This is a genomic window from Microbacterium sp. F1-18, assembly GCF_052921305.1.
Window position 1 is genome coordinate 790,040 of record NZ_JBREVD010000001.1, and the last position, 113,915, is coordinate 903,954.

A 113,915-nucleotide genomic window follows, 5' to 3' on the forward strand; every position below is an offset into this window, starting at 1 on the left:
TCGCGCAACTCGGCGGCGACGATCGTCTCGAATGCTGCGGCGACGACGTCGTCCATGCTCGGCGCATGGTGGGCGACCAGCGCCGACCCGACTCCCACCGACGCCGCGACCGCGCGCAGGGTCACCGCGCTGAGCCCCTGCTCGCGCGCGATGCTCTCGGCGGCGGCGGCGATCTGCGCGCGGCGCTGCTCTCCGCTCAGTCGCGCTCGCCCCGCGGAATCCTTTGACGCCATGCCCGCCAGTCTGTACGCTTCCGAGAAATTGATCAACTGATCAACTAGACCTCGGAGGACCGCGATGCCCTGGAGGATGCCGGCCGAGTCCGCGCCGCACGAGCGCACCTGGATGGCGTTCCCGCGCGTCGGGCTCACCCTGGGAGAGACTGACGCCGACCGCGCGGAGGGGTACGCCGCCTGGACCGCCGTCGCCCGCGCCGTCGCCGAGTTCGAGCCGGTCTCGATGCTCGTCGATCCGACCGAGACCGCACGGGCGCGCGATCTGCTCGGCAGCGGGATCGAGCAGCACGAGACGCCGGTCGACGAGTTCTGGATGCGCGACCACGGCCCCACCTTCGTGCTCGATGACGAGCGGCCGGGCGTCCTCGGCGCGGTCGACTGGATCTTCAACGGCTGGGGCGCCCCCGACTGGGCGGATTGGCGACTCTCCGCCGAGCACGCCCGCATCATCGCGGCTCAGGTCGGAGCGGAGCTCGTCAGCTCGATGCTCGTCAACGAGGGCGGCGGCATCCACGTCGACGGCGCCGGCACGGTGCTGCTGACCGATACCGTCCAGCTCGACCCGCGCCGCAACCCCTTCGCCGATCGCTCCCGCGTGGAGGCAGAGATGCTCCGCACGATCGGCGCCGACACGGCCATCTGGCTGCCACGTGGGCTGACGCGCGACTACGACGAGTTCGGCACCAACGGCCACGTCGACATCGTCGCGACTTTCGCGGCCCCCGGCCGGGTGCTGCTGCACGCGCAGCCCGACCCTGCGCACCCCGACCACGCCGTCATGCCCGAGATCCGCGCCGCCCTCGAGGCCGCGACGGATGCTGCGGGCCGGGGCCTCGAGATCGTCGACCTACCCGGGCCCGCCCAGCTGCGCGACAACGAGGGCTTCGTCGACTTCAGCTACGTCAACCACCTCGTCGTCAACGGCGGGGTCGTCGCGTGCGGGTTCGGCGACCCGGCGGCGGACGACCGGGCCCGCGGCATCCTCGCCGATGCCTACCCCGGCCGCCGCGTGGTGACGGTCGACGCCCGCCCGCTCTTCGCTCGCGGCGGCGGCATCCACTGCATCACGCAGCAGCAGCCCGCTCTCCCCGCACCCTCCCCCGTCGAGTCGCATACAGGGACCGACCGGTGATCGAGGTCAGCGAGGCCACGATCGCCGAGCTCGGGGCGGCGCTCGCGAGCGGCGAGACCACCGCGGTCGAGCTCGTCGAGGCCTACCTCGCCCGCATCGACGCCTACGACGGCCCCGACACCGCCACGGCGCTCAACGCAGTCGTCGTCAGCAACCCCGACGCCCTCACCGAAGCCCGCGCATCCGATGACCGTCGTGCCCGCGGTCAGAGCCGCGGCCCGCTCGACGGCATCCCCTACACCGCGAAGGACAGCTACCTGGTCCGCGGCCTGACTGCCGCCGCCGGAAGCCCCGCCTTCGCCGACCTCTTCGCGCAGCGCGACGCGTTCACGATCGAGCGGCTGCGGGATGCCGGGGCCATCTGCCTCGGCCTGACCAACATGCCCCCGATGGCCAACGGCGGCATGCAGCGCGGTCTTTACGGGCGGGCCGAGAGCCCGTACAACGCCGACTATCTGACCGCCCCGTTCGCATCGGGATCGTCGAACGGCTCCGGCACGGCCACCGCCGCGAGCTTCGCCGCCTTCGGACTCGGCGAGGAGACGTGGTCGAGCGGCCGAGGACCGGCCTCGTACAACGCCCTCTGTGCGTACACGCCTTCGCGCGGCGTGATCTCGGTGCGCGGCAACTGGCCCCTCGTCCCGACGATGGATGTCGTCGTGCCGCACACCCGCACGATGGCCGACCTGCTCGCCGTGCTCGACGTCATCGTCGCCGACGATCCCGACCCTCACGGCGACTTCTGGCGGATGCAGCCCTGGGTCGAGATCCCAGCCGCCTCGGCCGTCCGCCCGCAGAGCTACCGCGACCTCGCGGTCACGGGCCCCGCCGATGCCCGCGCGGTGCTGGCCGGCCGACGCATCGGCGTCCCGCGCATGTACATCGGCGCCGATCCGGATGCCGGCACCGCCGACTCCCCCGGCATCGGCGGGCCGACCGGGCAGCGCATCGAGACGCGGCCGAGCGTGATCGCGCTGTGGCGGTCGCTTCGTGCCGAGCTCGAGGCAGCCGGAGCAGAGGTCGTCGAGACCGACTTCCCCGTCGTGTCGCGCTACGAGAACGACCGGCCCGGCGCGGGGTCCATCGCGACGAACGGTCGCGTGAGCCCCGAGTACCTGCGCCGCGAGATCGTCGACCTGTCGGCCTGGGCCTGGGACGACTTCCTCCGGGCCAACGGCGACCCCGCCTTTCCCGGCCTCGCCGGTGTCGACGGAGCACGGGTCTTCCCGCATCCCGACGGCGCCCTGCCCGACCGCTACGACGGATTCGACGACGACATCGCCGAGTACCCCGACTGGGTTCGCGCGCACCCGGGCGTCGCTCTCACCGACATCCCGCATCTCGAGGCCGGGCTCCGCGGTCTCGAAGAGACTCGCGCGGTCGACGTCGAGAAGTGGATGGATGCCGCTGGCCTCGACGCCGTCGTCTTCCCCGCCGTCGCCGATGTCGCACCCGCCGACATGGACGTGAACCCCGAGTCGGCCGACCTCGGCTGGCGCAACGGCACCTGGATCGCCAACGGCAACCTCGCCATCCGCCACCTCGGCATCCCGACGGTGACGGTTCCGATGGGACTCCTCCCCGACATCGGGATGCCGGTCGGCCTGACGATCGCCGGGCGCGCGTACGACGACAGCGCGCTGCTCCGCCTCGGCGCGGCCGTCGAAGCGCTCGCTCCCCGCCGGGTCGCGCCGCCGCGCACGCCGCCGCTTCGCTGACCCCGTCGGGGCACCAGCCTGTCCCGAACCGCCCCGACAGAACTACCCTCGACGCAAGGAGGACCCATGACCGAGCGCTTCCCCGCCCGTATGCACGACGTCACCGACGAGACCCGCGCGATCGTCGATCTCGTGCTGGAGTACTCGCGCGGCCGGCTCCTCGCCGAGGACACGCCGCTCGACAAGCCCCTGCCGCCGTCCGAGCTGCGCCGGCTGGCCGGCCGCACGATCGACGCCGAGGGCATCGGCGCCCGCAAGGCCATCGGGGTCTTCGAGCACATCCTCGCCCCGTCGTGCATCTCGACCGACGACCCGCGCTACCTCTCGTTCATCCCCAGCGCGCCCTCGAAGGCCGCCGCCGCGTTCGACCTCGTCGTCTCGGCGAGCGCACTCTACGGCGGATCCTGGCTCGAGGGCGCCGGCGCGGTTCACGCCGAGAACGAGGTGCTGCGCTGGCTCGCCGACGAATTCGGGCTGCCCGCGAGCGCGGGGGGCGTCTTCGTGCAGGGCGGCACGCTCGGCAACCTCTCGGCGCTCGTCGCGGCACGCGAGACCGCCCGCGCCCGCGGCATCCGTCCCGACCGCTGGCGCGTGGTGTGCAGCGCAGAGGCGCATTCGTCGATCGCGTCGGCCGCGCGGGTCATGGATGTCGAGGTCGTGGCGGTCGCCGTCGCCGAAGACGGAGTGCTGCGGGGCGAGGCGGTGCGTGCCGCGCTCGCGGAGCACGGCGAGAGCGTCTTCGCCGTCGTCGCGACCGCCGGGTCGACCAATTTCGGCATCGTCGACGACATCGCATCGGTCTCGGCGGTCACGCGCGAACACGGCGTCTGGCTGCACGTCGACGGCGCGTACGGTCTCGCGGCGATGCTCTCACCGGTCGCGCGCCATCGATTCGCCGGTGTCGAGAACGCCGACTCCGTGATCGTCGACCCCCATAAGTGGCTCTTCGCCCCGTTCGACGCGTGCGCGCTCATCTACCGCGACCCCGAACTCGGGCGGCGCGCCCACACGCAGCACGCCGAGTATCTCGACACGCTCACCGAGACCTCCGACTGGAGCCCGTCCGACTACGCCGTGCACCTCACGCGCCGGCCGCGCGGTCTTCCCCTGTGGTTCTCGCTCGCGACCTACGGCACCGATGTGTACCGCGACGCGATCACCCGGTCGATCGAGCTCGCGGAGCGCATCGCCGCTGAGATCGAACGCCGCCCCGAACTGACGCTCGTCCGCCGGCCGCAGCTCGGCGTCGTCGTCTTCGAGCGGGTCGGGTGGGAGCGGTCCGATTACGCCCGCTGGTCGTCGGACCTGCTCGAGCGCCAGCACGCCTTCGTCACCCCGAGCAGCCACGCGGGACGGACGAACGCACGCTTCGCGATCCTCAACCCGCGTACGACGTACGACGACCTCACCGGCATCCTCGACACGATGGCCTGATCACGCCGCGCAGGACGACGTGAGACCGACCGCGACGGAGAGGAAGCCGATCGTCGCGGTGTTCGTGGCGGCACGCTCCCAGCCGCCGGGGCCGACCGCGTAGAGGGTGAACACCGAGGAACCGACCTCGACGAGGCTGGGCGAGAGCGACACCGAGGTCGCCGTGGCCGGCAGGGTTCCCGAGCGGTTCGCCGCTCCCACGAGCGTCCACCGGTATCCGGCGATGTTCCCTCCCGTCGGTGCGGCGTTCCACCCGACGACCGCGGGCACGAGCAGCCCGGACTGCACGCACCGGACCGCCCCGGGCGAGGTCACCGTGATCGCCGAGAGCGTCGCCGAGGAGGCCACCTCGGCGTCGACCCAAGCCGCATCGGTCGTGATCGGGGCGAGCAACCCCGCGGCCGCACACCCCGCGAGCATGAGTCCGGCGGCGACGAACCGGCCACGGCTACGGGTGCGGCGCGGTCTCACGTTCGACCCCTCCGCGCGGATGCGGGCCGCCGCCGCGGTCTTCCGCGGCCCCGCCTGGGCCAGAAGACCGCCACGACGAGCACCGTCGCCGCCACGGTCACCCCGACCATGACGGGCGGCGTCGCACCGGCGGCGATCAGAGGTGCGGCCCCCGGGATGGAGAACATCACGATGCGAACGCGTTCCACGTCGTAGGGGAACGGGTCCTCGACCGCGTTCGCATCACCGCGCATCGTGATCCGGCGCGCCTCGGGATCACCCTCCGGCACCCCGGCGACGCTCGTGACGCGGTGCGTGATCGGCAGCTTGCCCGCGCGTTCGACGGTCACGACATCACCTACGCGAACCTCCGAAGCCGGGATGCCGCGGGCGACGGCGGCCGCGCCGGCGGGGATCGTCGGCGACATCGAGCCGGTGCTGAACAGCGTCACACGCACGTCGAAGACGGCCGCCGCGATGGCCAGCACGATGCAGAGTGCTCCCGCCGCCGCCGCCACGACGAGGGCGACGTCACCGACCCGCGAGAGGCGGCCACGCCGCGGGGCGGCGACTCGTGCCGTCCGCGCCTCGGCACGGGTCGCCGCCCGCGTGGACGGTGGGAGGGTCGAGGAACTCATCTCACGCCCGCTCTCAGCTCGCCGACGTGCCCGTGAAGGTCCACGTCACCGTGCCGGATGTGCCCTGGAAGGTGTTGGCGGCGCCGGGCTGGATGCGCACCTCGACGCAGAAGCCGAGCTGAGCTCCCGCTGCGTCGATCGGGTTCGCGACGACGCTGCTCGGAACGGTGGTGACCGGGATGTAGGTCGACGCCCCGCCGGCGATGAAGACCGGCGTTCCCGAGGTGAAGGCGGCCGCGTTGCACGTGGCCGTCGGAACGGCGGCGCTCAGGCGCACTGCGCGGTACTCGAGCGCCGACGCCAGCCCGCCGGTCGCGGTCGCGGCCGTCAACGAGACCGTGCCTCCGACGGTCGAGGTGGGAGACGTGCGCACGTTGATCCAGGCCTGCGCCAGTGCGCCCGGCGAGAGCGCGCCGCCCGAGAAGGTCAGGGTCGCCGCGTTCGCGGTGGTCGCGTGGCTGGCGTAGGTCGGCGATCCGGCCGTCTGCGACTGCGTGTCGAACACGCTCGCGACGAACGCCCCGGTGGCCACCTCGCTGTCGGTCCAGGCCGCGATCGTCGAGGCCGCGCCGACCCCGAGCACGGTCCCCGCCGCGAGGACCGCCAGCACGCGCCGGCGCCGCCACCGACGCCGTGCGTCGCGTCTCGTCTGCATCCGCGGAATCAGGGCAGCGGGTCGCCCGACGTGCCCGCGAACTCCCACGTGATCGTTCCGGCCTCGCCCTGCCCGATCGCACCGGCCGTCACGACGAAGCAGAGGTTCACCGGGGTCCCTGCGGCAGTGAGGTCGAAGACGTCGACGGTTCCGGTCGCGTCGGCGGCGCGGTCGGCGACGACCTCCGCACCGGTGGGCGGGGCGGCTGCCGAACACGTCGCGCCGAAGTCGTCCTCGACGAACAGCGAGTAGGTGAGGTCGTCGCCGATGGCTCCGCCGATGACGTTCTCGACGGTGACGGCCGCCTCGTTCGTCGACGTGTCTGAGAGCTGCACGGCGAACGGCGCGTAGACGACATCGTCGGGGGCGAGAGTGTCGGCGTCGATCGTGAAGGTCAGGGTCTTCCCGGGCGCTGCGGCATCGCTCGTGAACGTCGTCCCGTCGGTGCTGCCCTGCAGGTCGAACGAGCCTGCGCCGAAGGTGCCCGTGGCGAACTCCGAGTCGTTCCAGACGGCGAGGGTGACGATCGCACCGACGCCGAGCACCAGGCCGCCCGCCGCGAGCGCCAGGGCCATCCGCCGACGGCGGTGCGGCTCGGCGGGTCCGTCCATCCGGGATCGTTCTGCTGATGGGGGTGCGGATGTCATGGGGGGCTCCTCGGGCGCGACGCGGACGGTTCAGGTCCTGAGGACTGTAGCCGCGGGATGCACGCGTGCGAGAGGCTCGTGAGCAGAACCCGTATGCGGGGATTCGCGCTCAGCGTTCCCTCAGTAGTCGGGTCCGCCGACTACTGGGGAGACGCCCGAGGAGCGCCGGAATCAGCCGATGACGGCGACGCGCTGCTCGTCGCCCGCGGGCGAGACGAGCACGATCTCGCCGGGGCGCGCATCGTCTGATACACCCTCGACCGTGAGCACGCTCAGCCGGGGCGCGTAGTCCATCGTGCACACCTGGTCGGCGGCTGCAGCCGCCTCGGTGGCGCGCACCGCGTCGCCGTCGAGGGCCACGGACTCGAACACGGGCGGGCAGCTCGACGAACCCCAGGTCAGTAGCACGAGACCCGCGTCGTCGAACCAGCCGGCGCTCGGCATCATCTCGTCGTTCACGTCACCCGTCGGTGCTTCGAGGCCCGCGACCCCGTCGAGGTCGGCGTCGCCGGTGTACCCACCGGTCACGACGATCTCGAGGTCCTGCGCGGGGTCGATGCCCGCCGGCAGCCCGACGTACGACGCCCGCGGCACGTAGTCACGCGTGCACGCCGCACCCTCGGGGTCGCTCAGCTCGACCGTGACCGTCTGCCCGGAGGCCGAGACCTCGCCGACGACCGGCTGGCACGACGAGCTGCCGTAGGTCACGAGGCCGACGGCACGCCCGCCGTCGAGCCACGCAGCCTCGACGTCGGCCTCCTGCGAGGGCGCGGGCGAGCCGGCATCCGACCCGCTGGATGGCGCGCCGCCGGGGGCGGCCCCACCGGGAGTCGTGGCGCAGCCTGCGAGAGCGAGTGCTGCGAGGAGCAGCAGAGCGGATGCCGCGGTCGTGCGTGTCGTCGTCATGATCTCATCCTTCCGTCATCCCGAGAGTGTCGCGTCACCGCGCATCGTCTCAGAACGGATCACTGCAGGGCGGAGGTCAGACGCGCGAGGTTGTCGAGCACCGTCGATCGGAGCGGCTGCTTCATCCATTCCTCGAGGGTGAGCTCGCGCGAGAGCGATCGGTACTGGTCCTCGACCTGACGCAGCTGAGCGATGAACTCCTCGCCGCGCACGAGCATGGAAATCTCGAGGTTCAGACCGAACGACCTCATATCCATGTTGCTCGAGCCGATGATGGCGACGTCGTCGTCGATCGTCAGGCTCTTCGTGTGCAGGATGTACGGCCTGCGGTACATCCAGATCTTCACGCCGGCTCGCAGCAGCGCCTCGTAGTAGCTGCGCTGCGCGTGGTAGACCATCGCCTGATCGCCCTCTTCCGAGACGAACAGCTCGACCTGCAGGCCGCGCTGGCACGCCGTCTGCACCGCGAGCAGCAGTCCTTCGTCGGGCACGAAGTACGGGCTGACGATGATCACGCGCTTCTGCGCGGCGAACAGGAGCGCGGTGAAGAGCTTGAGGTTGTTCTGGAACTCGAATCCCGGCCCGGACGGGACGATCTGGCAGTCCAGGTCTCCCGGCCCGCTCTCGAGCTCGAACAGGCCGACGTCCTCCGAGGGGGCCGAGCCGGTCTCGCTGTACCAGTCCGAGAGGAACACCGCGTCGATGCTGGCCACCACGGGACCCTGCACCCTCACCATCAGGTCGACCCAGTGCAGGCCTCGCTTGATGTTCTTCTTCAGGTTGTACGTCGAGTCGGTCATGTTCTGCGACCCGGTGAACGCCACCTGCCCGTCGATGACGATCAGCTTGCGGTGGTTGCGCAGGTCGGGTCGCTGATACTTGCCCCGCAGCGGCTGCACCGGGAGCATGTGATGCCAGTCGGCTCCCATGGCCGTGAGCCGCTTGACGGTGGCGCGATAGTTCGGCTTGCCTCGGTTGGCCCAGTAGTCCAAGAGCACTCGAACGGTCACCCCGCGGGCGGCGACCTCCTCGAGCGCCGCGAAGAAGACGTCGGTCGTCTTGTCGGACTGGAGGATGTAGAACTCCACGTGCACGTACCGCTCGGCCTTGCGCACCTCTTCCGCCATCCGGCGGATGCTCTCCTCGTAGTCGGAGATGATCTCCGCGCCGTTGTCGCCCGCGAGTGGCATCGCGCCGAGGTTGCGGTTGAGCGTGACGACGGAGGTGAACCAGGCCGGAGCATCGGGGCGCAGGGTCCCGAAGTCGAGCCCCTCGCTGGTCTCGCGGATGTACTGGTTGATCTCGCGCTGCATCCGGCGCCGTTTGCGCGGGAGGCGCGGATTGCCGATCAGCAGGAAGAGGAAGACGCCGACGAACGGGATGAAGTAGATCGCCAGAAGCCACGCCATGGCGGCGGTGGGCCGCCGGTTTCGCGGGACGACGATGATCGCGGTGATGCGGATGATCAGGTCGGCGATGAAGACCAGGACGAGCCACCAACCGGGGAACTCGAACGCGGTGAACTCGATCGTCACGCCGCCCCTCCGATCTGCTCGGAATCAGCGTATCGGGCGCGACCGCTCATCCCACGGGGTCAGGGGGTCGAGCTATCGGGCGTCGGCGCGGCGAGCCCGCGGGCCGCACGCTCCTGCGCCTCGATCTTCGCGTACGCCCGGCGCTCGGTGCGATCCATGCGCAGGATGCCGCGGAGGACGAAGACGAAGAGCACCGAGACCACCAGGGTCGGCAGCAGCGACCAGATGACCGCGCTCACGTATTCGTCCATGCCCCCTATCGTACGTGTCCCCGCTGATGAAAGGCCCAGTCGGGGAGGTGACCGATCTGCGCGAACGACAGCAGGATCTCTGCGAGCCCGTGATCGGGGTCGATCTCCAGGGCGCGCTCGGCGTACGACGCGGCGTGCGTGGAGCGCCCGAGCGCCCAGGCGAGCCACGCGCACAGCGCGAGCGGCCCGGGCCGCAATCGGCGCGGAGCCAGCGCGGCGACCTCGCGCATCACCGCGAGCGCGGCCAGCAGCCGGTCGGGATCGGGCCGGTCGCCGTCACCCCACATGATCCGGCCGAGCCGCTCGGGATACTCCTCGCCTTCCTCCCACCGGCGCTGCGCATCGAGGGCGTCGTCGCCGCGGCCGGCATCCGTCGCCCACTGCACGAGGGCCACGTCACGCAGTGAGGGACGCGAGAGGCACCACACCAGCAGCGCCACGACGAGGGGGTCGAGGTCGGCAGGATCGCCCTCGAGCACCCGCTCGAACAGTCGCGGCGGATCGTCGAGCTCGCACGCGGCCTCGAGCGCCGCCTGGTCGACGCTGCCCGCGCCGTCCGTCTCACCGCGCGGCCGCCGACGACCACCGCCCACCCGCGGTATGCCGCACAGCACCGCGAGCGCCGCTTCGAGCGAGCGCAGTGCGCCGCCCACCACGCGGCGTTCCGCGGCGCTGCGTCGCGGCAGGTCCGCGCCGGCAGCGTGGTCGCGATCGATCGCCGTGCCGGGGCCCGGATCACCGTGGCGTGCAGCGGCCCGTTCGATCTCGCTCAGCGGCCTCCCACCCGCCGGGCACGACGCGTCGAGGTGCGACCCCCAGCCGTCCGTCGCGACGGTCAGCAGATCGACGACCCGCACGCCGCAGACGTCGGCCGCCCGGCTGACCGCCGCCAATACGGGGACCCCCGGCAGCCCGTCACCCGCGGACTCGGGAGCGTACGCGATCGCCGTCAGGGCATCGGCATCCGGGATGCGGCACACCATTCCGACGATCGTCGCGGCTGCGCTGTCGAGGTCGCCGAGCGCGCCGGTCGGCAAGTCGACCCGCATCGCACCGAGGCTCCGGGAACCGGCGAACGGCACCACCACGAGGCTGCGGCTCGGGGCGAAGCCGAGCAGATGAGGAACGAGGGAGAGGAAGTGCGCGGCATCCGCGGCGCGAACAGTCGTGGTCATGCAGACCAGGCTGGCGCCGGGCGCGAGGGTGCGGAGACCGTCCGGAGCAGGATGTGGAAACCCCGCCCGGTGCTTTCCCCTCGCAGGAACCGCGGCTACTTGACCAGCGGGAAGAGGATCGTCTCGCGGATGCCGAGGCCCGTGATCGCCATCAGCAGGCGGTCGATGCCCATGCCCATGCCGCCGGTGGGCGGCATCCCGTGCTCGAGCGCGCGCAGGAACTCCTCGTCGACGTGCATCGCCTCGTCGTCGCCGCGGGCGCCGAGCTTGGCCTGCTCGACGAAACGCTCCCGCTGGATGACCGGATCGACGAGCTCGGAGTACCCGGTCGCCAGCTCGAACCCGCGCACGTACAGGTCCCACTTCTCCACGACTCCCGCGATCGTGCGGTGCTCGCGGACGAGCGGTGACGTGTCGACGGGGAAGTCCATGACGAAGGTGGGCCGCTCGAGCCCGCCCTTGACGAAGTGCTCCCAGAGCTCTTCGACGAGCTTGCCGTGCGTCGCCACCTTCTCGGGCACGACGACGCCCACCTCCGCCGCGAGCGCCTGCAGCTCGTCGAGCGAGGTGGCAGGGGTGATGTCGCGCCCCGCGGCGGCCGAGAGCGAGTCGTACATCGAGATGCGGTCCCAGTCGCCGCCGAGATCGAACTCGGTGCCGTCGGCCCACGTGACGGTCGTCGACCCCGCGACGGCCACGGCCGCGTTCTGGATGAGCTCCTGCGTCAGATCGGCGATGCCGTTGTAGTCGCTGTACGCCTGGTAGGCCTCGAGCATCGCGAACTCGGGGCTGTGGGTCGAGTCGGCACCCTCGTTGCGGAAGTTGCGGTTGATCTCGAACACGCGGTCGATGCCGCCCACGACGGCGCGCTTGAGGAACAACTCGGGCGCGATGCGCAGGAACAGCTCGGTGTCGAAGGCGTTCGAGTGGGTGATGAACGGGCGCGCGGCCGCGCCACCGTGCTGCACCTGCAGCATCGGGGTCTCGACCTCGAGGAAGCCATGCGCCTCGAAGGTGCGGCGCAGTGAAGCGTTGACCTTCGCCCGGGCCACGACGGTCTCGCGCGCGGTGTCGCGCACGATGAGGTCGAGGAAGCGCGAACGCACGCGGCTCTCCTCGCTGAGCTCGGAGTGGAGGTTCGGCAGCGGCAAGAGGGCCTTCGACGCGATCTGCCAGCTGCTCACCATGATCGACAGCTCGCCGCGGCGGCTGGAGATGACCTGGCCGGTGACCGAGACGTGGTCGCCCAGGTCGACGAGCTCCTTCCACGCCTGCAGCGACTCCTCGCCGACCTCGGCGAGCGAGACCATGGCCTGGATGCGGCTGCCGTCGCCGGCCTGCAGCGACGCGAAGCACAGCTTGCCGGTGTTGCGACTGAACACGACGCGCCCCGCGACCGATGCGACCACGCCGGTCTCGGCGCCCGCCTCGAGGTCGGCGTAGCGCTCGCGCAGCGAGGGGATCGTGTCGGTGACGGCCACGGCGACGGGATAGGCGCCGCCCGCGGCATCCGCTCGCTCGCTCAGCAGCCGCTCGCGCTTGGCGAGGCGCACGGCCTTCTGCTCGATGACGTCGTCGGCGTCGTCGACGGGGGGCACGGGCGCGTCGCTCATGGCAGAAAAACTCCTCGGGATTCGACGTGCCAGTCTACCGAGCGCGTCACGCGTGCTTGGCGATACACCCGTCGGACCGGCCCCCTACGCGATCGCCCCGCGGGCAACTCGCAGTCCGATGTCGTCGTGAGCGCTGTCGGGACGAGCCCCGCGGCGCGTGCCGGCCCGGACGGTCGTCGCGGCGTCGGCGAACCCGCCCCCGCGGAACACGCGGTCGCGCGACCCCGTGTCGGGGGCGAAAAGGTCCCAGCACCACTCCGAGACGTTGCCGAGCATGTCGAACAGGCCGAAGAGGTTCGGATGCCGCCCGCCCACGTTCTGCGGCGACGAGAGGTTGTCGGCAGCGGTCCAGGCGATCTCGGCGAGCGGTCCGTACTGCGCGGCCCGCGAGCCCGCGCGGCAGGCGTACTCCCATTCGCGCTCGGTCGGCAGCCGGTACCCGTCGGAGTCGTCGTACCAGCGCACCTCGTCGCCGTCGACCGCGTAGGCGGGATCCAGTCCCTCCCACTCCGACAGCGCGTTGCAGAACCGCACCGCGCGCAGCCACGACAGCTGCACCGCCGGACGCCGTGGGTACCCGGCCGTCACCCCGAGCACCTCGCCGAGCTGTTCCTCGGTCACGGGGTACACGCCGATCTCGAAGGACTCGACCCACGGCGCGCGGCCGGCGCCGGCGACCGGCAGCTGACCGGCGGGGATGCGGGTGAGCTCGAGGTCGCTCACAGGAGCTCGTCGTCGGGGCTCGCGCCCCGCCCCGCGGCGGTCAGCGCACGTTCGACGGTCGAGTGCACGAGGGTCGAGAGGAAGCGGCCCGGGTTGGGCACGCCGGCATCCTCGAGCAGGGAGGCCGACTGCTGCACGATCGAGGCGGCGAACTGGGTCGCAGTCGCGATCGCCTCGCCGTAGGCGGGCCGGTCGGCATCGGCGACGACGACGGGCTCGCAGCCCAGCTCGACGGCGAGAGCCTGTCCGATCGGCAGGACGGCGGCCGGCGCTGTCACCGCGGCGTACGCACCCGCGAGCTGGCGCAGGTCGAGGGTCGATCCGGTGAAGGCGATGGCGGGATGCACGGCGAGTGGGATGGCTCCTCGCGCGGCGGCCGGCGCGAGCACGTCGAGACCGTGCCCGGGGTCGGTGTGCAGCACGAGCTGCCCCACCTGCCAGGCTCCGAGCTCGGCGAGACCGCTCACGAGCGGGCCCAGCTCGTCGTGGGGCACCGCGATGACGACGAGCTCGCTGCGGCGCACGACCTCGTCGGCGTCGAGAACCGGGACCCCGGGGATCACCGCGTCCACGCGCTCGCGGTCGGATCCCGCGGTGACACCGGTCAGCGCGTGGCCGGCGCCCGCGAGCGCGGCACCGATCACGGGTCCGACCCGGCCGGCTCCGATGATGCCGACGCCCAGGCGCGAGCTCGCGCTCATCGGCCCTCCCCTGCGGTGTCGTCCGCGCGCGGCGGCACGTACGGCGGCGGGGGCACGGCGCCCGGCGGAAGCTCGGTCGCGCCGACCGGCGGGGGCAACGGCACCGACGTCCCGGGCACGGCGAATCTCGCCTGCTCCGGGCTCGGCGAGGAGAGCACCGGCTCAGCGGCATCCGTCGTCTCGGCCCAGCGGTGCGAGCGGTCCGATGCGGCGGCCGAGACCGCCAGCTCGGCGACCCGCTCGAATGCCGCGATCACGTCGTCGCGGTCGATGCCCGCGACCGCGGTGAGCACCGGGCCCGACACCGTGTGAGCGCGCAGAGACGCGACCCGCAGCGCGCGTGAGACCGGCCCCTGGTGCAGCGCGACCGACTGCAGCCGCGCGAGCGGCAGCACCGCGAGCATGCGCCAGATCAGCCCGCGCCGCAGCATCAGCAGGTCGCCCGTGATCGCGAGGCCGTTGCGCCGCCACGACAGCGGACGCACGATGCGTGCTCGTCGCGGCGTCGTCACGTATCCCCCGGCGGACGAGCCGCCGAGCACACCGTCGCGGACGATCGCCGCGCGCTCCTCCTCGGCGACCGACGGCAGGATGAGGCCGAGCACCCGCTCGACGTCGGCGAGCGTGCCGACGGGGAGGACGGTGGTGAACTGATCGGTCGTCGTGTCGGACGCGCTGCGGCCGGTCATGCGGTTGATCCGCACCGTCCACCATCCGAACCCGCGCCAGAGGATGGACTGCGTGATCTCGACCGCGTGGATGCGCCCGGGAGGCAGGATCTCCGACACGGTCGTGAGCAGACCGAACGTCACGCGGACACCGTCGCGCGTCGGCGCGATGGAGTACCGCAGCGACCGCACGATCGTCCGCACCCAGTAGGCGCCGAATCCGAGCAGCGCCGGGAAGTAGGCGAACAGCACCCAGAACACACCCTGCGACAGCGCGATCGCGAGCGCGGTCGCGCCCGCGAGGATCACGACGGTGCCCCAGCTGGCGAATTGCGACCCGATCAGGCGGCCAGCCGGGATGCGCACGACGGACTCGGGCTCGGCGGCATCCGCGTCGTCACCCTCGATCAGACCGGTGAGGCCGCGAGCGACGGTGTCGGCGACCGCGATGCGCGCTCCACCGGCGGCTGCCGCGGCTGCTCGCTGTTCGGCGAGGCGCTGCCCCGAGGCCAGCCGCAGGATGTCGGCGCGAATCGTCTCGGCGTTGCCGGTCGAGAGGTATTCGAGCTTGACGTTCGCGTCGGCACCCGCGCCGACGATCTCGAGCTTCGCGGCTCCGAGAAGTCGCGCGACCGCGGGCCGGGTGAGGTTGACGCCCTGCACGCGGTCGAGCGGCGCGCGGCGCTGGGTGCGCGAGAGGATGCCGCTGCGCACCTCGACGTCGTCCTCGGTGATGCGGAACGTGTGGAACCGCCACGACAGGTAGAACGCCCCGATGATGACGGCGAGCACGCCGACGGTGACGAGCAGGGCGATGAGGACGAGGTTGTTGGCCAGCACCCACCCGATCGGATCGCCGGCCGCCTCGTACTCCTCCCACTCGTCGATCGGAACGTCGGGGGCGAAGGCCGGCACGAAGATGCTGATGAGCCGGTCGCGCATGTTCGCGACGACGATGCCGAGCACGACGAGCAGCGCGAGGCCGCCGCGCAGCAGCGGTGTGAGCGGATGCAGCCGGTGCCACTCGCCGTCGCTGAGAGGCGACCGGACGAGCGCGGCGGGCGGGGCGGATACCCCGGCGTCGGCCGTAGGCGGGTTCGGGACGGGGTCGGTCACAGCCCGGTCCGCCGCGATTCCGCCACCGACATCAGGTGGTCGCGCAGCGCCTCGGCGGCCTGCTGCGTGAGGCCCGGGATCACGACCCCCGTCGCTGCGGCGGCCGTCACGAACTTCAGCTGCGCGATCCCGAAGCCGCGGTCGAGCGGCCCGTGCGTGATGTCGACGAGCTGCATGCGGCCGTACGGCACGGCGACCATGCGCTGCCACAGGATGCCGCGGCGGAAGACGAGGTCGTCCTCGCGCAGCTGATAGCCGATCGAGCGCACCTGGCGTGGCAGGATCGCCATGCCCGCGAGGGTCAGCACGATCAGGATGATGCCGGGGATGAGCGCCCACCGCTGGTCGGCGACCAGGAGCAGCACGAGCATCACGGCGACGATGATCGCCAGGACGAAACCGTTGCTGATCAGCTGAACGGCGAGGTACTTGCGTGAGATCTGGTGCCACACGCCCTGCTCGAGAGCGAGACGTCCGGCCCCGCGGGGCTCGCGGATGCGGTCATAGGTGCCGGCATCGAGGGTCGCGTCGATCGTGCCGGACTCCGCAGCGTCAGTGGTGGGAGGGAGTGGCGTCGGGCTCGGGTGGTCCGGGCTGGTCGTCATCGTCGTCCTTCCGAATGGTGCAGAGCTGTTCTGCGATCACGCCGGCCGCCACGAGCACCACGGCTGCGACGATCGCGGCGACGACCGCTCCCGTTGAGCCTACTGACGGCGGGACGGGCCGTGTGAGAAGGAAGAGCAGGAGACCGACGCCGATGCCGCCGACGAGCGCTCCGACGATGCTCGACGCCTTCGCCAGCATCGCGACGCGAACCGCCCGGAACGGGTCGACCCGCGGAGCCTGGCCCCGGGTCGCCCGGCGGATCGGGAGGGCGAGGGCGATGACCGAGACGCCCAGCAGCACGAAGAGCACGGGGAGCATGACCGACGGAGTGAACGTCGCGCGGCCCGCGCCGGTGAGCAGCTGGTCGATGACGAACCCCGCGGCGATGCCCAGCACTGCCGCGACGACGAGGGTCGCGGGAGATGTGCGTCTCACGATGCACTCCCGGTCAGACCCGCCAGCAGCGCGTCGACCCGGCCGCGGCCGGGAAGCACGGCCTCGGGGTCGACGGCCAGCCACGGCCGGAGCACGAAATCGCGCTCGTGCGCGCGCGGGTGCGGCAGCACGAGCGTCGGGGTGTCGCAGACGACGTCGCCGTGTGCGATGAGGTCGAGGTCGAGCGTGCGATCCTGCCACCGGGCCTGATCGGCCGTCCGCGGGGCGCGACCATGGCGCTCCTCGATCGCATGCAGATAGCCCAGCAGCACGCTGGGGGCCAGTCTCGTGTCGATGAGGGCGACCGTGTTGAGATATGCAGGGGCCGCGGCATCCGGACCGTCGAGGGTCAGCGCGACCGTCTCGATCGGATCGGCGGCTCGCGCGACCCGGGTCAGGGGCAGCCGGTCGAGGTCGGCGATCGCGTGCTCGACCGTGGCCGCCCGGTCGCCGAGGTTCGCGCCGATCGCGACGACGGCTCGCCGCGTCAGCGCGCTCTCGGTGGGGCGGGGCTCGGGCGATTCCTGGGCGAGACGGCGGCTCATCGGTTCTCCCGTCGGCGGGTGAGGGTCACACTGACATCACCGAAAGGCACCGCGATGGGCGCCTGCGGCTTGTGCACGGTAACGGCGACGGCATCCACGCGGTCGAACGCGAAGGCCGCGCGCGCAATGCGGTCGGCGACGGTCTCGATGAGGTCGGCCGGCTCGCCCGACAGGATCGCGGCGACTCTCTCGGCCAGCTCTCCGTAGTGCACCGTATCGGCCACGTCGTCGCTCGCCGCGGCGTCGGCCAGCGACAGTTCGAGCTCGACGTCGGCGACGAACTCCTGCCCCTCGCGCCGTTCGTGCTCGTAGACCCCGTGATACCCGACGGCCCGGATGCCGCGCAGCGTGATGCGGTCGCTCATGGGGCCTCCCGCCACCGAGAGCGCACCGCCAGCGCGTCGCGTGTCGACTCGACGTCGTGCACGCGCACTCCCCACGCTCCCACGTCGGCCGCGAGCACGCTCGTGACGGCGGTCGCGAGGTCGCGCCGCGCCATGTCGGACGCATCCGCTGCGTCGGCCCCGGCATCCCCGCTGTCCAGGACGTCTCCGATGGCCTCGCGCAGGAATCCCTTGCGGCTCGTGCCGACGAGCACGCGCTTGCCGAGCCCGACGACACGGTCGAGGTGGTGCAGCACCGCCCAGTTCTGGTCGCCCCGCTTGCCGAAACCGATGCCGGGGTCGAGCACGATGCGTGAGGGGGCGATACCTGCCGCGATCGCAGCGCCCACGCGCTCCTGGAGCTCGGCGATCACTTCTCCGACGACGTCCTCGTACCGGGCGGCGGCGTACATGTCGGTCGAGTGTCCGCGCCAGTGCCCGATGACGACATCCGCGTCGGATGTCGCGACCGCGGCGAACATCTCGGGGTCGGCGAGCCCACCCGAGACGTCGTTGATGATCCGGGCCCCCGCCGCGACCGCGGCCGACGCGGTGCCGGCGTTCATCGTGTCCACGCTCACCACGATGCCCCGCGCCGCGAGCGCCTCGATCACCGGGACGACGCGCCCGCGCTCGACGTCGGGCTCGACGCGCTCGGCGCCCGGCCGGGTCGACTCGCCGCCGACGTCGACGATGTGCGCGCCGGCGCGTCGCAGAGCCTCGGCGTGACCGATCGCGACGTCGAGGTCGAGGTACCGACCGCCGTCGCTGAACGAGTCGGGCGTGATGTTGAGGATGCCCATGATCAGCGTCATGCTGCGCCGCCCGAGATCAGCGCGATCAGCTCGGCCCGCTCGGCCGGCTCGGTGTAGACGCCGCGGGCGGCGACCGTCACGGTCGAGGCATCCGTCTGTCGTCCGCCGCGCATCGTGACGCATTCGTGGGCGGCATCCAGCACGACCAGCACGCCGCGCGCATCGAGCGCACCCGCGATCGTGTCGGCGATCTGCTCGCCCAGGCGCTCCTGAACCTGCGGTCGCGCCGCGAGCGTGTCGACCACCCGCGGCAGCGCGCCGAGCCCGACCACCTGCTCACCCGGCAGGTACGCGATGTGGGCGTGTCCGGCGAAGGGCAGCAGGTGGTGCTCGCAGAACGAACGGAACCGGATGCCGCGCACCATGACAGCGCCCGACGGCAGCGTGTCGGGAGCGGGGCCCCGCGCGACCGAGATCGTGTGCGCGAGCGGTTCGGCAGCGTCGGCGCCCACTCCCGAGAAGAACTCGGCATACGCGTCGGCGACCCGCTGCGGGGTCTGCTTCAGCCCGGGACGGTCGGGGTCCTCCCCGATCGCCTCGAGCAGGTCGCGCACGAGGGCGGCGACGCGTTCGCGATCGACGGCCACGCCCCGAGCCTACGCGGTCGCGGGTCGCGCCTGCCCCGAGGGGCGACGGTGCGGGGCACGCTCGGCGGCGGTCTCGGTCTCCGTCTCGGCGACGGCGGATGCCGCCAGCCCGGCCTCTTCGCGACGCTTGGGAACGTCGATCGGGGGCAGGGTCGACACCGGACGATCCTGGCTCGAGAGCCACTGCGGGCGCGGCGGGAGCTTCTTGATGTCCTTGAAGATCTCGGCGAGCTGCAGGTGGTCGAGGGTCTCCTCTTCGAGGAGGGCGAGAGCGAGCTTGTCGAGGACGTCGCGATTGGCGTTGATGACCTCGTACGCCTCGTTGTGCGCCTGCTCGATCAACAGCCGCACCTCGGCGTCGACCCGCTCGGCGATGCGCTCGGAGAAGTCGCGGCCATGACCCATGTCGCGGCCCATGAACACCTCACCCGACGACGACCCGAGCTTGACGGGGCCGACCTCGGTCGTCATCCCGTACTCGGTGACCATCTTGCGGGCGATGCCCGTCGCCTTCTCGATGTCGTTCGAGGCCCCCGTCGTGGGGTCGTGGAACACGACCTCCTCGGCGACGCGCCCGCCCATCGCGTAGGTGAGCTGATCCTGGAGCTCGTTGCGGGTCACGGAGTACTTGTCTTCGAGCGGCAGCACCATCGTGTAGCCGAGCGCCTTGCCGCGCGGGAGGATCGTGACCTTCGTGACCGGGTCGGAGTGGTTCATCGCCGCCGCAGCGAGGGCGTGACCGCCCTCGTGATAGGCCGTGATGAGCTTCTCCTTGTCCTTCATGACGCGCGTGCGACGCTGCGGACCGGCGATGACGCGGTCGATCGCCTCGTCGAGGGCGCGCATGTCGATCAGCTGCGCGTTCGAGCGCGCGGTCAGGAGCGCCGCCTCGTTCAGCACGTTCGCGAGGTCGGCACCGGTGAAGCCCGGGGTCTTGCGAGCGATGACGGCCAGGTCGACCGAGGGAGACAGCGGCTTGCCGCGGCCGTGCACCTCGAGGATCTTCTGACGGCCCTTGAGGTCGGGGGCGTCGACGCCGATCTGACGGTCGAAGCGACCCGGACGCAGCAGCGCGGGGTCGAGGATGTCGGGACGGTTGGTCGCCGCGATGACGAGCACCGAGACCTTCGGGTCGAAGCCGTCCATCTCGACGAGCATCTGGTTGAGCGTCTGCTCGCGCTCGTCGTGACCGCCGCCCATGCCGGCGCCGCGGTGGCGACCGACGGCGTCGATCTCGTCGATGAAGATGATGGCGGGTGAGTTCTCCTTCGCCTCCTTGAAGAGGTCGCGAACGCGGCTCGCGCCGACACCGACGAACATCTCCACGAAGTCCGAACCCGAGATCGAGTAGAACGGCACACCGGCCTCGCCCGCGACGGCGCGTGCGAGGAGCGTCTTACCGGTTCCGGGAGGGCCGTACAGCAGCACACCCTTCGGGATGCGGGCGCCGACGGCCTGGAACTTCGTCGGGTCCTTCAGGAAGTCCTTGATCTCCTGCATCTCCTCGATGGCCTCGTCGGAGCCGGCCACATCGCCGAAGGTGACCGTCGGGGTCTCCTTCGTGACGAGCTTCGCCTTCGACTTGCCGAACTGCATGACGCGGCTGCCGCCGCCTTGCGCGCTCGACATCAGGAACCAGAAGAGCAGGCCCAGCAGCACCAGCGGCAGCATGAGCGAGAGGAATCCGTCGAACCACGTGGCCCGCGGCACGACGTCGTTGTACCCGTCGGCGGGGTTCGCCGCGTCGACGGCCGAGACGACCTCGTCGGCGCGCGCGGAGGTGTAGTAGAACTGCACCTGCTTCGAGCCCTCGAAGTCGTCGGAGAGCGTCAGATCGACGCGCTGATCGCCGTCCGTGGTCTGCACCTTCGTGACGGTGTCGCCCTTGAGCAGCTCGAAGCCCTGCTGGGTCGTGATCTGCTTCGCGCCGGTGAGGCTGGAGATCAGCATGAAGCCGATCAGCAGCAGCGCGCCGATGAGCAACACGTACATCAGCGGGTTGCGCGTGACTTTCTTGACGTCCATGGTGCGATCAGGCTACCCCGCGCCGACTATGCGGGCTCTGTGCGTTCGTTTTGGGCGTACCGGGAGCCGCCACGCGAAGCCCGCTCAGCTGTATACGTGCGGCGCGAGGACCGCGACATCCCGCAGGTTTCGGTACTTCTCGGCGTAGTCGAGGCCGTAGCCCACGACGAAGTCGTTCGGGATGTCGAAGCCGACATAGCGGCAGTCGATCTCGACCTTCGCGGCTTCGGGCTTGCGCAGGAGCGCCAGCACCTCGAGCGACTCGGCGCCGCGCGACTGGAAGTTCTCGAGCAGCCAGCTGAGGGTGAGGCCCGAGTCGATGATGTCCTCGACGATCAGCACGTGCTTGCCGTGCAGGTCGGCGTCGAGGTCCTTGCGGATCTGCACGACACCGCTCGACTTCGTGCTCGCGCCGTACGACGACACCGCCATCCAGTCCATCGTGATGTCGCGCTTGAGCGCGCGGGCGAAGTCGGCCATGACCATCACGGCGCCCTTGAGGACCCCGACGAGGATGAGCTCCTTACCCTCGTAGTCGGCCTCGACCCGGGCGGCGAGCTCGGCGAGCTTGGCCTGGATCTCCTCCTCCGTGACGAGGACGTCGGTGAGCTGGTCGGCGATCTCGGCAGCACGCATGCGACGAGTTTAGGCGCCGCTCCCGCCCGCCGAGAACTCGATGAGCCGGCCGACGCGGCGGGCGCGGCATCCGGGAACGTCGATCGGTCCCTGACCGGAGTAGTCGGTGACGAGCCGGGCGACCTCGAGGGTCTGGCTGCGCGTGAGGCTCTCGTGGAACTCGCTCTGCACGACGAGCCGGATGATGCGGTGGCGCAGCGCCGGAGGATTGGCGGCGAGCGCGGCGACCGAGATCGCGATGCCCGCCTCGGCCGGCTCGACGATGTCTTCGATCGTCTCGGCGATCATGTCGTCGAACGCCTGCGCGTCCTCACGCAGCTGCTCGGCCGTGCGGGCCAGCGCCTCGGCCACGCCCGGGCCGAGCTCTGCTTCGAGAAGCGGCAGCACCCGCTCGCGGACCCGCACCCGCCGGAAGCGGTCGTCGTAGTTGTGAGGGTCGAGCCACGGGTCGAGCCCGGCCGCCGCGCATGCGGCGAGCGTGGTCTCGCGGCGCACCCCCAGCAGCGGCCGAAGCCAGCGCACGCCGGAATCGTCGTCGGCGCGGTCGGGCGCCATGCCCGCGAGACTCGTCGCCCCGGCGCCGCGCGCCAGCCCGAGCAGCACCGTCTCGGCCTGATCATCGAGGGTGTGACCGAGCAGCACGGCGGCGGCGTTCGCGTCGCGCGCGGCATCCCGCAGCACGCCGTAGCGCGCCTCGCGGGCCGCGGCCTCCGGGCCTCCCGCGGTGCCGACCTCGACGCGCACGACCAGCGGATCGAGTCCGAGGCCCGCGGCGGCGCGCGCGGCCGTGAGAGCCACCTCGTCGGAGCCGGGCTGCAACCCGTGGTCGACCGTGAGCGAGGCGGCGCGCAAACTGAGCTTCGGGGCCTCGAAGGCTGTTGCTGCGGCGAGGGCCAGCGAGTCGGGCCCGCCCGACAGCGCGACGATGACGGTGCTCCCGGAAGGCAATGCCGACAGTGACGCCCGCACGGCACGACGGACCTCGGCGATGGCGGGGCTCAGCGACGGCACGCCCCTACGGTAGCCGGGCTCGTGCCGATGGCGGGCTCGGGCGGGGGTCGGGTCGTGCCGGGGTCGTGCCGGGGTCGTGGTCGTGCCGGGGTCGTGGTCGTGCCGGGGTCGGGGTCGTGCCGGGGTCGGCGTCGTGCCGGGGTCGTGGTCGTGCCGTCAACAGGCTGAGCACGTTGCGCGGCCCTCCCGGCAGCCTCAACCCGACGCTGAGCCTGCGGACGGCGCAGCCGGCGGCACGGGCCCGGCCTCGGGGCGGTGGCGGGCTCGTGCGAGGGCCGGGGTCGTGCGAGGCCGGGGTCGGCGTCGTGCCGTCAACAGGCTGAGCACGTTGCGCGGCCCTCCCGGCAGCCTCAACCCGTCGCTAAGCCTGCGGACGGCGCAGCGAGCGTGGGGTGCGGGCACCGGCCGGAGACTGACCGTCATCCGCCGGGCTCGTGCCGTCGACAGGCTGGGGTTCCCTGGCAGCTCGGCGGCAGACGCAAAATCCGGGCTGAGCCTGTATACGGCACGGCGGGCGCCGCGAAGTAGGCTGGACGGCGGCATCCCACCGTCATATCGAAGGAGCACACGTATGGGCGCGTACGACGCCGTCATCGAAATCCCCCGCGGCAGCCGCGTGAAGTACGAAGTCGACCACGGCACCGGCCGGGTCTTCCTCGACCGCGTGCTGTTCACGCCGATGGGATACCCCAGCAACTACGGCTTCTTCGAGAACACCCTCGGCGAAGACGGCGACCCGCTCGACGTGCTCGTGCTGCTCGACCGCGACATCTACCCCGGCGTGCTGGCGAAGGTCCGCCCCGTCGCCGTGCTGAAGATGAGCGACGAGGCCGGCGGCGACGACAAGGTCGTGGCCGTGCTGGCGAAAGACCCGCGGTGGGCCCACATCCAGGATGTCGGCGACATCGACGACTGGACCAAGAACGAGATCGGCCACTTCTTCGAGCACTACAAGGACCTCGAGCCCAACAAGTGGGTCAAGGTCGACGAGTGGGCCGGCGCCGCCGAGGCCGAGCGTCTCGTCTCCGAGGCGTTCGAGCGCTTCGAGGAGCACGAGGGCCAGACCAAGACGCAGGGTGAGGGCGAAGCGCCCAACTCGCTCTGAGTCTCAGACGAACGGAAGGAGGGGCGGATGCTGCAGCATCCGCCCCTCCTTCGTTGTTCCGGGCTCGTGAGCGCTGAAGCTCAGACCGAGATGCCGCGATCGCGAAGGAACGGCGCGGGATCGATGCGCTCACCGTTGCGGTAGATCTCGAAGTGCAGGTGGCAGCCCTGCGAGATGCCGGTGTTGCCGGCGTAGGCGATGACCTGTCCGGCCGAGACGCGCTGTCCGTATCCGACGTTGAAGCCGCCGTTCTGGATGTGCGCGTAACCGGAGATGATGCCGCCGCCGTGGTCGACCTTGATGTAGTTGCCCCAGCTGTTCGTGTAGGCCGCGAAGACGACGGTTCCGGATGCCGCGGCATAGATCGGGGCGCTGCATCCGCCGGCGAAGTCGATGCCGCGGTGCCCGCTGGTGCACACACCGCCGGAGCAGATGGTGCCGCGGTTGCCGTACCAGGAGCTGATGTAGCCGGGACCGGGGCGTACCCAGCCGGAGGGCTGAACCTGCCCGGCGCCGCCCCCACCGCCGCCGCCGCCCCCACCGCCGCCACCGCCGCCACCGCCACTGTTGCCAGCGGCGGCTGCCGCGGCTGCGGCTTCCTGACGACGACGCTCTTCCTCGGCGGCACGACGGGCCGCCTCTTCGCGCTCACGGCGACGACGCTCCTCGTCGCGACGGCGCTGCTCTTCGACTCCGGCCTGGTAACCCGCGACAGTCGTGGCCGTCTCGTCCTTGAGGGCGGCGAGCTGTGCCTCGAGGGTCGCCATGTTCGCGGTCTGCTCTTCGAGGGCCGCCTGAGCGGCCGTCGCGGCTTCCTGCGCCGCGATCATCTTCTGCTCGGCTTCGACCTTCAGACGGTCGCGCTCGTCGCGGGCCACACCAGCCTGATCGCTCAGGCTCTGGGCGGTCTCGCGGGCGGTGACGGCATCCGTGTAGACGCCGCGGTTAGCCTGCAGCAGCTTGTCCATCGTGCCGAGACGAGCCAGCAGGTCGTCGGCGCTCGCAGCGGAATCGGAGAAGAAGAGCTTCAGGCTCGTGTCATCGCCGCCGTTGCGGTACAGCTGAGCGGCGAGCTTGCCGGCGCGGCGTGCGGCCTCGAGAGCCGCGGCGGACTGCGCGTCGGCCTGATCCTGCAGCGAGGTGGCGCGGGCGCTAGCGTCTTCGAACGCTGCCTGGGCCTGCGCGTACTCTTCGCCCAGACGAGCCGCCTCGGCCTGCTTGTACGCGACATCCGCGGCCAGGTCGGCGATCAGCTTCTCGATGCGCGAGATCTCCGCGGCCTTCGCGGCCTCGTTGCCCTTCGCGCGCTGCACGTCGTCCCACGACGGGTAGCCCTCGATTCCGAAGGCGGAGGGGATGCCGGGAGCGAGGAACGCCGTCGCTGCGACGAAGCCGACGGCGCCGAGGCCGAGGGCGCCGCGGCGCGAGATCAGCTGCGAGAGCTTCTTGCTCTCTGCGGGTGTCGGGGCGCAGCCGCAGTCTTCGGGGGAGTCGAGGCTCTCGTATCGCACGCGGGTGAACCTCCATATCGCGTGAGCAACTTCGTTCACAGTAGCAACACACGTCACATCACCGGAAGCGTCGTCGACGACGTCCGGACTGTGCGAACCTCGCCATTGTGCCCCGGAGACACGCCCGGGCGGCGGACGCCACGCCCCCGATTCGCACATCGGCGGCGGATCGCATATGCTTGTCCCTCGGTAAGCGTGAACGTTTGACTCCCGGGTCTGGGTTCGCTCGGCCCCATCGTTTAGCGGCCTAGGACGCCGCCCTTTCACGGCGGTAGCACGGGTTCGAATCCCGTTGGGGTCACTCCCACAACTTAATAAGCATGGCCCTGTAGCGCAGTTGGTTAGCGTGCCGCCCTGTCACGGCGGAGGTCGCGGGTTCAAGTCCCGTCAGGGTCGCTCTAAAGCGACGGGCCCTTTGGTTTCCAGAGGGCCTTTCGTCTAGGACATGGCATCTCTGACGCCATGCGGCTCTGTAGCTCAGTTGGTAGAGCGCACGACTGAAAATCGTGAGGTCACGGGATCGACGCCCGTCGGAGCCACACGGACCGTCGTTACAACGGTCCCAGAAACCCTCGCCTAGCTTCTACATGGCGGGGGTTTTGCTTTGCCCCGACACCGACGCGCTCCGCTGATCGGCCGTGCGGGGCCCTATGGTCTAGGCATGAACGCGTCTCCGCGACCGCAGAGCCCCCGCACGAAGCGGCTGCGCCGGTGGGCGGTGGCATTGGCGGCATTCAGCGCAGCAGCGTTCATCGCGTCGATCGTCTTCGCGGGTCTGCTACCGGATGCCCCGGCACTGGTCTACCCGGCATTGCACTTCGTCGGGCTCGCGACCGCACTCGCCGGATACCTCCTGTGGCAGCGGTCGGACCCCGCGTACGACTTCAGTCACGAGCCGACACCCGACGAGTGACGCCGCCGGACCCGCGCCGACGAGGTCCCGCTCCCCTCAACTCGCCCCAACGGGGCGAACGACAGCCGTCGAGTCGGCGTTGACGGCACGCCCATCCGAGTCCACCGGCCTCATTTCTGCGAGCACATGCCCGTCCGCATCGACGAGGACTGAGCGCGGCTCGCCATCCTCGAACACGTGACGCTCGCCCCACTGCCGGAGCGCGACGATCACCGTGAAGAAGTCGCGCCCCGCTTCGGTGAGGACGTAGTGCTGGCGGCGACCGGATGCCGCAGCCTCACGCCTCAACAGCCCGCGATCGACGAGGCGCCGCAGCCTCTCCGTGAGGATGTTGCGCGCAACGCCGGTGCGCTGCTGGAAGTCGGTGAACGACCGGGCGCCGTCCATCGCGTCGCGGATGATCAGCAGGCTCCACCGGTCGCCGACGAGGTCGATCGTCCGAGCGACCGGGCACGTCGAGTCGGTCCAGGTCACGTCCTCGATATCTCCGATCATTCGCTCGACCCCTCCCATTGAGTTGCGAACTGCAACCATTCTGCCATACTGCGATGAGTTGCAAATGACTACCATTGGAGAGGGCTCGTGAGCGGGATTCGTACGGCGAGGATGCTGCTCGCGACGGTGTGCGCGGTCGCTGTGTCGACGACCTACGCCGCCCAGCCGATGCTCGCGCACATCGGCCGAGACGTCGGCATCGCGACATCCGAGTGGGGATGGGTGATCGCTGCCGGGCAGGTCGGCTACCTCATCGGGCTGATCGGCCTCGTGCCCCTCGGTGACGTGATCGATCGGCGGCGGCTCATCGCGCTCCACCTCGTTCTCTGCGCCGCCGGCACCCTGGTCACGGCATCGGCCACGGGGGCCGCGGTCCTGGTCGCCGGGCTCGCGGCGACGGGACTCTTCGCTGTCGTCGTCCAGACAGCCGTCGCCTTCGCCGCGGATCTCTCCGCTCCCGCCGAACGCGGCCGTTCGCTCGGTGTCGTCACCTCCGGCGTGGTGGTGGGAATTCTCGGTGCCCGCGTCGTCGCCGGGATTCTGACCGATCTCTGGGGCTGGCGAGCCGTCTACCTCGCACTCGCAGCGATGCTCGTCGCGCTCGCGGTCGCCGTCCTCACCCGGTTACCGGCGGAAGCGCGAATGAGTCGCAGAACCTACGGTGCCGTGATCGGCTCGCTCGTCCGCATGTTCGCTGTACCGTTCTTCGTCTCACGTGGTGTGATCGCGTTCTTCCTCTTCGCGTCGTTCGGCACGCTCTGGAGCGGACTCGCCCTGCCCCTGGAGGCCGGACCCTGGCATCTGGACGCCACGCAGGTCGGACTGTTCGGCATCGCCGGGCTGGCCGGCGCGCTCGGGGCAGCCCGGGCCGGCCGGTGGGCGGACAACGGCCGAGCGAGCCGCGTTACCGGGGCGGCGCTTGTCGTCCTGGCACTGTCGTGGATCGCGGCCGGTCAGGCCACATGGTCGATCTGGCTCGTGATCATCGGCGTCATCTTTCTGGACTTCGCTGTCCAGGCGGTTCACGTCAGCAACCAGTCGCTGCTCACCGAGGCCTACTCCGAACGGACCAGCAGCGCGATCGGTGGCTACATGGCTTTCTACTCGCTCGGATCCGTCCTGGGCGCGACCGCTACGACCGCCGTCTATGCGGCGGCGGGGTGGGCGGGATGTGCGGTACTCGGCGCAAGCTTCGCGCTCTGCGGGCTGCTCACCTGGGCGCTCAGCCGGCCCATGGCGGAGCGGCCGGCGAAGCTCGATGCGCTACCCGCAACCTGACGACGAGCGCTCGATGCCCTCACGAAGGACCGGCTAGGCCACCGGGTCGAGCAGCGTCGGGTCGGCGGGATCGACCGTGCGGGAGTTGCTGACCTTGCGGTCGACGACGTGCTCGCGGATCGTCGAGGCGATCTGAGCGGACGTGTGCTCGAGCATCGCCAGCGTCTCCGCCTTGCGGTCACCGGTGAGCTTCTCGGGCGTCAGCCAGGCATCCCAGGTGTCGGGCGTCAGGAAAGCCGGCATCCGGTCGTGCACCTGTCCGCTCGAATCCCGCGCCTCGCGGGTGATGACGACGAAGCACCGCGTTCTCTCGCCGGTCGGCAGTTCCATCGACCACGTGAGCCCGGCCGCCGAGAGCAAGCCCTCACCGTGGAGGAAGTGCGGGGTCTTCGGCGTCTTGTCGCCGGTCCACTCGAAGTAGCCCCGCATCGGAACGATGCAGCGAGCCGCGCTGAACGCCGGCGTCCAGAATCCTTGAGCCAGCTTCTCCATCCGCGCGTTGATGATCGGACCGCCCCGCGGGCGATTCGCCGGCTTCTGCCAGTCCCAGCGGACGAGTTCCAGCACCCGCCCCTCGCCCCGGTCGCGGACGATCGGCGCGTCCTCGGTCGGCGCGATCGAGTAGGCACCGGCCCAGGACTTCACCCAGTCCTCGGGGTCGCCGCCCTCGGCGACGTACTCCCGGATCAGTTCGTCCGTCTTGGCGTCGTTCGCGAATCGACCGCACATGTGAGTGACCCTACGGCGCGGGGTGACCGGCGTCGAGCAGATGCCTCCTCACCCGGGACACTGAGGCGCCCGGGCTCAGGCCGGCTCGGTGACCCGAACGAGTCCGCAGTTCAGGCACGACCACGCCACGAGGAACGCTTCGTCGTCGAGGATCTCGAAGCGCAGCGGATCGCCGCAGGTCGGGCAGACCCACGGTGCCGGCTGCGCGCTCACGCAGCATCCCGATCGGTCACCCGCCGAGCCTAAACGCCGCATCGCACCCGCGGGCGAAAGGGTCAGGTTCGGCCGAGCGTCTTCTCGAGCTTGCGCCTACGCCGGTGAAGCCGACCGAAGGCGAGCCCATGCTTCAGCTGCATCCTCCCCAGGTCTTGCAGCGACGGGAGGCCGCGGCTTGCGAGGGCGTCGTCGATGACCGACGGATCTTGACCGTCAAGCTGCTCGATCAGGGAATTCGCCTGCCGCACTTCCTCTGAGGACAGCGGGTGGTCGGCAATACCGCGAAGGACCTGGTCGAGCTCTCGCTCACGCTCGGCACGGGTCTTGCGGAACATCCGGTCACTCTAATTCACCGAAATGAGCGCGGTGATCTCGTACGTCAGCCACGCATGAACGCCGCATCGACCCGCTGCGCGAGCACGACGGCGTCGTGCGGCGCCCTCCCCCGCGCGTCGTTGTCGAAGTACACCCACACATCGCGCGGACGGCCATCGGATGCCGCTGACCCGTCGGCCCATCCCCGGATGCGGTCCGCCCACTCGTCGAGCTCCGCGTCGGAGTACCCGCTCGCGTAGAGGTCGGTCGCGCCGTGCAGCCGGACGTACACGTGCCCGGCAGTCGTGACCTCCTCGAACCGGGGGAAGCGTCCAGCGGTGTCGGCCACGACGAGGGCGGTGTCGTGCGTACGCAGCAGCACGAGCGCGGCATCCGATCCGAACCCCGCCGATCTCGGCTCGAGGGCGTGACGGATCGGACGGTCCTCCTCGATCTCGAGCCACGCCCGCCCGTCAAGGCGTTCGTCGTGCCGCTCGGCAAGCGCGAGGGCCTCGCCCGTCGTCCGCGGCAAGAGGGCGAGGAACTCCTCAAGCACATCGGCGTCGAACTCCTCGCGTTCGGGGAGCTGCCAGAGCACAGGTCCGAGCTGCCGTCCGAGCGCGAGCACCCCTGAGGCGAAGAAGTTCGCCAGCGCCGTCTCGACTCCGCGCACCCGCAGCATGTGCGTGACGTAGCGCGAGCCTTTGACGGCGAAGACGAACGACTCGGGCACCTCGCTCCGCCACCGCCGATAGCTCGACGGCCGCTGCAGCGAATAGAACGACCCGTTCAGCTCGGCCGTCGACATCCGCTCGCCCACGTATGCGAGCTCGCGCCGCTGGGCGAGTCCCGTGGGGTAGAAGTCGCCGCGCCATCCGGCGTACCGCCACCCGGAGATGCCGACGCGAACGCGGCCCGGATCCGCAGGGGCTGCAAACGCGTTCATGGTTCGGCAGTCTCCGCGCGTCAACGCAAGCGTGAAAGGGGGTTGCCCTCGCCGCGGCATCCGGAACATCGGCGCGTATCCGCATAGCCGAGCGCCCTAGGATTCGACGGACGCACCGGGCACCACAGGGGGAGTAACGATGGGCGCAACGCGACGTTCGAACGCGGGACGACGGCGCAAGCGCCGGGCAATCGGCATCGGGGCAGCCCTCAGCGGAGTTCTGCTCGTCGCAGCGGTCGGCGGCTGGTTCGCCGTCGATGTGATGCAGCGTGCGAGCACGACGCCCGACCCGGCGGCATCCGAGCCCGCCCCCGCACCCGAGGCAGAGACCCCGACGCCCGAACCGCTGTCGCCGGCGGAGCAGCTCATCGCCGATGCGGACGACCCGAACGCGTGCGCCGTGTCGTTCACGGGCGACGCGATCGATATCGCCCCGGAGCTCGAGACGCAGGGGAAGCCCTACGCCTCGCTGCCGATCCCCGCGCGCGAGGGCATGGTGTTCGCCGGCTGGTACGACACAGCCGAGGATGCCGCGGCGCTGGCGATCCCGGGTCGGCTCAACGGCGCGGATGCCGTCACCTGCGACGGCCAGCAGCGCACGGTGCACGCCGCGTGGATGGGCGCGGCCGACAACGCCGCCGCGAAGACGCGCATCCCGATCCTGATGTACCACCAGTTCACGACGAAGCCGGAGGGCGAGTCGGGCTGGCTCCGCGGCAACTACGCCTATGTCGGCGACTGGGAATCACACCTGAAGTACATCTCCGAGCAGCAGTTCTACCTGCCCACCTGGCCGGAGCTGAGCGCGTTCATCGACGGCGAGCTCTTCCTCCCCGATCACTCGGTCATCATCACCGACGACGACGCCGACCCGTCGTGGCTCGAGCTCGCCGTGCCACTGGTGGAGAAGTACCGCGTGATGACGACATCCTTCGTCATCACGATCAACGGCGCCGGACCCGACCTGCCGCCGTACGTGCTCAAGCGCTCGCACGCGCACGACATGCACTCCGCGGGAGCCGACGGGCGCGGACGCATCGTGAACTGGACGCACGACGAGATCGTCACCGATCTGGAGACCTCCGCGAGCGTGCTCGGCGGCACGAAAGAGGTGATCGCGTACCCGTTCGGCCACTACAACGACGCCGCGAAGCAGGCGGTCGCCGACGCGGGCTTCGAGATGGCACGCACGATCGAGCCCGGCTACGTCTCGATCGGAAGCGACAAGCTGGCCCTGCCCGTCGTCCGCGTCAACTACGGCATGACCGTGGATGACATCAAGAAGTCCATCGGGTGAATCTCAGGAGATATCCAAAGGGTCAACCACTTGTACGCATATGAATCCTCAGTACTGTGTGAATTCCCCCGTCCGTTTTCACTTGCGAGCGTTCCATGGATCTGACGATCGTCGTCCCGACCTTCAACGAAGGCCCGAACGTGGTGGAGCTGCTCCGACGGATCGGTGACGCGGTCGACGACCGGATGATCGAGGTCGTCTTCGTCGACGACTCGACGGACGACACCCCCGCGATCATCGAGCGGGCCGCGAGAGCGGCCGACTTCCCGGTGCGACTGATCCACCGCGACGAGCCGGTCGCGGGACTCGGCGGGGCGGTGGTCGAAGGCATACGCGCCGCGAACTCGTCGTGGTGTCTCGTGATGGACGGCGATCTGCAGCATCCACCCGAGGACATCCCCCGGCTGCTCGCACGCGCCGACCGCGGAGACGTGGATGTCGTCGTCGCCTCGCGCTACATCGCCGGCGGCGACTCGAAGGGGCTGGCCGATGCGACGCGCACGACCGTCTCACGCGCGTCGACGCTGCTCACCAAGGCGATGTTCCCCCGCAAGCTCGGCGAATGCAGCGACCCGATGACCGGATTCTTCCTGGTCAACCGCGACACGATCGACGTCGACGCTCTGCGGCCGCGCGGTTTCAAGATCCTGCTCGAGATCCTGGCGCGCCGTCACATGCGGGTCGCCGAGGTGCCGTTCGCCTTCGCACCGCGTTACGCCGGTTCGTCGAAGGCGACCTTTACACAGGGCATCCGGTTCCTCACCCAGCTGCTGATGCTCCGCTTCGGACGGATGTCGGCGTTCGCCCTGGTCGGCGGCGTCGGCGCCATCGCGAACCTGGTGATCATGTGGGGTCTGATCCGGCTCGGAATGGACTACCTGCCGGCATCCATCATCGCGAGCGAGATCACGATCATCGGCAACTTCCTGTTGCTCGAATACCTCGTCTTCTCCGACATGCGGTCGGAATCCGGAAGCATGACGCAACGGTTCGTGAAATCGTTCGCGTTCAACAACGCCGAGGCCATCATCCGGATCCCGGTGCTCTGGATGCTCGTCGAGAACGCACACATCCCGAGCGTCATCGCTGCCGGCCTGACGCTCATCGCGGCGTTCGTGGTGCGCTTCGTCTTCCACGCGCTCGTCGTCTACGCACCCAAGAAGCCGCGGGTTCCCGCCGCGCTCGAGGCCGCCCCCGAGCGCGCCCGGGCCGCCGAGTACTGAGGCGCGGGCTTCCGCGCCGAGAGCGCACCGCCTCGTCGAGAGTGCTCGGGAGGCGGTGCGTTTTCGCGTGATCGGTACGCACTGGGCGGGATCGGGGTCGGGCCCGGTCCTCCGTCGCGGACGTACGCTGGAGGTATGACCGCTTCCACCGACACGATCACGATGTTCGGCGCCGACTGGTGCCGCGACTGCCGCCGCACGAAGGCTCAGCTCGACGAGCTCGGCGTCGACTACACCTACATCGACCTCGAGGCGGAGCCCGCTGCGGCCGACGTCGCGCGTGAGATCTCGGGCCGCACCCAGATCCCCGTCGTGGTCTACCCCGACGCAACCCACCACGTCGAGCCGAGCAACGACGACGTGGCAACGAAGCTGCGCGAGCTCTCGCTCATCTGACCTGGGCGCGTGCCGCGCGCGTGCTGCGTGCGCGGATGCAAGGGATCCGGGCCGACACCCCGTCACTGATGCCGTACCGGCGGGGTGTCGCAGCCGAACCCTTGCATCGCGGCTCCGGGCCAACGGCATCCGAGGGCTCGGAGACGTCGGGGAGGTTCCGAGCCTTCGACGCCGGGCAGCCTCGGGGCCGTGCGCGGATGCAAGGGATCCGGGCCGACACCCCGTCACTGATGCCGTACCGGCGGGGTGTCGAGGCTGAACCCTTGCATCGCGGCTCCAGCGGGCACGCGGTCGCCGCGAGGGGGCCGAACCGACCGCCGGGCCTGCACTGGTAGACTGGTCGAACTTGTGGCGCGCTCGCGCCGCACGCGTCGTAGAACGCCTTCCGCCCACCGGGTCACGACCGGCATCCCGCGGACTCTTTCGTACGGCGACCCCGCATGCGCACCCGCATCCGGGCCACCGATCAGGGCGCCGACGTGCGCCCGGAGACACACTCCCTCATGACTGACACCACTTTCCGCACGCTCGGCGTGCCCGCTCCCCTCGTCGAAGCCCTCGCGAAGGACGGCAAGACCACCGCCTTCCCGATCCAGGTCGACACCCTGCCCGACACCCTCGCCGGGCGCGACGTGCTCGGCCGCGGCAAGACCGGCTCGGGCAAGACCCTCGCCTTCTCGATCCCGATGGCCGCGCGCCTCGGCGGCGAGCTGGCCGGCGGCAGCCGCCGCGCCGCCCGCATCCTGGGCCTCGTCCTCGCCCCGACCCGCGAACTGGCGACGCAGATCAACGCGACCCTCGAGCCCCTCGCGGCTGCCTACGGCATGAAGACGACCACCATCTTCGGAGGCGTCAACCAGAACCGTCAGGTTCAGGCCCTCAACGCTGGCGTCGACATCGTCGTCGCCTGCCCCGGTCGCCTCGAAGACCTGCTGCAGCAGCGCCACCTGACCCTCGACTCCGTCGAGATCACCGTCATCGACGAGGCCGACCATATGGCCGACCTCGGCTTCCTCCCCGCTGTCACGCGCATCCTCGACAAGACGCCGCGCGACGGGCAGCGGATGCTGTTCAGCGCGACCCTCGACAACGGCGTGGACAAGCTCGTCAAGCGCTTCCTGCAGAACGAGGTGCTGCACTCGGTCGACGAGGCGCACTCCCCGGTCGCGGCGATGACGCACCACGTGTTCCACCTCGCCGGCGCCGAGGAGAAGAAGGATGTCGTCAAGGCGCTCGCCTCGGGCATGGGCCGCCGCATCCTCTTCACCCGCACCAAGCACGCGGCGAAGAAGCTCGCCAAGCAGCTGACCTCGCAGGGCATCCCCTCGGTGGACCTGCACGGCAACCTCTCGCAGCCGCAGCGCGACCGCAACCTGGCCGCGTTCTCGTCGGGCACCGCGAAGGTTCTCGTCGCGACGGATGTCGCCGCCCGCGGCGTACACGTCGACGACGTCGAGCTCGTCGTGCACGTCGACCCGCCCATGGAGCACAAGGCGTACCTGCACCGCTCAGGCCGCACCGCGCGCGCGGGCGCCGAGGGCGCCGTCGTCACTCTCGTGATGCCGGGCCAGGAGCGCGACGTCAAGGATCTGCTCCGCAAGGCCGCCATCGCCGTCACCCCGACCTCGGTCACCGCAGAGTCGCCCGAGGTCACCGCTCTCGTCGGCAAGGTCGCGCCCTACGTGACCCCCGCGCCGGTCGAGGTCGCGCCCCGTGGCACGAGCCAGGGCGCCAACGCCCAGCGCAAGCGCGCTGCACGTGACGCTCGCGACGGCGGTGCGTCGAACGGTGGCGGCCGCTCCAGCGGCGGACGCGGTCGCGGCGGACGGGGCCAGGGCCAGGGTGCTGCCGGTGGCCGCGACGGGCAGGCTGCACGCTCGGGCGGTCAGCGCGACCAGCAGCCGAGCCGCGGCGGACAGCAGTCCCCGCGCGGCGGCCAGAGCGCCGACCGCGCACCCCGCGAGACGCGCGATGCCGCCCCCGCGGGCAACCCGCGCCGCACCGGCCGCCGTGCATCCTCGAACGGTGCTGCCGCAGGCGGCAAGCTCATGGTCGGCTCGGTCGTCCGCCAGAACAGCGCCGGACGCCGCAGCGGTCGCTGACCCGCAGCATCCGGCACCCGGCACTGCTCGCTGGGGCCTACCACCGAGCGCGCACGCTCGACGCGGGAACGCACCCTCGACCGTACGTTCTCGCGGCGGGGGTGCGTGCTCGGCGCGGGCGGCGCCCCAGCGGGCGTCAGACCGAGAGCGCGAACTCGGCGTCGAGAGCGTCGATCTCGCGGGTGACCTCGGCGACGCGACGGGCCCGATCCTCGGCGGGCAGCCACGACGCCTCGAACGACGAGATCGCCATCCGGCGGACCTGCTCGCGCGACGCACCGATCTGCTCCGTGACGATGCCGTACTCGGCGGCGAGGGTCGTGGGGAACATCCCGGGGTCGTCGGAGCACGGGATGACGTTGAGCCCGGCCTCGAGCATCGCGCCGATCGATGCGCGACGCCAGGGCCGCCACGAGCGGCGTGACGTGGTCGAGGCGACGGTGAACGCGACCTGCTCCTCGCGCATCCGTTCGACGACCGCGTCGTCCTCGAGCACGTAGTACCCGTGGTCGATGCGGTCGCAGCCGAGCAGATCGAGGCAGGTGATCGTGTTGACGGCGGTCGGGGCGTGCTCCGACGAATGCGCGGTGCGTCCGAGACCCGCCTCACCGGCCAGGCGGTACGCGTCGACGAAGCGCTCGGGCGGACCGGCCGTCTCGAGGTTGTCGAGGCCGATGCCCGCGACGTACGGGTGCGGGTTGTCGACGACCCGGCGGACGACCGCGAGGGCCTCCTCGCCACTGCGGCTGCGATCGATCCCCTGGATCATCAGCCCCGTCATGCCGAAATCCCTCTCAGCCATCCGGATGCCGTCGGCGTACGCCTCGACGGCGCCGAGATACCCGAGCGACTCGAGGTGCGGCGGCAGCGCATCGAAGAAGAGCTCGAGGTGGCGCGTACCGCTGCGGCGGTGGGCGTCCTCGAAGGCCTCGTAGACGATGCGGGTGAGGTCGTCGGCATCCCGGAGCACCTCGACCACCCAGTTCGACACCTGGAAGAGCGAGTACGACACCTCCGGCTCATCTGCACCGCGCTGCTGCGGAACGGGGATGCGCGTGTTCCGGTAGAGGGCCGGGTCGGGCGGCAGCGAGTTGATGTCGGCGAAGATGCGCTCGGGGTCGGCGGGCAGTTCGAGCGACTCGCGGTGCGCCAGCTCGGCGAACGTCGACGCGCGGACCGTGCCGATGAGGTGGCAGTGCAGGTCGGCCTTCGGCAGACGCTGCAGGTAGTCGACGGGGAGGGATGCTGCGGAAGTCATGGTGCCGTTCGTACTCGTGGAGCGGTGCGGTCGTGAAACCGCGAGAAGAGGCCCGGCCGCCGAGGATGGGGGGATGCTCGGCGGCCGGGCGGTCTGGATCAGCGCGAGGCGACCTCGCGCGCGAACCGCTCGACCCACTGCGCGCGGTTCGGGACGATCTCGGCGGGGTCGAGCGTCGCGTAGCCCGCGGCGATCGGGTCGGCGGCGATGTCACCGACCACCGCGGTGATCTCGGCGGGGATCGTCGCGTCGAGGGCGACGGGGAGGTCGCCGACGATCTCGGCCGATGCCGTCTGCGCCTCGACGGAGAGCAGGTAGTCGATGAACGCGTACGCGCCCTCGAGGTTCTTCGCTCCGCTGGGGATCATGGCACGGTTGGTCGCCATGTAGCGGCCCTCGGCGGGCGCGGTCCACGCGACGGGCTCACCGGAGGCGATGAGCGTGGTCGCGAAGCCGCTCAGCGCATCGGCGGCGACGATCTCGCCCTGCGTGAGCAGGTTGGTGACCTCGGTCGACGACGAGTAGAACTGCAGGATGTTCGGGGCCCATCCGCCGATCGTCATGTAGGCGGTGTCGATGTCGTAGGGGCCGTCACCGAACGTCGACGCGACCCCCGAGACGGCGAGCTGCCCGGCCGTCACCGCGATGTCGGGGAAGGCGAGGCGTCCGCTGTAGGCGGAGTCGGCGTAGAGCGACCAGTCGGCGGCCTGCGCGGCATCCAGTTCGTCGGTGTTGTAGAGCGTGCCGTTGAGCTGGTAGCTGTAGGCGGGTCCGTCATAACCGTCCTCGACCGCGAAGTCGGCGATCTTCGCCAGGTTCGGGACGTCGGACTCGTCGAAGTCCTGGAACAGCCCCTGCTCCTGGCCGGATGCCGCGAAGGTGTCGGAGATCAGCATCACGTCGATCCCGGCGTCGCCACCGGCGAGCTGGAGCTGCGAGAGCCGGTCGGCGTTGGACCCGGTCTCGATCTCGACCGTGATGCCGGTCTTCTCGGTGAAGGGGTCGACGATCGCCTCCTGGAACTGCTCGACGCCGAACGGGAAGGCGCTGACGACGATCGAGTCGCTCGATCCCCCGTCGCCGGACTCTGCCGAACCGCCGGAGCAGCCGGTGACGACGAGAGCCGTGGCGGCGACGGCGGCGGATGCCGCGAGGACGCGGCTGGTGCGGGTGCGGATCATGCGGGTTCCTCTCGGAGGTCTGCGGGCGGGGCGCAGAGGTGCGGGGCTGGTGCTGGGGTGGGTGCGGGTGCTGGTGCGGGGTGGAGGCGTCGGGCCGCTCAGGAGGCGAGGCGGATGAGGCGGGCGGTCGGGGCCGTGACGGTGACCCGATCGCCGGGGCGGGCGGTGACGGCCTCGTCGCGGACATCGGCGATGAGGCGCACGGCCGCGCCCGTGGCGTCGGCGGTCTCGACGGTCACGAGACGGTCGACTCCGCGGTAGGCGACGTCGAGCACGACTCCGTCGAGCGCGAGCCCGGTCCCGTCCGCGGGGCGCCCGAGAGCGAGGTGCTCGGGACGCACGGTCGTCAGCGTCCCGTCCGCCGCGGCGAGGAAGTTCTCGTAGCCGAGGAACTCCGCGACGAAACGGTTGGCCGGAGCGGTGAAGACGTCGGACGGGGCGCCTTCCTGCATGATGCGGCCGTCGCGCATGAGCACCATGCGGTCGGACATCTCCAGCGCCTCGTCCTGATCGTGCGTGACGAGCACGACCGTCAGACCGGTCTCGGACTGGATGCGGCGGATCTCGGCGCGCATCTGCACGCGCAGGCGCGCGTCGAGGTTCGACAGCGGCTCGTCGAGGAGGAGCAGCGTCGGCCGGATCGCAATGGCGCGGGCGAGGGCCACGCGCTGCTGCTGTCCGCCCGAGAGCTTCTTCGGCCGGCTCGCCGCGAGGTGTCCGAGGCCGACGAGGTCGAGCGACTCCTCGACGCGACGCCGACGCTCGGCCGCCGCGACCTTGCGCAGCTTCAGGCCGTAACCGACGTTCTCGGCCACGGTCATGTGCGGGAACAGGGCGTACGACTGGAACACCATCCCGAGTCCACGTCGCTCGGGTGGCGTGCGGGTGGCGTCCGTGCCCGCGATCATGATGCGGCCCGACGTCGGCTGGGTGTAGCCCGCGAGCATGCGCAGCGAGGTGGTCTTGCCGCATCCGCTCGGTCCGAGCAACGTCGTGAGCTGCCCCGACGGGATGGCGAGGTCGATGTCGTCGACGGCGGTGAAGTCGCCGAAGCGCTGGGTCACCCCGACGAACTCTGCTGCGGTGGTCATCGGTTGATCCCTCCGAAGATGCGGGCGAAGCCGACGGTGCGCTCGGCGATGACGGCGATGACGACGGTGCCCGCGAGGATGATGGTGCTCGTGGCCGCGACCATCGGGTCGTAGCTCTGCTGGACGTAGTCGAGCATGGTGACGGGGAGCGTGCGGAAGTCGCGGCTCTGCAGCAGCAGCGACAGCGGCACGTTGTTGAACGAGGTGACGAAGCTCAGCAGCCCCGCCGAGAAGATGCCGGGGCGCAGCAGGGGCAGCGTGACGGAGAAGAACGCGCGTAGCGGCGACGCGCCGAGCCCGCGGGCGGCCTCTTCGATGCCGGGATCGGCGAGCGCCAGCGACGCGCCCGTGACCCGCACCGCGTAGGGCAGCATCAGCACGGTGTGGCCGACGAGCAGCACCGGGAAGTTGTCGAGGCGCAGGCCGATCATCAGCTGCTGGTAGAGCGCGAGGCCGACGACGAGCTCGGGGACGATGAGGGGCGAGAGGAAGAGCCCCTCGACGAGTCCCTTGCCCGGCAGCTTGCCGCGGTGGATCGCCAGCGTCACGGGAACACCGATCAGAAGTGCGAGCACCGTGGCGATGAGGGCGAGCTGGAGGCTCGACAGCAGGGCGCTGATGAACGGGTCGTAGTTCAGCGCCGCCTCGAACCACTGCAGCGAGAAGCCCTCCGGCGGGAAGCGCAGGGTGCGTCCGCCCGTGAACGCCGTGGCGACCACGAAGAGGATCGGCACGATCATGATGATGTAGCCGGCGACGGCGAGGGATGCCGCGACGGGACGACTGGTCTTCACGCGGTGGCCCCCCGTCGTCCGACGACGGCGGACAGGCCCGACACGGCGAAGACGAGGACCGTCATGATGATGGCCGTCGCGCTCGCCGCCGCCCAGTCGATCGTGACGCTCGAGTACGAGTAGAGCTGGGTCGACAGCATCCGCTGGCTCGATCCGCCCAGCAGGTACGGAGTCGTGTAGGCGGTGACGCTGCCGGCGAAGACGAGCGTCGAGGCGACGACCATGCCCGGTGCCGAGAGCGGCACGACGATGCCCCAGAACGTCCGGGTGCGGCTCGCGCCGAGACCGCGGGCGGCGTCGTCGAGCCCAGGATCGACCTGGGCGACGGCGGAGTAGCACGAGATGATGGCGAGCGGCAGGAAGAGCTGGGTCAGGCCCAGCACGATCGCCAGCTCGGTGTAGAGCAGCTGCGGAGCCCGGTCGACGAGGCCGAGCCCGGTGAGCAGCTGCCCGATCGCGCCGTTCGAGCCCAGCAGCACGAGCCAGCCGAACGTGCGCACGACGTTGCTCAGCAGAAGCGGGAAGATCGCGAGGGCGAGCAGCACGCCCGACCAGCGCGAGGTCGAGCGGGCGAGCAGATAGGCGATCGGGAACCCCAGCACGATGCAGATCACGGTGACGATGAGGCCGAGCCCGACCGTGCGCCCGATGATCGCGAGATCGAACGGGTCGGTCAGCATCCGACCGAGACGCTCGAGGATGTCGACCAGGCTGACGCCGGGAGGGGCGAACAGCATCGCGATCGACGGGATGAGGAACCCCGCCAGCAGGAGCGCGAGCCCGGGGAGGGCCAGCAGTCCGGTGCGGCGTGAAACCACGAGCGAACTCCGTTCGTGCGAGGGGAGGATGCGGGTGCAACCGGTTGCGCAACCGGTTGCTCCTACCGTAGAGCCCGCGCGAGGGGCGATGCGACCATTCGTGTTAACACCGTGTAAAACTGCCGTCAGACGCCGGCGCAACCGGTTGCTTCGGCTCAGTAGGATGAGCGGACCGTCGCGGCATGCGGCGGCGGGATGAAGGGGGCACGGTGACGACACTCGCCGATGTCGCCGCGCATGCGGGTGTATCGAAGTCGACGGCATCCCGTGCTCTCAGCCGCCCCGATCTCGTCGCCCCCGAGACGGTCGTGCGCGTGCGCGCCGCTGCCGCGGCGCTCGGCTTCATCCCCAACCGCGCCGCGAGCCACCTCGCCCGGGGACGTAGCGGCATCGTCGCGCTCGTCGTGCCCACCCTCGACAACGCGTTCTTCACCCCGATCATCGCGGGCGCCCAGGAGCGCGCCCGCGAGTCCGACCTGCAGCTCACCGTCGCGGTGCACCGGCTCGACGACGCCGACGGCCTCGACGAGCTCGAGCGCCTCGCCCGGCAGGTCGACGGCTGCATCCTCGTCGCCCCGCGCGGTCCCGACGACATCGTCCGCGCCGCCGGCGCCTTCGGGCCCACGGTCCTCGTCGACCGGGAGATCGAGGGCATGACCTCGATCGTGGCCGACACCGCGAGCGCCTTCGCGGAGCTCGCGACGCGCCTGGCCGAGGCCGGTCATCGGGGGATCGTGTACCTCGGCGGCCCGGAGGGGTCATGGCAGGACCGGCAGCGCTCCGCCGCGATCGACGCCGCCGTCGGCGAGCGCGTCGAGCTGACCGCGCTCGGCCCGTTCCCGGCGACCTTCGCGGCGGGCGTCGCGACCGCCGACGCGGTCATCGACTCGGGCGCGACGGCGGTCGTGCCCTATGCGACATCCATCGGCCTCGGTCTCGTCTTCGCCCTCCGCGCTCGCGGCGTCGCCTCGCCCGGCGAGATCGTCGTCAGCGCGGAACGCCTGGTGGCCGAGGCGATCGGGGCCGACGACGTGCCCGCGATCGACGTCGACGGTGACGAGCTGGGCCGCGAGGCCATGGCCGCGCTCCTCCCGATGCTCGTCGCCCCGCCATCCGCTCCCACCCGCCGCCGCCTCGACGTGTCGGTGCACTGGCCCGCGGCGCAAGCCGCCGAGAACGCACCCTCTTCGCGATAACGCACCATCCGCGGTGCGTTATCGCGGCGACGGTGCGTTCTCGGCGCCGCCGCGCCGGCGCGGGCGCGGGTCAGCGGGCGAAACGGTCGGTCGCGGCGACGAGAGCGGCGGCGATGCCGGGCTCGCCGGCCGAGTGGCCGGCGTCGTCGACCATGACGAACTCGGCCTCGGGCCAGGCCCGGTGCAGGTCCCACGCGGTCATGGGCGGCGTGCAGGCGTCGTAGCGGCCCTGAACGATGACACCCGGGATGCCGCGGAGCCGGCCCGACGCGGCGTCCTCGATCAGCTGCCCCTCACGCAGCCATCCGCCGTTGAGGAAGTAGTGGTTCTCGATGCGCGCGAACGCCGTCGCCGACTCGGCCGCGGTCATGGCCGTCACCAGTTCGGGATCGGGCCGCAACGTCACGGTCGACGCCTCCCAGCGGGTCCAGGCCTGCGCCGCGGGAACGTGCACCGCCGGATCGGGGTCGGTGAGCAGACGGTGGTACGCCTCGATCAGCCGGCTCCGCTCGATGACCGGCACCGGCGCGAGGTAGTCCTCCCACAGGTCGGGGAACAGCGCGGCCGCGCCGCCCTCGTAGAACCACTCGAGCTCGTGGCGCCGCAACGTGAAGATTCCGCGCAGCACCAGCTCCGAGACGGCATCCGGGTGCGACTGGGCGTAGGCGAGTGCGAGCGTCGACCCCCACGAGCCGCCGAACACCTGCCACCGATCGATGCCGAAGTTGCGTCGCAGCAGTTCGATGTCGGCGACGAGGTGCCACGTGGTGTTGTAGCGGAGATCGGCCGCCGGATCGCTCGCATGGGGCGTCGACTTCCCACAGCCGCGCTGGTCGAACAGGATGATGCGGTACGCCTCGGGATCGAAGAATCGACGGTGCCAGGGCGAGGTTCCGCCGCCGGGCCCGCCGTGCAGGAACACGACCGGCTTGCCCTCGGGATTGCCCGACTGCTCCCAATAGATGCGCTGGCCGTCGCCGGCGAGCAGGAAGCCCGTCTCGTAGGGCTCGATCTCGGGATACAGGATGCCGGCCAGGGCGGCCGACACGCTCATCGTGCGGCTCCGCGGTCGCGTTCGTTCATGCGCTTTACCGTACCTGCGAGGCGTCGTGCACCGTGTCGCCGCACGGCGACGAGCCGGGATCCGCCCCGAGTCCGGTCGCCTGCGCCGCGATGCAAGGGATTGGCCGCGACACCCCGGCCCTGCGGCATCCGTCACGGGGTGTCGGCCCCGATCCCTTGCATCCGCGCACGCGCCGCGCGCGTGCACGGCACGCAGCAAGGGCTGAGCGCCGCCAGACTCTTCCGGTCGTCTGCCCCGGCGCGGCCGCGGCGGCAGGAATAGGCTCGGCTCATGGACGCCACCACCGTCACCGTCACCGGCGCGGCCGGTCAGATCGGCTACGCCCTGCTGTTCCGCATCGCCTCCGGCGAGATGCTCGGCCCCGACCGGCCCGTGAATCTCCGTCTGCTCGAGATCCCCGACGGCGTGCGCGCCGCGGAGGGCACCGCGCTCGAACTGCAGGACTGCGCGTTCCCCTTGCTGCGATCGATCGAGGTCACCGATGACGCGCGCACCGGATTCGCGGGCGCCAACATCGCGATGCTCGTGGGGGCCCGGCCCCGATCGGCCGGCATGGAACGCGGCGACCTGCTCGCCGCCAACGCGGGCATCTTCGGCCCGCAGGGGGCGGCCATCGCAGCGTCCGCGGCATCCGATGTCCGCGTTCTCGTCGTCGGCAACCCCGCGAACACGAACGCATTGATCGCCGCATCGGCGGCCGAGGGTGTGCCGCCCGAGCGCTTCAGCGCGATGACCCGCCTCGACCACGAGCGTGCGCTCGCGCAGCTCGCCGCCCGCTTGGACGTCGCGGTCACCGACATCGACGGGGTCACCATCTGGGGCAACCACTCCGCGACGCAGTTCCCCGACGTCGCCTTCGCGACCATCGCCGGCCGGCCCGCGACCGACGTGCTCGCCGACCGCCTGGGTGGGACGGATGCCGCCCGGGCCTGGCTCGACGACGAGTTCGTGCCCCGCGTGGCGAAGCGCGGCGCCGAGATCATCGCCGTGCGCGGTGCGTCGTCGGCGGCGTCGGCAGCCAACGCCGCCCTGCGACACGTGCGCGACGACGTGCTCGGCACCGACGGTCGTCGTACCTCCGCCGCGGTCGTCTCGCGGGGCGAGTACGGCGTGCCCGAAGGCCTGGTCTGCTCCTTCCCCGTGACGAGCGACGGCTCGGGCTATCGCGTCGTCTCGGGTCTCGACCTCGATGAGCGCGGCCGGTCGCGGCTCGACGCGTCGGTCGCGGAGCTCGTCGACGAACGCGACGCCGTCCGGGCTCTCGGCATCCTCTGACGGGCGCCCGGACGCGTGGAACTGCTGCCCGGACTCATCCTCGGAGTCGTCGCGATCGCGCTCTCGACCTCGCTGTCGAAACGCCTGGGGGTCGCCGGCCCGCTGATCCTCGTCGCGGTGGGCCTGGCCGCGTCCTGGCTGCCGATCCTCGACGACTTCGAGGTCGACCCCGAGCTGATCCTCGTCGGAGTGCTCCCGCCCCTGCTCTACGCGGCAGCCGTCCGACTGCCGGCGGTGGAGTTCCGACGCGATCTGCCGTCGATCTCGGGGCTCGCCGTCGCCCTCGTCGTCGTCAGTGCGCTCGCCGTCGGAGGATTTCTCACCCTCGTGCTCCCGCAGCTCGGGTTCCCGCTGGCCGTCGCGCTCGGGGCGGTGCTGAGCCCGAGCGATGCCGTCGCGACCTCCATCGTCAAACGCCTCGGCATATCGCCGCGCGTCGTGACGATCCTCGAGGGTGAGAGCCTCATCAACGACGCGACGGCCCTCGTGCTGCTGCGCAGTGCGATCGCCGCCGTCGCCGGCGGGTTCGCCTTCGCCGACACGGTCGGCACGTTCGTCTGGGGCATCGTCGCCGCCGTGATCGTCGGCACCGTCGTCGGCGGCGTCAATCTGCGCGTCCGGGCACGCATGAACACCGTCGCCGCCACCGCCCTCGGGTTCATCGTGCCCTTCGTGGCGTACCTGCCCACCGAGCACCTCGGCGGCTCGGGGCTGGTCGCCGCCGTGGCGGCCGGCATCACGACGGGCCAGGGTGCCGCGCGCCGTTTCACCGCCGAGCAGCGGGTCTCGGACGAGATCAACTGGCGGACGGTCGAGCTGGTGCTCGAGGGCGGCGTGTTCCTCGTCATGGGGCTCGAGCTGCGCGGCATCCTCGACGACAACTTCCAACAGCAGAGCGGACCCGGGAAGGCGATCCTCCTCGCCCTGGGGTCGCTCGCGATCCTGCTCGCCATCCGCGCCGTCTACGTCGCCGGGCTCATCTTCGTCCAGGGCCGACGCGCGCGCCTTCGGCAGCGCGACCGGCTCGAACAGATCTCGGAGCACCTCGACAACCTGTCGCCCGACGTGGCGAGACGCGGACGGAACCCGGGGGCGGCGCGTCGGCGTTTGGAGAGCATGCGCAGCCGGGTGACCCGAGCGTTCAACGACCTCGACTACTACGAGGCCTCGCCGCTCGGCTGGAAGCACGGCACGATCATCGTGTGGGCCGGGATGCGCGGCGTCGTAACGCTCGCGGCGGCGCAGACGCTTCCCCGCGACACCCCGGAGCGCGAACTCCTCATCCTCACCGCGTTCCTGGTCGCGGTCATCAGCCTGCTCCTCCAGGGCCTCACGCTGCCGGGCCTGGTGCGGGCGCTGCGCATCCCGAGCACCGTCGCCGACAGCTCGCTGCTGCGTGAGGAGGAGCAGGCGCTCGACGCCGAGCTGCGCACCGCGGCGATCGACCGGCTGGCCGACCCGACGCTCGCCGTCGAGGAAGGTGGCCGATGGGATGCCCGCACCCTGACGATCGCGCGCCGCCGACTGGAGCATGCGGCCGACGAGGATGCCGGAGCCCTCGCGCGCGAGCTGCAGCTGCTGCTGATCGGCGCGATGCGCTCGCGCCTTCTCGAGCTGTCGCGCGAGGGCGCGTTCTCGTCGGAGGTGCTGCGCGAGTCCCAACGCCGCCTCGATTCGCAGCAGGTGAGCCTGGAGATGCGCCAGAACGATCTCTGACGCGAACTCGCGGTGAAAACCGTTCTCGCGTCGGCGACAATAAGAGGGTGAGCACCCCGACGGACGACGACCGGACCACGCGCCCCGCGGCGGACTACGCCGAGACGCGTACGATCGCGCTGCCCGACTCCCCCGTCGACGAACTGCCCGACAGCTTCGCCGCCCTGCAGCCGAGCCCGGAATGGTGGGCCGCCCGCCCCGCCGGTGCCCGCCTTGTCGGCCTCGTCGTCTCGCGCGACGACATGCCGAGCATCGTGGCTCAGCGCGACGCGCTGGCACAGTTCGGCGTTCCGATCGAGGGCTTCCGCCACCCCGCTCCCGAGACCGGCGAGAGCTGGCAGGAACGCCTGTCGCGCCTGTTCGGTCATCTGACGGCGGGAGACGTCGTCGTGGTCTCCGACGTGCACGCGCTCGGCCGCGACGCCGACGAGGAGACCAGGACGATCGCCGAACTGCGCCGACGGTCCGTCATCGTGAAGGTGCTCGGCTCGCGCCAGAACTGAGGCCGTCAGCCAGCCGGCGACGCCGTCGACTCACCCGCGACGAGGTCGCCCGCCAGCCGGTGCAGGCCGGGCTCGTAGGGCTGACCGTCGATGACGTCGGCCAGGTGAGCCGCGGCCCGGGCACCCAGGTCGGCGAGACGGAAGTCGATCGTCGTGAGGCTCTCGTCGTCCTGCCCGGTGAGGCCCGACAGGTTGTCCATCCCGGTGATGGCGACATCCTCCGGCACGCGGACACCCGCTTCGGCGAGCGCCGCGATCACCGCGCGGGCGATCGTGTCGTTGCCGCAGCAGACGGCGTCGAACGTCGCGCCCGACGCGATCAGCCGCTCCGCGGCCTCGCGACCCCAGCCCCGCGACCAGTCACCGCGCAGCACGAGCTCGGGCGCGAGGTCGGCACCGGCGGCCGCGAGGGCTGCGGCGAGGCCGTCCGCGCGCTCGCGCGCCGAGTGGTCGTCGGCGGAAGCCGTGATGTGCGCGATGCGCCGACGACCGGAGGCGAGGAGGTGCTCTCCGGCACGCTTCCCGGCGGCGTACCCGTCGTGCACGAACGAGGCGTCGGCGTCGTCGTCGGAGATGCCGTAGACGTAGACCACCGGTGCCGGGAACCCCGCCGTGACCGAGCGGATCTCCGACCCGGACCCGTCGCCGACGACGAGCAGCCCGTCGATGCTGCGCGCCCGCAGCTTGCGGACCGTCGCCGCGAGTACGGTGCGGTCGAGGTGCGAGTCGGTCACGAGCACCGACAGGTCGCGCGTGCCGAGGGTCGTGGTCGCACCGGTGAGCACCGGCATCGTGAAGGCACCGGGGGCGTTCATGGTGAGCACGCCCACGGTGGCACTGCGCCCCTGGACGAGGAACTGACCTAGCGCGTTGGGCTGGAAGTCGAGCCGCTCGGCGGCTTCGAAGATGCGCTCGCGCGTGGCATCCGATGCCTTGCCCTGACCCCGCAGCACCTTCGACACGGTCGACACCGAGACGCCGGCGACAGCCGCAACGTCACGGAGGGAAATCGCTTTTCTCGCCATCTCGCTTCGAGTCTATGACGTCGCCTCCGGCGCGACATCGCCCGATCGATCGACACGCAGCGAGATGACGGACTCCCGGCTCTCCCCCGGCGCGAGGGTCAGGGTGCCGAGAGCGTCGAGGGGTGTGCCGTACGGGTCGGCGGCCGGCTCGAGGCCGACGGCATCCATCGCACCCCACCACGGGAAGCCGGCGCTCCCCCGCTGCTCCTGCCAGACGTAGAGCCGCGGCAGCAGCGCCGCGTCCCAGTGCAGTGAGACCTCGACACCGGCCTCGGGGGCGGTGATGGTCACGGCGCCGGCAGGTGCGGCGAGATCGGCGAAGGATGCCGCGGGCGCCGCGTCCAGCCGTATGACGCGGTCACCCGTGTGCACCGTGGAGGCCGGACCGAAGAGGTCGCCCGAGAACGCCGGGTGCTCGGCCCAGCCGTAGCTGACCGGATCACTGTCGACGTTCCGTACCGCGGTCTCGATGACGAGCATGTTCGCGCGCACCGACATCCATCGGTCGATCGCGAGCGGAACCGTCCGCAGGACGACCGACGCGCGGCACGCGTTACGGCTGCCCGTGAGCCGCCAGGTGCGCCACGCGGCCTCGCCATGGAACGGCTGCGGCGGAGACGCCATCGCGGGTGCGTCGCCGGCCCGCGGCAGCAGCAGGTGCCAGCCGCCGCGGTAGGCGCGATGCCACTGCGCACTCGAGTCGGCCATCACGAACGCGTCATCCGGATCGTCGGCCCACGGTGTCGACGCGAGCAGTTCACGCTCGGTGGGCAGGTGGCGCAATGACGAGATGCGAGCCCCGTCGGCCTCCACGACCGCGACGAGATCGCCCGAGCCGATGCGCATCCGCTTCACGGGGTCCGCCGGAGCGAAGCGACGAGGTCGCGGACCCGGCCCACGGGTTCACGAAACAGCCCGCCGCCGATCCCGACCGCGACGGCACCCGCGGCGATCCAGTCGGCGGCGGCGTCGATGCCGATGCCGCCGGTGGGCATGACGGCGACGTCGGGCATCACGTCGCGAACCGCGCGCAGGTGCCCGAGACCGCCGCTCGCGGCGGGGAAGAGCTTTACCAGGCCGGTCGCTCCTGCCGCAGCGCGCAGCTCGGTCGGGGTGAATCCGCCCGCGATGAAGGTCGCCTCGCCGGCTGCCGCGCGCACGGCGGCGTCGACGACCGTCGGCGACACGAGGAACCGTGCCCCAGCATCCCGCGCCGCCTCAGCCTGAGCCACGGTCGTAACGGTGCCGGCCCCGAGCAGGGTGCGGTCGAAGGCAGTGTCGCCGGCGATCTCCGCCAACACGCGGTCCCACCCCGGGGTCGTGGACGTGATCTCGAGCACCGGCAGTCCGGCGTCGAGGGCGAAATCGATCTGCCGACGCAGCTCGGCTTCCGACGACGCCCGAAGCACGGCGACGACGGCCGCGGCGGCGAGCGCTGCTCGCACGTCCGCGGTCATCGCCCGGCCTCCGCGAGGTCGCGGCGTGCAACCTCGAAGGCGTCGAGCTCGACGCGGCGGGGGAAGCCGTCGTGATCGCCGGGATCGGCGACGACCCGTGCCGCGCACCACGCCGCGACGGGCAGCGCCTCGTCGACGGTGTAGCCGCGCAGCGTGCACGAGATCCATGCCGCGGCGAAGGCGTCGCCGGCTCCGACGGGATGAGTCGGCGGGGTGACGGCGGATGCAGGAGTGAAGCGTCGACCCGCCGCGTCGCCGGCCATCGCCCCGCGACCTCCGAGCTTCACCACGACGACGCGGGGGCCACGCCGGGCGAGCTCGTCGACGGCGGCATCCGTCGATGTCGTGCCGGTGAGGATCCGGGCCTCGTCCTCGTTGCAGAAGAACGTGTCGACGACATCGAGCCAATCGTCGACGACTGCTCGGAGCTCGTCCTCCGACATCAGCTGCGGCCGGTGGTTGGCGTCGAGCGAGATGGGGATGCCGCGCATCGAGGCCTCGTGGAGGACGTTCTCGAACAGCCCCTTCGGGCCGGCTCCGAGCGCGGGCGTGATGCAGGTGGCGTGCAACCACCCTCCCCCGTCGAGTGCCGCGACCGGGAGGTCGTCCGAACGCAGTCGGCTCGCGGCGCTCGTCGCGCGGTAGTGCTCCGAACGGATGTCGTCGTCGTCCCGGCGCTGCTTGACGATCAGGCCCGTCTGCTCCCCGGGAGCAGCCACCACGAGGCGATCGTCGATGCCTTCAGCCCGCAGGGTCTCGCGCACGAGTCCCGCGAAGACGTCGTCGCCGAGCCGAGAAGCCCACGCGACATCATGCCCGAGGCGCGCGAGCCCGACCGCGGTGTTGAGCTCCGCGCCCGCGACGGTCGCGCGGGTCAGGGTGCCCGCCTCATCGACGGTCGCGGTGGCGAGCGCCTCGCCGAACGTCACGATCCGCCCGTTCATCGTTCGCCCCCGCTGTGAACGGGGCGCAGTACGAACAGCGCGTCGCCGGTGAACTCGGGCTGCTCGAGCCGGATGCCGCTGTCGACCGCGGTCCACCGCGCGGCATCGGGCCGACGCGCCGCGAGGTCATGGAGTGTCACCCCGAGGCCGTCGGGCTCGACGCCTCCGAGGGTGAGCGAGAAGGGCGTGGGGGCGTAGACGGCGATCGTTCCATCGGGAGTGCGGCCGGCGACGGCCCCGGAGGGTTCGGCCACGAGCAGATCGGGCGCCGCGTCGAGGCCCCATAGCCGCTCCGCGTCGACGACACGGCGGAGGTACGCGACGTCCTCGGCGCCAGGGAAGGCCGCGGCGACGGAGAACGGGAACGGAGCCCCGTGCACGTCTTCGGCCGAGAAGCCCTCTCCTCGGCGATGCCACGACCAGACGCCGTGGGCGCCGTAGCCGAGACCCGCGGCAGCGCCCGAGACGACGCCGGTCCAGCTGGCGCGACGGACGTCGGCCGCCGAGTGGCGCGCGGTGCCGCGGAAGCGGCCGAGCCCTTCGTAGCAGGGCTCGAGGTTGATGATCGGCCGCGCGACGTCGAGGCCGCGGTAGTAGCGGGTGAGGTCGGCCGGCAGCGTCTCCCAGGCTTCGTTGTGCCCCGACTGGAGCGCGTGGAAGTCGACGAGTCCGCTGTCGGCCAGCGGCTGCAGCATCCGTGCTGTCGGAGTGTCGTGCCAGGTGACGAGCTGGCCGGGTGCGACCTCGCGCAGCAGCGCCGCCACCGAGCTGTACCGCTCGAGCGCGACGTCGTCGTCGAGATCGTCGTCGCCCGACACGATCCAGACCGGCTCGAACCGCTGGAACCTCGCCACCGTCTCTCGGGCGTAGGTCTCGGTCTGCTCCGCGCTCAGCACGTGATCGGGAGTGAGGCGCGAGCCCCACGTGCCGGGCACGAAGTTGTTCCACAGCAGCACGAGCATCGGCGTGAAGCCCCGCTCGCGCGCCTGCTCGAGCATGCGCTCGGCGACGGCCCAGTAGTCGGGGTCACCGGCGCCGAAGTCGACCGCGCCGTCGCGGAGGGCGTACGGCGAGCGCGTGCCCGTCGAACGGTCGTGCTCGATGGGCAGGACGCTGATCAACAGCGCGTTGAAGCCCTGGCGGCGGCGGAGCTCGAGGTGGTCGAGCCACTCGTTCTCGGTCGGACCGCCGAAAGCCGCCCAGACGGTGTCAGCCAGGAGGAACGTCGGTTTGCCGCCGTGCAGCAGCCAGCGCCCCGAGGGCGCGATCGACCAGGTGGTCATGGATCTCTTTCGGGTTCGGGGATGGGGGGGTCGGTGCGACGGCGCGGAGCGCCGCACGCTCAGGGCGCGATCAGGGCGCCGTCGGGGGCGCGGACGCCCGCGGCCCACGCGTCGTGCCCGGAAAGACCGGCGGGGAAGCGGGCGGCGGCGGCCTCGTCCATCTCGATGCCCCATCCGGGCGCGTCGTTCGGGGTCAGCCAGCCATCGACGATGTCGATCATCCCGGGGAAGACCTCGTGCGTCGCGTCGTTGTAGACGTGCCCTTCCTGGATGCCGAAGGCCGGCGAGGTCACATCGAGCGCGACGGCGGCGGCGACGGCGAACGGCGAGGCGTCGCCCGGCGAATGCCAGGCCGTGCGCACTCCCTCGATGTCGGCGAGGACGGCGAGCCGGCGTGCGGCGCTGACTCCCCCGACATCCGAGAGATGGCTGCGGATGTAGTCGACGTGATGCTCGCGGATCAAGCGGGCCGCGTCGGTGAAGGATGTCGCGAGCTCGCCGACCGCTATCGGCACCGGGGAGGCGGCACGCACCTCGGCGAGGCGGTGCCAGTGCTCGGGCGCCAGCACGTCTTCGAGGAAGAAGGGACGGTAGGGCTCGAGCGAACGGGCGAGCGCGATCGCCGTCGCCGGCGTCAGCCGCGAGTGGACGTCGTGCAGCAGCTCGACCCCGTCGCCGAGCGCTTCGCGCACGTGGGCGAACAGCTGCGGCGTGCGGACGAGATAGTCCTCGACACGCCATCCCGCGGGGTTCTTCGCCCACACGAACGACCCCGCGACGGGCGGGGCGCCGTAGTGCCCGACCCCCTGCTGACCGGTCTGGATGCGCACATGCCGCTGACCCGCGGCCATGAGCTCGCGCGCGTGATCCGTGGTCTCGTCGAAATCGGCGCCCTCGGCGTGCAGGTAGGTGTCGGCCGCGGCGCGCACGCGTCCGCCGAACAGCTCGTACACCGGCATCCCGGCGCGCTTGCCCGCGATGTCCCACAGCGCCATGTCGATGCCCGAGAGCGCGTTGTTGCCGACCGGGCCCTCGCGCCAGTAGCCGGTGAACCGCACGAGACGCAGCAGGTCTTCGATGTCGCCGGGGTATCGCCCGACGAGCAGGGGGCGCACGTGGTCGAGGAACGCCACGACAGCCTGCCAGCGCTGCGTGAAGGTCGCGCAGCCGTAGCCCCACAAGCCGTCCTCGTCGGTGTCGATGCGGACGACGACCAGCGGGATGCCCTCGGGCGCCGTCACGATCGCCCGCACATCCGTGATGCGCACGTTCTCGCGAGGCATCCATGGCTGATCGAAGGTCGTGGGCTCTGTCGTCATCGGTCGCTCCTCACGAGTGCCGGGTAGGGGGTGGCCGTGCCGTCGTGGATCGACTCGCGCGGCTCGAAGCCGAGCACCGTCCGCGCGGCGGTCAGGTCGACGAGCGCGTCATGGCCCGACAGGTGCGCCGGCGGCTCGGCGGCGGGCGCGTAGCGGCGCAGCAAGTCGGCCGTGGGCACATCGAGCAGGGTGTCGCGGGCGCTGAGCGGCACGACTTCGGCGCCGGCGACATCCGCCCACAGCGCCCGCTCGACCGCGCGCACGGCGTCGGACATCGTCAGGTACGCCCAGCCCTCGCGGGCCATCCGCGCGGGATCGGCCCGGACCTCGTCGGCGACCTCGCGCAAGACGTGCGGCCATTTCACGAGCGGGAACCGCAGCGCGACGACGTCGATCCCGTACCTCCGGTGCGCGTACCGGGCCGTCGCCTCGTCGGCGAGCTTCGACAGCGAGTAGGCGTCGGCGATGTCGGGCGGCGTCTCGACGTCGAGCGGGAACGCCGGCGGGAACGTGTCGTGCGGGTTGTTCGGGTAGCCGATGGCGTTGATGCTGCTTGCGATGACGGCACGGCGGACGCCCGCCTCGGCGGCGCGCGTGAGCACGTTGAACGTCGCGGAGGTGTTGACGCGGAAGACGTCGTAGGGGGTGCCCAGACTCGGATGCGGGATGGCGGCGAAGTGCGCGACGGCGTCGACGTCGCGCATCGCCTCCTCGACGTCGGACCGCGAGGTCGCGTCGCCCGTGATCTGCCGATCGGCGGGATGCGCTCCCCCGAATGCGAGCGACAGCGCCGTGACCTGGTGTCCGCTCGCGACGAGGCGGTCGCTGACTGCACGACCGATCTCGCCGTCGGCGCCGGTGACGAGGACGCGGCTCATCCCTTGACCCCGCCCGCCATGCTCGCGCCGCGGAGGAACTGCCGCTGGAAGATGAGGAACAGCGCCACGGGGATGATCAGCGAGAGGAACAGGGCCGCCATCTGAACGCTCAGCTCGGTCTGATCCGCGAGGCGCGGCAGAGCCACCGACACCGGCTGCTTGTCGGGGTCGGGCAGCACGAGCAGGGGCCAGAGGTAGTCCTTCCACGACGCGACGACCGTCAGCAGGCCCACGACTCCGAGGATCGGCCGCGACAGCGGGAGGACGATGCTCCAGAGGATGCGGAGCGGGCCCGCGCCGTCGATGCGTGCCGCCTCGTACAGGTCGGCGGGGATCGCCTCGAGGAACCGGGCGATGATGAGCACGTTGAACGCTGCGGCGCCGGCGGGCAGCCACACGGCCCACCAGGTGTTGATCAGCGAGACCCCCAGCACCGGCAGCTCGCGCACCGTCAGGTACAGCGGCACGAGCGAGACGATGGAGGGGATGAACAGCGTCGCGAGAATGGCTCCGGACAGGAGCTTGCCCCACCGCGGCCGGAGCACGGTGATCACGAAGGCCGCCGTCGTCGAGACGACGAGGGTCACCACGACCGATCCCGCCGCGAGGATCGCGGTGTTGGTGAGGTAGTGGCCGATACGGCCGCGCTCCCACGCGATGGCGAGGTTCTCCCACTGCACCGTCCCGCTGGCGAAGAACGAGAACGGACCGCGGATGAGGTCCTGCGTCGGCGAGACCGCCGCGAGCGCGAGCCAGATGAGCGGACCGAGTCCGGCGATGAGCAGGCCCGCGAGCACCACGACCTGACCGATGCCCAGCCAGACGCGCACCGATGGGCGCTGACGGTCGCTGTCGGAGATGTTCGTGCGCGAAAGCGGTTCGGGGGCGACGTCGCGGCGCCGGGTGAGCCGCCGGGAGGGAAGAAGGGCGCTCATGCTCGGCTCCAGCGTCGGGTCAGTCGGAAGTAGAGGAGCGACAGCAGGCCGAGCGATGCGGCGAGCAGCACGCTCAGCGCGGTCGCGGCGCCGTAGTCGACGCGCACGAAGGCGTAGTCGTAGATCGTCATGAGCAGCGTCTTGGTGGCGCCCTGCGGTCCGCCGCCGGTGAAGAGGAACGGCTCGGTGAAGATCTGCATCGTGCCGATGACCTGCAGCAGCAGCATCGTGGCGATGATGCCGCGCATCTGCGGGAGAGTCACGTGCCAGACGCGACGCCAGATCCCCGCTCCGTCGAGCTCCGCCGCCTCGTAGAGCTCGGAGGGGATGCTCGTGAGGGCTGCGATGTAGATGATGATCGCCGTGCCCGCGCCGGCCCACGTCGTCTCGAGGACGATGGAGGGCATGGCCGTGGCCGTCGAGTTCAGCCAGGGCAGCGGGCCGATGCCGACCCAGCCGAAGACGGTGTTGAACAGGCCGTCGGCGTCGGGGGCGTAGAAGAACTTCCACAGCAGGATCGCGACGACCGGCGGCACCATGACCGGCAGGTAGGCCAGCGCGCTGAAGTACCAGCTGCGCGAGCGCATCTCGGAGATGAAGACGGCGAGGGCCAGCGGCACCGGGAAGCCGAACAGCACCGCGAGCGCGGTGTAGTAGATCGTGTTCAGGGTCGCCTGCGGAAGACCGGGGTCCGACAGGACGTAGGCGAAGTTCTCCCACCCGACGAAGCTGCTCTCACCTCCGATGACGACGCGCTGCACGCTCATGGCGAGCGAGCTGACGATGGGCCCCCACGAGAAGTAGAGGAAGACGACGATCGCGGGCGCCGCGATCGCGAGTGCCGTCAGGCTGGGACGCCACCGGCGTCGGCGGCGCGGCTCCGTCTCGGGGGATGCAGGCGCCGACGCCGTCGTCCGGGTCCGGGTTCTCACGTCGGTCATGGGGTCCTCCGGTCGGGGGTGGGCCGAGATGATCGGCCCACCCCGTCGGGTCAGCGGCTCAGGCGGGACTGGACGTCGCTCTGTGCGGTGGCGAGGAGCGCGGGGATGTCGGCGCCCTTGTCGGTCAGCACCGTCTGGACGACGGTGTCGAGTGCGCCGTACACCTCCTGCGCGTTGTTCACGGGCTCGGGCACGATCGGGATGTCGGCCGATGCCTCGAGGTAGGGCGTGAAGTTCTCGCTCGGGACGTTGATGTAGTCGGCGATCCAGGTGAAGTACTCGGAGTACTGGTCGGCATTGACGACCGGCAGCCCGGGGAGCCCCGTGACGGAGCCGGCCTCGTTCGACGCGCGCGCGTCGTCGACGGCGGTGTCCTCGTCGAGGAAGCGCTGGAGGTAGAAGAACTCCACCCACTTCACCGCGGCGGTCTTCTCGGCGTCGCTCGCGTTCGGGTTCACGATCTGCACCGTGCCGCCGCTCAGCGTGCCCTGCGTGCCGCCGGACTGCGGCATCCCTCCGATGCCGAACTGCTCGGCGGGCAGCTTCAGGTTCTGGACCACGTTGTAGTACGAGTCGCTCGCGCCGAGGATCATGCCGATCTTGCCGGCGGCGAAGTCCTGTCCCTGCGACTGCACGTCGTAGAGCGTGTTCTCGGGGAGCGTGCCGTCATCCCAGCGCATCGTCTGCAGCAGGTCGAGGGCATCCGTCGACGGGGTGTCGTCGAAGGTGGCCTTCGAGCCATCCTCGTTCTCGACGGTGCCGCCGAACGAGTAGGTCATACCGGTGAACTGCCATCCGCCCGTGTTCGCGGTCGTCAGCACGGAGAAGCCGGCGGCGTCGGTCGCATCGCTGATCTTCTTCGCCGCCTCGCGGACCTCGTCCCACGTCTTCGGCGGGTTCTCGGGGTCGAGGCCCGCCTGCGTGAACAGATCGCGGTTGTAGACCAGACCGAACGAGTAGGCGTTCGTGGGGATGGCGAAGACGCGATCGTCGCTGTTCTTGGTGAGGGCGAGGATCGTCGGGTTCAGCGCATCGAGCAGACCCTCGCTCTCGAGCGCATCGGTGATGTCGGCGGCCTGGTTCCGCTTGATGAGGCCCTGCGGCTCGGTGAGCGGCACGCTCATGACGTCGGGCAGGCTGCCGCCCGCAGCGAGCGCCTGGAATGTCGAGGCGTCGTAGCCGGTCTCGACGGGCTGCAGGTCGATGTCCGGGTTCGCCTTCTCGAACGCGGCGACGCGCTCGTCGAAGTAGGCGCGGTCCTCGGGCCGGTCGGCGGTCGGGCGGTCGCCGATCTCGATCGTGACGGTGCCATCGGCGGGCGCAGATGCGTCGCTGCTGCAGCCCGTGAGGGCGGCGACGGACAGGCCTCCGACCGCGATCGCGGCCGCGACGGAACGGAAACGTTTCGTCATTGAAACTCCTAGGTGTGAGTGGCAAGCAGGAAAAACGATTGCTCTCCGATGTCTAGCACCTCTCGACCCGACACGTCAAAACCAATTCGCCTGAGCGTGTCGCAGCGCGACAATTCGAGGGGGAACCTCGGTCGGGCTGTTGACAGATCCATCACCTGCCATCCAGACTTCCCGCTGGACAAACGATTTTCCTAACCGTCTACCATCCGCGAACACTCGACGAGGAGCACCGCGTGCCGAAGCATCCTTCCCCCCATCCCCGTTCCGCCCTGCGGCTCGTCGCCGCCACCGCTGCCATCGCCCTCACGCTTACCGCCGGCGTGGCGCTCGCCGCGCCGGCATCCGCCGACGCACCCGCACTGTCGCTCCGCCCCGAGGCATGGGGCAACCTCTTCGACGACGGCGACTCCGTGTCGTTCCGGTACGACACGACGGCCCCGACCATCAGCTGGCGCGTCGTCGACGGCTGGGGCGAGGTCGTCGACGACGGCACGGAGCAGGCCGACGGCACCCTGACCTCGACGGTGACCGACCGCGGCTGGTATCGCCTCGAAGTGACCGCCGTCGGCGACGGCGAGACTCGCGCGGCGACGACGTTCGCGATCCTCCCCGACGCGGATGCCGCCGCCTCGGCGACCGGCCGGTTCGGTGCCGCCACGCACTACGGACAGTCATGGGATCCGGCCTCGATGCAGGCGCTGAGCGCAGGCGGCTTCGCTCAGCTGCGCGACGAGGTCTACTGGAGCGAGGTCGAGACGCAGCCCGGCGTCTACGACTGGTCGCGGGCTCGTGCCGAGTTCCTCGACCCCGCGCGACAGCAGGGCATCCGCCCACTGCTGCTCGCCGGATACGGCAACCCCCTCTACGACTCGGGCAACGGCCCCGTCAGCGCCGAAGCCGTCGCCGCGTACGCCGACTATGCCGCGGCGATGGCCGCCGAGTTCGGCGACATGTCCACGGGCATCGAGGTCTGGAACGAGTGGGACCTCGGGCTCGGGGGCAACACGAACGTCTCGCCCGAGGACTACGTCGCCCTACTCTCGGCCGCAGCACCCGCAATCAGGGAGGCCGCCCCCGACCTGCCGGTCATCGGCCCCGCGGTGGCCAACCTCAACACCGACTGGCTGGAGCGGACGTTCCAGCTCGGCGCGCTCGATCACCTCGACGGCGTCGTGCTCCATCCCTACAGCTACCCCGTCGGAGCAGACGCCCTCGACGAGACGCTGACGCGCATCGATACCCTGGTGCGGCGCTACAACGGCGGCCAGCCGAAGCCCCTGTGGATCACCGAGCACGGATGGCCCACCGGCACGAACGCGCGCGCCGTGTCTGAGCGTCAGCAGGCGGCCGACATCGCGAAGTCGGCGGTGATCGCGGCAGCCCATGACGCCGCCCGGTACTACGTGTACGACCTCGTCAACGACGGCGTCGACGACGCCGAGACGGAAGAGAACTTCGGCCTGCTGCACCACCCCGACGACGAGCTCGGCGCCTTCACCCCGAAGCCCTCGTTCGCCGCCTACTCCGTGGCGGCCGACGCCCTCGCGACGGCGACGTTCGCCGGGCGTGACGAGCCGCTGCCCGGCCTGCGCCAGGTGCGGTTCGCCACCGCCGACGGACCACTGCACGTCCTGTGGTCCGATGGCCCGCAGACGGTGGCGCTCGAGGTCGGCGGGTCGGCCGAACTGACGACGATGTTCGGCGACGCCGAGACCGTCAGCGGCAGCGCGGATGCCCCGGTGCTGGCGCAGACGGGCACGGAACCGCTGTACGTCCGGGGCGAGGTGACAGCCATCACGCAGACCGGTGCCGGCCTGACGCTCGACGCGGGTGTCGTCGGCGCCCCGATCACGGGTTCGTGGACCGTGCAGGGTCGGGCAGATGCCGCGTCATCGTGGCGTCTCGTGCTGCCGGACGGTTCCGAGGCGACCCAGACGACCGGACCCGGTGCCACCGCGAGCGCGGCGGTCTCCTTCCCGGCTCCCACCACCTCGGGAACCTACGAGACCAGCGCGCGCGTCTACGACGGCGACCGCTACGTCGGTACGCTCCGCGCCGCCGCGTCGGTGAGCGAACCCGTGACGCTGCAGGCTGCGCAGGCCTTCACGGCGGAGGGCGCCTCGGTGCTCCGCATCCGTGTCGCCAACGCCTCCGCGACCACCCGTGCGCTCGACTCGCTGTCGTACACGCTCGGTGACGCCGGTGGGCAGCCGGAGGCTCCGGCGACGATCGGCGCGAATTCGGATGCCGTCGTCGACATCCCGCTCGACGCGCTGGCCGGCCCCGCGACCTTCACCGCGACGGCGGTCGTCGACGGGGCGACGCTGACGGCCTCGGGACGCGTCGCACCGGTCGACGCGGCATCCGTCCTGCCTGCCTCTCATCGCGCGATCACCGTCGACGGCTCGCTCGACGATCTCGACGGCGTCACGCCGATCGCCTTCGCCGCCAACCCCGAGGCCGACGACGACGATCAATCCGCCGCCGCCTGGCTCACCTGGGACGAGGAGTACCTGTATCTCTCGGCCGATGTGGCCGACGACGTGCACGACCAGCCCGCGCAGGGCGCGAACATCTGGCAGGGCGATTCGATCCAGTTCACCGTCGCAGGCGGCGCCCCGGGGGCTGCGACCACCTGGCATGAGTTCGGCATGGCGCTCACGAGCGCCGGCCCGCAGCTTTACCGCTGGCTCTCGGTCGACGCGGGCGCGGGCCCGGTGCCCGGTGCTCCGGTCGCCATCTCCCGCGATGACGACGCCGGGCGGACCGTGTACGAGACGGCGATCCCGTGGGCACTGCTGCGGGGCGTCGACAGGACGACGTCGCTTCTGAGCAGCGCCGCGATCGTCAACGAGGCGGACGGGACCGGTCGCGCCGGCTTCCTCGCCTGGGGCGGGGGCATCGCGGGCGAGAAGGACTCGGGCGAATTCACCGCCGTGCGGCTGCTCGCGCCGGCACCGGTCGTCGAGGCGCCCGTCGACCCCACGCAGCCCGCGACGCCGGGCGACGGCGGTACGACGGCACCCGGCGTCGCCGACGGGGGCAACGGAACCGCCGCGGGGACCACCGAGGCGCGCGCCTTGGCGAGCACGGGCGGATCACCGCTGTTCGGGTGGCTCGGCGCAGCCGTGCTGACGGGAGTCGGCGGCATCGCCCTCCTGACGGCGCGCCGGGCGACGCGGCAGTCGTGAGCATCGCTCGCGCTCCGCGCATCGTCGCCCTGCGCGTGGGGCGGCGGCGGGATCTCTCCGTCGCCGCCTCACCGCGACCTCCCGTGTCGTGGCTCGTCGAGGCGCCCGCCACGTGGAAGGCGGACCGAGCCGAGCTGCGGCTCGACGGTGCGACGACCGTGAGCGTGCGTCCCTACGGTGTCCTCGAGGACTGGCCCTTCGCTCCGCTCCACGCCGGCTCGTCTCACACGCTCGAGGCCCGCGTCGTCGGCGTCGACGGCACGGCGAGCGCCTGGTCGGAACCCCGCGAGGTCCGCGCCGCGTTCCCCGCTACGGCGTGGGCCACGCCCTTCCTGCACCTCGCGAACCCCGGGTCTGTCGCCCAGCCCTTCCTCGCGCGGCGCGAGTTCGCGGTCGCCGAGACGGTCGTCGCCGCCGAGCTGCAGGTGGCGGCGCACGGCGTCTACCGCGCACGGCTGAACGGCGCCGACGTCGACGACGCCGTGCTGCAGCCCGGCTGGACCGCCTACCAGCACCGGCTCCCCCTGCACCTGACCGATGTCACCCCCTCCCTGCGACCGGGCGAGATGAACGCTCTCACGCTCGAGGTCGCGGGCGGCTGGTTCACCGAGACGTACGGTTTCGGCGAGACAGCGGAACGCTTCTACGGCGATCAACCCGGCGTCGGCCCCCTTCTCCGCCTGCGCCACCGCGACGGCCGCATCGAGGAGATCCGCGCCGACGGCCGCTGGCGGCTGTACGGCGACGGCGAGCTCGTCTCGAGCGGCATCTACGCCGGCGACGAGGTCGACCTCCGTCGGCATCCGCACGGCTGGGATGTCGCGGGGTTCGACGACACCGCCTGGGGGGCTCCGGGCCTGACGCAGCCCGACCGGCAGCCCGAGGCCATCGACGTCGAGCCGGTGCGGCGCATCCGGTTCCTGCCCGTCGCGACCATGCCCGAGAGCGCTGATCCCGGGCTCGTCCTGCTCGATTTCGGACAGAACATCGTCGGACGAGTGAGATTCCGGGTCTCCGGGCCGGCCGGCACGCGGATCGTTCTGCGACACGCGGAGGTGCTCGACGGCGGGAGGCTGAGCACGAGACCGCTGCGGGCCGCCGCGGCGACCGACACATTCGTGCTCGACGGCACCGATGACAGCATCTGCGAGCCGCGCTTCACCTTTCACGGATTCCGCTACGTCGAGGTCAGCGGCTACCCCGGCGAGCTCGATCCCGCGGACTTCAGCGCCGTCGTGCTGCACACCGACATGAAGCGCACCGGCTGGTTCTCGTGCTCCGACGAGCGCCTCACGCGTCTGCACGAGAACATCGTGCGGAGCTTCACCGGCAACGCCCTCGCACTGCCCACCGACTGCCCGCAGCGCGACGAGCGGCTCGGGTGGACAGGCGATGCGCAGGTATTCGCCCCGACGGCCGCGTCCCTCTTCGACGCCGACGCATTCTTCTCGTCGTGGCTGACCGATGTCGCCGCAGAGCAGGGCTGCCGAGGCGGCCGGGTGCCGACGGTGGTTCCGCAGACGCTCGGGCGATTGGGCGAGACGATGGCGGCGGGCTGGGGCGACGCCATCACCGTCATCCCGACGGTGATGCACGAGCGTTTCGGCGATACGCGGCTGCTCGAGCAGATGACAGGCCCGATGCGAGCATGGGTCGACGCGGTGGCGCACGCCGCCGGGCCCGAGCGGCTCTGGGAACGCGGGTTCCAGTACGGCGACTGGCTCGATCCGACCTCCGTCCGACCCGACAAGGCCAAGACCGATCCCGGGCTCGTCGCCACGGCCTACTTCGCTCACTCGGCCCGGCTGACCGCGAACGCCCTCGCCCGCTCCGGGGAAGCGCTGGCGGCCGGTCGATATGCCGCGCTCGCGGACGACGTGCGCGATGCGTTCGCAGCCTCGTACGTCACACCGCGCGGCCGCCTCTCCTCCGACGCCCCGACGGCATACGCCCTCGCGCTCGAGTTCGATCTGCTCCCGAGCCGATTGCGTTCCGCCGCCGCCGCGCGTCTCGCCTTCCTCCTCCGCGCGGGCGGATACCGCATGGCCACGGGCTTCCTCGGGACCCCGCTCGTCCTCGACGCCCTGCTGTCGAACGGGCAGTCGTGGGCTGCCGAACGACTGCTGCTGCAGACGATGTGCCCATCCTGGCTCTATCCGCTCTCTCAGGGCGCGACGACCGTCTGGGAGCGATGGGATGCCGTACGACCCGACGGGTCGCTGCACCCCTCGGGCATGACCTCGCTCAACCACTACGCGCTCGGATCCGTCGGAGATGTCCTGCACCGGCGCCTCGGCGGGCTCGCGTGCGAGGAACCCGGCTGGGCCCGGCTGCGGATCCAGCCGTGGTTCGTGTCGACGCTGAAGCACGCGGGCGTCACGCACGACACGCCGCGGGGCCGAGCCTCCGTTGCGTGGGAACGGGATGCCGACAGCCGCGAGCGGGTTCGCGTTCGGGCGGACGTCCCTCACGGGGTGACGGCGCTCGTCGATCTCGGCGACCGCGCACCGTTCGAGGTGGGTGCCGGAACCCACACGTGGGAAGCCGCCGCCGAGGTCCGCGACTCGCCCCGGGTCGGCGTCGACTCCGACCTCGCCCTGATCGCGGACACCCCGGATGCCTGCGGCGCGGTGTCCCGCTCGATCGCGGAGCACTCCGCCGAGATGGCGGAGGAGTTCGACGCGTACATCCGCTGGGTCCCGGGCAGCCGGTTGCGCGATGAGCTCGCCGCCGTCGCCGCACCGGACGCGGTGGTCACGCGCGTCGATCGCGCGCTCGGTGCCCTCCCCCGCTGAGTCTCGGCATCCGCCCCGTTCCCGTTCTCGGTGTCAAGACCCTGGCCCGCGGGCGGGTGGGCTCTACGGTGGAGCCTGGCCGTTCCGACCCGGGGACGCGGCCGCAGGGAGACGACATGGCGACGAACGAACCTCCGCCCACGGAGGCGATGCTCGACGGCCGGTACCGACTGGGCGAATGCGTGGGCCAGGGCGGGATGGCCCGGGTCTATCGCGCCGAAGACGAGTTGCTCGGGCGCACCGTGGCGATCAAACTCCTGCGCCCCGAGATGGAAGGCGCGACGACATCCGCACGCGCGCGCAGCGAGATGACCGTGCTCGCGTCGCTGAACCATCCTGCCCTCGTCACGCTCTACGACGCTCAGCTGGCGCCGGGCCGCGCGGAGTATCTGGTCATGGAGTTCGTCGACGGCCCGACCCTCGCGGCACGCATCGCCGAGGGTCCGCTGCCCGCCGAGCAGGCGGCCGTCCTCGTCTCCGATCTCGCCGAGGCTCTCCACGTCGTTCACGACGCCGGCATCGTGCACCGCGACATCAAGCCCTCCAACGTCCTCCTGGCGCCGGTGCCTCCGCTCGGCAACCGGTCGGGAGCGAAGCTCGCCGATTTCGGGATCTCGGTGCTGGTGGATGCCGCCCGGGTCACGCAGCCGGGAACGGTCATCGGAACAGCCGCGTACCTCTCACCCGAACAGCTCACCGGGGCGCCGCCTGCTCCACCGGCCGACATCTACGCGCTCGGCCTGGTCGCTCTCGAGGTCCTCACCGGCCAGCGCGGCTTCCCTCGCGCCGAGGGGGTCGGCGAGGCGCTCGCACGGCTCACCCTCGCACCCGACATCCCCGACTCGCTCGACCCCGCGTGGGCGTCTCTGCTGGGCCGCATGACGGCCAGGCGCCCCGAAGACCGGCCGAGCGCGGCCGAGGTGTTCGCCGCGGCATCCGATCTGGCACGCCGACCGGCGACACCCACGCTTCCCGCTGTGCCCGCAGCGGTCGCGGCGGCGGCACCCTCGGTGACCACACTCACCACCGCAGCGATCCCCCCGACGGCGACGAGGATTCTTCCTGCGGCGGCCGCGGGGGCCACGCGGGAGGCGACCGGGCGCCGTCAGCGCTCGCGTGCGCGCATCGGACTCGTCGGCGGCCTAACAGCCGCGGCGCTCGCAGCCACCGCGCTCGGCGGGATGTGGCTCGGCGCCGCGACCGGAGAGAACGCACCGGCCACACCCGCCGACACCGAGCAGTCGGCGGCTCCCGAGCCGGCGCCCACCGAGGCGTCCGAGCCCGCGACCATCGTGAACGATCAATCCGACCAGCCCGACCAGACGGAACAGTCCGTTCAGCAGCCTGCCGGGCCCGCCGAGAACACGACCGAGCGGAAGGGGCCGGGGGAAGACCGCAAGGCGGCCGACGACGCGGCGAAGAAGGCGGAGCAGGAGGCGAAGAAGCGAGCCGACGAACAGCGGAAGGCCGAGGAGCGAGACAGCCGACGAGACGAGGACAAGCCCGGGGGCTGACGTCCAGGCGTCAGGGCGTGCAGCCGCGAACCGCGTCCCCCGCGCCGCCGTTCGAACGCACGAGCTGGACCTCGATGCACGTCCGACCCGAGGGGTCGGCGGGCACGGTGACGGTCTCGTCCTCGACACGCTGCGGTGCACTGGTTCCCTCGAGGGTGACGGGATACCAGAGGTACGAATCGCCCTCGACCGGATTCGGATTCGTCCACGTGAACGTCACCTCGGTGCCCGCCGGCGCACCCGCGAGGTCGCCGACGCGCGGGACGAAACCGGCGAGCGGGTCCTGCGGGGCGCTGGAGGGGGATCCGCTCGCCTGGGGTTCGGCGGGCGTGGTCGGCTGGAGCATGCTCGCCACCACCACGACGGCCACGACGAGCGCTGCGGCGACCCCGCCCAGGGTGATCCACAGCCACGGACGCGAGCGGCCGGACGCAGCGGGCGCGGGCGTACCGGCATCGGAGTGCTCGACGTCGTGAACGGCGTCCGAGTGGGACACGGCTGCGGCGGCATCCGCCGCGGCCGCGCCTCGCTGCACCGTCTGATCCGCGATCGGCTCGACCGTGCGGGGGCGGCGGACCGTGGCCTCCTGCCCGGCGCGGGCCGACGGACGCAGCACGGTCTCGTCGGGGGCCGCCGGTGCGAACGGCGTGCCCGGGGCACCCGGCGCGAAGGGCGACGACGCCTCCGGCCCGCCCTTGCGGCGCGTCGATCCCGCGGGCGGCGCGGTCGTCGGTTCGATGCTCACGATGCCGCGGACGCGGGTCAACTCGCCGTCGGCGTCGTCTTCCTGCTCGGCGTCGGGCGAATCGTCGAGGATGTCGATCGGAGTGACCGAATGGGCGAGCTCGATCTGAACGCGCTGCAGGGCGCGGGCGAATGCCACGGCACTGTCGAAGCGTGCTCCGGGGCTCTTCGCCATGGCACGCGCGAGAGCCTGCTGCAGCGACGGCGGGACATCGGCGCGGTCGAGAGGCTGGAGAGGTGCGGTCTCGATGCGCTGGATGAGGTCGGCGGCGCTGTTGCGGCCACCCGGCTGCTCGAAAGGCGAACGGCCCGCGAGCAACGTGTAGATCGTGGCACCGAGGGCGTAGACGTCCGAGCGCACACCCGAATCGGGTCCCTCACCGAACGCCTCGGGCGGCGACCAGGGAATCGACATACCGGCGGTCTCGTCAGCGCCATCAGTCGTCGTGGCGATGCCGAAATCGGTCAGCGCGGGCCGGTTGTACTCGGTCACGAGGATGTTGGCCGGCTTGATGTCGCGATGCAGGATGCCGGCACGGTGAGCGGTCTCGACGGCCGCCGCGACCTGGATGCCGACGCGCAGCGCCTCCGCGACCGAGAACGCCGCGGCGCGATAGCGCACCTGGAGGTTCGGCCGCGGGCAGTTCTCCATCACCAGGTAGGGCCGCTGGTCGTCGGCGAGACCGGCCTGGTAGATCGTCACGATCGCGGGGTGGGTCGAGAGCATCGCCATGACGTTCGCCTCGGCCGTGAACTGCTCGACCGACCCGCCCGCCATCCGCTCGGGCAGCAGCACCTTGACCGCGACCTTGCGTCGAGGCAGATGCTGCTCGTACAGGTAGACGTCGGCGAAGCCGCCGGACCCCAGCAGCTCGAGGTAGGTGAAGCCGGGCAGCTCGGGCGGCGGCGCCGGGGGCCGCTTCGCGCTCACGGCAGATCCTCGAACGCCAGCGTGACACCGTCGCCGATGTCGAGCACGTCGCCCGAGACGACCATCGTCGGCTCGTTCGGGTGCAACCGCACCGGATCGTTGCCGCCGCGCAGCAGCACCGAGCCGTTCGTCGTATCGAGGTCGACGACGAGGACGTGCTCGCCCTCGGCGCGGATCTCGACGTGGTTGCGCGAGATGTCCTGCTCGGGGCTCTCGACCGCGACGAGCCTGGGCAGCGTGTCACCGCTCGATCGCGATGATCGGGGGCGCCGTCCGACGATGACGGTGTTGTCGAGCTCGACGATCTGCCCGTCCGAGACGCGGATCCGTCCGCGTGCGAGGCGCCGAGCGGGCACGATCTCCGTCGACTCGTAGACGGCCGGCTCGCCGCGACGTGCACTGCGGATGTCGGCGACCGCGATCGTCTCGCCGTCGTGATCGCCCGCCGGTGCCGGCGGGGCCGAGACGACGGTGGCGTCGTCGTCGGGGGTGGCGGTCGCGGCTGGGTCGAGCTGCTCGGCGGGAAGGGTCGGCCGCACGACCGTCTCGCCCCAGATCATCGCGTGCTCATCGGCAGCCGCGGTGTCGCCGAGCGGAACGAACGTCTGCGCGCCGGGCGACTCGTCGAACGAGATGTCGTTCTCGCCCAGCACCGGTGCGGCGGCGGGCTCGGGTGCGGCGGCGGGCTCGGGCGTCGCAGCGGGTTCGGGTACGGCGGGCGGCTCGGGTGCGGGCGCGGGGTCGGGCGTGGCAGTCTCCGCCGGCGCGGGCTTCGCGGGCGCGGGAGCCGCTGGCGCGGGAGCCGCAGCGACGAAGGGGCTCGCGGGACGGGCGCCCGGTCGGGCACCCGTCAGGTCGACGGTGACGGAGTCTGCCGCGACGACACCCTCGACGAAGGGCAGCGACGAGGTCTCGTCCGCCGCATCGACGAAGAGCGCCGACGCGCGATGCACGCCCGGGATATGACGCTCGACCCAGGTCGAGACGCCCTGGCCCGAGACCGAGAGCGGACCGGAATCGGTCTCGACGACCAACTCGACCGGTCCACGCACCGCGACGCGCAGCCCGTCGCCTTCGACGATCGCCAGGATGAAGTCGGGGATGGCCGCGAGCGACGTGCCGAACGCGCCCGTGAGCGCCTCGATGACCGCACCGATGCCCCGCTCCTCCAAGCGCCGCCAGACGGCCTCGACCGTCGGGATCGACACGTTCGCCGGCAGCGCGACGGCGGCGGCGGGCGCCAGGGCGACGCGCCAGTGCTCCGCGCCTACCGCCGGCACATAGCGGACCTCGACCATCAGGTGCTCCCCCCTGCGGCCGCTGCGCGCGGCCGGGTGTCTATGTCTGCGTCATCCGATTGCACGGACGGCACGGTGTCGTACACGTCGTCACCGCCGTCCCCGAGCGCATCGACGACGATGACCGTGACGTTGTCACGTCCACCGTGCAGCAGTGCTTCATGCACGAGCCGCTGCGCGGCATCCTGCGGCTCGGTCTCCTCGTCGAGGATACGGGCGATCCGCTCGTCGTCGAGCTCGGTCGACAGTCCGTCCGAACAGACCAGGATGCGGTCGCCGCTCTCGGCGGGCAGCATCCAGAAGTCCGCCTGGCCGACGCTGCCGGCTCCGAGGGCACGGGTGATCTCGTTGCGCCGCGAGTGGCGGGCGGCGGTCTCGGCGTCCATCTGTCCGGAGTCGACGAGCTCTTGCACGACGGAGTGGTCGACGCTGATCTGCTCGAGACGGCCACGGGCCCAGCGGTACGTGCGCGAATCGCCGATGTTCAGGGCCAGCCAATAGCCGGCGTCTCCCACGCGGGTCAGCACGACTCCGGTGAGCGTCGTGCCCGCGGCGCGCTGGCCCGTGGCAAGGGCGTCGATGTTCGAGCGCGCTCGCTCGATCGCGGCCCGCACATCCTGGTTCGTCACCCGGGCGATGCCGACCAGCGGCTGGAACTCGGCGACCGCGGCGGCGCTCGCGCGGGCCCCTGCCTCGTGTCCGCCCATCCCGTCCGCCACGACGAACACAGGCGCGTCCGCGAGGTAGGAGTCTTCGTTCGCCCGGCCGCGCAAGCCGGCGTGCGTCGCCGCCCCATGCCCGACCCGCACCGACATCGGTGTCACCGCACGACCTCGATGACGAGCCACCGATCGCCGAGGTCGAGCCGGTCGCCACTGCGGAGCACGGTCTGCATGCCCGGCACGACGGGAACACCGTCGCTCCCACGCGTCACGACGACGCCGTTCGTCGATGCACGATCGACGACCGCGAGGCCGACGGGATCGAGCGGAACGAGCTCGAAGTGCGTTCGCGACAGCGTCAGCGTCTCGTCGCGCAGCACGATCGCATCGGCACCGCTGGTGCGATGAGGGTCGCGCCCGAAGACGGTACGACCGTAGACGGCCGTGCGGGTGCCGTCATCCCACATCAGCAGCGCACGGGCGCCGCTACGGATGTCGGGAACGCCCGTGAGCGGTTCCGTGTCGAAGATCATCGCGCTCATGCGTCGCCTCCCCGAGTACGTCGGGTGCGGCCGCGCAGGAGCGAGCGCAGACTCAGACGTGCGCGCAGACGACGCCAGACCGACACCCGCCCGCTCATTCCGACGACGATCGCGTCGACCTCACGCCAGAAGGCGTCGACGTCCTCCGGCGTCGGCTCACCCGGACCGAAGACACGGGCATCGGCCGACGTGGCGAGTGAGGTCACGTCGGGCTGCTCCATCGTGGCAGCGACCACCTGAGCGCTCTCGGTACGCGTCGCACCCGAGGCGACGGGGGCGTTGAGGTCGACCGCGCGGTCGATCAACTCGTCCCATCCCCCGCTGATGCGGTCGGCGGGTTTGTCGGCGTTGCGCCGTTTCGTGCGCCGCGCGGTCTTGACCGCACCCATGATCACGAACGGGGCGAAGATGATCGCGAGGACGCCGATGCCGATGCCGACCGGCGCGAGGATGGCGCCGATCCAATCGAAACCGGGGTCGTCTTCCTCCTCCTGATCGCGGTCGTTCGCGATCGCGGGCGGCAGCTCGGCCGGCTCTTGAGCGGGCGGCGGCGGCTGCAGCACCTGCGGCTTGGGATTGGCCCGCGGGGTCGTGGTCTGCTCGTTCGGCTCGTTGTCCTCGTCGGGTGTCGGATCGAACGGAATCCACCCGTACCCCTCGAACGCCACTTCGACCCACGCGTGGACGTTGTCGCCCGTCGCGGTGAACTCCCCCGCGGTGTCGCCCTCGTCGGGGTGCCATCCCATGACGACGCGCGCCGGGATGCCCAGCTGCGCCGACAGCAGCGCCATCGCGACGGCGTACTGCTCGTCGTCGCCGATGATCTCGTCGCCGCCGAAGAAGCTCGTGATGCGGGCCGCGCCGTGACCGGACGGCGAGTACGGGTCGTCCTCGAGACCGTGGCTGAAGTAGCCGTCCGTCGACAGCCAGTTCGCCAACGCCTGGACCTGCTTGATGGGGGTCTCGGCGTCGCCGACGGCATCCGTGGCGATCTGCGACAGACCGTCGGGGATCCCCTCCTGCTTCGGCATCTTCACCGGCGCGAAGGGGACGTCGGCGAGCGCCTGGTCGCTGGGCAGCACGGGGAACACCGTATCGACCGTGTACGTCGTCCCGGGGGCGAGTCCCGCGGTGACGGCAGCGGTCCCCGTGGCGTCGTTGTAGTGGGCGGTGCGGCGCAGTTCGTCGGCGCGTTCGCCCTCGAACTCGATCGACCGGACGGCCCCGGCGTCGGGAAGCCACACGCCCCGCAGCTCGTCGATCTCGAACTGCAGCTGACCGGGAACGCCTTCGGCGTCGGGCGACATGTTGGACCGGAGGGGCGTGAACGAGCTCGACGAGCCGGCTCCCTCGTCCGACACGTTGAAGACGATGCCGTTGTACGCGTCCATCGTCGCCAGGCGGATGCGTCCACCGTCCGGAAGGCCCTGCACGGTGAACAGCGGCGTCTCCGCGTCATCCCGCACGAGGCCCCGGAATCCCTGCAGTGGGCTGGGGTACTGCTTCACGTCGAAAGGCGGGATCACGATGTCGCGCAGCACGTACCGCGTCGACGGGGGGCTCGCCACCGCGGCGGTCGCGACACCGGCGCCCACGGCCACGGCCACGACCGCCGTCCCCGAGATCAGCCGACGCAGGCGCGTGTGCCGGAGGGTCGCGGCATCCGAGGTCGCCGACGGCTCGATGCGCACGGCGGCGTTGTCGGGGTCCCAGGCCTGTCGCAGCGCGAGCCACACCGACGCGACGACGGCGAAGACGACGCCCTGCAGGACGGGGATCGCGGGCTCGGTCATCCCGAGCAGGATCTGCGTGACCAGGAACGCCGTCACGGGGATCAGGGCCCATGCGGCCTGACGCAGGCGCAGGGCGAGCGAGGCCGTGAGCACGGAGGCGACGAGGGTCAGCAGGAACGGCACGATCAGGTGGCCGTCGTAGGGCGCGACCGGGGCGACCGTCGTGAGCAGGCGCTTCCACGACTGCACCGAGCCGAAAGCGAGCTGGGTCCAGGTCTCGAGCGTCGGGATGACGCCGAAAAGCGCGGTCTGGGGAAGCGCGAGCGCGCCGCCGAAGATGAAGTACGCGGCCACGGTCAGGCCGGCTGCGGGCAGCACACCCCAGCGGCGGCGGGCGCACAGCCAAGCGATGCCGACGCCGATGACGAGCGCGCCGAACCCCGCGATGAGGTAGGCGCCGCCATCGAACGTCGGTCCGAAGCCGACGATCGCGACGGCGAGCAGCAGCACGATGGCGACAAGGTCGAGCACGAGCCGGCGGCGCCGCGGCGACATCATGAGAGCACCTTCCGCATCGCGGGAGCGAGCTGGTCGAGCGCGCTGATGGAGATGACGTCGGCATCGCCGACACGGCGCAGCAGCGGCACCTCGGCCGAGCGGTCGGCGACCACGGCGAGCACACGCACCCCCAGGGGCAGTCGCGAACAGGCGAGCTTGAGCTCGGCCGAGTCGGCACCCGAACCGCAGAACAGCACGACGATCGCGATGCCGTGCGAGTTGATCGCGATCGTTCCCGCGAGGGCCACGACCCCTCCGTCGCGCTGGCGCGAGTGCTCGAGAACAGACAGGTTGTCGAGCAGGCGACGCGGCCCCTGCGTGCGCAACGGGCCGCGCTGCGTGCGCGCCTCGAGCATCCGCGAGTCGCGCAGAGCGCGCAGACCGATCGAACCGGCGGCCGAGATCGCGAGCTCGAACTCGTCGGGGTCGGCGTAGTCGCCGGCGTACGTCGAGAGCCCGAGCACGAAGTGCGATCGGCGGGTCTCCTCGTACTGACGCATCATGAGGTTGCCGACGCGGGCCGTGGACTTCCAGTGCACGTGACGCAGGTCGTCTCCGGGCTGGTACTCCCGCAACGCGTGGAACGACACGTCGTCGCTGGCCAGCTGCGTCGAGGGCAGCCCCTCGAGGTCGCGCAGACGCCCGAGCGAGAGCCCCTCGAGGGGGACGGTCCGCGGGTGGACGTAGAGGTCGACGGCCTGACGGCGGTCGCTGCTGCGCTCGAAGAGTCCGAGCGGATCGCCGCGCAGCACGCTGACCGGTCCAACCGCCAGCACCCCGCGCGCGGTGGTGGGAATGGCGAACAGCTCCTCGTGGGCGGCCTGCGGCGCGAGTCGCGGCACATCGAACTCGCCGCGACCGGAACCGACCGGCAGCACGACCCGCGACGGCAGGATCGGCCGCGACGTCCCGTTCACGAGGGTCAGCCCGCCGATCGCACGCTCGCCGACGACGACGTGGGTGCGCGTGAGGTCGAGGTCGACGTCGTAGGCCGTGCCGCCGAAGAGGAAGGGCACGCTCAAGACGACGATGGCGGTGAGGATGACGGCTGCGATGACCATCTCCTGCCATCCGAAGCTGAGCGCGACGAACCAGAGCAGCAGGGTCGCGAACAGCAGCACCCAGCCGAGCGGACGGATCGTCCGGGTGACCAGTCGGATGCCGCGGCGTGCCACCGCCCACCACGACTCGAGCCGCTCCCGCCAGACGACGAGCCGCGACGGCGCCTCGGCATTGACCGGTGCGGCGTCGGCCGACAGTGTCGTCGCCCCGACCTGGACGGTCGCGTCGGCGTCGCGCGTCGTGTCGCCGACGGTGCGTGCGTCGGCGGTGCTCCCCGCCGCAGCGGCCGCGTCACCGCCGGCAGCACCGCGGCCCCGGCGCGGACGACGCGTCGGGGTCGGGGCGGCAGGGGGTGTGGCCATCAAGCGTCCGCCCGCGCGAGCGGCGCCTCGACGTCGGCGAGGGCGTTGTTCATGACCGTCTCGGGGGTCGTGCCGGTGAACTCGGCCTCGGGGTCGAGCACGAGGCGGTGAGCCCACACCGGAAGGGCGAGCAGCTTGATGTCGTCGGGCACCACGTAGTGGCGTCCCTGCGCCGCGGCGTAGACCTTCGCGATGCGGATCATCGCGATCGCCCCGCGCACCGAGACGCCCAGACGCGTCGCCGATGCTTCACGCGTGGCCTCGACGATCTGCGCGGCGTATCGGGCGACGACCGGATCGATGTGGACGGTCGCGGCCAGGTCGGCCATCTCACCGACGGCACGCGTGGTGATCACGGGCTTGAGGCTCGCAGAGGGGTTGCGGTCGACGGCGCCGACGAGGATGCGCTCCGAGACGGCGAGGGTCGGATAGCCGATCGAGGTCTTGATCATGAAGCGGTCGAGCTGGGCCTCGGGCAGCTTGTACGTACCGGCCTGCTCGATCGGGTTCTGGGTCGCGATGACGAGGAACGGGCGGCCCACCTCGTGCGCGACGCCGTCGACCGTGACACGCGACTCCTCCATGACCTCCAGCAGCGCCGACTGCGTCTTGGGCGACGCGCGGTTGATCTCGTCGGCGAGAACGATCGAGGCGAACACAGGCCCCCGGTGGAACTCGAAGCGCTTGTTCGCCTGGTCGTAGATCGTGACGCCGGTGACGTCGGAGGGCAGCAGGTCGGGCGTGAACTGGATGCGGGTCGACGTGCCCTGCACGCTCGCCGCGATCGCCTTCGCGAGGCTCGTCTTGCCCGTGCCCGGCGCATCCTCCAGCAGCACGTGCCCCTCGGCGATCATCGCCGACAGGACGAGGGCCACGACCTCGCGCTTGCCGAGCAGGGCGGCGTCGACGTTGTCGATCAGGCGCGTGAAGGTGTCGCGGAACCACGCTGCCTGCTCGGGTGTCATGCTCATTCGTTCGTTCTCGTTCCTCGTGGTGAATGGATGCCGGGGGCGGATGCGGGGGCTACCAGCGCGTCGTACCGGTTCGGCCCCAGCCGATGATCTCGGCGGAGATGTCGCGCCCGTCGGCGCCGATCCAGCAGTCGAGCTGGATCGAGCCGTCGGCCGGGACGTCGTACGACGACGGGTAGGTGTTGAACTTCCGGTTGCCGTCGTAGCAGTCGATGCGGTAGTTGCCCGCGGGGAAGTCCTGCGTGTTCACCTTCAGGTGGAAGCAGCCGTTGACGCAGCCGCCGACCGGAGAACCCTTCTCGACCGACGCGCGGGGCTGCGGCGGCGGGGGCGGGTTCGGCGTCGTCACGCTCGCCGAGGCCTCACGTGCCTCGCTGCCAGCGGCGCTCACGCGCACCCGAATCGACTGCGTGCTGCTGTAGCCCACATCGCCGCGCGGGCTGGATCCGCTCGCGTCGACGCGCTGCCACCCGCCGCCGTTGATGCTGATCTCGGTGGTGATGTCGCGACCGTTCCGGGCCGGCGACGACCACGACAGCGTGACGCGGTTTCCGTCGCGCGTGGCGCTGGCGGACGGGTTGCCGATCTGGCCGTAGGGCGCGACCTGGTTCGACGCCGCCGACGGCTCGCCCTCGTAGCGCGATCCGTCGGCCGTGGCGACGGCACGCACGCGCACCGTGTAGGTGCCGTTGTTGTTCACCTGGCCGTTGCCGATCGTGCCCGACCCGCCGTTGCCGCCGCCGATCCAGTCGCTGCGCCAGCCGCCGTTGTTCACGGAGTACTGGTAGCTGACCTCGCCGGGGTTCGCGCCGTTGAGCGGCCCGGCCGTCCACGAGACGGTGACGCGGTTGTCGCCTTCGCTCGCGCTGATGCCGGTCGGGGCGCCGGGAGGCGTGAAGGCGCGGCGGGGTGCGGATGCCGCACTCCACTCACCCCAGCCCGCCTTGTTCTGAGCGCGGACGACGAAGGTGTAGTCGGTCGTCGACGTGTCGACCGTCACCGCCTGGCTCGTCTGGCCGGCGGGCACGCTGATGGTGTCGACCGTCGCCCCGCCGCGGCGGACCTGCAGCTGGTAGCCGGCGATCGCGTCGCCGTTGTTAGCGGGCTGGTTCCAGCTCACCTGCATCTGCGAGCGGTTGCCCACCGGGTTGAGGCGCTGGGTCGACGGCGCACCGGGGGCGTCCGGCTTGCCGGCGGGCACCATCGCCTGAGACCAGACGCTCCAGCTCGACGGCTCGGGCGCGCGGTTGTGGGCACGCACGCGCACCTGGTACTGCACACCGTTCTGCAGGCCGTCCCACGTGATGGGGCTGCCGGTCACGCCGGTCTTCTCGGCCACACCGGAGGGCGGTGCCGGCGAGATCTGCAGGCTGTAGCTCTCGACGGGCGAGCCCTCCGTGCGCGGAGCCGTCCAGGTGACGTCGACGCTGCGGTCGCCGAACGCGAGCGTCGGCGGGTTGGGGGTGTCGGGCCGCTGGTCGGGACGCGCGGTCTCGGACGGCAGCGACGGGTCGGACTCGCCGACGCGGTTGGTCGCGGTGACCACGAAGTTGTACTCGACGTTGTTCGTCAGCCCGTCGAGCGTGCAGGTCGTCGAGCGGCACTCGCGGCTGTAAGAACCCGACGTCGAGCGCACCGTGTAGCCGGTGATCGACGCGCCGTTGTCGACAGGCGGCGACCACGACATCACGACGGTGCGGCTCTCGACGCTGGTGACCGTCGGCTTGCCGGGCGCGTCGGGACGCCCCTGCACCGTGATGCGGATCTGACCCTCGACCTCGCGATCGGGGTCGCCCGTCGCATCCTGGATCCGGTAGCGGACGACGAGCGTTCCCACGAAGTCCGCACGGCTGGTGACCTCCACGCGATCGCCGGCGACGGTGGCGGAGGCGCCCGATGTCTCGGTGAACGCTCCGACGACCTTCAGCGGCGTCTCCGGGAACGGATTCACATCGTTGTCGAGCACGGAGACCGGAATCGTCGCACCCTGGTCGGCCTGCTCGATGACGTCGGCGTTCGCCGTCGCGAGGGGCCGCGTCGAAGCGGTGACCGTGACCGTGATCGTCGCCGTCACCGGGTCGGACTCGCCGTCGGTGACGCTCACCTGGACCGGCAGCGACGTCCCCTTGGCGACGTCGGTGCTCGCCTGCACCGACAGCACCGAGCCGTCGACGCGCGCCGTGAGCCCGTCGGGCGCTCCGCCGACGATGGCGAACCGGAGGTTTCCGGCGTCGTCCGGGTCGGGGTCGGTCGCGAGGGCGGCGAGGTCGAGGGTTCGCGCGTCCTCGCCCTGCGCGACATCCATCTGCGCACCGATCATGCTCGGCGGCCGGTTGTCGGGTGGCGTGACGGTGATGGGGATCATCAGGGTCGCCTTGCGCCCCTCGGGGTCGTCGGGACCGGAGCCGTCGGTGACCTCGAAGGTGAGTGCGTCCTGACCGAAGTAGTCGGCGGCGGAGGTGTAGACGAGCGTCCGCTCGTCCTTGACGAGGGATGCCCCGTCGGAGTGCGCCGCAGTGACCTTCTCGGCCTCGGTGACGACGACGTCGCGTCCGCCCGAGGCACGCACATACTCCGACAGCGGCAGTTCGACGGTCTCGCCGCTCTGCACGACCAGCGCCTCGGTCGAGATCAGGCTCGGCGGCAGCTCGGCGAGAGAGGGCACGTGGATGAAGGCGGCCGCGGTGAGCTCGTCCTCGTCGGTGATGAAGTAGGTGATGAGCTGTCGCTCGTCGGTCAGCTGCACCGAGACCGTGCCGTTGGGCCGCACGGTCGCGTTCTCGCCGCCGGCACCGAGCGTGACGCGCAGCGCGCTGCGCGTGCCGTCGGGATCATCGTCGTTGTCGAGCACCGCGACCTCGGCCACGCCGTTCTCGTCGACGTCCTCGGCGCGCACGCGATCGTCACGGGCGATGGGGCGCTGCAGCGGCACGTCGGGGTCGACGGTGATCTGCACGGGAGCCGTGGCCTTCAGCCCGCGCGCGTCCTCGATCGTGTACTGGATGCTGGTGTTCATCGGCACGTCGGGGGCGGTGATGATGACCTGCTCGCCCGACACCTCGGCCGCGAGCCCGTCGACGTCCGGCACCTCGAGTGCGTCGGCGGCGAAGCCGAACAGATCGCCGTCGGGGTCGGAGTCGTTCAGGAGCACCGAGACCGCCACCTGTCGTCCCGGCCGCATGATGACCGCGTCCTTCACCGCGTATGGCGCCTGGTTGGTCGTCTCCGGCGGCGCGACGCCGACCTGGATACGCGCGGTGCCCTCCTTGCCGAGGCGGTCGCGCACCCGGTAGGTGAACGAGTCCGAGCCGACGCTGGTGTCGAAGGCCTCGTAGACGAAGGTGTTCGACCCGGTCTCGACGATACGGCCCTTGCTCGGCGAGCTCGCGATGCCGATCAGCTCGACGGAGTCGCCGTCCTCGTCGATGCCGTCGAGGGGCACGGGGATCGTCACCTTCGAACCGCTCAGGGTGCGCGCGGTGAGGTCGCGCGGGCGCGGCGCCGCGTTGGCGTCGTCCTGCCGGGGCAGGATCTGGATCGTCACATAGGCGCCGGCGCGCTGACCCGAGCTGTCGACCGCCTCGTAGGTGGCGTTGACGGTCTTGGGCTCGTCGCCGGCGCGGAACCGGAGCTTGTCCTCCGAGACGAACACCTGGCCGTCGACCTCGTCGATGAGCGGCGGCACGAGCTCGGGTGAGACGTGCAGCGTGTCGCCGTTGGGGTGCGTGTCGTTCGCGAGCACGTCGATCGTCACGACGTCGCCCACGCGCACGACCGCCGTGTCGTTGTTCGCGACCGGGGGCCGCAGCTTGTCGGGCGCGGGGATCGGGATCACGACGATCTCGCCGGGGGCCGATTGATCGCCGTTGGAGATGGTGTACGACACCCGGGTCTGTTCGCTGAGCGAGCCCTGGTCGGTGATGCGGACGGTCTCGTGGCCGAGCACGGCCGCGGTGACGCCGCCGTCCGGGTCGGCCGTCACCGACTGGACGACGAGGATGCCGCCGGCGGGGTCGGTGTCGTTGCCCAGGACGTTCACCAGCACATCGCCGCCGGCCGGCAGCAACGCGACATCGCGCACCGCGACGGGCGGGAGGTTGGTGTCGGCGGCCGGCAGGACGTCGACACGAACGAGGCCGGGCACGCTGTTCGGGCCCGCCGACACGAGGTAGTCGACGTAGTAGGTGTTCACGACGTCGGAGGTGAACGTGAAGGTCTGCTCGGCGAAGTCGGGCTGGATCGTCGCGCCCTCCACCTCGTCGACGCGCGTCAGACGCAACGGCTCGCGCCCCGCGCTCGTGTCGTTGGTGAGAGGAGAGACGGTGACGGACTGCCCCACCCGGGTCACGACGTGGTCGGCGTTGGTCACGGGCACCGTCGTGCCGGGAGGGCGGACGTCGATGCGGAGGACACCGGCGCCGTCGTCGGTTCCGTCCGACACGATGATGGGGACGTCCTTGCGGCCCTGCACGGCGCCGATCGCGCGATACGTGATCTGGCCGTCGGAGGTGAAGTCGGCCTCGTCGCCGCCGTCGGGCTGGACCGACTTCAGGAAGATGTCGTCGCCGTCCGGGTCGATCCACTCGCTGAGGACGTTGTACGACGTCGTGCCGCCGGCCTCGACGGTCACCGGGGTGACGCGCTGCTGGACCGGCGGGGAGTTCTCGTCGTCGCCTCGCACCGACAGCCGGACGGTGGCCGACGCTTCGCCGCCCCGGCCGTCGTCGGCCTTGTAGGTGAACGACGTCGACCCCGACGCGTCGTCGGGCACCGCGATCTGGAGGGCGCCGCCGTTCTGGATCGGCGAGATCTGGCCGAACGCAGGATCGCTCGTCGCTTCGGCGACGAGCACGTCACCGTCGGCGTCGGTGTCGTTGAAGAGGACGGGGAGCACGGTCGTGCGACCCGGACGAACACCGAACGAGTCGTCCACGGCGATCGGCGGCGTGTTCTCCTCCGTGCGCTCGGGCAGGGCGGTCTCGACCGTCTCTTCGGTCGTCTCCTGCTCCTCGTCACCCGTGCCCTCGGGCGGGGTGATGTCGGTCCAGTTGTCGACGCGCTGCATGTTCTCGCTCGCGAGCCACGCCGCACCGCCGAACACGTCGTTGAGCACGACGACGTCGCGGTTCACGCGGAACTCGAGCTTGGCCGCCGGATCGATGCCCTCGATCTTCTGCACGATGTCGTCGGCGTCGTCGGCGCAGTCGCGGACGAAGACACCCGAACCCGACCACGCCCCATAGGCGCAGCCGCCCACGTAAACGGGCTCGGCAGGTGTGCCCTCGGCGCCGGCCTCGATCGTGGTCGTCCGACCCCCCGGCTGCACCCGCAGCAAGGCGCTGCCGGTACTCACCGTGAGGGTCTCGGCCGAGTTCGACGGGCGCTGCAGGAGCGCGTCGGCGGGAAGGTTCGTCTGCGAGCCGTCTCCTCCGTACAGAAGATTGGTGTCGCGGTCGAGCACGAACGGCGTCTGCCCGAGCGATGTGATCGCGAGCTCGTGGTCCTCGGCAATGCCCTCGAGGCGTCGTTCCGCCGTCTGGGCGACGGTGCCGTCGCCGATCGGTGCGTAGGCGTAGAGCGACGCACCCGCCGCGGACGCGGCGTAGATCGTGCCGTCGGTGCCGACCGTCGCGGTCGCGTTCTCGCCGAGTTCGGCGATCGGCTCGTTGCCCTCGAAGCTGAAGCCGTTCACGCCGGCGAATTGGACGGTGCGCAGGTCGCCGGCAGCGTCGAGCACGGAGACGGTGTCGGAACCGAGGGCGATCTGCGCGCCGGGCTGCACCTCGGCCGTGCCCGACAGCACCACCTTCGCCGGATCGACCGCCGACATCGCCGAGCCGTCGGAGTCGACCACGACCACGCGAGGACCCGACTGGAGGACGTCGTACTCAGCGGACGTCGTACGCAGGCTTCCGTCGAGCACACGCGACTCGTTGTTGTAGTGCCCCACGAGCAGGCTCGACTGCTTCGTCACCCAGACGCCGCCGTCGTGGAGGTCGACCTCGGTCGTGGGTTCGCCCTCGTACGCGACGGCGAGCGTGCCGATGGTGAGCGCTGCGACGGTCACGATGCCGGCGGAGATGAGCGTTCGCGGGCGTGCCCGCAGCCACGAGGTCGACTTCATTGGGCTCGGCTCCCCCCGGGGCGACGATCATCGGCCCGGCTTCCGGGCTCGCGCTGGTTGAACTGCGGAACCACCCTATGTCAAGAGGGGTGCCGGATTCGGCGGTTGACATGGGGAGTTCTCCCCATGTCAACCCTGGCGGACGTGTGCATCACCGCTCCGGCGCCGCGCTCGTCGCGACGTAGCGCCGCAGATGCTGCGCGGTGAGTGTGTCGGCGGCCGCCACGAGGTCGGCCGGCGACCCCTCGAACACGACCTGCCCGCCGTCACGCCCGGCACCGGGACCGATGTCGATGATGTGATCGGCGTGCGCCATGACCGCCTGATGGTGCTCGATGACGATGACGGAGTTGCCGGCGTCGACGAGCCGGTCGAGCAGGGCGAGGAGGTTGTCGACGTCGGCGAGATGCAGGCCCGTCGTCGGCTCGTCGAGGATGTACACCGAACCCGACGTGGCCATCGAGATCGCGAGCTTCAGCCGCTGTCGTTCCCCGCCGGAGAGTGTGCTGAGCGCCTGGCCGAGCGTGATGTAACCGAGGCCGACATCGATCAGACGCGAGAGGATGCCGCCCGCCACACGTGCGGGCAGCGCCTCGGCCGCCTCGGCTGCGCTCAGCGCGAGCACGTCTGCGATGGTTCGCCCGTCGAGGGTGTACTGGAGGACCTCGGGACTGAACCCCGACCCCTGGCACACGTCGCACTCGGTCTCGACGGATGCGGTGATGCCGAGCTTCGTGACGATGACCCCCAGCCCCTTGCACGCCGGGCACGCCCCCTGCGAGTTGGCACTGAAGAGAGCCGGCTTGACCCCGTTGGCCTTCGCGAACGCCGACCGGATCGGATCGAGCAGGCCCGTGTACGTCGCCGGGCTGCTGCGACGATTGCCTCGGATGGGCGACTGATCGACGACGACGACTCCCTCCCGCCCCGCGAGGCTGCCGTGGATGAGCGACGACTTCCCCGAGCCGGCGACCCCGGTGACGACCGTGAGGGTGCCGAGCGGGACGTCGACGTCGACCGACTTGAGATTGTTGGCGGTCGCTCCACGGATCTCGATGACGCCGGTCGACGCCCGCACCGTCGGCTTGAGCTGAGCCCGGTGGTCGAGGTGCCGCCCCGTCAGGGTGCCGGATGCCCGCAACTCGGCGACGGATCCGGTGAACTGGATCCGCCCGCCATGGCGTCCCGCCCCGGGACCGAGGTCGATGACGTGATCGGCGACCTCGATGACTTCGGGTTTGTGCTCGACGACGAGCACCGTGTTGCCCTTGTCTCGGAGCCCCCGCAGCAGCTCGTTCATGCGCTGGACGTCGTGCGGATGAAGACCCGCGGTCGGTTCGTCGAAGACGTAGGTGACATCCGTCAGGCTCGACCCGAGATGCCGGATCATCTTCGTCCGCTGAGCTTCGCCGCCCGACAGCGTTCCCGATGAGCGGTCGAGCGAGAGATAGCCGAGGCCGATGTCGATGAAGGACTGCACGGTGGCTCGCAGGCCGGCCAGCAACGGCTCGACGGCGGGGGCGTCGATCGCCCCGAGCCAGTCGGCCAGATCGGTGATCTGCATCGCCGCGGCGTCCGCGATGCTCGCGCCGGCGATCTTCGCCGAGCGCGCGCCCGCGTTGAGTCTCGTTCCGCCGCATGCCGAGCACGGCATGAACTTCACCGCACGCTCGACGAAAGCCCGGACGTGGGGCTGCAACGCGTCGCGATCCTTCTGCAGCATCGATTTCGTGATCCGGGGCACGAGCCCCTCGTAGGTCATGTTGATGCTCTGGATCTTGATCTTCGTGGGCTCTTTGTAGAGGAAATCCGCAAGCTCGGCATCCGAGTATTCGGCGATCGGCTTGTCGGGATCGAGCAGACCCGACTCGCTGTACCCGCGCACCATCCAGCCGTCGGCGTTGTAGCCCGGAACCTGGATGGCCCCCTCGTTGAGAGACTTCGACCGATCGACGAGTTCATCGATGTCCACGTCGCTCACTTCGCCGAGACCTTCGCAGTCGGGGCACATGCCACCCGTCACCTGGAACGACCGTCGCTGCTCGCGGCCCGCATCGCCGCCCACGGCGATGGTGATCTCGCCGGCGCCGGACACCGAGGGCACGTTGAACGAGAACGCCTGCGGCGACCCCACGAACGGTTCGCCGATGCGGCTGAACAGCACGCGCAGCATCGCGTGGACATCGGTCGCCGTGCCCACGGTCGAGCGCGCGTTCGCGCCCATCCGCTCCTGGTCGACGATGATCGCGGGACTGATGTTCTCGAGCGAGTCGACGTCGGGCCGCCCGATCTGCGCCATGAACTGCTGCACGAAGGTGGGATAGGTCTCGTTGATGAGACGCCGCGACTCGGCGGCGATCGTGCCGAACACGAGCGAGGACTTGCCCGAGCCGCTCACCCCGGTGAACACCGTGAGACGTCGCTTCGGGACGTCGACGTCGACATCGTCGAGGTTGTTCTCGCGCGCGCCTCGGACGCGGATGACCTCGTGCGAATCGGCGACGATCTCAGCGGATGCGGCGGCCATCGGACATCCTCTCGGTGCGGACCTCCCCATTGTGGGGCTTCGCGACGTCGAGGGCGAGGGTTCGGTGGCATCCCTCGACGTGGTCGTCGACCATGCCGGTCGATTGCATGAGCGCGTACATCGTCGTCGGACCGACGAATCGGAAGCCACGGCGGCGCAGTGCCTTGCTCATCGCCTCGGACTCCGTCGTCACCGGCGGCACGTCGGCCAGTGTCGCGGGGCGAGGCCGGCCCGCCTCAGGAGCGAACGACCACATGAGCTCGTCGAACTCGCCGTCGGCGACGTCGAGCAGCAGCCGCGCGTTCGAGATGGTGGCCTCGATCTTCGCCCGGTTGCGGATGATGCCGGCATCCGCCATGAGAGCCGCGATCTCCGTCGCACCGAATGCCGCCACACGCACCGGCTCGAAGCCGGCGAAGACCTCGCGGAAGCGCGGGCGCTTGCGCAGGATCGTGATCCAGCTGAGCCCCGCTTGGAACCCTTCGAGGCTCAGCTTCTCGAACAGCGCACGGTCGCCGTGAAGCGGGCGACCCCACTCTTCGTCGTGGTAGCGGCGGTACTCGGCGTCGTCACCCACCCAGCCGCAGCGGTCCAGGCCGTCGGGTCCGGTGATGAGGTCGAGCGCCATTCCGCCAGGCTAGCGAGGGCGTCCGACACGGAAGGACCCGATGGCCGGGCCGCGCCTCAGGAGCCCCGCTTTCCCGACTTCGCGAGCGTCTTCTCCGAGACGGGCGCGTTGCCCGACGCGGCGAGGTCGGCGAAGTACTCGTGCGCCTCGCGCTGCCGCTCCGCCTCCGCGCCGGACGCGATGGGAGCGCGGACGTGCTCGGGTGCGAAACCGAAGGCATCGACAAGATCTTGGGCGTGCGGGCGCAGGCGCGCGCAGAGCCGGTCGATGTAGCTCGTGACGGCGGCTGCCCGCTGAGTCGAGAGGCGACCGTTGATCAGGTACCAGGCGAGGTGCCGCTCGATGAGGGTCAGACCGAAGAGGTCGCGCAGCCACACGAGCACCTGGCGGGTGCCCTCGTCGCCGACGCGCTCGACACCCTGCGCGAACGCCTCCCACTGCAGCAGCTCACCGTGGGCGCGTGCGGCCTCGATCAGTTCCGACTGGTGCTGGTTGAAGACGGCGGCGGCATCCTGCTGCGACATCTTCGACGCGGGACGGAGAGCGGCGGCGATGTCGGCGATCATCTGCTCGACGCGGCCCGTCAGCAGTTCGTGCTGCTGCTCGGCCCGGAGCCCGAGCTCGACCGACCGCGCCATCTGCCCGAAGTCGGCTACCGACTGACCGAGGCGGCGAAGACCGGCACCGTGGAACACGCGCTCGGCCGTCGAGACGGCGGCGAACTTCGCGAGGGACCTGGCGTCGGCGCCCTTGAACTGCTTGGCGTAGTCGCTGAGGAGCCTCTTGCCGACCAGCTGCAGGAGCACGTTGTTGTCGCCCTCGAAAGTGGCGAAGACATCGAGGTCGTGGTGCAGGTCGACCATGCGGTTCTCGGCGAGGAAGCCCTGACCCCCGCATGCCTCGCGGCACTCCTGGATCGTGTCGAGCGCGTTCCACGTCGACAGCGGCTTGAGGGCGGCGGCGAGAGTCTCGAGGTTCTCGCGCCCCTCCGGGGTGTCGGTGCGGCCCGAGAACACGCCGTCGAACGCCTGCAGCAGCTCGTCGTGCGAGAAGAACTGCGCGTAGGTCTGCGCGATCCGCGGCAGCAGACGGCGCTGGTGCCGACCGTAGTCGAGCAGGGTGACCTCTTCGGTGCCGGCGCCGGAGTCGAACTGGCGGCGCTGGTTGGCGTAGGTCACGGCAATGTACTCCGCGAGCGCTGAAGCCGTCGTGGCGGAGCCGTCGAGCGACACGCGCCCCTGCACGAGTGCGCCGAGCATCGTGAAGAACCGGCGGCCCGGGCTGGCGATGTCGGAGCTGTAGGTGCCGTCGGGCGCGACGTCGCCGTAGCGGTTGAGCAGATTCGTGCGCGGGATGCGGACGTGATCGAAGTGGAGACGACCGTTGTCGATGCCGTTGAGCCCGCCCTTGACCCCGTCGTCCTCTCCGCCGACGCCGGGCAGGAAGTTGCCCTCGTCATCGCGGAGCGGCACGAAGAAGCAGTGGACGCCGTAGTTCACGCCGCCCGTGATGAGCTGAGCGAAGAGGGTGGCCGCCTTGCCGTGCACCGCCGCGTTGCCCAGGTAGTCCTTCCACGCACCGCGGAACGGCGTATGGATGACGAACTCCTCGGTCTCGGGGTCGTACGTGGCGGTCGTGCCGATGGCAGCGACATCCGATCCGTGCCCGGTCTCGGTCATCGCGAACGCACCCGGCAGGCGCATCTCCATCGCGTCGCGCAGCCACGCGTCGTGGTGGGGCTTCGTGCCGAGCTGGTGGATGGCCGAGCCGAAGAGGCCCCACTGCACGCCGGACTTGATCTGCAGGCTGGGGTCGGCGAGCACGAGCTCCTGGAAGCCGGCCAGGTTCGCGCCGTTGTCGCCGTCGCCGCCGTACTCCTTCGGATAGCCGCGCCCCGAGGCGCCGCGCTCGACGAGCAGGTGGAGCTGCTTGAGTACGCGTTCGCGGTGCTCAGCCATCGGCTCGCCCGGGATCTGCCAGAACACGGGGTCCTTGATCATCTCGCGCGCCTCGCGACGCGTCGCCGCCCAGGTTCCGAGCAGCATGTCGGTGACCGCGTCGATGTCGATGCGCGCCTCGTGCGCCTCCTCCGCGGTATGGGGCGCGGTCGGAGCTCCCCCGGCGGGGGTGCGGTTCTCGGTTGCGGGCTTGTGGGGACGAACAGCGGCGTCGGTCATCGCGTGCCTTTCGACGTCGGAAGGATCGGAGTCGATAATCACGGTAGAACTTCCACAACACCTCGCCAAGCGGGTTGGACGATGGGTACAACGGGATGCCGGTACGTCGGCGACCCGCATTGTGCGACCGCGACATCCGGTCGGTCAGTGCGACGCGACGACGGCCAGCACGGCGTCGCCGTAGGCCTCGCGTTTCTTGGCGCCGATGCCCGTGATTCCCTCGAGGTCGGCCGAGGTGCGGGGCCGACGATCGGCGAGGGCGCGCAAGGTCGCGTCGCCGAAGACGATGTAGGCGGGCACCCCCTGCTCGCGCGCCTGCTCGGCACGCCACGCGCGCAGCGCCTCGAAGAGGTCGCGGTCGCCCTCGGCCACCTGCTCGGCCGCAGCAGCCTTGCGCACCCGCGAGCCGCCGCTGTTCTGCCCTCGTCCGAGCACGTCGCGTCGCAGCGGAACGCCGGTCTCGCCCTTGAGCACGGGGGCTCCGGCATCGCCGACCGCGAGCACACCGTACTCGCCGCGGGCGACGAGGATGCCGCGAGCGAGGAGCTGCCGGATGACGCTGCGCCAGTCCTGGTCGGACAGATCGGAGCCGAGGCCGTACGTCGCCAGCTCGTCGTGGCGCTGCTGACGGATGCGCTCCGTCGACGCGCCGCGCAGGATGTCGACGAGATGGCCGGCGCCGAACGACTGATTGCGTTCGCGCTGAAGCCGGATGATCGTCGACAGCAGCTTCTGGGCGGGGATCAGACCATCCCAGGTGTCGGGCGGCGTGAGGCACGTGTCGCAGTTGCCGCAGGGCTCGGAGTCCTGGCCGAAGTAGCCGAGCAGATTCTGTCGGCGGCACGCGACTGTTTCACACAGGGCGAGCATCGCGTCGAGGTGTTGCCCCATGCGCATCTTGAAGGTGCGGTCGCCGGGGCTCTGGTCGATGAGGCGCCGCTGCTGCACGACGTCCCCCAGGCCATAGGCCATCCAGGCGATCGACGCTTCGCCGTCGCGCCCGGCTCGGCCCGTCTCCTGGTAGTACCCCTCGACGGACTTCGGGAGGTCGATGTGGGCCACGAACCGGACGTCGGGCTTGTCGATGCCCATCCCGAACGCGATCGTCGCGACCATGACGACGCCGTCTTCGCGGAGGAACCGCGACTGGTGGGCAGCACGCATCTCGGCCGGCAGCCCCGCGTGGTACGGCAACGCGTCGAGCCCCTGTGCGGCGAGATAGTCGGCCGTCTGCTCGACCGACTTGCGGCTGAGCGCGTAGACGATGCCGGCCGAGCCCTCGGGCATCGAGCGGATGAACGTGACGAGCTGTCGCCGCGGATCGACCTTGGGTTCGATGCGGTACTGGATGTTGGGCCGGTCGAAGCTCGCGACGAAGTGACGCGCCTGCGGCAGCCGAAGCCGCTCGGTCAGCTCCTGGTGCGTTGCGCGGGTGGCAGTCGCGGTGAGGGCCATACGCGGCACCCCGGGGAACCGCTCGTCGAGGTCGCCGAGGGAAAGGTAGTCGGGCCGGAAGTCGTGGCCCCACTGCGAGACGCAGTGCGCCTCGTCGATCGCGATGACGCTCAGGGCTCCGCGCTGCAGCAGCTGCGTCGTCTGCGGCACGCTCAAGCGCTCGGGCGCCACGTAGAGCAGGTCGAGCTCGCCCGCGAGGTAGGCCTGCTCGACGCCCGCGCGTTCGCCCGGAGACTGCGTGGAGTTCAGATAGGCGGCGCGCACGCCGTTGGCGATCAGAGCGTCGACCTGATCGTGCATGAGCGCGATGAGCGGACTGACGACGAGGCCGGTGCCCGGGCGCACGAGCGCGGGCACCTGGTAGGTGATCGACTTGCCTCCGCCTGTGGGCATGAGGACGACGGCATCCCCGCCACCGATGACATGCGAGACGATGTCGCCTTGGTCGCCGCGGAAGTCGTCGTAGCCGAAGACCTCTTTGAGCACCGCGCGCGGGTCGGTCCCGACGAAGTCGCGACGGGCGAGGGAGAGGACGGCGGCGGGAGCTGCGGTCGCGCCCGGGTGTGCGGTGCGGGCCGGAGCTGCGGTGCGGGCCGGGGCTGCGGCCCGGCGGGCTGGGGCGCTCGACTCAGGGGCTGCAGCGCGGTCGCGAGTGGCGCGGGCGACAGCGGCGCCGTACCCGTCGAACTCGGGCGGCGGCGGTGCGTCGAAGTCTTCGGGTGGCGCGAACTCGTCGGGGTTCCAGTCGAGGTCGGCGTAGGGATCGACATCCCGGGGCTGCTGCTCTCGACTCACTCGATTCACGATAGCCGCGGCATCCGACATCCTGCTGGGCGCGTCCCCAGACGCAGGGGCGTCGCACGCCCCCGTCAGCACCACCGTTCGGCGAGGGTCGTGACGACGCCGAGGTTGCGGTTGGTCGCGACACCGAGGAGCTTCGCCGCGCCCAACGGGTCGACGGTGCCGTCGCGGTACCCGGGTTCGAGGAGCGCATGGACCGCGCGACCCCGCACGAGCATGCGCCCGGAGGGAGCGGCGAGGGCTTCGACCCGGTCGACGGTGTCGGCATCGAGCTCGTCCTTGAGCAGGTAGACGTAGTGACGGGCCAGGCCCGGGTTCGCGTCGCTCACCGCGAGCGCCTCAGCGGCGAGCGCGGCGAACTCATCGGCCCGGAACGTGATCGTCGGAACGTCGAACCCCCGGTCGACCGCGTACGCCCGCTCGAGGGTCCGCTCGATCTTCGCCCGGGAGCGCATGCGCGTCTCGAATCGGATGTTGCCGGTGTTGATGTGCGTGGCGACGTCATCGAAGCCGACGCCCTCGGTCACGCGGCGGATGTCGTCCTTCGGGAACACCCGCGTCGCGCCGAGGTTGATCGCCCGCAGGAACCCGAGATGTGTGGCCACAGCCTCATCATGCCCCGGGCCCGCGACATCCGCGGCTGCGCAGCCCGCACCGGGGCAGTCAGCCTGTCGGCGGTCGCGCGACCCAGCGGCCCCGCCCCGACGCGTCCCGTGCACAGGTTGGCTCACCCGAAGTCGCGCCCGCGACACCGCAAACCGGCGCGCAGCCTGTCGCCGGCACCGTTGCCCGGTGTACTCCTCCCCGCCGTCCGGCCTGGCCACCCGCCCCGGGCCGGTCGCCGCACCCGACCGGCTCCACCCTCGGCCGGCACCGCCCTCCCGGCTCGCCGGCTCGGCGCCCGGCCGGCCCCGCCCTACCGACCCGCCGGCTCCACGCACTACCGGCCCGCCCTACCGACCCGCCGGCTGGGCGCGTCCCGCCAACAGGCTCAGCCGCGGTATCCGGGCCCCAACCGGGCCAAGCTCCACGCTCAGCCTGTCGACGGCACGGCGCGCCCGCCGAACCGGAGGCGAGACCGAGCGGGGGCAGACGGCCGCGGACCACGCCCGCCCGTCTTCGCGGACCGCCGACCACGTCCCGCCAACAGGCTCAGCAGCTGTACTCGGGCCGCAACCGGGCCCAGCTCCGCGCTCAGCCTGACGACGGCACACGCCCGCGCGGCAAGACACAGCAGAGCGCGGCAAGACACAGCAGAGCGCGGCAAGACACAGCCGGCAACCGGCAGCCCCGGCAGGGCACCGCCGTCCCCGCCGGAGTCAGAGGCGGACGACCTCGGTGACCCGGACCACCGCCGTGCCGGCCTCGACGGATTGCTCGAGGTCGACCTCGGCGCGGATGCGCCAGTCGTGGTCGCCGGCGGGGTCGTCGATGATCTGCTCGACCCGCCAGAGACCGTCGCGAGCGGCGGACTCGTCGATGACGCACAGCGACGGCGAGCGCGCCGCCCCGCCGGTGAGGACCTCGTCGTGGTCGTCGTAATAGCGGTCGAGCACCTCGGGCCAGTCGACGTCGGGGTCGAGGGCTTCGAGGGCTTCGTCGTCCTGCAGGGCCGCCAGCTGAACGCGGCGGAACAGTTCGTTGCGCACGAGCACCGTGAACGCGCGCCGGTTCGTCAGCACGGAGGGCGGCGCGGGCGGTACCACCGGGGCGTCGGGGTCGCCGGTCGGGTTCGCGAGCGACTCCCACTCGTCGACGAGGCTCGAGTCGACCTGGCGCACGAGCTCGCCGAGCCATTCGATGAGGTCCATCAGGTCGTCGGTGCGCGCCTCGGCCGGCACGGTCTGGCGGATCGCGCGGTAGGCGTCGCTGAGGTACCGCAGCACCAACCCCTCACTGCGCCCGAGTTGATAGAACGAGACGAACTCGCCGAACGACATGGCCCTCTCGAACATGTCACGCACGACCGACTTCGGCGACAGCTCGAAGTCGCGGACCCACGGCTGGCTCGATGCGAAGGTCTCGAACGCCTGAGAGAGCAGGTCGGCGAGGGGCTTGGGCCAGGTGATCTCCTCGAGCAGCGCCATCCGCTCGTCGTACTCGATGCCGTCCCGCTTCATCGCGCCGACCGCCTCGCCGCGAGCCTTGTACTCCTGCTGCGACAGGATGGCGCGCGGGTCGTCGAGCGTCGCCTCGATGACGCTCACCACATCGAGCGCGTAGTGCCCGGTACCTGTCTCGGCATCATCGGGCGACAGCAGCTCGATCGCGGCGAGCGCGAACGGCGACAGCGGCTGGTTGAGGGCGAAGTTCGGCTGCAGATCGACGGTGAGCCTGATCGTCGAGTCGCCAGAGAATGCGGATGCCGCACCCGCCACATCCGCACTCTTTGGCGAGTCGACGGCAGGCGCCGGCGCGGGCGCGGGGCGCGTCACCTCGACGATGCCGGCGGCGACCAGGGTGCGGAAGATCGCGAGGGCGCGGCGGGCGAGGGCATACTGGCGGGCGCGGGGCTCGTGGTTGTCGAAGACGAGCGAGCGGACGTTGCCGAACACGTCGCCGCCGCGACCGATGACGTTGAGCAGCATCGCGGCGGTCAACTGCATCTGCGGCGTCAGGGGCTCGGGCTGCGCATCGACGAGACGCTCGAACGACCCTTCGCCCCAGTTGACGACCCCGGTCGGCGCCTTCTTGCGCACGATCTTCTTCCGCTTGGCGGGGTCGTCGCCGGCCTTGGCGAGGGCGACGGCGTTCTCGATCTCCCACTCCGGCGCCATGACCACGACGTTGCCGTGCGGGTCGAATCCGGCGCGGCCCGCACGGCCCGCGACCTGGTGGAACTCACGGGCGGTGAGCTGCCGCATCCGGGTCCCGTCGTACTTCGACAGCGCGGTGATGACGACCGTGCGGATCGGGACGTTGATGCCCACCCCGAGCGTGTCGGTGCCGCAGATGACCTTGAGCAGCCCGCGCTGGGCGAGCGTCTCGACGAGGCGCCGGTAGCGCGGCAGCATGCCGGCGTGGTGCACCCCGATGCCGGCGCGCACGAGTCGCGAGAGGGTCTTGCCGAAGCCGGTCGTGAAGCGGAATCCGCCGATCGCCTCGGCGATGGCATCCCGCTGCTCGCGGGTCGTGATCTTCACGCTCGACAGGGCCTGCGCCCGCTCGAGCGCGGCGGCCTGCGAGAAATGCACGATGTAGACCGGGGTTTCGCGCTCCTCGAGCAACCGCTCGAGGACGTCGTGGACCGGACGCCGCTCGTACGAGAAGTGCAGCGGCACGGGACGCTCGACCCCGGTGACCAGAGCCGTCCGCCGGCCCGTGCGGCGCGAGAGGTCGTCGGCGAGGTCGGTGACGTCGCCGAGCGTGGCCGACATCAGCAGGAACTGCGCGCGCGGCAGCGTCAGCAGCGGCACCTGCCAGGCCCAGCCGCGGTCGGGGTCGCCGTAGAAGTGGAACTCGTCCATGACGACCTGGTCGACGTCGGCGTCGGGTCCCTCGCGCAGCGCCAGGTTCGCGAGGATCTCGGCCGTGCAGCAGATGATCGGCGCCTCGGGGTTGACCGACGAGTCGCCCGTCACCATGCCGACTCTCTCGGCGCCGAAGATCTCGACGAGCGCGAAGAACTTCTCGCTCACGAGCGCCTTGATCGGGGCGGTGTAGTACGTGCGCCCACCGCGGGCGACGGATGTCGCGTGCGCCGCGACCGCGACGAGCGACTTGCCCGTGCCGGTCGGCGTGGCCAGCACCACGTTCGCTCCCGAGACGAGCTCGATGACCGCTTCGTCCTGCGCCGGGTAGAGGCTGAGGCCTCGCCCTTCCGCCCAGGTCGTGAAGGCGTCGTAGATCGCGTCGTCGGAGGGGTCCGGGCCGATGAGGTCGAGCAGCGGCGCGGAGGTCATCCCTCGAGTCTGCCCTACGCCTGCGGAACGGCGGCCTCGTCGAGCTGCCGCACCGACGCGCGGACACGCAGCGGCATGGGCAGCAGCGCCGGGGCCACCGGCGCCTCGCCCCCACCGGTGTCACCCTTCGATGCCTCGACCCGGTCGATGAGCAGCTCGACGGCCTTTTTGCCCATCGCCCGGTGCGGCAGGGCGAAGGTCGTGAGTCCTGGCCGCAGCCACTGGGCGAACGAGACGTCATCGAACGACACGACCGACACGTCGTCGGGCACCGCGAGTCCCCGCTCACCGAGCGCCTGGTACGCACCCATCGCCAGACGGTCGTTGAAGCAGATCAGTGCCTGCGGCACGACTCCCCCGTCGAGCAGCTGCGACGTCAGGCGGAACCCCTCGGGCGGCAGCCACTGGACCACAGGGCTTCCCGATGCCGGCTCGAGTCCGGCATCCCGCAGGGCATCGAGGATGCCGTGCAGCCGCTGCTGCGCACCGAGCGAGAACGGCGGCACGTCGTCTTCCGTGGGGCCGGCGCCGATGAGGTGGATGTCGCGGTGGCCGCGCTCGAGCAGGTGCCCGACGGCCTGGCGCCCGGCGGCGTACTCGTCGGGAAGCACCCGGGGAACATCCGTCGCCCCGTCGACCTCGAGGTTCAGCAGCACGGCGGGGCTGCGGGTCGCCTCGGGTGGCAGCGCCCGGCGGTGCGTGATCATCGAGGCCAGGACGAGGCCGTCGACCTGCCGGTCGAACATGGCGTTGAGCAGCTGCCGTTCGAGCTGGACGTCGCCGCCGGTCTCGCCGACGAAGACGAGGAAGCCCCGGGCCCGGGCGGCGTCGATGGCGCCCTTGATCATCTCGCCGGCCAGTCGCGACGAGGCGACCGAGTCGGAGATGAACGCGAGGGTGCGCGTGCTGCCCGTGCGCAATCCGACCGAGACGGCGTTGGGACGATAGCCGAGCCGCTCGGCGGCGGCGCGCACCCGGTCCTGCAGGGCCTGCGACAGGCGCACCTCGCTGCCGCGACCGGCGAGGACGAGGGATGCGGTCGAGGCCGCTACCCCGGCCTCCGCGGCGACCTGTGCCAGCGTCACGCGTTTGCGGTTCATCTCTCCCCCTCTCGCTCCGGTGCAGCTTCAGTATGCCGCGATTGCGGAGAAGCGCCATCGGCTAGTACGTTTTAGCCCAGGTGCTATTTCGTGTTAGCAGCACCTGCCCCTCCACCACCCACAGAAGGTAGACGATGATGTCGACACGAATGCGACGACGTGTTCTCACCACCGCGGCGACCGGCTTCGCCGTCGCGGTCACCCTTTCGGCCTGCGCTCCGCCCAGCGCCGCGCCCGCCGGCGAAGGCGCGGCATCCGGCGGTCCGATCCAGACGACGTGCGGAACGGATGACGTCACCCTCGACGCCTACGTCGAGACGGGCTTCCCGGTCTTCAGCGACCTCGCCACCGAGTTCGAGAAGCAGTTCCCGAACGTCACGGTGAACCTGCGCGAAGACCAGTTCGCCGTGATCACCCAGAACGCACCCCGCGTGCTGGTCGACTCGCCGCCCGACATCATGCGCCTCCCCACGATCGTCGATCTGGTCGACAGCGACCTCCTCTACGACCTCGATCCCTACGCCGAGGCCTACGGCTGGGACCAGTGGCCGTCGTCGCAGCTCGAGCAGCTGCGGGTCGACGAGAACGGACAGCGCGGCGACGGCCCGCTCTACGGCATGGGCATCAACTACTCCGTCACCGGGGTGTTCTACAACAAGACCCTGGCCGCGCAGGCGGGCATGACCGAGCCGCCCGCGACCCTCGCCGAGCTCGACGGATACCTGCAGGCCGCGAAGGATGCCGGCCTCACGCCCGTCGCGCAGTTCAACGGCGGTGCAACCGGAGGCCTCGCCTTCCCGCTGCAGGCGCTCATGGCCTCGTACGGCGAGCCCAGCAAGATCAACGACTGGATCTTCCTCAAGGACGACGCCACGATCGACACCCCTGAGAACCTCGAGGCGGCGGAGCACCTGAAGGGCTGGATCGATGCCGGCTTCTTCGCCCCCGACATCAACTCGATGGACTACTCGCAGATGATGAGCCGCTTCATCGGCGGCGAGAGCGTCTTCATCTTCAACGGCGACTGGGAGTCGGGCAACCTCGACGCGCAGATGCCCGACAACGTCGGCTTCTTCCTCATGCCCCCGGTCGAGACCGGCGGCCAGGTCGGCGCGATGTCGGCGCCGACGACGTACGGCGTCTCGGCCTACGCGGACGAGCCCGACTGCGCGGCGTTCTTCTTCAACTGGGTCGCCACCGACGAGACGGCGCGCACCATCGCCGTCGAATCCGGCGGTTCGCACCCCATGGGCCCGGCCGACGCCTTCATGCCCGAGATCGCGGAGGGCAGCGTGACGGCCGAGACCCTCGCCGCGGGCGCCGAGCTCTCGGCCAACAACGGCTCGATGGACTTCATCGCCAACGCGACCGGGTCGATCTACGCCAAGACGCTGACCCCGAACCTGCAGGAGCTGTTCGCCGGCAAGCAGACCGCCGACGGCCTGCTGAGCAAGGTGCAGTCCGACTACCTCAGCCAGAAGAAGGAGTAGGCCGCTCCGATGACCGTCACCGGACAGCTCGGCGACCGCCGGGCATCCCGGGACTCATCGGCCTCTCGGCCGCGCAGGCGCCGCGTCTCCCCGCGGCGCCTGCGCGAGAGGTCGATCGGTCTCGCCCTGATCGCCCCCGCGCTCATCGCGTATGCGATGTTCGTGCTCATCCCGCTCAGCTCGACCGTCCAGTACTCGTTCTACGACTGGGACGGCATCACCACCGCCACGTGGGCGGGCTTCGACAACTACATCCGGATCTTCACCGACTCGACGCTGCTGGTCCCGATCCTCAACGCTCTGAAGCTCATCCTGTACTTCTCGATCGTGCCGGTGATCCTCGGGCTGATCTCGGCGGCCCTGATCCGTAAGCTCGGCGGCAGCCGTCTGGCCGGTGTCTCGCGCACCGTGCTGTTCCTCCCGCAGGTGATTCCCCTGGTCGCGGCGGGCATCATGTGGACGTGGCTGCTCGCCGCCGACGGTCTGGTCAACCAGGCGCTGCGCCTGGTGGGCCTCGGCGGCGTCACCCGCGCCTGGCTCGGCGACTTCGACACCGCCCTTCCCGCCGTGGGCGTCATCGGGGCCTGGGTCTCCCTCGGCCTGTGCATGCTGCTCATGCTCTCGGGCATGACCAAGATCGATCCGGCCCTGTACGAGGCCGTCCGCATCGACGGCGCGGGACCGATCCGCGAGTTCTTCACGGTGACACTGCCCGCGGTGCGCCAGGAGCTCGGCGTCGCGATCCTCATCACCGTGATCAACGCGCTCCGCAGCTTCGACATCATCTACATCTCCACGCAGGGCGGGCCCGGCGGCTCGACCACGGTGCCCGGTCTCGAGATCTACTACCTCGCGTTCTTCCAGCGCGAGGTCGGCCAGGCCTCCGCGCTCGCCGTCGTGCTGACGGTGCTCGTCCTGGTGATCGTCCTGCCCCTGAACCGCATCACGCGCGGAAACGAGAAAGACGCATGAGAACCTCCGCCGTCGAGGCCTGGACGGGCCGCATCGTCCTGATCGTGGTGATGGCGTTCACGATCATCCCGTTCATCACGCTCTTCGTCACCGCGCTCCACGAGCCCGGCACGTACCCGAAGGGCCTGTCGTGGCCCGAAACCCCGCACTGGGACAACTTCGCCCTCGCGTTCCAGTCGGCCGACATGCTCAAGATGCTCGGCTCGAGCGCTCTCATCGAGCTCGGCGTCGTGCCGATCTCGCTCGTCATCGCGACGCTCGCCGGCTTCGCGCTGGGCCACCTGCGCGTGCCGTTCGCCCGTGCGATCTTCGTGCTGTTCGTCCTCGGCCTGACGCTGCCCTTCGAGGGCATCATCGTGCCGATCTACTACCAGATGAAGGGCTACGGCCTCCTCAACACCCAGCTGGCGATCGTCCTGCCGCTGATCGGTCTGTTCATGCCGTTCGCGGTGATGTGGATGCGGGCGCACTTCGTCAACATGCCGCACGAGCTGACCGAGGCCGCGCGCATCGACGGCGCGACGACGTGGCAGTTGTTCTGGCGCATCCACGTGCCGCTGTCGGGCCCCGCGATCTCATCGCTCGCGATCCTGCTGTTCCTGTGGACCTGGAACCAGTTCCTGCTGGCCATCGTCCTCGTCGACGACCCCACCAAACGGACGATGGCCGGCGCGCTCGGCGCGTTCCAGGGGCAGTGGGGCACCGACATCCCGTTGCTGTGCGCCGGATCGATCCTGATCCTGCTGCCGACGCTCCTGGTGTTCCTGATCTTCCAGCGTCAGTTCGTGGCGGCACTGCTGCAGGGGGCGGTGAAGGGATGACGGATGTCGCACGGCCTCCCTTCGACGACGCCGTCGCCCGCGCTCTCGTCGAGTTCGACGACCTCGTGGTCGTATCGATGAGCAGCGACGAGATCCCGCGCGTGCGCGATTCCGGAGTCGCGGCACCGTTGGTCGAGCTCACCGCCCACGGCGCGTTCGAGCGCGAGGAGCTGCTCGTGCCCGGATGGAATGACGACGACCCGGCGGTCGGCGTCGTGGTCTACACGCCCGTCGTCGTCCGGCGACCGGTCCCCGTCATCCTGCACCTGCACGGAGGCGGGCTGATCGCGGGCACCGCCGACTCGGACATGCCGGCCACGGCGGCGCTCGCCGAGCGCACCGGGTGCGCCGTCGTCTCGGTGGAGTACCGGCTCGCGCCCGAGCACCCGTATCCCGCGGCTCTCGAAGACGCCGCGGCGGCCCTGCGCTGGCTGGCCGGGCCCGAGGCGCCCCACGCGCTGGACGGCGACCGCATCATCGTCGCGGGGGTCAGCGCCGGGGGCGGTCTCGCCGCGGCAACGGCATTGTTCGCTCGCGATCGCGGAGGCCCGCGCATAGCGGGGCTCGTGCTGCTCTGCCCGATGCTCGACCATCGCTCCGACTCGGAGTCGGCGCGGCAGATGGCCGGCCACGGCTCGTGGGATCGCGACGCGAACGCGACCGCCTGGGCCGCGTACCTCTCCGGCGTCGAGGGCGAGGTGCCGCCGTACGCGTCGCCCGCCGTGGCCGGCTCGCTCGCGGGGCTGCCCCCGACCTTCATCGACGTCGGCTCCGCCGAGACGTTCCGCGACGAATGCGTCGCCTTCGCCCGCCGGATGTGGGCCGACGGCGGCGACGCCGAACTGCACGTCTGGCCCGGCGGGGCGCATGCCTTCGACTTCCTCGCGCCGTGGACCGTACTCGCCCGCGATGCGCGACGCGCCCGCGAAGAGTGGCTGCGCCGCCTCCTCCACCGCATCTGACCCCGCTCGGAAGAACCCCACGAACCATGAACCCCGATTCCCCCCAGCTCATCACCTACGTCGACCGCCTCGGCGGCACCGTCACCGCCATCCGCGAGCTGCTCGCCACACGCCTGTCGGGCGTCTTCGGCGGCGTCCATCTGCTGCCCTACTTCACCCCGTTCGACGGCGCGGATGCCGGCTTCGACCCGGTCGACCACGCCTCGATCGACCCGCGGCTGGGAACGTGGGACGACGTCCGCCTGCTGAGCGAGACCCACACGGTCATGAGCGACCTCATCGTCAACCATGTCTCCGCCGACTCCGCTGCCTTCGCCGACGTCCGCCGCCGCGGCGACGCCTCGCCCTTCGCACCGATGTTCCTCACGCTCGACTCCGTGTTCCCCGACGGCGTCACCGAGGCCGACCTCACCCGCATCTATCGCCCGCGTCCGGGCCTCCCCTTCACCGCCATGGTCCTCGGCGACCGGCTGCGGCTGGTGTGGACCACGTTCACGTCCGAGCAGATCGACATCGACCTGCGCACCGACGCAGCATGGGATTACCTGACCGCGGTCATCGACGCCCTCGTCGCGGGCGGCACGACGATGCTCCGGCTCGACGCCGTCGGGTACACGGGCAAGGAAGCCGGCACCAGCTGCTTCATGACGGAGGCGACCGAGCGCTACACGCAGCGCATCCTCGAGCTCGCGCATGATCGGGGCGCCCAGGTGCTGCTCGAGATCCACGGGCATCACACCCAGCAGATCGCGATCGCTCAGACCGTCGACTACGTCTACGACTTCGCGCTCCCGCCCCTCGTGCTGCACGCACTGCACGCGCTCGACACGCGGCCCCTCGCGCGCTGGCTCGAGATCCGCCCCGCCAACTCCATCACGGTCCTCGACACCCACGACGGCATCGGGATCATCGACGTCGGCGTGAGCGACCTCGCGCCCGGCGAACCGGGACTGCTCGAACCCGAGCAGATCGACGCCCTCGTCGAGGCGATCCACGACGCCAGCGGCGGCACCAGCCGCCAGGCGACCGGGGCCGCGGCATCCAACCTCGACCTCTACCAGGTCAACTGCACGTTCTACGACGCGCTCGGCCGCGACGACCGGCGATACGCGCTGGCCCGGCTGCTGCAGATCATGACGCCGGGCATCCCGCAGGTCTACTACGTCGGACTGCTCGCCGGCGAGAACGACATGGAGCTGCTGAGGTCCACCGGCGTCGGCCGCGACGTCAACCGGCACCACTACACGCCCGACGAGATCGACGCCGCGCTGGCGCGACCGGTCGTCGGGCTCCAGCTCGACGCGCTCCGGCTGCGCGCCACCCACCCCGCCTTCACCGGCACGTTCTCGCACGATCTGCGGGGCGCTCGCGGTGAGCTGCGGTGGGATGCCGCCGGTGCGTCGGTCACGCTCGGCTTCGACCTCGACGACGCCTCGTTCCAGCTGACGGCGACCGACGGCTCGGCGACGAGCACCTGGTCGCACACGCGTCTCGCCGGGGACTGAGCCGAGGCGGGTGGGGCAGTGCGCGCTGCCCCGCCCGCAGCATCAGCCGGCCGTGCCGGCATCCTTCGCGGTGAGCACCCGGCCGCACGACTCATCGACGCGCTCGGCGAACACCGCGTCGGACTGCGCCCGCGCGAGGACCGCGTCGTACATCGCGGGAAGCACCGTCGGGTCGGCGGACGCCAGCACGATGTCCACCCCCGCCGACAGCGCCTCGACGGCCCGGTCGCCCGGGGCGACGATCTCCGCGGCGGCCGCGGCCGAGAGGTCGTCGGTGATGACGACGCCGTCGAAGCCGACGCGCTCGCGCAGCAGGTCGAGCACCGCCGAAGAGAACGCAGCCGGGTTGTCGGGATCGATGTTCTGATACCGCGCGGTGCCGACCATGACGAGCGACGGACCGGATGCCGTCAGCTCGCGGTAGACGTCGACGTCGGGCGAGTCCGCCGAGACCACGGTGTCGAGCACCTCCGCGGTGTAGTCGGTGTTCGCGTCGACCCGCCCGAGCCCCGGGAAGTGCTTGAACGTCGGCAGCACACCGGCGCCGCGCATCCCGTCGGCGAACGCCCCGGCGCCCGCGGCGACGGTCTGCTCGTCGTAGCCGTACTGCCGGCCGAGGGCGCCGATGGGCGGGTTGTCGAGGCGGGTCTCGGAGCTCGTGACGATGTCTGCCACCGGGGCGAGGTTGACGTCGATGCCCGCCGCAGCCAGCTGCCCACCCCACGTGGCCGCAGCGGTGCGGAGCGCGTCGGGACCGAGGTCGGCCTGCCGGATGGCGTAGGGCATCTCGTCGAACCCGGGCCCGCTCAGCACCTGCACCTCGCCACCCTCCTGGTCGGTGGCGACCCAGAGCCTCGGGTCGCCCTCGGGGGCGAGGTCGCGGAACTGCGCGACGAGCGCCGCCGTGGCATCGACCCCCGAGCTCGAACGGCCGTGGAGGAACAACCCACCCACGCCGCGGTCGCGGATCGCCGCAGCGGCATCGGGCGAGACCGTGTCGACCGGGGTGCCGACCATGAGCACCTGGCCGACGCAACCCGCGAGCCCGAGCGCCGCGGCGGGGTCGGACGGGGTGGCGGGGGGCTCGGTCGCGGCGGTCGACCCGGTCGGGCTCGGGGCAGACGTCGTCGGGGTAGCCGGGCCGGGCTCGGGAGCGCACCCGGCGGCGAACGCGAGCACCCCGGCCAGGGCGGCGGCGAGCGCGGAACGGCCGGCGCGCGAGGAGGAGGGGGTTCGGGTCACTCCTCCATCGTCACTCGGTCAGCAGCAGCGCGCACCCGGGTTGCGGTCCTGGTCGTCCATGCGCTCGCGCCAGAACTGCCGCTCGGTGAGGGGCGGGGTGCCGGGGTGCGTCCGGCGCTGGTGCGCGAGGTACGTCGCGTAGGCGTTGTCTCCCATGAGCGAGGTGACGTACCAGTGCACGGCGCGGGCGACGCGAAGGACGGCCCGACCGGCGCGCGCGCACAACTCCTTCGATCCGGTGCGCTGCGGCGCGGAAACCGCGGTTGCCAGGCCGAGAGGCGCCGATTCTGAGGAGTTGTGCGCGAGCGCCATCGGTCAATGCCCCCGGCGGGCGGTCTCGGCCCGCTCTTCGGCGAGCAGCGGCTCCCACTCCTTCTCGAGCTCGCGCTCGGGGCCGGTGGGGATGAAGCCGGCCGGCGCGAAGCGGCGGGACGGCGCCGCGGGGTCTTCGGTCTCCTCGCCCCCGCCCCGCAAGATCGCGCGCACGGCCACCACGACGGCCGAGACGATGACGATGATCGCGAGGACGACGAAGATGATCGACAGCGTGCCCTGCACCCCGGTGTTGCGGATGACCGCCTCGACCGTCGCGACGGGCCCCAGACTCTCGTCGCCCGACGCGAGGGCGTCACGGTAGCGGAAGTGGTTCGCCCAGTAGCCGATGGCGGGCACCGGCGAGAAGATCTTGTACGCCGACGCGGTGATCGTCACGACGGCGGTGAAGGCCAGCGGCACCGCGATGATCCAGATCCACTTCACGTACGACCGTCCGCGCTTGGCGACGATCGCCAGCACGACGGCGAGCGCGATCGCGGCCAGCAGCTGGTTCGCGATGCCGAACAGCGGGAAGAAGGTGTTGATGCCGCCGAGCGGGTCGGTGACGCCGAGGATGAGGATGGCGCCCCAGCCGGCGACCATGATCGCCGTCGTGATCCACACGCCCGGACGCCACGACACGTCACGGAACTTCGGGATCCAGGCGCCGATGGAGTCCTGCAGCATGAAGCGGGCGACGCGGGTTCCGGCATCCACGGCGGTGAGGATGAACAGGGCCTCGAACATGATCGCGAAGTGGTACCAGAACGACATCATCGCCTGTCCGCCGAGCGCCTGCTGCATGATGTGCGCGAGCCCGAGCGCGAGGGTCGGCGCGCCGCCGGTGCGCGAGACGATCGACTCCTCCCCGACGTCGGCTGCGGTCGAGATCAGCAGATCGGGGGTGATCTCGACCCCGGCGAGGCCGAGCGAGTTGACGAAGGCGACCGCGCCCTCGACGGTGCCGCCGGTCGCCGCCGACGGAGCATTCATAGCGAAGTAGATGCCCTGGTCGATCGAGATCGCGGCGACGAGGGCCATGATCGCGACGAACGACTCCATGAGCATGCCGCCGTATCCGATGAAGCGCGTCTGGCGCTCCTTCTCGACGAGCTTCGGCGTCGTCCCCGAAGCGATCAGCGCGTGGAATCCCGACAGCGCACCGCAGGCGATCGTGACGAAGAGGAACGGGAAGAGGGGCCCTGCGAACACGGGGCCGAGGCCGTTCTCGCCGAAGATCGTCACCGCCGGCACCGAGATCTCGGGGCGGACGAGCACGATCGCACCGGCGAGCATCACGATGACGCCGATCTTCATGAACGTCGACAGGTAATCGCGCGGAGCGAGCAGCAGCCAGACGGGCAGCACCGCGGCGATGAAGCCGTAGATGATGATGCCCCACGCGATGACGGTGCGGTCGAGGTGGAAGATCTCTTGGCCCCACGCGGTGTCGGCGACCCAGCCGCCGGCGATGATCGCGCCCATCAGCAGCACGAATCCGATGATCGACACCTCGGTGACCTTGCCGGGGCGCAGGTAGCGCAGGTAGACGCCCATGAAGAGCGCGATCGGGATCGTCATCGATACCGAGAAGACTCCCCACGGGCTCTCGCCGAGCGCGTTCACGACGACGAGAGCGAGGATCGCGACGATGATCAGCATGATGAGCAGGGATGCCACGATCGCGGCGGTTCCGCCGATGCGGCCGAGCTCCTGGCGTGCCATCTGGCCGATCGTCCGGCCGCCGCGTCGCATCGAGAAGAAGAGCACGGTGTAGTCCTGCACGGCGCCCGCGACGACGACGCCGACGATGATCCAGATCGTGCCGGGGAGGAACCCCATCTGCGCCGCGAGCACCGGGCCGACGAGCGGACCGGCGCCGGCGATGGCGGCGAAGTGGTGGCCGTAGAGCACGCGGCGGTCGGTCGGCACGTAGTCCTTGCCGTCCTGCTTGACCTCGGCCGGGGTCGCGCGCCGGTCGTCGGGGCGCAGCAGATAGCGCTCGATGACCTTCGAGTAGAAGCGGTAGCCGATGAGGTAGGTGCAGACGGCGGCGAAGACGAACCAGATGGCGTTGACCGTCTCGCCACGGACGACGGCGAGCATGACCCAGGCGAGGCCGCCGAGCAGGGCGATCGCGATCCAGATCACGACCTTCAGCGGCGTCCACCGCGCGGCGGCGCGGAGCTGGTCGTCGGAGACGGCGACCGGCGGCAGTTTCGGGTCGGTGACGATGTCGGACGAGGATCGAGGCATCGGTTCTCCTGGGGGAAGGCGCTTCATTGCGTTTTCCCAGCTTAGGCGGACGCTCCGAACCGTTGCCGGAATTTGGTCGTAATGGTCTCGTGCGGCTCTACCGTGGAGGGGACCGATGAGGAGACCCCATGACCGACGAGACCATCACCGTCACCCGTGACGATGCGAACGACCGATACGACCTGACGGTCTGCGGCGCGGCGGCGGGATACGCCGCGTTCCGCCGCGACGACGAGGGCCGACTGGTGTTCGACCACACCGTGGTCGAGAAGGAGTTCGGTGGACGGGGCCTCGGCAAGACGCTGGCACGTGATGCCCTCGCCGATGTCGCGCGGCGCGGCGAGACCGTCGTTCCCGAATGCCCGTTCATCGTGAAGTTCCTGCGCGAGAACGAGGTCGCCGGCCTGCAGGTCGACTGGCGCGACGAGGATGCCGCCGGCGCCGCTGCCCCGGCGGAACCGTCGGCGTGACCCGCTTCGACGCCGAGACGGCGCCCGTCGACGAAGACCCGGGGACAGGCTCCCCCGGTCCACGACGGGCGCTGCTCGAGGCACGCGAGGTGCCGCTCGGCGGCGTGCGTGCGATGTCGGTGCATCGCTTCCTGCCGCAGCGCGATCTGCCGCTCGTCGGCGCCTGGTGCTTCCTCGACCGTTTCGGCCCGCAGCGCACGCGGATGCGTGTCGAGCCGCATCCGCACATCGGGCTGCAGACCGTCACGTGGCCGCTCGCCGGCGAGGTGCATCACCGCGACACACTCGGCAGCGATGTCGTCATCGAGCGTGGCGCGCTGAACATCATGACCAGCGGCGCCGGTATCGCCCACTCCGAGTACTCCGTCGGCGACGAGCCGATCCCGCTCGATGCCCTGCAGCTGTGGGTGGCCCTCCCCGAGGAACGCCGCCATGGGGCGCCCGAGTTCGAACGGCACGCCGACCTGCCCGAGTTCGACCTCGGCGGCGGGGCTGTGGCGACCGTCGTCGTCGGCGAGCTCGCCGGGGCCGTCTCTCCCGCGACGATGCACACGCCCATCGTCGGAGCCGAGCTGCGGCTGCCCGCCGGGACGGTCGTCGAGCTGCCCCTCGAGACCGCGTGGGAGTACGCCGTCGTGCCGGTGTTCGGCTCGGTTCGGGTCGACGGCGAGGATGCCGCGGCACCGGATGCTGTCGCGCCCGGCGCCCTGCTCTACCTCGGTGACGGTCGTGATGTCGTCCGTCTGGCCGCCGGCGACGAGGAGGCGACGGTGTTCCTCCTGGGCGGTGAGCCGTTCAGCGACGAGATCGTCATGTGGTGGAACTTCGTCGGCCGCAGCCACGACGAGATCGAAGTCGCCCGCGAGGAGTGGGAAGCGGCATCCGATCGGTTCGGCCATGTCGTCGGTCACGGCAACGAGCGGATCCCCGCGCCGCCGCTGCCACACGTCCGGCTGACGCCCCGCCGCCGGCGGCTCTGACCCGGCGGGGCGCACGCTTCGGCTCCCCGCCGGGTGTGTCAGCCACCACCCGCCCAGACGGGGCATGGAGAGGTCAAATTCGAGAGAGTCCGATACTCGACGTCATGTCGCTCACGATCGATCGGGATCCGGTTGGGAACATCGTCAGCTTTCACGGCGCGAGCGTAGCGTGACTCTTGTCGGCTGAGCCGAAGGCCCTGAGTTCGAGCTGCTTCGGCGCCTCCACTGCCTCAGACGAGCTCGCTGACGAGCTGCTGGATCCGTGCGCGGATGTCGTCGCGGATGGGACGGACGGCGTCGATGCCCTGGCCGGCGGGGTCGTCGAGCTTCCAGTCCTCGTAGCGCTTCCCGGGGAAGAACGGGCACGCGTCACCGCAGCCCATCGTGATGACGACGTCCGACGCCTGCACGGCCTCGGTCGTGAGGACCTTCGGCTGCTCGGCGGTGATGTCGATGCCGAGTTCGGCCATCGCCTGGACGGCGGTGGGGTTGATCTGGTCGGCGGGCATGGACCCGGCAGAGCGAACTTCGATGCGTTCGCCGGCGATGTCGCGGAGGAATCCGGCGGCCATTTGTGAGCGGCCGGCGTTGTGGACGCAGACGAAGAGGACGGAGGGCTTGGTGTCAGTCATGGTTGCTCCGGTCAGCAGGTGGAGGTGAGTGTGGCGAGGAGGGCGTCGACGCGTCGGGCGATGTCGTCGCGGATGGCGGCGACGCCTTCTGCGGAGGCGAGGGCGGGGTCACCGACGGTCCAGTCCTCGTAGCGGACGCCGGGGATGATGGGGCACACGTCGCCGCATCCCATCGTGATGACGACATCGGCCGCACGGACGGCGTCGTCGGTCAGCGGCTTGGGGAACCGTGGCTCGTCGTTGCCCGCAGTCAGCTCGTCGATGAGGGGCTGCACATGGGGGTGGATCTCGGCGGCCGGGGTTGATCCGGCCGAGCGTGCGATGACGGCGCCGCCGGAGCGTTGATTCACCAGCGCGGCTGCGAGTTGCGACCTGCCTGCGTTCGCGACGCAGACGAACAAGACCTGCGGCTGCCCATGTGTGCGGTCGCGGGTGATGTCGGTGAGCCGTTGCCGGGCGAACCGCTCGGTGAGGGCCAGCAGGTGATTCTTCACCCGGGCGCTCTTGGCGAGGGATGTGTAAGACTCCCGGACGATCGTCTCCACGAGACTGCGATCGAGCTGCGGGTAGTCCTGAGCGAGAGCTTCAGCGAGGTGGGTGAGGGCGTCGTCGACGTTCTCGAGGCCGGCATGCTCGGCACGGGCGGGGGCGATCGCGGCGGGAGCGAACGAGTCCAGCAGCGTCGTCACGGCTGGGCGGAGAGCGGGCGCGATCCGGTACCAAACCCAGGTGCCGCGCCGTTCGGAGGTGAGTACCCCGGTGTCGCGGAGCACCTTGAGGTGATGCGACACGGTCGGCTGCGACACGTCGGCCAGCTCGGCGAGGTCGCACACGCACGATTCCCCGCGCGCGTCGGTGGCGATCGCAGACAGCATCCGTAGCCGCAGCGGGTCCGACAGCGCCTTCAACGTGGTCGCGATCGCTGTGGCCGCCTCATCCCCGATCGCGTGTGTGGGGGCCGCGGCGCAGGTGTCGTCTGCGGTGGTGATGGTGGCGCTCATCATCGAGTCCTCTCCAGGGCGGGTTCGGGTGTCGCGTAGGGGTCGGTGTGGAACCATGTCCGCGCGGCCCACAGGGAGACGTAGACCAGGCCCACCAGCACGGGCACCTCGATCAGCGGACCGACCACCCCGGCGAGGGCCTGCCCGGACGTGGCGCCGAACGCGCCGATCGCGACGGCGATGGCGAGTTCGAAGTTGTTGCCGGCCGCGGTGAACGCGAGTGTCGACGAACGGGCGTAGCCCAGACCGAGGGCCTTGCCGGTGAGGAGACCGGCGAACCACATGACGGCGAAGTACACCAGCAGCGGCAGTGCGATCCGCACGACATCCAGCGGCCGTGAAATGACCTGCTCGCCTTGAAGGGCGAACAGCAGCACGATCGTGAACAGCAACCCGTACAACGCCCACGGTCCGATCTTGGGCAGGAATGAGTTCTCGTACCAGGCGCGGCCCTTGCGGCGCTCCCCGATGAGACGGGATGCGAACCCCGCGGTCAGGGGCACCCCGAGGAACACGAGCACGTTGAGCGCGATCTGCCAGATCGACACGTCCAGGCCCTGACTGTCGAGACCCAGCCATCCAGGGAGGACAGTGAGGTAGAACCAGCCGAGGAGCGAGAACGCGATGACCTGGAACACCGAGTTGATCGCGACGAGCACGGCGGCCGCTTCCCGGTCGCCGCAGGCGAGGTCGTTCCAGATGACGACCATGGCGATACAGCGGGCGAGGCCGACGATGATCAGCCCCGTCCGGTACTCGGGCAGGTCAGGCAGGAACATCCACGCCAGAGCGAACATCAGCGCCGGACCCGCAACCCAGTTCAATGCGAGCGACGAGATGAGGAGTCTCTTGTCACCGGTGACGGCGGCGACCTTGTCGTAGCGGACCTTCGCGAGGACTGGGTACATCATGACCAGCAGTCCGATCGCGATCGGGATCGAGATTCCCCCGACCTCGAGGTGCGAGAGAAGTTCGGGCAGGCCTGGGATGAACCGGCCGAGGAGGATGCCGCCGGCCATGGCCAACCCGATCCACAGCGGCAGCCACCGGTCGAGGGTCGAGAGGCGGCGGGTTGCGGGCGCTGCGTCGGTCACGCGAAAGCCTCCGCCGAGGCGAGGGCGGGCATATCGAGCGCGGCGAGGTAATGCTGCGCGTCTTGGGCGGCGGCGCATCCGGTCCCGGCGGCCGTGATGGCTTGCCGGTATGTGTGGTCGACGAGGTCACCGGCAGCGAACACTCCGGTGAGTGAGGTGCGGGTGGAGGGGTGGTCCACCAGCACGTACCCATCGGTGTCGGTGGCTACCTGTCGGGTAACGAGCTCAGAGCGAGGGTCGTGACCGATCGCGACGAACACGCCCGTCACAGGAAGGTCACGCTCAATACCGGTGGCAGTGTCGCGGAGGCGAACCCCCTGCACCTTCTCCTCTCCCTGCAAAGCCGCGATCTCGCTGTTCCACGCGACATCGATCTTCGGGTGCTCGAGCACACGCTCGGCCATGATCCTTGCTGCCCGGAACGAGTCACGGCGGTGAACGACGGTGACCTTCCGCGCGAACCGCGTCAGGAACAGGGCTTCCTCCATGGCCGAATCCCCACCACCAACCACGACAATGTCCTGGTCCCGGAAGAAGAACCCATCGCACGTCGCGCACCACGACACACCGTGGCCCGACAGGCGCTCCTCGTCGGGAAGCCCGAGCTTCCGGTATGCGGACCCCATAGTGAGGATGACGGCGCGAGCGTGGAACGTCTCCCCCGCGCCTGTCTCAATGACCTTCATCTCAGGTGCGAGGTCGACGCGGATCGCGTCATCGAGAAGGATGCGGGCGCCGAACCGCTCGGCTTGACGGCGCATCGTGTCCATCAGCTCCGGCCCCTGAACCCCATCGACGAACCCCGGGAAGTTCTCCACCTCCGTGGTCGTCATGAGCGCGCCGCCAGCGGTGACAGAACCCGAAATGACGACCGGAGCGAGCCCTGCCCGTGCCGCGTACACCGCGGCCGTGTAACCCGAAGGGCCCGATCCAACGATGACCAGCTCAACCTCTTGAATCGACATGTATCTATATTGACAGATGGCTATGCAGTCCGCAATCCTGATTGATGCAAGCAACACGCACCGAGGAGCGCGACATGAAGCCGACCGTCTTGTTCATCTGCCAGCACAACGCTGGCCGATCACAGCTGGGCGCTGCGCTCCTGGAGCATGTCGCCGGAGATCGCTTCACCGCCACCTCGGCAGGCCTCACTCCAGCCGACGCGGTGAACCTGACCATCGCGGCGACCGTTGCTGAGCTGGGGATCGACATCAGCGGGCGAGTGCCGCGCGCGGTTACCCCCGCCGACCTCGACGCCGCCGACGTCGTGGTCCTCATGAAACCCGGTCTCGAGCTCCCCGCTACTCCGCGCGGCGATGTACTGGAATGGGAGTTCCCCAACCCCGAGTCCTGGGATGTCGATGCCGTCCGCCCCCTGCGCCAGGCAGTCTTGGACAAAATCCAGGCGGCTCTCCTTCGCCTGTGACCGCAGTCACCGTGCGGGCGATGGTCGCAAATGATTGGCCCCAGGTCGAAACGATCTACCGCGACGAGGCCTACCGCGGCGTCGTGCAGCATTCCATTTACATCGCCGGCCACGCCCAGGGCCACGGCGTCGGCTCGGCGCTTCTCGACGCATTCCTGAGCAACGTCGACGCCGCTGGCATCTGGACGGTACAAGCGACCGTCTTCCCTGAGAACCACGCCAGCCTGGCCCTGCACGAGCGGGCCGGCTTCCGCCGCATCAGGCACCGGGAACGCATCGGATACATGACCTACGGACCCTGGGGCAGGCACCTGGCGCAACACGATCCTCATCGAGCGCCGCCACGCCTAACCCGAGTCAAAACCCCCTACCGAAAACGTTCGCCCCGAAACCTAGGTTTCGATACGGTCCTGGGTTTCGGCGGGCTCACAGCGCAGCACGAGCCGACGTCCCGCAAACGATCGTTTCCGGCAGGTGGGATGAGCACGCATCGAGCGCGAGCAGGCTCGACTCCGCCCCAGCACGCCGCTCCGGAGAACGACGGATCGTCGTCTTGATCGATAACGCGGGCCTCATCGAGTCAGCCTTGCTCATCACCCCGCCCGCGGAACATCGCGATAGGAGCGACCGGAGACCAGCCGAGGCTCTCGTACAGCTTGCGTCCGTCGGCGCTCGCCACGAGGATCCCGGTCGTCGCTTGATGCTCGGCGGCCCAGGCGGCGAGGCCGGTCATGATGAGGCGCCCCAGCCCTCGGCGCTGGAATGCCGACATCGTCCTGATGCGATCGAACACCGCGTCGCCGGCATTCACGGCGACCTGCCCGTGCGCGGCCAGCTCCCCGTCCATGTGGATCCGCGCGTACGCAACCGATCCATCCTGCTCGATCTCGACCTGAGCCGGCACGATGCCCGGCGGGATCGGCGCGCTCATCATGCACTCGCTCGTGTTCACAGGATCGAGGACGGCGACAGCGTCGCGCATCGACGCGTCGAGCTCGCCGACGAGAGTCAGCCTGACATCGGGCGCGGTCGTCACTGCGACCAGGCGGTCGATTTCCTTCAGCGACGCGGTAGACGCGACGCGTTCGTGGGAACGGCCCTCTGTCGCGACGTCCACAAGCCAGCTGTCGCCGTCGCGGCGTCGAGGCATCTGCCGTGAACTGCACCAGCCCGCGACCCATCGATCTACCCAGGCACTCGTCATGATCGTCCTCACTTGCCGCCGAACCTGCCGGCCGGTCGCTCACTTTCGAGGCGCTGACACGGATCCGCCTCTCCTCGCAGGCTACCGACCTCCATGCTTCGCCCCGGACTCACTCCGCGGACGACCGACGGGCGGCGGCCAGGACGTCCTGCTCCTCTTCCACCGTCAGCCCGGAGCGCCGAGGCCGGTCGACGCCCCGCGAGATCTCGTCCGCGAGCACGCGGGTCAAGGTGTCTGCGACTGGTCGCGACCGACCTCCCGTAGCGACGAAGGCGCTTCCATTTCGCTGTGCGAAGCCCCTGGCCTCGAGCGGTAACCACAACGGAAGCGACCGGGGACCGGCCCAGTAGTGCACGTCGAGAGCGAGGAGCCTCTCGTCTTCGACGGCGATGAGTTCCCCCTCGAACCCGGCGACGGACCCCGCGGCACGCAAGAAGTCGTCCATCGTGTGAACCTCACCGACGGCGTTGAAGGCTCCGGTGAGCCCGGCGGCGCCCGCGCCGACGGTCCACGCAGCGAGGTCTTCGACGTCGATGAACTGAACGAATCGGCGGCTCGTCGTCGAAGAGAGCACCTCGCCCCCGCGATACAGCCGCGCCGGCCAGTAGCCGAGACGATCGCTCGGATCACCCGGACCCACGATCAGGCCGGGTCGAGCGATGAGCAGGCGGTCACCGACCGCGGCAGCGGAGACGCGCTCGGCGGCCACTTTCGCATCCGGGTAGTCAGCGAGGTTCTGCGGTTCGACCAGCGGCGCCGTCTCGTCGGCGCCGGGCGTGCTGTCGTCCGCGTACACCGACACGGTCGAGACCAGAGTCCAGTGCGCCGCGCGGTCCGCGAGCGCGTTCAGAGCGGACTCCACGAGCTGCGGCTCGGAGGCGAGCTCGACCACCTCATCCCACGCACCCCCGACGCCGTCATAGGCGCCCGGACGCGAGCGGTCCGCCCGCACCAGCTCCACCCCGTCCGGCGCTGACCCCGATTCGCCACGCGCCAGGCAGACCACCTCGGCCCCGCTGTCGCGCGCCAGCCGCGCGATCTCGCGCCCGAGCCATCCGGTTCCACCCAGCACGAGAATCCGTCTCATGCCCGCCAGTCAACAGGCATCGACCGGCGCGGACGAGTCACCTTCGCTGTCGGCGCAAACCGCGGGCACGGCGTCATCCGCGAGATGGACGACGCTCATCCAACCGAGCGACGACGCCGGCGGCAGCGGTTCGTAGCGTCGATGACATGACCAAGCCACGCCTCCCCCGCGATCTCCCGCCCGGCGCCGCCGTACTCGGCATGGCGGCCATCCTGTTGGCCCTGTCGGGTTGCGCCGCCGTCGACTCCGTCGCATATGGCAGAGCCGAGAGCACCTACGCGACGGCGAAGGATCTCGCGCAGGCCCGAGGCGAGGCGCCCGCCTGGCTGCCGGCCGACGCACGCGACATCACACGTGTCGTCTCGACCCGCGCCGAGGCGGAGTCTCTGCTGTTCTCGAGCGCCGACGGGCTGACGGGGTGCGAGGACGTCGAGCGACTCTCCGCCCCCACCATGGAGATCGCGGCGGGCCCCGATGTCTACGCGATCGACCGCGTCACCGTGTGCGGCGAATGGGCGGTGGCCGAGAACGACGGCACCTACTACGCCTGGACTCCGGCTGAAGAGGCCGAGCAACCCTGACCCGGTCCGTCCATAGACTCGACGGGATGGATGTCACCCTCCGCCCCACAGCCCCGGCCGACATCGAGTGGCTCGTCGAGCTGCGCGCCGCCGTGCTGCGCGCCGACCTCGAGCGCCTCGGCCGCTTCGACGAGCACCGGGTTCGCGAGCGGATGCGGGCGGGCTTCCGCCCGGAGTGGACCCGCATCATCGTCGTCGACGGGACGGATGCCGGCTGCATCACGACCCGCCCGGAAGACGGCACCCGCTGGATCGAGCACTTCTACGTGCCCGCGTCGCTGCAGGGGCGGGGCATCGGCAGCGCCGTTCTGCGTTCGGTGATCGCCGAGCCGCACGGCGGTCCGACACGCCTCAACGTCCTGCAGGGCAGCGCCGCGAGACGCCTCTACGAACGACACGGCTTCGCGCTCGACAGCGAGGACGACGTCGACGTGTGGCTGACCCTGCGCACGGAAGCCTGATACCGAACGTCGATATCGTCGCCGTGTGCCGCGATTCGTCCGATTCCAGAGCGCGGTTTCCAACCGGAATGAACGCTTCCCGGGCGTCTTCGCCCCGGAAAGCGGTCTGGCGCACGACAGGATACGCCAGCCCGGGGAAGAAGCCTGGTGGCGGGCGGCGAACGACCGAGCCAACAGACTCTACGAGCGTCAACCGCGGTGTGCGGGCCGAGTGCATCTGATTGACTGTGTAACTCGCTCGGAGAGCACAACGATCGCGGGTGCCGCGTGGCCGGCCCGGGCCAGTGTCAGGGGCCCCCCTAGCGTTGCCGGAATGGAGATCATTTCACCAGTGCTCGTTGCCCTTATCGGTAGCGCCGGCGCAGTCGGCATCTTGCAAACAATCCAGATGCTCAGCACTCGGCGGCGACTGCATGCAGCGATTCGTAGTAACTCGGCACTGCTTGCGAACCTCGAGGACGGTGACGCGGCGGCCTCCCTGAGGCAAGCCATAACAACGGACAGTCTGAAGCTGGCATCCCTCTCGCTCTTCCGCCCTGCCCCAGCGCAGGGCGGCTGGCCGGTTCCGGTCTTCTACTTTTTCGGTTTCATCTCGGCGAGCGCGCTCGTGGCCCTTGTCATCGGGGGCTGGAAAATTCAGGTGTTCATCGATCTCATGCCGCTGATTGTCATGGTCACATTCGTCATCCTCTTCTCGCCTTACCTCCTTCTCGTGACGATGTCGTCGCGGCGTCGACAGCAGTACGTTCAGGCCGCGCTAACGCTTGCAGAATCCAGCCCGAAGATCGTGACAGCAGACGTGCGCGCTGGTCGCCGCGCGCTGGCGCAGCGGAGGCAACGCGCGATCAACCGGAACAGGCGCCGGCAGAACGCCACCCTCGAGCAGTGGACATCTCTGCGACGCCATGCGATCCGCCGGCGACGACGGCGACGCTCAGTTTGGTACACGATCCTCTCGATCTAAGGTGGCTAGCTTGGTCCTTGCATCGACCGCGCCGGCAGCGGATACGGGGATAGCGGGCGGCATTGCCAGACCTGGCCGATGCCATGCGGCGCCAGCCGCGCGGCCTAGGCCGCTCATTGGACGGCGCGACCATGGACTCTGTGCAGGTGATCGCTCCCCTTCACGCACGCGGAGAATTGGCCGTTCACCAGACAGAGCTCGTGACGACTACCCGTCATCGGCCGCCGGTCGTTGCCGGGGGCACAGCGTACTTGAACCCGACGTGCGAGTCGACGAAGCCGAGCCTGCGGTAGAACCGGTGCGCATCGACGCGCGCGGCATCCGATGTGAGCTGCACGAGGGAAACGCCGAGCTCGACTGCCGCGGCATCCACCACCCACCGCATGAGTGCGGTGCCGATGCCGGATGAGCGTTCGGCACTCGCGACCCGGACGGCCTCGACAAGCAGGCGGGTGCTCCCCCGCCGCGCCATTCCCGGGATGAGGGTCAGCTGCAGGGTCGCCACGACCCGACCGGCATCATCGGCGGCGACCAGCAGCTCGTTCGCCGGATTCGCGATGATCCGCTCGAGCGCGTCGGCGTACGCGCCGCGGTCCTCATCGCGCGCGACGTCGCCCCGGCCCGCGCTGATCGGGTCGTCCGACAGCAGCCGCACGATCGGGTCGAGATCGTCCGGCGTCGCACGCCGGACGACGACATCCGCCGCGCGTGCGGAAAGGGATGCCGGGAGGTTCAGGCCGTCGATCACGGTCTCTATTCTCCGACCTGCTCCGGTGCGCGCTCAGCGGCGTGCGAGGTTGCCGTCGGCCCATTCGCCGAGCTGGCTGAGGATCGGCACGAGGCGCGACCCGGCGTCCGTGAGCGCGTAGGTGACCGCGACAGGTGGGCCCGACTCGACGCGTCGGACGACCAGCCCGACATCCGAGAGCTCGGTGAGCCGATCGGAGAGCACCGCGTCGCTGATGCCGGCGACGGCGCGACGCAGGCCGACGAACGAGAGCTCACCCTGCCCGAGCACGTCGACGATCATGCCGTTCCACCGCTTGCCGAGCACCGAGAACGCGTGCGACACCGCAGCATCGCACTGTCGCGCATCGTGGGGCTCGGCCATCCCCCTATCGTACGTGTGCTAGCGTTCCCGAAGTCGCTTTGTTTTTCATAGCCCCTCTGATCGGAGAAGCGCATGACCCTCTTCCGCCTGGATGCCAGCATCCTCCCCGCCACCTCAGCCAGCCGCGAGCTGGGCGACCTCGTCGAGGCCGAATGGCTCGCCGCTCACCCTTCGAGCAACGTCGTGCGCCGCGACATCGCCGCCGATCCGGTCCCGGCGACCGCCTGGCGGGATGCCGTGACCGCCGGCTTCACACCCGCCGAGCAGCTCACCGACGGACAACGCGAGGCGATCGCCCTGCGCGAGCAGCTGGCGGACGAGCTCATCGGCGCCGACGCCCTGCTCTTCACCGTGCCGCTGTACAACTACGGCGTCTCGCAGCACGTGAAGACCTGGTTCGACCTGGCATACACCGACCCGCGCATCGACCCGCAGGGCACGGCGCTGCGCGGCAAGCCCGCGACCCTCGTCACCGTCTTGGGTGGCAACTACGAGCCCGGCAGCCCGAAGGAGGGCTGGGACCACTCGACCGGATGGCTTCGGCGCGTCTTCGCAGACGTCTGGGGCCTCGACCTCACGGTGGTCCACCGTCCCTTCACCCTCGTGGGAGTGAACCCCGCGCTCGACGCCTTCACAGAGGCGGCGGCCGAGTTGCGCGCGAACGCCGAACGGGATGCCGTCACGGCCGGCCGCACCCTCGCGGCATCCCACCCCGCCTGACCGACCGCCACGCCCCGTTCTCGCGTTCGAGGGGCGGGGCGCCTCGCCGGCGCTCCGCCCCTCGAATGCTCACCTCACGACATCGGGGTGCCGTTGCGGAGGTACTCCACCGCCTCGGCGGCGTTGTCGCCGTTGGCGAGCGAGCCGTGGACCGCGTCGTCGAGGATGGTCAGGTTCCCACCGAGGAGCGCATGCGCGAGCGTGCCCCACGGCGCGGGGGTCACCGTCTCGGAGGCGTGAGCCACGATCTGCAGCTTGTCTCCCGCGTCACCGGAGGTCAGGACAAGCGGATGCGCCTCGATCGGCCATCCCGCGCAGGCGGACGTGCCCGCGAGGCCTCCGCTCAACGGGTGCTGCATGCGAACCTGCGGATCGCTGCCGATCGCTTCGCTTCGGGCGAGGTGAGCAGACCAGACGGCCTCGGGGTCGGTCGCGCCGGTGTACGCGTTGCAGGTCAAGGCCGTTCGCGTCGTGAGATTGGAGGGCACGTAGCTGTCGGGCGATGACAGGCCGTCTACCACGACGTCGTCGGCGACACCGGCTTCGTCATCGCTGCCGTACGCGACGTCGGCTGCGACCAGATCGTCCAGGCTCATCGCTGCGTCGTGCCTGAGGTCGACCATGCTGTCCAGCAGCATGTGACGTACGCGGTCGGGATACTGGGCGAGATAGGCGGCGCCGAGCTCCGTTCCCCACGACACACCGACGTAGTCGACCTGGTCAGCGCCGATCGCCGCACGGACGCGGTCCATGTCGCGAGCCGCGTTAGCCGTGGTCAGCTGAGCGAAATACGCGGGGTCTTGCTCGACGCATGCCTCGTTCGCAGCCGCGACCGCGACCGAATAGTCCACCGCCACCCGCTCGTCCACGGTTCCCTCGGGCAGCGGGACGTCGAGCGAACCGTCGCAATTGATGCTCGTCGAGCCGCCCGTGCCACGAATGTCGATGCCGATGAGCGTGTGATCCGTTGCCAGATCCCCCATGCCGGAGGCTGCGAGCAGGGCGGGCGTCGTTCTCCCCTCGAGGCCCGGCCCACCGGGGTTGGTCAGGATCGTGCCGGCGCTTCGCCCCTCCGGCACCATTCGACTGACGGCGATGGTGATCTGCCGCCCGTCGGGATCGTCGTAGTCGAGGGGAACCGAGACGTTCGCGCACTGCATCCGATCGCCCCACCCGTCGAGCGGCGAGGGAGTCTCCATGACGTCATAGAGCGCGGCGACCTGCGAGACCAGACCGTCGCACGATTGCCACGCGATCGCGTCCG

Annotated in this window: 101 protein-coding genes and 3 tRNA genes (2 of these 104 running past the window's edge); 33 read left to right on the forward strand and 71 right to left on the reverse strand. The window is 70.6% G+C overall.

The window, feature by feature from the left end:
• Positions 1–233 carry the 5' portion of a TetR/AcrR family transcriptional regulator gene (locus ACU6RU_RS03665; RefSeq protein WP_289330717.1) on the reverse strand. Its footprint begins 394 nt before the window's first position, so the window shows 233 of its 627 coding nt (coding positions 1–233); its start codon is at positions 231–233; the stop codon falls past the left edge of the window.
• 64 nt (positions 234–297) lie between these two features.
• On the opposite strand from ACU6RU_RS03665, the gene ACU6RU_RS03670 reads away from it, so the two are divergent.
• The 3 genes from ACU6RU_RS03670 (at position 298) to ACU6RU_RS03680 (ending at position 4,520) form a co-directional block, all read left to right on the forward strand.
• On the forward strand, positions 298–1,368 hold the full coding sequence (locus ACU6RU_RS03670; RefSeq protein ID WP_446725920.1) for an agmatine deiminase family protein: 1,071 nt from the start codon (positions 298–300) through the stop codon (positions 1,366–1,368).
• On the forward strand, positions 1,365–3,086 hold the full coding sequence (locus ACU6RU_RS03675; RefSeq protein ID WP_446725921.1) for an amidase: 1,722 nt from the start codon (positions 1,365–1,367) through the stop codon (positions 3,084–3,086). Before ACU6RU_RS03670 ends, ACU6RU_RS03675 begins: the two co-directional genes overlap by 4 nt.
• Positions 3,087–3,152: 66 nt before the next feature.
• Positions 3,153–4,520, forward strand: coding sequence for a pyridoxal phosphate-dependent decarboxylase family protein (locus tag ACU6RU_RS03680; RefSeq protein WP_446725922.1), 1,368 nt, complete (start codon positions 3,153–3,155; stop codon positions 4,518–4,520).
• Here the strand turns inward: ACU6RU_RS03680 and ACU6RU_RS03685 are convergent, their stop codons facing one another.
• The 21 genes from ACU6RU_RS03685 to tilS form a co-directional block, all read right to left on the reverse strand.
• Positions 4,521–4,991, reverse strand: a complete 471-nt coding sequence (locus ACU6RU_RS03685) for a hypothetical protein (protein WP_120263680.1) — start codon at positions 4,989–4,991, stop codon at positions 4,521–4,523.
• Complete coding sequence (locus ACU6RU_RS03690; protein WP_446725923.1) at positions 4,988–5,608, reverse strand: S26 family signal peptidase; 621 nt, start codon at positions 5,606–5,608, stop codon at positions 4,988–4,990. Before ACU6RU_RS03690 ends, ACU6RU_RS03685 begins: the two co-directional genes overlap by 4 nt.
• A 13-nt stretch (positions 5,609–5,621) precedes the next feature.
• Positions 5,622–6,263: a SipW-dependent-type signal peptide-containing protein gene (locus ACU6RU_RS03695; protein ID WP_120263681.1), complete on the reverse strand. Its 642-nt coding sequence runs from the start codon at positions 6,261–6,263 to the stop codon at positions 5,622–5,624.
• Positions 6,264–6,271: 8 nt separating this feature from the next.
• The gene (locus ACU6RU_RS03700; RefSeq protein ID WP_446725924.1) at positions 6,272–6,874 is read right to left on the reverse strand and encodes a SipW-dependent-type signal peptide-containing protein; all 603 of its coding nucleotides are present in this window, start codon (positions 6,872–6,874) and stop codon (positions 6,272–6,274) included.
• A gap of 207 nt (positions 6,875–7,081) precedes the next feature.
• Positions 7,082–7,816 (reverse strand): hypothetical protein, encoded by a 735-nt coding sequence (locus ACU6RU_RS03705; RefSeq protein WP_289330710.1) that lies wholly within the window; start codon positions 7,814–7,816, stop codon positions 7,082–7,084.
• A gap of 59 nt (positions 7,817–7,875) precedes the next feature.
• Positions 7,876–9,345, reverse strand: a complete 1,470-nt coding sequence (gene cls / locus ACU6RU_RS03710; RefSeq protein WP_259455348.1) for a cardiolipin synthase — start codon at positions 9,343–9,345, stop codon at positions 7,876–7,878.
• 65 nt (positions 9,346–9,410) lie between these two features.
• Positions 9,411–9,602 (reverse strand): hypothetical protein, encoded by a 192-nt coding sequence (locus ACU6RU_RS03715; protein ID WP_120263685.1) that lies wholly within the window; start codon positions 9,600–9,602, stop codon positions 9,411–9,413.
• 5 nt (positions 9,603–9,607) lie between these two features.
• Complete coding sequence (locus tag ACU6RU_RS03720; protein WP_289330709.1) at positions 9,608–10,777, reverse strand: DUF4192 family protein; 1,170 nt, start codon at positions 10,775–10,777, stop codon at positions 9,608–9,610.
• A gap of 95 nt (positions 10,778–10,872) precedes the next feature.
• Positions 10,873–12,390 carry a lysine--tRNA ligase gene (gene lysS / locus ACU6RU_RS03725; protein WP_289330708.1) on the reverse strand — a complete coding sequence of 506 codons (1,518 nt, stop codon included), beginning with the start codon at positions 12,388–12,390 and terminating at the stop codon, positions 10,873–10,875.
• 84 nt (positions 12,391–12,474) lie between these two features.
• A complete protein-coding gene (locus ACU6RU_RS03730; RefSeq protein WP_120263688.1) occupies positions 12,475–13,113 on the reverse strand; it encodes a formylglycine-generating enzyme family protein in 639 nt (212 codons plus the stop codon).
• The gene (locus ACU6RU_RS03735) at positions 13,110–13,814 is read right to left on the reverse strand and encodes a DUF2520 domain-containing protein (protein ID WP_289330707.1); all 705 of its coding nucleotides are present in this window, start codon (positions 13,812–13,814) and stop codon (positions 13,110–13,112) included. Before ACU6RU_RS03735 ends, ACU6RU_RS03730 begins: the two co-directional genes overlap by 4 nt.
• Positions 13,811–15,598, reverse strand: a complete 1,788-nt coding sequence (locus ACU6RU_RS03740) for a PH domain-containing protein (protein ID WP_220700905.1) — start codon at positions 15,596–15,598, stop codon at positions 13,811–13,813. Before ACU6RU_RS03740 ends, ACU6RU_RS03735 begins: the two co-directional genes overlap by 4 nt.
• On the reverse strand, positions 15,595–16,203 hold the full coding sequence (locus ACU6RU_RS03745; RefSeq protein ID WP_120263690.1) for a PH domain-containing protein: 609 nt from the start codon (positions 16,201–16,203) through the stop codon (positions 15,595–15,597). Before ACU6RU_RS03745 ends, ACU6RU_RS03740 begins: the two co-directional genes overlap by 4 nt.
• Positions 16,151–16,639: a DUF3180 domain-containing protein gene (locus ACU6RU_RS03750; protein WP_446725925.1), complete on the reverse strand. Its 489-nt coding sequence runs from the start codon at positions 16,637–16,639 to the stop codon at positions 16,151–16,153. The genes ACU6RU_RS03745 and ACU6RU_RS03750 overlap by 53 nt, the downstream gene beginning before the upstream one ends.
• The gene (gene folK / locus ACU6RU_RS03755; protein WP_120263692.1) at positions 16,636–17,184 is read right to left on the reverse strand and encodes a 2-amino-4-hydroxy-6-hydroxymethyldihydropteridine diphosphokinase; all 549 of its coding nucleotides are present in this window, start codon (positions 17,182–17,184) and stop codon (positions 16,636–16,638) included. Before folK ends, ACU6RU_RS03750 begins: the two co-directional genes overlap by 4 nt.
• Positions 17,181–17,549 carry a dihydroneopterin aldolase gene (folB, locus tag ACU6RU_RS03760; protein WP_120264443.1) on the reverse strand — a complete coding sequence of 123 codons (369 nt, stop codon included), beginning with the start codon at positions 17,547–17,549 and terminating at the stop codon, positions 17,181–17,183. Before folB ends, folK begins: the two co-directional genes overlap by 4 nt.
• Positions 17,546–18,382: a dihydropteroate synthase gene (gene folP, locus ACU6RU_RS03765; protein ID WP_289330706.1), complete on the reverse strand. Its 837-nt coding sequence runs from the start codon at positions 18,380–18,382 to the stop codon at positions 17,546–17,548. The genes folB and folP overlap by 4 nt, the downstream gene beginning before the upstream one ends.
• Positions 18,379–18,969, reverse strand: coding sequence for a GTP cyclohydrolase I (gene folE / locus ACU6RU_RS03770; protein ID WP_023952933.1), 591 nt, complete (start codon positions 18,967–18,969; stop codon positions 18,379–18,381). The genes folP and folE overlap by 4 nt, the downstream gene beginning before the upstream one ends.
• A gap of 9 nt (positions 18,970–18,978) precedes the next feature.
• Positions 18,979–20,994, reverse strand: coding sequence for an ATP-dependent zinc metalloprotease FtsH (gene ftsH / locus ACU6RU_RS03775; RefSeq protein WP_120263694.1), 2,016 nt, complete (start codon positions 20,992–20,994; stop codon positions 18,979–18,981).
• 84 nt (positions 20,995–21,078) lie between these two features.
• On the reverse strand, positions 21,079–21,630 hold the full coding sequence (hpt, locus tag ACU6RU_RS03780) for a hypoxanthine phosphoribosyltransferase (protein WP_120263695.1): 552 nt from the start codon (positions 21,628–21,630) through the stop codon (positions 21,079–21,081).
• Between the two features lie 9 nt (positions 21,631–21,639).
• Positions 21,640–22,641, reverse strand: coding sequence for a tRNA lysidine(34) synthetase TilS (tilS, locus tag ACU6RU_RS03785; RefSeq protein ID WP_289330705.1), 1,002 nt, complete (start codon positions 22,639–22,641; stop codon positions 21,640–21,642).
• Between the two features lie 571 nt (positions 22,642–23,212).
• On the opposite strand from tilS, the gene ACU6RU_RS03790 reads away from it, so the two are divergent.
• A complete protein-coding gene (locus ACU6RU_RS03790) occupies positions 23,213–23,746 on the forward strand; it encodes an inorganic diphosphatase (RefSeq protein WP_120263697.1) in 534 nt (177 codons plus the stop codon).
• 80 nt (positions 23,747–23,826) lie between these two features.
• Here ACU6RU_RS03790 and ACU6RU_RS03795 read toward each other — a convergent pair whose 3' ends face one another.
• Positions 23,827–25,257, reverse strand: a complete 1,431-nt coding sequence (locus ACU6RU_RS03795) for a M23 family metallopeptidase (RefSeq protein WP_259455275.1) — start codon at positions 25,255–25,257, stop codon at positions 23,827–23,829.
• 228 nt (positions 25,258–25,485) lie between these two features.
• Between ACU6RU_RS03795 and ACU6RU_RS03800 the strand changes: the two genes are divergently transcribed.
• From ACU6RU_RS03800 to ACU6RU_RS03815, 4 genes are all read left to right on the forward strand, one after another.
• Positions 25,486–25,558: transfer RNA gene (locus ACU6RU_RS03800), tRNA-Glu, on the forward strand.
• A gap of 21 nt (positions 25,559–25,579) precedes the next feature.
• Positions 25,580–25,653 (forward strand) — tRNA-Asp (locus tag ACU6RU_RS03805).
• Between the two features lie 70 nt (positions 25,654–25,723).
• A tRNA-Phe gene (locus ACU6RU_RS03810) sits at positions 25,724–25,796 on the forward strand.
• A gap of 122 nt (positions 25,797–25,918) precedes the next feature.
• The gene (locus tag ACU6RU_RS03815; RefSeq protein ID WP_120263699.1) at positions 25,919–26,170 is read left to right on the forward strand and encodes a hypothetical protein; all 252 of its coding nucleotides are present in this window, start codon (positions 25,919–25,921) and stop codon (positions 26,168–26,170) included.
• A 36-nt stretch (positions 26,171–26,206) separates the two neighbouring features.
• Here the strand turns inward: ACU6RU_RS03815 and ACU6RU_RS03820 are convergent, their stop codons facing one another.
• Positions 26,207–26,665 carry a winged helix-turn-helix transcriptional regulator gene (locus ACU6RU_RS03820; protein ID WP_446725926.1) on the reverse strand — a complete coding sequence of 153 codons (459 nt, stop codon included), beginning with the start codon at positions 26,663–26,665 and terminating at the stop codon, positions 26,207–26,209.
• Positions 26,666–26,752: 87 nt separating this feature from the next.
• Between ACU6RU_RS03820 and ACU6RU_RS03825 the strand changes: the two genes are divergently transcribed.
• On the forward strand, positions 26,753–27,943 hold the full coding sequence (locus ACU6RU_RS03825) for an MFS transporter (protein ID WP_446725927.1): 1,191 nt from the start codon (positions 26,753–26,755) through the stop codon (positions 27,941–27,943).
• 33 nt (positions 27,944–27,976) lie between these two features.
• Here ACU6RU_RS03825 and ACU6RU_RS03830 read toward each other — a convergent pair whose 3' ends face one another.
• From ACU6RU_RS03830 to ACU6RU_RS03845, 4 genes are all read right to left on the reverse strand, one after another.
• A complete protein-coding gene (locus tag ACU6RU_RS03830) occupies positions 27,977–28,672 on the reverse strand; it encodes an SOS response-associated peptidase (RefSeq protein WP_446725928.1) in 696 nt (231 codons plus the stop codon).
• A gap of 75 nt (positions 28,673–28,747) precedes the next feature.
• Positions 28,748–28,885 (reverse strand): hypothetical protein, encoded by a 138-nt coding sequence (locus tag ACU6RU_RS03835; protein WP_199484999.1) that lies wholly within the window; start codon positions 28,883–28,885, stop codon positions 28,748–28,750.
• Positions 28,886–28,947: 62 nt separating this feature from the next.
• Positions 28,948–29,223, reverse strand: a complete 276-nt coding sequence (locus tag ACU6RU_RS03840) for a hypothetical protein (RefSeq protein WP_120263704.1) — start codon at positions 29,221–29,223, stop codon at positions 28,948–28,950.
• A 44-nt stretch (positions 29,224–29,267) separates the two neighbouring features.
• Positions 29,268–30,149, reverse strand: coding sequence for a DUF72 domain-containing protein (locus ACU6RU_RS03845; RefSeq protein ID WP_446725929.1), 882 nt, complete (start codon positions 30,147–30,149; stop codon positions 29,268–29,270).
• 139 nt (positions 30,150–30,288) lie between these two features.
• Here ACU6RU_RS03845 and ACU6RU_RS03850 point away from each other — a divergent pair, with 139 nt between their 5' ends.
• From ACU6RU_RS03850 to ACU6RU_RS03865, 4 genes are all read left to right on the forward strand, one after another.
• Positions 30,289–31,446, forward strand: a complete 1,158-nt coding sequence (locus tag ACU6RU_RS03850) for a polysaccharide deacetylase family protein (protein WP_446725930.1) — start codon at positions 30,289–30,291, stop codon at positions 31,444–31,446.
• A gap of 95 nt (positions 31,447–31,541) precedes the next feature.
• Positions 31,542–32,669, forward strand: a complete 1,128-nt coding sequence (locus ACU6RU_RS03855; RefSeq protein ID WP_446725931.1) for a glycosyltransferase — start codon at positions 31,542–31,544, stop codon at positions 32,667–32,669.
• A gap of 135 nt (positions 32,670–32,804) precedes the next feature.
• Complete coding sequence (locus tag ACU6RU_RS03860; RefSeq protein WP_120263708.1) at positions 32,805–33,065, forward strand: glutaredoxin family protein; 261 nt, start codon at positions 32,805–32,807, stop codon at positions 33,063–33,065.
• A 503-nt stretch (positions 33,066–33,568) separates the two neighbouring features.
• Positions 33,569–35,167, forward strand: coding sequence for a DEAD/DEAH box helicase (locus ACU6RU_RS03865; RefSeq protein WP_446725932.1), 1,599 nt, complete (start codon positions 33,569–33,571; stop codon positions 35,165–35,167).
• A gap of 136 nt (positions 35,168–35,303) precedes the next feature.
• Here ACU6RU_RS03865 and ACU6RU_RS03870 read toward each other — a convergent pair whose 3' ends face one another.
• The 5 genes from ACU6RU_RS03870 to ACU6RU_RS03890 all read right to left on the reverse strand — a co-directional run bounded on the left by ACU6RU_RS03870 (position 35,304) and on the right by ACU6RU_RS03890 (position 40,309).
• Positions 35,304–36,425 carry an adenosine deaminase family protein gene (locus tag ACU6RU_RS03870; RefSeq protein ID WP_289330697.1) on the reverse strand — a complete coding sequence of 374 codons (1,122 nt, stop codon included), beginning with the start codon at positions 36,423–36,425 and terminating at the stop codon, positions 35,304–35,306.
• A 98-nt stretch (positions 36,426–36,523) separates the two neighbouring features.
• A complete protein-coding gene (locus ACU6RU_RS03875; RefSeq protein ID WP_120263709.1) occupies positions 36,524–37,606 on the reverse strand; it encodes an extracellular solute-binding protein in 1,083 nt (360 codons plus the stop codon).
• Positions 37,607–37,704: 98 nt separating this feature from the next.
• Complete coding sequence (locus tag ACU6RU_RS03880; RefSeq protein ID WP_120263710.1) at positions 37,705–38,697, reverse strand: ABC transporter ATP-binding protein; 993 nt, start codon at positions 38,695–38,697, stop codon at positions 37,705–37,707.
• Positions 38,694–39,491: an ABC transporter permease gene (locus tag ACU6RU_RS03885; protein WP_120263711.1), complete on the reverse strand. Its 798-nt coding sequence runs from the start codon at positions 39,489–39,491 to the stop codon at positions 38,694–38,696. Before ACU6RU_RS03885 ends, ACU6RU_RS03880 begins: the two co-directional genes overlap by 4 nt.
• On the reverse strand, positions 39,488–40,309 hold the full coding sequence (locus ACU6RU_RS03890) for an ABC transporter permease (RefSeq protein WP_112615945.1): 822 nt from the start codon (positions 40,307–40,309) through the stop codon (positions 39,488–39,490). Before ACU6RU_RS03890 ends, ACU6RU_RS03885 begins: the two co-directional genes overlap by 4 nt.
• 209 nt (positions 40,310–40,518) lie before the next feature.
• On the opposite strand from ACU6RU_RS03890, the gene ACU6RU_RS03895 reads away from it, so the two are divergent.
• A complete protein-coding gene (locus ACU6RU_RS03895) occupies positions 40,519–41,505 on the forward strand; it encodes a LacI family DNA-binding transcriptional regulator (protein ID WP_120264446.1) in 987 nt (328 codons plus the stop codon).
• A 70-nt stretch (positions 41,506–41,575) separates the two neighbouring features.
• Here the strand turns inward: ACU6RU_RS03895 and pip are convergent, their stop codons facing one another.
• The gene (gene pip / locus ACU6RU_RS03900; protein ID WP_446725933.1) at positions 41,576–42,559 is read right to left on the reverse strand and encodes a prolyl aminopeptidase; all 984 of its coding nucleotides are present in this window, start codon (positions 42,557–42,559) and stop codon (positions 41,576–41,578) included.
• Between the two features lie 300 nt (positions 42,560–42,859).
• Between pip and ACU6RU_RS03905 the strand changes: the two genes are divergently transcribed.
• The 3 genes from ACU6RU_RS03905 to ACU6RU_RS03915 are packed head-to-tail and all read left to right on the forward strand — an operon-like array spanning position 42,860 to position 46,083.
• A complete protein-coding gene (locus ACU6RU_RS03905) occupies positions 42,860–43,864 on the forward strand; it encodes a malate dehydrogenase (RefSeq protein ID WP_446725934.1) in 1,005 nt (334 codons plus the stop codon).
• A 15-nt stretch (positions 43,865–43,879) separates the two neighbouring features.
• A complete protein-coding gene (locus ACU6RU_RS03910) occupies positions 43,880–45,580 on the forward strand; it encodes a cation:proton antiporter (protein WP_446725935.1) in 1,701 nt (566 codons plus the stop codon).
• A gap of 47 nt (positions 45,581–45,627) precedes the next feature.
• Entirely contained in the window at positions 45,628–46,083 is a 456-nt protein-coding gene (locus ACU6RU_RS03915; protein WP_120263714.1) for a recombinase family protein, read from the forward strand.
• A gap of 5 nt (positions 46,084–46,088) precedes the next feature.
• Here the strand turns inward: ACU6RU_RS03915 and ACU6RU_RS03920 are convergent, their stop codons facing one another.
• From ACU6RU_RS03920 to ACU6RU_RS03965, 10 genes are read right to left on the reverse strand one after another with little or no spacing between them, the layout of a single operon-like run.
• Positions 46,089–47,108, reverse strand: coding sequence for a LacI family DNA-binding transcriptional regulator (locus ACU6RU_RS03920; protein WP_120263715.1), 1,020 nt, complete (start codon positions 47,106–47,108; stop codon positions 46,089–46,091).
• Between the two features lie 12 nt (positions 47,109–47,120).
• Positions 47,121–47,963, reverse strand: coding sequence for a hypothetical protein (locus ACU6RU_RS03925; protein ID WP_446725936.1), 843 nt, complete (start codon positions 47,961–47,963; stop codon positions 47,121–47,123).
• Positions 47,960–48,565: a bifunctional 4-hydroxy-2-oxoglutarate aldolase/2-dehydro-3-deoxy-phosphogluconate aldolase gene (locus tag ACU6RU_RS03930; RefSeq protein WP_120263717.1), complete on the reverse strand. Its 606-nt coding sequence runs from the start codon at positions 48,563–48,565 to the stop codon at positions 47,960–47,962. The genes ACU6RU_RS03925 and ACU6RU_RS03930 overlap by 4 nt, the downstream gene beginning before the upstream one ends.
• Positions 48,562–49,509: a sugar kinase gene (locus tag ACU6RU_RS03935; RefSeq protein WP_446725937.1), complete on the reverse strand. Its 948-nt coding sequence runs from the start codon at positions 49,507–49,509 to the stop codon at positions 48,562–48,564. The genes ACU6RU_RS03930 and ACU6RU_RS03935 overlap by 4 nt, the downstream gene beginning before the upstream one ends.
• Complete coding sequence (locus tag ACU6RU_RS03940) at positions 49,506–50,792, reverse strand: apiosidase-like domain-containing protein (protein WP_446725938.1); 1,287 nt, start codon at positions 50,790–50,792, stop codon at positions 49,506–49,508. Before ACU6RU_RS03940 ends, ACU6RU_RS03935 begins: the two co-directional genes overlap by 4 nt.
• A 59-nt stretch (positions 50,793–50,851) precedes the next feature.
• A complete protein-coding gene (locus ACU6RU_RS03945) occupies positions 50,852–52,111 on the reverse strand; it encodes an enolase C-terminal domain-like protein (protein WP_120263720.1) in 1,260 nt (419 codons plus the stop codon).
• The gene (locus ACU6RU_RS03950) at positions 52,108–52,989 is read right to left on the reverse strand and encodes an NAD-dependent epimerase/dehydratase family protein (RefSeq protein WP_120263721.1); all 882 of its coding nucleotides are present in this window, start codon (positions 52,987–52,989) and stop codon (positions 52,108–52,110) included. The genes ACU6RU_RS03945 and ACU6RU_RS03950 overlap by 4 nt, the downstream gene beginning before the upstream one ends.
• On the reverse strand, positions 52,986–53,924 hold the full coding sequence (locus ACU6RU_RS03955; RefSeq protein ID WP_120263722.1) for a carbohydrate ABC transporter permease: 939 nt from the start codon (positions 53,922–53,924) through the stop codon (positions 52,986–52,988). The genes ACU6RU_RS03950 and ACU6RU_RS03955 overlap by 4 nt, the downstream gene beginning before the upstream one ends.
• Positions 53,921–54,865 (reverse strand): carbohydrate ABC transporter permease, encoded by a 945-nt coding sequence (locus ACU6RU_RS03960; RefSeq protein ID WP_446725939.1) that lies wholly within the window; start codon positions 54,863–54,865, stop codon positions 53,921–53,923. Before ACU6RU_RS03960 ends, ACU6RU_RS03955 begins: the two co-directional genes overlap by 4 nt.
• 50 nt (positions 54,866–54,915) lie before the next feature.
• A complete protein-coding gene (locus ACU6RU_RS03965; RefSeq protein ID WP_446725940.1) occupies positions 54,916–56,277 on the reverse strand; it encodes an extracellular solute-binding protein in 1,362 nt (453 codons plus the stop codon).
• 233 nt (positions 56,278–56,510) lie between these two features.
• Between ACU6RU_RS03965 and ACU6RU_RS03970 the strand changes: the two genes are divergently transcribed.
• From ACU6RU_RS03970 to ACU6RU_RS03980, 3 genes are all read left to right on the forward strand, one after another.
• Complete coding sequence (locus ACU6RU_RS03970; protein WP_446725941.1) at positions 56,511–59,468, forward strand: sugar-binding protein; 2,958 nt, start codon at positions 56,511–56,513, stop codon at positions 59,466–59,468.
• Entirely contained in the window at positions 59,465–62,263 is a 2,799-nt protein-coding gene (locus ACU6RU_RS03975) for a family 78 glycoside hydrolase catalytic domain (RefSeq protein ID WP_446725942.1), read from the forward strand. The genes ACU6RU_RS03970 and ACU6RU_RS03975 overlap by 4 nt, the downstream gene beginning before the upstream one ends.
• 116 nt (positions 62,264–62,379) lie before the next feature.
• Entirely contained in the window at positions 62,380–63,777 is a 1,398-nt protein-coding gene (locus tag ACU6RU_RS03980; RefSeq protein ID WP_446725943.1) for a serine/threonine-protein kinase, read from the forward strand.
• Positions 63,778–63,787: 10 nt separating this feature from the next.
• Here the strand turns inward: ACU6RU_RS03980 and ACU6RU_RS03985 are convergent, their stop codons facing one another.
• The 15 genes from ACU6RU_RS03985 to ACU6RU_RS04055 form a co-directional block, all read right to left on the reverse strand.
• Positions 63,788–65,452, reverse strand: a complete 1,665-nt coding sequence (locus tag ACU6RU_RS03985; RefSeq protein WP_446725944.1) for a protein kinase domain-containing protein — start codon at positions 65,450–65,452, stop codon at positions 63,788–63,790.
• Positions 65,449–66,750: an FHA domain-containing protein gene (locus tag ACU6RU_RS03990; protein ID WP_446725945.1), complete on the reverse strand. Its 1,302-nt coding sequence runs from the start codon at positions 66,748–66,750 to the stop codon at positions 65,449–65,451. The genes ACU6RU_RS03985 and ACU6RU_RS03990 overlap by 4 nt, the downstream gene beginning before the upstream one ends.
• Positions 66,750–67,565 carry a PP2C family protein-serine/threonine phosphatase gene (locus ACU6RU_RS03995; protein WP_120263729.1) on the reverse strand — a complete coding sequence of 272 codons (816 nt, stop codon included), beginning with the start codon at positions 67,563–67,565 and terminating at the stop codon, positions 66,750–66,752. Before ACU6RU_RS03995 ends, ACU6RU_RS03990 begins: the two co-directional genes overlap by 1 nt.
• Positions 67,566–67,570: 5 nt before the next feature.
• Positions 67,571–67,954 (reverse strand): FHA domain-containing protein, encoded by a 384-nt coding sequence (locus ACU6RU_RS04000; protein WP_120263730.1) that lies wholly within the window; start codon positions 67,952–67,954, stop codon positions 67,571–67,573.
• Entirely contained in the window at positions 67,951–70,245 is a 2,295-nt protein-coding gene (locus tag ACU6RU_RS04005; protein WP_446725946.1) for a transglutaminaseTgpA domain-containing protein, read from the reverse strand. The genes ACU6RU_RS04000 and ACU6RU_RS04005 overlap by 4 nt, the downstream gene beginning before the upstream one ends.
• Positions 70,242–71,669, reverse strand: coding sequence for a DUF58 domain-containing protein (locus ACU6RU_RS04010; protein WP_120263732.1), 1,428 nt, complete (start codon positions 71,667–71,669; stop codon positions 70,242–70,244). The genes ACU6RU_RS04005 and ACU6RU_RS04010 overlap by 4 nt, the downstream gene beginning before the upstream one ends.
• On the reverse strand, positions 71,669–72,640 hold the full coding sequence (locus ACU6RU_RS04015) for an AAA family ATPase (protein WP_120263733.1): 972 nt from the start codon (positions 72,638–72,640) through the stop codon (positions 71,669–71,671). Before ACU6RU_RS04015 ends, ACU6RU_RS04010 begins: the two co-directional genes overlap by 1 nt.
• Before the next feature lie 52 nt (positions 72,641–72,692).
• A complete protein-coding gene (locus ACU6RU_RS04020) occupies positions 72,693–78,764 on the reverse strand; it encodes an Ig-like domain-containing protein (RefSeq protein ID WP_446725947.1) in 6,072 nt (2,023 codons plus the stop codon).
• A gap of 151 nt (positions 78,765–78,915) precedes the next feature.
• Positions 78,916–81,291: an ATP-binding cassette domain-containing protein gene (locus tag ACU6RU_RS04025; protein ID WP_446725948.1), complete on the reverse strand. Its 2,376-nt coding sequence runs from the start codon at positions 81,289–81,291 to the stop codon at positions 78,916–78,918.
• Positions 81,272–81,919 (reverse strand): DNA-3-methyladenine glycosylase I, encoded by a 648-nt coding sequence (locus ACU6RU_RS04030; RefSeq protein WP_289330684.1) that lies wholly within the window; start codon positions 81,917–81,919, stop codon positions 81,272–81,274. Before ACU6RU_RS04030 ends, ACU6RU_RS04025 begins: the two co-directional genes overlap by 20 nt.
• A 56-nt stretch (positions 81,920–81,975) precedes the next feature.
• On the reverse strand, positions 81,976–84,096 hold the full coding sequence (locus ACU6RU_RS04035; RefSeq protein ID WP_289330683.1) for an acyl-CoA dehydrogenase family protein: 2,121 nt from the start codon (positions 84,094–84,096) through the stop codon (positions 81,976–81,978).
• Between the two features lie 144 nt (positions 84,097–84,240).
• Positions 84,241–86,376 carry a DNA helicase RecQ gene (gene recQ, locus ACU6RU_RS04040; RefSeq protein WP_446725949.1) on the reverse strand — a complete coding sequence of 712 codons (2,136 nt, stop codon included), beginning with the start codon at positions 86,374–86,376 and terminating at the stop codon, positions 84,241–84,243.
• A 44-nt stretch (positions 86,377–86,420) separates the two neighbouring features.
• Entirely contained in the window at positions 86,421–86,957 is a 537-nt protein-coding gene (locus tag ACU6RU_RS04045; RefSeq protein WP_446725950.1) for a DUF1697 domain-containing protein, read from the reverse strand.
• A gap of 714 nt (positions 86,958–87,671) precedes the next feature.
• Positions 87,672–90,254: a DEAD/DEAH box helicase gene (locus ACU6RU_RS04050; RefSeq protein WP_446725951.1), complete on the reverse strand. Its 2,583-nt coding sequence runs from the start codon at positions 90,252–90,254 to the stop codon at positions 87,672–87,674.
• A 14-nt stretch (positions 90,255–90,268) separates the two neighbouring features.
• A complete protein-coding gene (locus ACU6RU_RS04055; RefSeq protein WP_446725952.1) occupies positions 90,269–91,354 on the reverse strand; it encodes a LacI family DNA-binding transcriptional regulator in 1,086 nt (361 codons plus the stop codon).
• A gap of 134 nt (positions 91,355–91,488) precedes the next feature.
• On the opposite strand from ACU6RU_RS04055, the gene ACU6RU_RS04060 reads away from it, so the two are divergent.
• From ACU6RU_RS04060 to gtfA, 5 genes are read left to right on the forward strand one after another with little or no spacing between them, the layout of a single operon-like run.
• Complete coding sequence (locus tag ACU6RU_RS04060) at positions 91,489–92,844, forward strand: ABC transporter substrate-binding protein (RefSeq protein ID WP_120263741.1); 1,356 nt, start codon at positions 91,489–91,491, stop codon at positions 92,842–92,844.
• A 9-nt stretch (positions 92,845–92,853) separates the two neighbouring features.
• Entirely contained in the window at positions 92,854–93,816 is a 963-nt protein-coding gene (locus tag ACU6RU_RS04065) for a carbohydrate ABC transporter permease (protein WP_446725953.1), read from the forward strand.
• Positions 93,813–94,637 carry a carbohydrate ABC transporter permease gene (locus ACU6RU_RS04070; RefSeq protein ID WP_064955134.1) on the forward strand — a complete coding sequence of 275 codons (825 nt, stop codon included), beginning with the start codon at positions 93,813–93,815 and terminating at the stop codon, positions 94,635–94,637. Before ACU6RU_RS04065 ends, ACU6RU_RS04070 begins: the two co-directional genes overlap by 4 nt.
• Complete coding sequence (locus ACU6RU_RS04075; protein WP_446725954.1) at positions 94,634–95,599, forward strand: alpha/beta hydrolase fold domain-containing protein; 966 nt, start codon at positions 94,634–94,636, stop codon at positions 95,597–95,599. The genes ACU6RU_RS04070 and ACU6RU_RS04075 overlap by 4 nt, the downstream gene beginning before the upstream one ends.
• A 26-nt stretch (positions 95,600–95,625) precedes the next feature.
• A complete protein-coding gene (gtfA, locus tag ACU6RU_RS04080; RefSeq protein ID WP_446725955.1) occupies positions 95,626–97,104 on the forward strand; it encodes a sucrose phosphorylase in 1,479 nt (492 codons plus the stop codon).
• Positions 97,105–97,146: 42 nt separating this feature from the next.
• Here the strand turns inward: gtfA and ACU6RU_RS04085 are convergent, their stop codons facing one another.
• Genes ACU6RU_RS04085 through ACU6RU_RS04095 form a run of 3 tightly spaced genes read right to left on the reverse strand, consistent with a single transcriptional unit; the run spans position 97,147 to position 100,917 of the window.
• Positions 97,147–98,346 (reverse strand): glycoside hydrolase family 3 N-terminal domain-containing protein, encoded by a 1,200-nt coding sequence (locus tag ACU6RU_RS04085; RefSeq protein WP_446725956.1) that lies wholly within the window; start codon positions 98,344–98,346, stop codon positions 97,147–97,149.
• Positions 98,347–98,364: 18 nt separating this feature from the next.
• Positions 98,365–98,658, reverse strand: a complete 294-nt coding sequence (locus ACU6RU_RS04090) for a YbdD/YjiX family protein (protein WP_120263746.1) — start codon at positions 98,656–98,658, stop codon at positions 98,365–98,367.
• A gap of 3 nt (positions 98,659–98,661) precedes the next feature.
• Positions 98,662–100,917 carry a carbon starvation CstA family protein gene (locus ACU6RU_RS04095; protein ID WP_446725957.1) on the reverse strand — a complete coding sequence of 752 codons (2,256 nt, stop codon included), beginning with the start codon at positions 100,915–100,917 and terminating at the stop codon, positions 98,662–98,664.
• A 128-nt stretch (positions 100,918–101,045) separates the two neighbouring features.
• Here ACU6RU_RS04095 and ACU6RU_RS04100 point away from each other — a divergent pair, with 128 nt between their 5' ends.
• Both ACU6RU_RS04100 and ACU6RU_RS04105 read left to right on the forward strand, forming a co-directional pair.
• Positions 101,046–101,387, forward strand: coding sequence for a GNAT family N-acetyltransferase (locus tag ACU6RU_RS04100; protein WP_446725958.1), 342 nt, complete (start codon positions 101,046–101,048; stop codon positions 101,385–101,387).
• Positions 101,384–102,367, forward strand: a complete 984-nt coding sequence (locus ACU6RU_RS04105; RefSeq protein ID WP_446725959.1) for a pirin family protein — start codon at positions 101,384–101,386, stop codon at positions 102,365–102,367. Before ACU6RU_RS04100 ends, ACU6RU_RS04105 begins: the two co-directional genes overlap by 4 nt.
• 230 nt (positions 102,368–102,597) lie before the next feature.
• Here the strand turns inward: ACU6RU_RS04105 and ACU6RU_RS04110 are convergent, their stop codons facing one another.
• The 4 genes from ACU6RU_RS04110 to trxB are packed head-to-tail and all read right to left on the reverse strand — an operon-like array spanning position 102,598 to position 106,059.
• Positions 102,598–102,999 (reverse strand): arsenate reductase ArsC, encoded by a 402-nt coding sequence (locus ACU6RU_RS04110; protein WP_446725960.1) that lies wholly within the window; start codon positions 102,997–102,999, stop codon positions 102,598–102,600.
• Between the two features lie 11 nt (positions 103,000–103,010).
• Complete coding sequence (locus ACU6RU_RS04115; RefSeq protein WP_446725961.1) at positions 103,011–104,000, reverse strand: metalloregulator ArsR/SmtB family transcription factor; 990 nt, start codon at positions 103,998–104,000, stop codon at positions 103,011–103,013.
• Positions 104,000–105,094, reverse strand: coding sequence for an ACR3 family arsenite efflux transporter (gene arsB, locus ACU6RU_RS04120; protein ID WP_446725962.1), 1,095 nt, complete (start codon positions 105,092–105,094; stop codon positions 104,000–104,002). Before arsB ends, ACU6RU_RS04115 begins: the two co-directional genes overlap by 1 nt.
• A complete protein-coding gene (trxB, locus tag ACU6RU_RS04125) occupies positions 105,091–106,059 on the reverse strand; it encodes a thioredoxin-disulfide reductase (protein ID WP_446725963.1) in 969 nt (322 codons plus the stop codon). The genes arsB and trxB overlap by 4 nt, the downstream gene beginning before the upstream one ends.
• 74 nt (positions 106,060–106,133) lie before the next feature.
• On the opposite strand from trxB, the gene ACU6RU_RS04130 reads away from it, so the two are divergent.
• Positions 106,134–106,523 carry an arsenate-mycothiol transferase ArsC gene (locus tag ACU6RU_RS04130; RefSeq protein ID WP_446725964.1) on the forward strand — a complete coding sequence of 130 codons (390 nt, stop codon included), beginning with the start codon at positions 106,134–106,136 and terminating at the stop codon, positions 106,521–106,523.
• Entirely contained in the window at positions 106,520–107,080 is a 561-nt protein-coding gene (locus tag ACU6RU_RS04135) for an N-acetyltransferase family protein (protein WP_446725965.1), read from the forward strand. The genes ACU6RU_RS04130 and ACU6RU_RS04135 overlap by 4 nt, the downstream gene beginning before the upstream one ends.
• Positions 107,081–107,103: 23 nt before the next feature.
• Here the strand turns inward: ACU6RU_RS04135 and ACU6RU_RS04140 are convergent, their stop codons facing one another.
• Entirely contained in the window at positions 107,104–107,559 is a 456-nt protein-coding gene (locus ACU6RU_RS04140; protein WP_446725966.1) for a GNAT family N-acetyltransferase, read from the reverse strand.
• Between the two features lie 277 nt (positions 107,560–107,836).
• Positions 107,837–108,814, reverse strand: coding sequence for an NAD-dependent epimerase/dehydratase family protein (locus ACU6RU_RS04145; protein WP_446725967.1), 978 nt, complete (start codon positions 108,812–108,814; stop codon positions 107,837–107,839).
• 146 nt (positions 108,815–108,960) lie between these two features.
• Here ACU6RU_RS04145 and ACU6RU_RS04150 point away from each other — a divergent pair, with 146 nt between their 5' ends.
• The 3 genes from ACU6RU_RS04150 (at position 108,961) to ACU6RU_RS04160 (ending at position 110,820) form a co-directional block, all read left to right on the forward strand.
• Positions 108,961–109,395, forward strand: a complete 435-nt coding sequence (locus ACU6RU_RS04150) for a hypothetical protein (RefSeq protein WP_446725968.1) — start codon at positions 108,961–108,963, stop codon at positions 109,393–109,395.
• Between the two features lie 26 nt (positions 109,396–109,421).
• Positions 109,422–109,856 carry a GNAT family N-acetyltransferase gene (locus tag ACU6RU_RS04155; protein ID WP_446725969.1) on the forward strand — a complete coding sequence of 145 codons (435 nt, stop codon included), beginning with the start codon at positions 109,422–109,424 and terminating at the stop codon, positions 109,854–109,856.
• Positions 109,857–110,169: 313 nt separating this feature from the next.
• A complete protein-coding gene (locus ACU6RU_RS04160) occupies positions 110,170–110,820 on the forward strand; it encodes a hypothetical protein (RefSeq protein ID WP_446725970.1) in 651 nt (216 codons plus the stop codon).
• A gap of 214 nt (positions 110,821–111,034) precedes the next feature.
• Here ACU6RU_RS04160 and ACU6RU_RS04165 read toward each other — a convergent pair whose 3' ends face one another.
• Complete coding sequence (locus ACU6RU_RS04165; protein WP_446725971.1) at positions 111,035–111,568, reverse strand: GNAT family N-acetyltransferase; 534 nt, start codon at positions 111,566–111,568, stop codon at positions 111,035–111,037.
• Positions 111,569–111,601: 33 nt separating this feature from the next.
• Positions 111,602–111,931: a winged helix-turn-helix transcriptional regulator gene (locus ACU6RU_RS04170; RefSeq protein ID WP_120263758.1), complete on the reverse strand. Its 330-nt coding sequence runs from the start codon at positions 111,929–111,931 to the stop codon at positions 111,602–111,604.
• 72 nt (positions 111,932–112,003) lie between these two features.
• Here ACU6RU_RS04170 and ACU6RU_RS04175 point away from each other — a divergent pair, with 72 nt between their 5' ends.
• Positions 112,004–112,651, forward strand: coding sequence for an FMN-dependent NADH-azoreductase (locus ACU6RU_RS04175; RefSeq protein ID WP_446725972.1), 648 nt, complete (start codon positions 112,004–112,006; stop codon positions 112,649–112,651).
• A 74-nt stretch (positions 112,652–112,725) separates the two neighbouring features.
• Here ACU6RU_RS04175 and ACU6RU_RS04180 read toward each other — a convergent pair whose 3' ends face one another.
• Positions 112,726–113,915, reverse strand: the 3' portion of a protein-coding gene (locus tag ACU6RU_RS04180) for an alpha/beta fold hydrolase (protein ID WP_446725973.1). Its footprint extends 109 nt past the window's final position; only the last 1,190 of its 1,299 coding nucleotides appear in the window; the start codon falls outside the window, past its right edge — the gene reads right to left on this strand; it ends in the stop codon at positions 112,726–112,728.

What these genes read in the sequence shown, in the direction of transcription:
- gtfA (WP_446725955.1), top strand. Translation starts at nt 95,626, where the DNA reads ATGAACCCCGATTCCCCCCAGCTCATCACCTACGTCGACCGCCTCGGC.
- ACU6RU_RS03945 (WP_120263720.1), bottom strand. Translation starts at nt 52,111, where the DNA reads ATGACGACAGAGCCCACGACCTTCGATCAGCCATGGATGCCTCGCGAG.
- ACU6RU_RS04025 (WP_446725948.1), bottom strand. Translation starts at nt 81,291, where the DNA reads ATGGCCGCCGCATCCGCTGAGATCGTCGCCGATTCGCACGAGGTCATC.
- ACU6RU_RS03875 (WP_120263709.1), bottom strand. Translation starts at nt 37,606, where the DNA reads ATGATCCGCACCCGCACCAGCCGCGTCCTCGCGGCATCCGCCGCCGTC.
- ACU6RU_RS04035 (WP_289330683.1), bottom strand. Translation starts at nt 84,096, where the DNA reads ATGACCGACGCCGCTGTTCGTCCCCACAAGCCCGCAACCGAGAACCGC.
- ACU6RU_RS03960 (WP_446725939.1), bottom strand. Translation starts at nt 54,865, where the DNA reads ATGACCGACGTGAGAACCCGGACCCGGACGACGGCGTCGGCGCCTGCA.
- ACU6RU_RS03930 (WP_120263717.1), bottom strand. Translation starts at nt 48,565, where the DNA reads ATGACCGCGGACGTGCGAGCAGCGCTCGCCGCCGCGGCCGTCGTCGCC.
- ACU6RU_RS04005 (WP_446725946.1), bottom strand. Translation starts at nt 70,245, where the DNA reads ATGATGTCGCCGCGGCGCCGCCGGCTCGTGCTCGACCTTGTCGCCATC.
- ACU6RU_RS03715 (WP_120263685.1), bottom strand. Translation starts at nt 9,602, where the DNA reads ATGGACGAATACGTGAGCGCGGTCATCTGGTCGCTGCTGCCGACCCTG.
- ACU6RU_RS03935 (WP_446725937.1), bottom strand. Translation starts at nt 49,509, where the DNA reads ATGAACGGGCGGATCGTGACGTTCGGCGAGGCGCTCGCCACCGCGACC.
- ACU6RU_RS04110 (WP_446725960.1), bottom strand. Translation starts at nt 102,999, where the DNA reads ATGACTGACACCAAGCCCTCCGTCCTCTTCGTCTGCGTCCACAACGCC.
- ACU6RU_RS04175 (WP_446725972.1), top strand. Translation starts at nt 112,004, where the DNA reads ATGACCCTCTTCCGCCTGGATGCCAGCATCCTCCCCGCCACCTCAGCC.
- ACU6RU_RS03905 (WP_446725934.1), top strand. Translation starts at nt 42,860, where the DNA reads ATGGACGCCACCACCGTCACCGTCACCGGCGCGGCCGGTCAGATCGGC.
- pip (WP_446725933.1), bottom strand. Translation starts at nt 42,559, where the DNA reads ATGAGCGTGTCGGCCGCCCTGGCCGGCATCCTGTATCCCGAGATCGAG.
- ACU6RU_RS03695 (WP_120263681.1), bottom strand. Translation starts at nt 6,263, where the DNA reads ATGCAGACGAGACGCGACGCACGGCGTCGGTGGCGGCGCCGGCGCGTG.
- ACU6RU_RS04030 (WP_289330684.1), bottom strand. Translation starts at nt 81,919, where the DNA reads ATGGCGCTCGACCTCATCACCGGACCCGACGGCCTGGACCGCTGCGGC.
- ACU6RU_RS03955 (WP_120263722.1), bottom strand. Translation starts at nt 53,924, where the DNA reads ATGAGCGCCCTTCTTCCCTCCCGGCGGCTCACCCGGCGCCGCGACGTC.
- ACU6RU_RS03745 (WP_120263690.1), bottom strand. Translation starts at nt 16,203, where the DNA reads ATGACGACCAGCCCGGACCACCCGAGCCCGACGCCACTCCCTCCCACC.
- ACU6RU_RS03820 (WP_446725926.1), bottom strand. Translation starts at nt 26,665, where the DNA reads ATGATCGGAGATATCGAGGACGTGACCTGGACCGACTCGACGTGCCCG.
- folB (WP_120264443.1), bottom strand. Translation starts at nt 17,549, where the DNA reads ATGAGCGACCGCATCACGCTGCGCGGCATCCGGGCCGTCGGGTATCAC.
- ACU6RU_RS04075 (WP_446725954.1), top strand. Translation starts at nt 94,634, where the DNA reads ATGACGGATGTCGCACGGCCTCCCTTCGACGACGCCGTCGCCCGCGCT.
- ACU6RU_RS04060 (WP_120263741.1), top strand. Translation starts at nt 91,489, where the DNA reads ATGATGTCGACACGAATGCGACGACGTGTTCTCACCACCGCGGCGACC.
- ACU6RU_RS03965 (WP_446725940.1), bottom strand. Translation starts at nt 56,277, where the DNA reads ATGACGAAACGTTTCCGTTCCGTCGCGGCCGCGATCGCGGTCGGAGGC.
- folP (WP_289330706.1), bottom strand. Translation starts at nt 18,382, where the DNA reads ATGACGCTGATCATGGGCATCCTCAACATCACGCCCGACTCGTTCAGC.
- ftsH (WP_120263694.1), bottom strand. Translation starts at nt 20,994, where the DNA reads ATGGACGTCAAGAAAGTCACGCGCAACCCGCTGATGTACGTGTTGCTC.
- ACU6RU_RS03880 (WP_120263710.1), bottom strand. Translation starts at nt 38,697, where the DNA reads ATGACCACCGCAGCAGAGTTCGTCGGGGTGACCCAGCGCTTCGGCGAC.
- ACU6RU_RS03680 (WP_446725922.1), top strand. Translation starts at nt 3,153, where the DNA reads ATGACCGAGCGCTTCCCCGCCCGTATGCACGACGTCACCGACGAGACC.
- ACU6RU_RS04095 (WP_446725957.1), bottom strand. Translation starts at nt 100,917, where the DNA reads ATGCCTCGATCCTCGTCCGACATCGTCACCGACCCGAAACTGCCGCCG.
- ACU6RU_RS04145 (WP_446725967.1), bottom strand. Translation starts at nt 108,814, where the DNA reads ATGAGACGGATTCTCGTGCTGGGTGGAACCGGATGGCTCGGGCGCGAG.
- ACU6RU_RS04050 (WP_446725951.1), bottom strand. Translation starts at nt 90,254, where the DNA reads ATGACCTCCGCGCCGCTGCTCGACCTCATCGGCCCGGACCCCTCCGAC.
- ACU6RU_RS04055 (WP_446725952.1), bottom strand. Translation starts at nt 91,354, where the DNA reads ATGAACCGCAAACGCGTGACGCTGGCACAGGTCGCCGCGGAGGCCGGG.
- hpt (WP_120263695.1), bottom strand. Translation starts at nt 21,630, where the DNA reads ATGCGTGCTGCCGAGATCGCCGACCAGCTCACCGACGTCCTCGTCACG.
- ACU6RU_RS03735 (WP_289330707.1), bottom strand. Translation starts at nt 13,814, where the DNA reads ATGAGCGCGAGCTCGCGCCTGGGCGTCGGCATCATCGGAGCCGGCCGG.
- ACU6RU_RS04015 (WP_120263733.1), bottom strand. Translation starts at nt 72,640, where the DNA reads ATGAGCATGACACCCGAGCAGGCAGCGTGGTTCCGCGACACCTTCACG.
- ACU6RU_RS04155 (WP_446725969.1), top strand. Translation starts at nt 109,422, where the DNA reads ATGGATGTCACCCTCCGCCCCACAGCCCCGGCCGACATCGAGTGGCTC.
- ACU6RU_RS03690 (WP_446725923.1), bottom strand. Translation starts at nt 5,608, where the DNA reads ATGAGTTCCTCGACCCTCCCACCGTCCACGCGGGCGGCGACCCGTGCC.
- ACU6RU_RS03790 (WP_120263697.1), top strand. Translation starts at nt 23,213, where the DNA reads ATGGGCGCGTACGACGCCGTCATCGAAATCCCCCGCGGCAGCCGCGTG.
- trxB (WP_446725963.1), bottom strand. Translation starts at nt 106,059, where the DNA reads ATGTCGATTCAAGAGGTTGAGCTGGTCATCGTTGGATCGGGCCCTTCG.
- ACU6RU_RS03830 (WP_446725928.1), bottom strand. Translation starts at nt 28,672, where the DNA reads ATGTGCGGTCGATTCGCGAACGACGCCAAGACGGACGAACTGATCCGG.
- ACU6RU_RS03940 (WP_446725938.1), bottom strand. Translation starts at nt 50,792, where the DNA reads ATGACCACCTGGTCGATCGCGCCCTCGGGGCGCTGGCTGCTGCACGGC.
- ACU6RU_RS03815 (WP_120263699.1), top strand. Translation starts at nt 25,919, where the DNA reads ATGAACGCGTCTCCGCGACCGCAGAGCCCCCGCACGAAGCGGCTGCGC.
- ACU6RU_RS04020 (WP_446725947.1), bottom strand. Translation starts at nt 78,764, where the DNA reads ATGAAGTCGACCTCGTGGCTGCGGGCACGCCCGCGAACGCTCATCTCC.
- ACU6RU_RS04065 (WP_446725953.1), top strand. Translation starts at nt 92,854, where the DNA reads ATGACCGTCACCGGACAGCTCGGCGACCGCCGGGCATCCCGGGACTCA.
- ACU6RU_RS03840 (WP_120263704.1), bottom strand. Translation starts at nt 29,223, where the DNA reads ATGTTCCGCAAGACCCGTGCCGAGCGTGAGCGAGAGCTCGACCAGGTC.
- ACU6RU_RS03700 (WP_446725924.1), bottom strand. Translation starts at nt 6,874, where the DNA reads ATGGACGGACCCGCCGAGCCGCACCGCCGTCGGCGGATGGCCCTGGCG.
- ACU6RU_RS03870 (WP_289330697.1), bottom strand. Translation starts at nt 36,425, where the DNA reads ATGACTTCCGCAGCATCCCTCCCCGTCGACTACCTGCAGCGTCTGCCG.
- ACU6RU_RS04000 (WP_120263730.1), bottom strand. Translation starts at nt 67,954, where the DNA reads ATGAGCGCGATGATCTTCGACACGGAACCGCTCACGGGCGTTCCCGAC.
- ACU6RU_RS04130 (WP_446725964.1), top strand. Translation starts at nt 106,134, where the DNA reads ATGAAGCCGACCGTCTTGTTCATCTGCCAGCACAACGCTGGCCGATCA.
- ACU6RU_RS04160 (WP_446725970.1), top strand. Translation starts at nt 110,170, where the DNA reads ATGGAGATCATTTCACCAGTGCTCGTTGCCCTTATCGGTAGCGCCGGC.
- ACU6RU_RS03990 (WP_446725945.1), bottom strand. Translation starts at nt 66,750, where the DNA reads ATGGTCGAGGTCCGCTATGTGCCGGCGGTAGGCGCGGAGCACTGGCGC.
- ACU6RU_RS03950 (WP_120263721.1), bottom strand. Translation starts at nt 52,989, where the DNA reads ATGAGCCGCGTCCTCGTCACCGGCGCCGACGGCGAGATCGGTCGTGCA.
- ACU6RU_RS03670 (WP_446725920.1), top strand. Translation starts at nt 298, where the DNA reads ATGCCCTGGAGGATGCCGGCCGAGTCCGCGCCGCACGAGCGCACCTGG.
- ACU6RU_RS04115 (WP_446725961.1), bottom strand. Translation starts at nt 104,000, where the DNA reads ATGAGCGCCACCATCACCACCGCAGACGACACCTGCGCCGCGGCCCCC.
- ACU6RU_RS03980 (WP_446725943.1), top strand. Translation starts at nt 62,380, where the DNA reads ATGGCGACGAACGAACCTCCGCCCACGGAGGCGATGCTCGACGGCCGG.
- ACU6RU_RS03845 (WP_446725929.1), bottom strand. Translation starts at nt 30,149, where the DNA reads ATGAACGCGTTTGCAGCCCCTGCGGATCCGGGCCGCGTTCGCGTCGGC.
- ACU6RU_RS03720 (WP_289330709.1), bottom strand. Translation starts at nt 10,777, where the DNA reads ATGACCACGACTGTTCGCGCCGCGGATGCCGCGCACTTCCTCTCCCTC.
- recQ (WP_446725949.1), bottom strand. Translation starts at nt 86,376, where the DNA reads ATGTCGGATGCCGCGGCTATCGTGAATCGAGTGAGTCGAGAGCAGCAG.
- ACU6RU_RS04010 (WP_120263732.1), bottom strand. Translation starts at nt 71,669, where the DNA reads ATGGCCACACCCCCTGCCGCCCCGACCCCGACGCGTCGTCCGCGCCGG.
- ACU6RU_RS04150 (WP_446725968.1), top strand. Translation starts at nt 108,961, where the DNA reads ATGACCAAGCCACGCCTCCCCCGCGATCTCCCGCCCGGCGCCGCCGTA.
- ACU6RU_RS03995 (WP_120263729.1), bottom strand. Translation starts at nt 67,565, where the DNA reads ATGTCGGTGCGGGTCGGGCATGGGGCGGCGACGCACGCCGGCTTGCGC.
- ACU6RU_RS04090 (WP_120263746.1), bottom strand. Translation starts at nt 98,658, where the DNA reads ATGGCGCTCGCGCACAACTCCTCAGAATCGGCGCCTCTCGGCCTGGCA.
- folK (WP_120263692.1), bottom strand. Translation starts at nt 17,184, where the DNA reads ATGAGCCGCCGTCTCGCCCAGGAATCGCCCGAGCCCCGCCCCACCGAG.
- lysS (WP_289330708.1), bottom strand. Translation starts at nt 12,390, where the DNA reads ATGAGCGACGCGCCCGTGCCCCCCGTCGACGACGCCGACGACGTCATC.
- ACU6RU_RS04100 (WP_446725958.1), top strand. Translation starts at nt 101,046, where the DNA reads ATGACCGACGAGACCATCACCGTCACCCGTGACGATGCGAACGACCGA.
- ACU6RU_RS03705 (WP_289330710.1), bottom strand. Translation starts at nt 7,816, where the DNA reads ATGACGACGACACGCACGACCGCGGCATCCGCTCTGCTGCTCCTCGCA.
- ACU6RU_RS04070 (WP_064955134.1), top strand. Translation starts at nt 93,813, where the DNA reads ATGAGAACCTCCGCCGTCGAGGCCTGGACGGGCCGCATCGTCCTGATC.
- ACU6RU_RS03850 (WP_446725930.1), top strand. Translation starts at nt 30,289, where the DNA reads ATGGGCGCAACGCGACGTTCGAACGCGGGACGACGGCGCAAGCGCCGG.
- ACU6RU_RS03920 (WP_120263715.1), bottom strand. Translation starts at nt 47,108, where the DNA reads ATGGCGAGAAAAGCGATTTCCCTCCGTGACGTTGCGGCTGTCGCCGGC.
- ACU6RU_RS03855 (WP_446725931.1), top strand. Translation starts at nt 31,542, where the DNA reads ATGGATCTGACGATCGTCGTCCCGACCTTCAACGAAGGCCCGAACGTG.
- ACU6RU_RS03865 (WP_446725932.1), top strand. Translation starts at nt 33,569, where the DNA reads ATGACTGACACCACTTTCCGCACGCTCGGCGTGCCCGCTCCCCTCGTC.
- ACU6RU_RS03860 (WP_120263708.1), top strand. Translation starts at nt 32,805, where the DNA reads ATGACCGCTTCCACCGACACGATCACGATGTTCGGCGCCGACTGGTGC.
- ACU6RU_RS04170 (WP_120263758.1), bottom strand. Translation starts at nt 111,931, where the DNA reads ATGGCCGAGCCCCACGATGCGCGACAGTGCGATGCTGCGGTGTCGCAC.